This window comes from Aeromonas sp. SG16, assembly GCF_024436135.1.
In the GTDB taxonomy this organism is placed as follows: domain Bacteria; phylum Pseudomonadota; class Gammaproteobacteria; order Enterobacterales; family Aeromonadaceae; genus Aeromonas; species Aeromonas jandaei.
In genome coordinates, this window is record NZ_JANFNW010000009.1 from 1 (window position 1) to 112,897 (window position 112,897).

Here is a 112,897-nt window from a genome sequence, read left to right on the forward strand (position 1 = left end):
GAACTCAGAAGTGAAACGCGGTAGCGCCGATGGTAGTGTGGCATTCGCCATGCGAGAGTAGGACACTGCCAGGCACCTAATTAGCAATAAGCTAGCCGAATGCGGAGCGGTAGTTCAGTCGGTTAGAATACCGGCCTGTCACGCCGGGGGTCGCGGGTTCGAGTCCCGTCCGCTCCGCCACTAAATAGAAGGCCTTCCCGATTGGGAAGGCCTTTTTGCTATGGGCGATTTGCACGTTCGGCCACAGCCTTGCATGCAAGAATAAACACCAAAGCCCGGTTATCAGACCGGGCTTTGGCATTTTCAGCATCCAGAAACCACTGAGCAGTAGCTCTTGCCTGAGGGAGGGGCACTGGCAGGCCCGTTATTCCCTCCTTTTGGTATGTAATTGCGGTCATTTTTGGATGATTCGCAACCATTGGTACTGGATTACTCGTAGCCACCCGCCGCCTTCACTCAGATTTTGCCCCACAGAGAAGGGCCATATTGACCACTCCCTCCTCCATCTGGACATCAATGGTAAAGCAGAGTCGCCTGGCGAGAGTCACTATGCCTCGATTGCTCGGCATGGTCATGCCTGATAAATCTGCGTAGCGCAAACAAAGAGGCCTTCCCGTTGGGAAGGCCTCTTTTCTTTATCTATCAATTGATTGCGACCGCTTTGTCGACTAATCAGGGTTTCTCTTTTTTACCGAGGCTTAGACCCAGCTTGATAGAGAGTACCGCCAGCAGCAGCAACATCATGATCAGGGAGAAGAAGTTGCTGCCAAGCTCCGGGTATTGCACCTTGAGCAGGGCCGAGTGGCCGAAGGCGCCGATAAAGAAGCAGAGTAGGGTACAGATGGGGGTATTGCCCACCATGGGTTCATGGCGATAGTGCTGGAACAGCTGATAAGCCGCCAGCCAGAGAGCGATCAGCGGGAAGAAGGAGAAGGGTACGACCGCGTTGGTCAGCACCGCCAGAGACGCATCGCCACAGATGCCGATCAGCATCGCCATGGCGAGCGGTTTTTTGGGGATCACAAGCTGTTCAGTCATATCGTTCTCCGTCCTGTGGTCATGGATGGGGCTCACGGCGCTTCTGGTTCTGTACCTCGGCGCCCATGGCAATCATCCGCAGTTGGCGAATAGTGCGATCGGAGAGTGCCCGGCACTCTTCACTGGTCATGTCGAGCGCATCGGCACCGGCGCTGAATACGATGGTAACCATGGCTTCGGCCTGGATATAGGCATCTTCCCGCGGTGCCTGGGTGGTGGCCTCCAGATAATCAGTCAGCTCGGCAATAAAGTGCTGGATCTCGCGAGCGACAGCCTGACGAAATGCGGCCGAGGTGCCGGAGCGCTCCCGCAGCAGCAGACGGAATACGTTGGGGTTGTTCTCGACGAACTCCATGAAGGTCTGCACCGAGGTGCTGATGACGCTGCCGCCACCGGCAATGCGCTGGCGTGCCTGGCGCATCAGCTGACGCAGAGTCAGGCCGCCCTCATCGACCAGGGTCAGGCCCAACTCTTCCATATCGCGAAAATGGCGATAGAAGGAGGTGGGGGCGATACCCGCTTCACGAGCTACTTCCCGCAGGCTGAGATTGGAGAAACTCCGGTTGGCGCACAGTTGGCTGAATGCAGCATCGATCAATGTACGCCGGGTTTTTTCTTTTTGTTGAGCGCGAATACCCACGAAATCAGTCACCTTCAGCTTAACGAGGACAAATGATAACCCGAAGGCGCCTCAGGATCAGGTTTGTATCCTACTTTTTTACCATTGACCCTGGCGAAGTCGCCATGGAAAATGGCTAACAGCTGTTCGCTGAAAGGATGCAAGAAGATGGCTAGACCCCCGATTATTCTCACCAATACCCTGTTGTTCTCTCTCTCCGGACTGGTGGCGCTGGTTGCCGTCCCTTGGTATGGGATGAGTCACGGTTACGATCTCTGGCAGTGGACCACGTTCCTGCTGCTGTTCTGTTTGAGCGGGCTCTCGATCACGGCGGGCTATCACCGCCTCTGGTCGCACAAAGCTTACAAGGCTCATCCGGCGTTGCAGTGGCTGTTTGCGATCGGCGGTGCGCTGGCGTTGCAGAACTCGGCGCTGCATTGGTCGGCGGATCATCGCCGCCATCATCGTCATGTGGATGACAACGATAAAGATCCCTACAGCGCGGGGCGTGGCTTCTGGTATTCCCATATCGGCTGGATGCTGCGGGAGTATCAGGGGGAACAATATGGTGATTACAGCAATGTGCGGGATTTGCAGAACAACCCTGTGGTCATGTTTCAGCATCGTCACTATCTGGCGCTGGTGCTGGCGACCAATCTGGGCCTGCCGCTGCTGTTTGGCCTGATCCACGGAGATCTGCTCGGCATGTTGTTGCTGGCGGGCGTGTTGCGGATGGTGATGACGCACCACACCACTTTTTTTATCAACTCGCTGGCCCATATATGGGGCAGCCAGCCCTACACGGATCGCAATACCGCCCGTGACAACGGCATCCTGGCCTTTTTCACCTTCGGCGAGGGGTATCACAACTTCCACCATCTGTTCGAGAACGATTACCGCAACGGTATCCAGTGGTGGCAGTTCGATCCGACCAAATGGCTGATCCGGTTTGCCTCATGGTGCGGGCTGGCGAGAGATCTGCGCTCATCGCCGGAGGAGCGTATCGAGCAGGCCAGGCTGGAGATGCAGCTCAAGCGGGCGCAGGCAAGGCTCGTCAAACAGGATGATCGCGAACTGTGGCAAGCGTTGCTACAAGAGGAGTACGCCAAGCTGAGTCAGCAGTTGCAGCACTACTATGCCAGTCGCAAGCGGCTGCTTGAGCTGCGCAAGCGCAAGGCGCTGGCGCGCTATGACCGACTCAAGGTGCAGCTGGAATATCGCGCCTTGCGGGATGGTTTCATCGCCAGCAAACGCAACTGGAGTCGCTTGCTGGCAGGTATTGCCAGAGCCCCAGTCTGAACAAGCAGAAAAGAGAAGACCGCCACTCGGCGGTCTTCTCTTTGGTGGATCCTGCGCGCCGGTTTGGCGCCAGCATCTCGGCTTATTCGGGGTGATCTTGCTCTTGCAGCTGGCTCAGGGTCTGTTGTTCCAGCGGGCTGAGCCCCAGTTGCTCGCACGCCTGCTCAAAGCTGATCCCCAGATGGCACATCATGATATCGATGGCGGGCAGATAGTTTTTCATAGCTTCTTCCATGGTGATCCTCCAGACCCGTCTCTTATGCCCTGAATGGTATGGCGCGGCAATTAGACTTTAGGCTTAGTCCCACCCTTTGATCCGCCCCCTGCCACTCTGTGGGGGAATTTGTTACCCTGCACCCTGATATAAAAACGGTTGCCGTATGACAGCGAGCAACGGGTGAGGAGCAGGGCATGTTATTGAGTTTCTTGATCATCGCTTCCGGTTGGTGGCATATCCGCGCCGCCTATGGTTCAGACAGCCGCCAGTTCTATATCAGCAAGCCGCTGACCATGCTGCTCATCATCGCGCTGGCGTTTGGCTATCAGGGCTATGACCACGATGGTTCCCACGCCTGGATTCTGCTCGGCCTCTGCCTCTCGCTGGCGGGCGATGTGCTGTTGATGCTGCCAAGCGACCGCTTTATTCAGGGCTTGGCGGCATTTCTTGTCGCGCACCTCTGCTACATAGTCGGCTTTGCCCAAGGGCCGCTGGTGCTCAATCTGGTAGATGGCTTGCTGCTCCTGCTCATCGCCGCGCTGGTGTTTGGCCTGTTGTGGGGCAAGCTGGGAGAGATGCGGATCCCGGTCTTCTGCTACATGCTGGTGATTATTGGCATGGCCTGGGTGGCTGCCGGTGCCTGGCACGCTTCGCTCACCGCGGGTAGTGCGGCGGCGTTGGCTGGTGCCCTGATGTTCCTCTTCTCCGACAGCATGCTGGCGCTTGATCGCTTTCGCCGCCCCTTCCCCCACGCCAGAGCCTGGGTTATGAGCAGCTACTTTGCCGCCCAGTTCCTGATTGCGGGGTCGCTGGCGGGATGACGCCATGCAGTTGAATGCAGGCAACAGATAAAGAAAAACGGGCGTTGGCCCGTTTTTCGTTTTATCTCCCGGCTGCTTTTCACGCCTCTATCGGCTCGGCATCCGCTGCCCGCGGGGCGGGGGATTTGAGCAGCAGCATCAGGCCGCTGGCGACCAGCAGGAAGATCCCCATGATGTAGAACACCTGGTTGTAGGCCATGATGGCCGCTTCCCGGTTGATGGTGTTGGCGAGTATGGCGTGGGCCTGCTGCTCGGCCAGCTCGGGGCCAGAACCCTGTGCCATCATGCTCTGGGCCAGCTGCAGCAGATAGGTTTGTCCCTCGATGCTGCTGGCGGGCAGGGTACTGCCGATCTGGAGCATATGGGTGCGGGTGTCATTGTCGAGCATGGTGGCGATGATGGCGATACCAAAGGCGCCACCCAGGTTGCGCAGTACGTTGAGCAGGGTGGAGGAGGAGGGAACCTCATCATGACTCAGACTGGCGGTGGCGACCAGTGAGAGAGGCACCATGATGAAGGGCTGCCCCAGCGCCCGCACGATGAGCGCCTGAATGAGCTGCGGCCCGGCATAGTCGGCACTCATGTTGACGTTCATAAAGCAGCTGACGGCGAAGATGAGAAAGCCGAAGCTCACCAGATAGCGCGGATCGACCTTATGGGTCAGTTTGGGCACCAGCGGCAGCACCAGCAGCTGGGGCAGCCCCATCCACATCAGCACCTCACCGATTTCCAGCGCGTTGTAGTTGTGGATCTGGGTCATGTAGAGCGGCAGCACATAGATAGAGCCCATCAAGGCCATCCCGAGGATCAGGTAGGCAAAACAGGCGAGGGCAAACCGCGGGTTGTGCAGCAGCCGCAGGTTGACCAGCGGGTGGCGGCGCAGCAGCTGGCTGATGACGAAGAAGACCAGCGAGACGACCGAGATGATGGCTAGGCGCACGATGAAGGTCGAGCCGAACCAGTCCTCCCGGTTACCCTCCTCCAGCACCACCTCCAGCACGCCCAGACCAAGCGCCATGGTGACGATGCCGATAAGGTCGACCCGCTTGATCACCTCCCAGTCCACCGCCTTCTTGTCCAGCCCATGCGCCAGCATGGCCATCACCAGCAGTCCCGGCGGGACGTTGAGATAGAAGATGTAGTGCCACGACATCTGCTCGGTGAGCCAGCCGCCGAGGGTTGGGCCGATGGCCGGGGCGAAGGTGGCACAGAGACCGAACAGCGCCATGCCGGTAGCCCGCTTCTGCAGCGGCAGCAGGGTAACGATGAGGGAGAAGGCCATCGGGATAAGTGCCCCGCCGGTGAAGCCCTGCATCGCCCGGAAGACGATCATGCTGGTGAGGTTCCAGCTGAAGGAGCAGAGCACGGAGGAGACGATAAAGGCGCCCGTGGTCCACAGCAGGTAACGGCGCACGCTCAGCCCCCGGCTCAGCCAGCCACTCAAGGGGATGGCGATCATCTCCGCCACCAGATAGGAGGTGGAGATCCAGGAGCTTTCGCTCAGGGTGGCAGAGAGCGCCCCCTGAATGTCCTTCAGGGAGGCGTTGGTTATCTGGATATCGAGGATGGCCATGAAGGCGCCGATAAGGCCGCCGATGACCGCGATCCAGTGGCGACGTGGAATGGGTTCCATCAGTTGGCGGCCGTCATGGCATCAGGAGTGCGGGTATCTACCGTCACTTCGCTGGAGAGGCCCGGTAGCAGCTTGCCGGCGAGCTGACCCGGCTCTGGGATACGGATTTTGACCGGTACCCGCTGCACAATCTTGGTGAAGTTGCCGGTGGCGTTCTCCGGTGGCAGCAGGGCGAACTTGGCACCGGTGGCTGGCGCCAGACTGTCGATGACCCCCTCGACTGGCAGATCCGGATAGGCATCCAGCACCACTTCGACCTTCTGGCCGGGCTGCATATGGGCGAGCTGGGTCTCCTTGAAGTTCGCCTCGACCCACACCTGTTGCAGCGGCACCAGACTGGCGACCTGCATGCCGGACTGGACGTAGAGCCCCTCCCGCAGGCTACGCTTGCCGATGATGCCATCGGCTGGTGCCCGCAGTTCGGTATAACCTAGCTCCAGTTTGGCCTGCTCCAGTTGTGCTTCACTCAGGGCCAGCTTGGCCTGGTTCTGTTTGCGCTCGGCATCCAGTACCAGCAGTCGCTCACGGGCTGCCTGCAAGGCCGCTTTGGCTTCTTGTGCCTGCGCCTGATTGACCTGCAAGCCGGCACGCACTTCATCCAGACTGTCTTGCGAGCTGTAGTGGCGCTGGTTGAGCTGGCTGATCCGGGTTACTTGCTGGCTGGCGCGCAGCTGCTCGGCCTTGGCGGAGGCAACCTTGGCTTCGGCCTGCTGGATCAGGCTCAGCTGCTGGATGCGGGTAGCGGCCAGATTCTCGGCGGTCGCCTGATTGAGGCGCAGATCGGCCTCGGCCTCCGCGACCTTGGTCTTGTATTCGCGATCATCGAGGCGGGCGATGAGCTGGCCCGCTTTGACCGGCTGGTTGTCGGTCACCAGCACTTCGCTGATATAGCCGGGCAGCTTGGAGCTGATCCCGGTTACCTCGCTCTGGAGATAGGCGTTGTCAGTGCTCTCGAAATAGCGGCCATGGAGATACCAGTAGGCGGAGAAGAGGAGAGCGAGCAGGGCCAGGATCATGGCGGCCAGGAGAGGGATTTTCTTGTGTTGACTCATTTTGGAGATTCCTGAACGTAAGGGGCGCAGGCTAACACTGCTCGACTGTTTCGATTAGTATTGGTTCACGAGATATACAGTTTCACAGGTGCAACAATGGACCTAAATGCTGCGTTAATTCTGGTACGAATTGTCGACAAGGGCTCGTTTACTGCCGCAGCCCAGGAGCTGGGCATGACCAAGGCGATGGTCAGCCGGCGGATTGCCGAGCTGGAACAGCGGCTCGGGGTGCGGCTGCTCTATCGCTCCACCCGTCAGCTCACCCTGACCGAGGAGGGGGAGAAGTACTACCGGCACTGCAGCAAGGCGGTGGAGGCATTGACGGAAGCGGAGCTGATGTTGAGCGCCAGCCAGCAGGAGGTGACTGGCACCCTCAAGATGGCCGTGCCCATCGAGACGGGTCAGTTGGTGGTCGGGCGCCTGGTCGCCAAGTTTTTACAGGCCTATCCCGGCCTGCAGGTGGAGCTGGAGCTGACCAACCGGGTGGTTGACCCCATCAGCGAAGGGCTGGATGCGGTGGTGCGGATCGGCGATATGAGCGATTCCAATCTGGCCGCACGCCGCCTATGGAGCACCGGGAAGCTGCTCTGTGCCAGTCCGGCCTATCTGGCGCGCTGCCCGGCGATCAATCGGCCGGAGGATCTGGCCAACCATGAGCGGGTAACGGTGAGCAACGGCTTTCTCGCTTCCCACTGGTGCTTCGAGCTGGATGGCAAAGAGGTGCTGGTTGACCCTCCCTCCCGTTTTCGGGTCAATAATATTACCTGTGCCCGCGAGGCGGCGAAGGCGGGTCTCGGACTGGCCTCGATCCCGGCCATGCTCTGTCAGGAGGAGCTGGCCAGTGGCGAGCTGGTCGCGGTGCTGCCAGAGTGGCAGCAACCCAAGGTGTCGATCTACCTGCTGTTTCCGGAGCGACAACTTATGCCGCGCAAATTGCGGGCGTTCATCGATTTCATGGTGGAGAACGGGGCCGAGTTCGGCATCGACAAGCTGTTGTAAGGGGGAGCTATGGATAACTGGATCAATCTCTATCGCGCCTCTCACACTCTGGAGGCTCATGCTCTCAAAGGGGCGCTGGAGGCGGAAGGGGTGCCGGTGCGCCTCAATGGCGACGGCCTGTCAGGGGCCTTTGGCGAACTGGCGGCGGATTTGCTGCAGGTGACCCTGATGGTGCGCGCCGAGGATCGCAGCAAGGCAGGGCGGGTGATCGAACGCTATCAGCAGCGCCAGGGCAATGGCTGGCTGTGCGGTCAGTGCGGGGAGGAGAACGGCGCCAACTTCGAAGTGTGCTGGCGCTGCCATCACGATCCCCACGACAGCTGATCCTCCCTAGCGCAGGGGGACGTCGATATCTTCCCCGGCGTGTTCATCGTGATAGGTCGCCAGATCCAGCTCGTTTTCGCTGCGGGCGATCAGGACGGAAACCAGAATATCCCCCGAGACGTTGACCGCGGTGCGCGCCATGTCGAGCACCCGGTCAATCCCCGCAATCAGTGCAACCCCTTCCAGCGGCAGTCCGACCGCAGTCAGCGTAAGCGTCAGCAGCATCAACCCGGTGCCCGGAGTGCCTGCGGTGCCGATACTGGCCAGGGTGGCGATGCTGATGATGGTCAGGTAGTCCACCAGATGCAGATCCACGCCGAATGCCTGTGCCACAAACAGGGCTGTGACCCCCTGATAGAGCGCCGTGCCATCCATGTTGATGGTGGCGCCGATGGGCAGCACTTTGGCGGTGATGGCGGGTGAGACCCCGAGCCGCTTCTCGGCGCAGGCGAGGCTGATGGGCAGGGTGCTGCTGCTGGAGCTGCTGGTGAAGGCCACCGCTTGGGCATCGACGATGCTCTTGAAGTAGTGGATCGGGTTAAGCCGTGCCAACAGGAGCAGCAGGGTGCTGTAGACCCCGAGTACATGGAGCAGACAACCGAGATAGACGGCACCGATGACCTTGAGCAGGGGCAGCAGCAGGTCGATGCCATATTTGCTGGTCATCCAGGCCATCAGGGCACAGACGCCGTACGGGGCCAGCGCCATTACCATCTGGGTCAGCTTGAACATCCCCTCCGCCAGCGAGGTGAAGAATAGGATCGCGGGGCGGCCGCGGCGGCCACAGGCATTGAGTGCCACCGCCAGCGCTACGGCAAAGACGATCACCTGCAGGATCTTGCTGTCCACCATCGCCTCGACCGGATTGCTCGGCACCAGATGGCTCAGCACGCTGGCCAGCGTCGGTGGTGTGGTCATGCCGGGTCGTTGGTAAGGGCCCATGTCAGCCCCCATGCCGGGTTCCAGCAGCCAGCCCATCATCAGGCCGATGCAGATGGCGATGGCGGTGGAGCAGAGGTAAAGGCAGCTCGCCTTGATCCCGATGCGGTCGAGCGCCTTGCCCTTGAGCAGTGAGGTGAGGCCGGCGATAACCGAGCAGAAGATCAGGGGCACCATCAGCATCTGGATGGTGTTGACGAAGAGCACGCCGATGGGTTTAAGCAGCTGAGCCTGCTCCTCGAAGCCGACGCCAAGGGCGACCCCGGTCAGCATGCCGATCAGGGTCTTGAGCCAGAGCGGGCGACGGGTCCAGATCTGCCAAGGTTTGCTTGCCTCTCCATGGAACAGCATGGCGCCAATATCCTTATCAAATGTCTGCGGTGACCAAAAATGGGGCGCTAGTGTAGCGATCCCTGCTGTGGGTTGCCACATTATCGACAAAGCGGTGTCGCTGGCCACTCTCGCAGCAGGGTAATCCGTTATTTATTGGCCTATATCAAGATCCCTCCTGACGGGAGAGGATTTAATTGGCATTAAATATGTTCATTATTGAGGTGCAAGATGTCGCAATCGGTACATGGTCACGAAGTGATGGAGATGATGCTGGAACAGGATGGTCAATTTACCCGTGCCAGCCTCAAGCAGGCGATGGCGCAGCGGTTCGGTGCCGATGCCCGTTTTCATACCTGCAGTGCCAGCGAGATGGATGCCGAAGCGCTGATCGACTTCCTGGCCGCTCGCGGCAAGTTCATCGAAGCAGGCGAGGGTTTCCAGACCCGAGCCGAGAAGATCTGCAATCACGGATAACCCCCTGGCGAGCGCGTGATGGCGCTCGCTCAACTTCTCGCCCTTTGCTATATTTCGCCCCCTCCCATTTCCCAATTCAAGGCGTAGCCCGGGCGTTGTATGGATACTTTTTCTGCCGCAGTCATGCTGTTTCTGATCATGGACCCGCTGGGCAACCTGCCGGTCTTCCTCTCCATCCTGCGCCATATCGATCCCAAGCGGCGGCGCAAGGTGATGATCCGCGAGCTGCTCTTCTCGCTGGCCATCATGATGCTCTTCCTCTTTGTCGGTCAGCAGATCCTCGGCTTCCTCAACCTGCGACAGGAAGCTGTCAGCATTGCCGGCGGTATCATCCTGTTCCTGATCGCCATCAAGATGATCTTCCCGAGTGAAGGAGGCGTGACCGGACTGGCGGCGGGCGAGGAGCCCTTCCTGGTGCCGATGGCGATCCCGATGATCGCCGGCCCCTCGATCCTCGCCTCTTTGATGCTGCTGGCCAATCAGGAGCCCACCCGCATGGTGGACTGGTCGCTGGCGCTTTTCATAGCATGGGCCGCCAGCGCGGTGATCCTGATGTTCTACGAGGTATTCAACAAGCTGCTGGGTGAGCGTGGACTCACTGCGGTGGAGCGGCTGATGGGGATGCTGCTGGTGATGATCTCGGTGCAGATGCTGCTGGACGGGGTTCACCACTACTTGCAGGTAACGGGCGCGCCTTGATCGGCGCGTGACTCCAGCTGACTCAGGATCAGGGTCAGCAGAGTTTCCCGCAGCCAGCGATGGCCGGGATCTTCCTCATGGCGCTGATGCCAGATAAGCAGGTGCGAGATGCTGTCCAGCTCGATGGGCAGCGGCAGTTGCAACAGCGGGTAGACCTGGGTCGCGTGACGGGCATAGAGCTTGGATAGGGTGACGATCATATCGGAGTGCATGCCCATCCGCAGCGCCGCCTCGAATGAGGGAACACTCGCCTCGATACGCCGGTAGAGATCGTGCTCCGCCAGCTTGTGATCCAGCATCCAGCGATCCCGCCCTTCGCAGTAGGTCTGGACATGGGGGTAGCTGAGGTAGTGGTCGAGATCCCAGCGTGGCTCCTGCAGGGCGGGGTGGTGCTGTTGTACCAGACAGGTGAGGCCATCGATGGCGAGCAGTCGCTGGCAGATGCTGCCGGGCAGGGTATCGAGGCGGTAGTCGGAGTCGATGCAGTTCTCCCGCACCGTGAAGGCGATATCCACCTGCCCCTGGCTCATCTCGGTCAGGCTGTTCTCGGTCCACTCCTCATAGCGCAGCCGCAATCTGGGGGCCTGTCGCTTCAGTTCGCTCAGGTAGAGCGGGGCAAACAGGGTGAAGGCGCTGTCCATGCTGGCAATGACGAACTCCCGATCCGAGTTAGCCGGGTCGAACTCCGGCGGCTGGATCAGGTTGTCCAGCGACAGCAGGATGGGTTGCAGTTGCTGTTGCAGCACCAGTGCGCGGGGGGTCGGTTCCAGCCCGTAAGCGGAGCGGATAAAGAGGGGATCGTCGAAGGTTTCCCGCAGTCGGCCGAGCGCCTTGCTGACGGCGGACTGACTCAAGTGCAGTCGTCTGGCCGCCTTGCTGCCGTTGCGCTCCTCCAGCAGAACCTGCAGGATAATCAGCAAATTGAGGTCGATGCGACCCAGTTGTTCCAGCAGCATGATATGAATCCCCTTCAACTCTAAGATGAATTTATACCATTTGTTTTCATATCTTGGCGATCTTATCCTCAATTTGTCTCTGGCTCGGATGAGCCACTGGTACAGGATGTAGCGGTTGAGGGGACACGTAGCACAATCAATATGGCGACCTTCGGGTCGCCCTATTTTTTGTAGTGATTTATTTGCTCACTTGCACCCGCCTTGATTTTGCCCAACAATTCTTGCGCTCTGTTTTGATACAACTGATAGATATCTCTCTTTGAGGAGCATCCCTATGGGACTCGGTGGAATTCATATCTGGCACATGTTGATCCTCTTGCTGGTGGTTGTGCTGGTGTTTGGCAGTAAGCGTCTGGCCAGTGCGGGTGAGGATCTGGGAACCGCCATCAGGGATTTTCGTAAAGCCATGCGTGACGATGAAAATCATCCGAAATAAGCAGTAGGAGTAAAAGTATGTCTGTTGACGAGAAAGTTGAACTGAACGAAACCTGCGACAGCTGTGGCTGTTTTGCCGAGATCGGCACCATCATCGGTGAAGGTGATGATGTGATGGAACTGGTGATCGAAGCAGCTGCCGAGGCTGATGCCCGTGCCAAGCTGGCTGCCTATGAAGCACTGGCCAAGCAGGTGACTGCCGAAGCCAAGAGCAGCAGTGAACTGACCCAGGGCGCCAACGGCGTGATCCTGAAAGCCCGCCTGCAATTTACCTGCACCGCTGAAAAACTAATCTTCGAAATGCGGGCCCGCTCTATCTGAGCCCTCTGATGACGCGGCAGGCCAGTCCTGCCGTGTTGACCCTTCTGCTGTGGGTCTGCGTTCTATAGTTACTCTATCCCACAGACGGTTTTGCCCGGCGCGAGTCGGCCAACAGAAGGCGACAACATCATGATGCGGCACTGGATCTGGGGCCTGCTGGCTCTCTGGTCTCTCCCTCTGCTGGCGGCCGATCTCAAGCCTCAGCGTCTTCCCCAACCCGGGGATCTCGAATCCATTTTGCAAAAGCGCGAACTCAGGGCTCTGGTGGTCTATGAGCGCGGTTTCTATTTCCTCGACAAGGGTGCCCAGTACGGCATTTTGGTCAATCAGCTGCAAGGGTTCGAGCGCTGGTTGAACAAGACCTATCTTGCCAGGGAGAAGGTGCCGCTCAAGGTGGTCTATATCCCGGTTCGGCAGGACAAGCTGCTCGATTATCTGGCGGAAGGGCGTGGCGATCTGGTGGCGGCCAATATGACGGTGACTCCCACCCGGCGCGAACAGGTGACCTTCTCCCGGCCGCTGATCTCCTCCATCGAGGAGTGGGTGGTCAGCCAGAATACGCTACCCGCCTTCAACCGCATTACCCAGCTCTCCGGCCGGCGGGTCTGGGTGCGCGCCAGCTCCAGCTATTGCGAGAGTCTGCGCCAGCTCAACTGGTTGTTTCGCGAGCTTGGGCTGCCTCCTGTCTATATCGAGACGGTGCCCGAGTATCTGCAGGATGGCGATCTGCTGGAGATGGTGGCGGCCGGTATCATTCCGCTGACGGTGACCGACAGCTACAAGGGGCGGATCTGGCTGGGGGGGATGATCTCCGGCCTCAAGGCGCACAAGTTGATCCCCCTGCGCAGCAAGGGCACCAGTGCCTGGGCGCTGCGCAAGAACAGCCCGGACCTCCTGAAAGCGGTCAACCGTTATCTGGCGGGGGCCAGCCGCAACAGTCTCTATAGCGACATGACCCTGCGCCGCCTGCTGGTCCGCAGCGACCAGATGAGCAACATACTGGCACCTGACCCTATGGGACGGCTGGCAACCATTCGCAAGGTGCTGGAGAAGTATGCCAAGCAGTATGAGCTGGACTGGCTGATGCTGGCGGCGCTGGCATACAAGGAGTCTGGCCTCAACCCCTCTATCCGCTCCGAGAAGGGGGCTGTTGGCATCATGCAGCTGCTGCCCAGCACCGGTCGCGAGGTCAATATCACGGGGGCCAGACTGACGACGCTGGATGGCAACGTCGAGGCGGCATGCCGTTATCTGCGCCTGATCCTCGATACCTACTTCAACGATCCCAATCTGGATCTGCTCAACCGCCACCTCTTTGCGCTCGCGGCCTACAATGCCGGGCCGAACCGGGTTCAGGCCTTGCGGGACAAGGCGGGCAAGTTGGGGCTGGATCCCAATGTCTGGTTCGGCAACGTGGATCAGCTGGTGGCCAACGAGGTGGGGCAGGGGCCGATCAACTATGTCGGCACCATCTACAAGTACTATGTTGGCTATCGCTTCAGCCTGCCCCAGATCGAGGGCAAGGCTGCAGCTATCGAAGCGGCTCAGCCATGAGCCGATTGACCGGTTGAGCCTCCGGCGTGGTCGGTAGCGGCCAGCCACCATCCCTGTGCTGCAAGAACCAGTGGGCTGGCTCGGTGCCAGGGGCCTGATCAGGCTGGTGGAGCTGGCCCAGATAGCGCAGCATAGGGGTATCGTGCAGTTCCATAGCAACTCCCTGTTTCGAGATACGCAAAGTGTCGATATACGAAGAGGCTTGCTGCGTTATGACACCTGGCCATGACAGCAGGATGACAAGATGATCCCCGGATCCTTTGCCCTGATCGACGACCCGACCCTGGCGCTCAAGGTGCGCTGCCACTGGATCCGTTCCGCCCGCGAGCAGATCCAGGCGCAGTACTACAGCTGGGAGGAGGACAGCAGCGGCAAGCTGCTGCTGGGTGAGCTGATCCATGCCGCCCGCCGGGGCGTCAGGGTGCAGCTGCTGGTAGATGACCTCTATGCCGGGGATAACCGCTTTCTGGAGATGGTGGCTCACTGTCCCGGTATCGAGGTGCGGCTGTTCAACCCCTTCTGGCTAAGGGGTTGGCGGCCACTGGCCCTGCTGCTGGAGGGGCTCTTCACCTTTCGCCGCATCAATCACCGGATGCACAACAAGCTGCTGCTGGTGGATGGCAAGCTGGCGCTTATCGGTGGTCGCAATATTGGTGATCGATATTTCGGGCTGGACCCGGAAGCTCCTTTCGTGGATCTCGATCTTGCCTGTCAGGGGGCCATTTGCGAGCAGATGGCGGCGGGGTTTGCCCAGTTCTGGCAGAGCCGCTGGAGCCACCCTATCCGCCATCTGTTGCGCCGCAGATTGCAGCCCGCCGAAATTCGTGTGGTCAACGATTTCCTCTTCACCATGGCGGATCCCGCGGTCGCTGCCGTTTACGATTTGCCAGTCTCCCTATTTGACGGCAACGAGCCTGCGCTTGCGTGGCATAACGGTCGGGCCGAGGTCTGGTTTGACCGGCCCGGCAAAGGGCTGGTTTCCCGCCCGGTTACAGCTCGCCAGCTCTGGAGACAGTTGGCTGAGGCTCCCTCCACGCTCCGCATGGTGACTCCCTATCTGATCCTCACGGGCGGTTTTCGGCGCCGTTTGCAGCGGTTGCGTCGGCAGGGAGTGGTGATCGAGATCCTCACCAACTCGCTGGCCAGCACGGATGTGCCGCTGGTGCACGGGGCCTACCAGCGTCACAGGGGCTGGTTGCTGCGTCAGGGGATCCGGCTGTGCGAGTTTGATGAAGGGCAAAGCAGCCTGCACGCTAAGCTGATCCTGTTGGGAGAGGACCGCGCCCTGTTTGGCAGCCTCAACCTCGATCCCCGCTCGCTCTTTCTCAATACCGAACTGATGTTGCAGCTGGAGTGTGCGCCCATTTGCAAGCAGTTGCAGGCGTGGTTGTTGCAGTGGCAAGGGCAGGGTGAACCACGCAAAGCGGAAGGGTGGTCACGGCGTCTGGTTGCCAGGCTCAGCGACTGGTTGCCACTGCATCGTTGGTTGTGAGCTGGCCATCTTTTGTGCGAGATCTCGCAAAGGCGTGTAGGTCTTTGCCGATGCACATCGCGGGTGAATAGCCATAAGAGAGTTTATCTAACTGTTTTATAACCAGTTCATGGTGGTGATAAGGCTGTTTTTTGTACCGGCATGTGAATGGATTGGGCATAAAATCGTTTTTTATTTTGTTTTTCTGCGTAATATTTCAGTTGCAAGGACAAACACGGTGGCTTGCTGCCGTGTGGAAGAGGGTTGTAACGGGTTGCTGGCCACTTGTATCGCTGCAACTGGCGCTGACTTCTGATGGGTAGCGAACTTTCGGGAGGTTCGGAGAGGCGCCCGCGACGACCGGATTCCAATATGGAACATGCTTATTTGCGAGGGGGTGACATGGATATGTCACCCCACTTTTTTTCTGGCTGAAGGCGGGGGTGATCCCCTGGTATCAGCGCTTCAAAAAAGAGGGCCGCTGTCGCGGCCCTCTCTCATTTCTCATGCAGATGCGGGAATCCATCAGCTTGCGCTGACCGCCACGCGGCGGCGCTGCAACCAGACGATGGCGCCAAACAGCAGGAAGCCCGGGATCCACATCAGCTCTTTGCGCCAGCGGTCGGTTGGCGCCTTGACCGCCAGGATCTCCTGATCGAACTCCAACCCCATGGCGGCAGCCGGGCTGCCGAAGGCGACGCTGTCGATCAGCATCTTGCCATCCTGCTCATAGAGGGTGAGCCCCAGATTGGCCAGCCGCTCTTCACCCGTAGCCCCTTCCGGTACGGGCACCAGCAGGGTGAACTGACGCGGCTTGCCGACCGCATCCTCTCCCATGACCCGGACGCGCAGGGGACTCTCCGCCTCCACCTCACCCATGGTCTGGGCCAGCTGGGCAGGCGGTGTCTGGCGATAGGGATCGTGGGCCAGATCCATCCAGAAGCCGGGGCGGAACAGGGTAAAGGCGACCAGCAGCAGCAGGATGTTCTCGTACCATCGGCTCTTCACCAGAAAGTAGCCCTGAGTCGCAGCGGCGAAGATCAGCATGGCAATGGTGGCCACGATGAAGATCAGCACCCCGTGGGCGAAGTCCACGTTGATGAGCAGCAGGTCGGTATTGAAGATGAAGAGGAACGGCAGCGCTGCGGTGCGCAGGCTGTAGTAGAAGGCGGTGAGACCGGTACGGATGGGATCCCCTTTTGACACGGCGGCTGCCGCAAAGGAAGCCAGACCCACCGGTGGCGTCACATCGGCCATGATGCCGAAGTAGAAGACGAACAGATGCACCGCGATGAGCGGTACTATCAGCCCGTTCTGCTGCCCGAGCGTCACCACCACCGGCGCCAGCAGGCTGGAGACCACTATGTAGTTGGCGGTGGTCGGCAGCCCCATACCGAGGATCAGGCTGAGCAGGGCGGTCAGCAGCAGCATCAGCAGCAGATTGCCCATGGAGAGCATCTCCACCAGATCTGCCAGTACCAGCCCGACGCCGGTCTGGGAGACGGCACCGACGATGATCCCCGCCGTAGCGGTGGCGATACCGATGCCGATCATGTTGCGGGCACCGGCAACCAGTCCCTCGCGCAGATCGACCATGCCGTCGTTGAAGGTGCCGTAGTCGTGCTTGCCGTCGCGGCGCAGCCAGTTGAGCAGCGGTCGCTGGGTCAGCAGGATAATCACCAGCATCACTGTGCCCCAGAAGGCGGAGAGGCCGGGCGAGAGGCGCTCCACCATCAGGCACCACACCAGCACTACCACCGGCAGCAGGAAGTGAAGGCCGGAGAGCAGCACGGTACGGGTGTTGGGCAACTCCTCAAGGGGTTTGTCCGGATCTTCCGCCGGCAGGGGATCATTGCTGGCGGCGATCTTCAGCAGACCCAGATAGGCGATGGCCAGCAGCAGGCCGATACCGGGCAGGGCATAGTCGCCCAGCGCCGGTTTGAGCCAGCCCAAGCCATAGTAGACCGCCATCGACAGTCCGCTGATGAGGGCCGCGCCAAAGGCAAAGCCGGTCAGACGGTGCAGCCAGGGTTTCGGCTGGTAGTTGCCGATGGGCTGCATGCCGAGCTTGAGCGCCTCCAGATGGACGATGTAGAGCAGCGCTATGTAGGAGATGGCCGCAGGCAGAAAGGCGTGCTTGATGATCTCCACATAGGGGATGCCTACGTATTCGACCATCAGGAAAGCCGCAGCCCCCATCACTGGCGGCATGATCTGGCCGTTGACTGAAGAGGCCACTTCAACCGCGCCCGCCTTCTCTTTCGAGAACCCCACCCGTTTCATCATGGGAATGGTAAAGGTGCCGGTGGTGACCACGTTGGCGATGGAGGAGCCGGAGATGAGGCCGGTGAGGCCGGAGGCAACTACCGCCGCCTTGGCCGGGCCGCCGCGCAGGTGACCAAGCAGGCTGAAGGCGAGCTGGATGAAGTAGTGGCCGGCACCAGCCCGCTCCAGCAAGGCGCCGAACAGCACGAACAGGAAGACGAAGCTGGTGGAGACGCCGAGGGCGATGCCAAAAACCCCCTCGGTGGTGATCCACTGGTGGTTGGCCAGCGCAGTGAAGCTCACTCCGCGGTGGGCCAGCAGCCCCGGCATCCAGGGGCCCGCCAGACTGTAGGTGAGAAAGACGATGGCGATGACCGCCAGCGCCGGCCCCAACGCACGACGCGCCGCTTCGAGCAGCAAAGGTATGCCGATACAGGCCGTCACCAGATCGGCGGTGGTGAGGTTGCCGGGTCGCTGGGCCAGTGCCTGATACATCACGAAGAGGTAGGAGGCCGCGCCAGCCGCGATCAGGGCGAGGGCGATATCGCTAAAGGGCACCCTGTCTCGCGGTGAGGTGCGAAACGCCGGAAACACCAGAAATGCCAGCAGCAGGGCAAAGGTGAGGTGAATGGAGCGGGTTTCGGTGTCATTGAGCACGCCAAAGCCGAGCATGAAGGGGAGCGGCGAGGCGATCCAGAGCTGGAACAGTGACCAGGCCAGCGCCAGCAGGGTGATGATGCCACCCATGGCACCAGCAGGGAGCCGTGCGCCCACATCCTGGGCGATCAGCTCCTCGGTAGAGAGTTGTTTGTCTTGCATAGGGTTAATTTGTGCCCACCAGTACAACAAGAGCGACACCCGCCCCCGCAATCAGGGGCGCGGCAGACGGGTGTCGGTGAGAGTGACAGCGGCCCGGGGGCCCGCGCTTAGATCCAGCCGCGCTCTTTGTAGTAGCGGGCAGCCCCTTCATGGAGCGGTGCTGAGAGCCCCACCTTGATCATGTCGGCCTCTTGGAGGTCGGCGAAGGCCGGGTGCAGGCGCTTGAAGCGATCCAGATTGTCGAACACCGACTTCACCAGCTGGTAAACCACTTCTGGGTCGGTCTTGGCGCTGGTGGAGAGCACCGCCTTGCCACCAATGGAGGGGGTCGGCTGGTCACTGCCCTTGTAGATGCCACCCGGAATTTCAGCCTTGGTGTAGTAGCTCTTCTCGGCCAGCAGCTTGTCGATCTCGGCGCCGGTGACCGGCACCAGCACGGCGTCAGTGGTGGTAGAGGCTTCCTGAATGGCGCCATTGGGGTGGCCGACGAAGTAGCTCATGGCATCGATGTTGTTGTCACCGAGGGCGGAGGCTTGTTCGGCCGGCTTGAGTTCGGAAACCAGACCGAAGTCGCCCTTCTGCCAGCCCTTGACCGCCATGATCTCTTCCATGGTGTCGCGCTGGCCTGAGCCCGGGTTACCGATGTTGACCCGCTTGCCCTTGAGATCATCGAAGCCGGCGACCTTGGCATCCTTGCGGGCCAGAATGGTGAACACCTCGCTCTGCAGGGAGAAGACGGCGCGCATGTCATCCATGGCTCCTTCCGCCTGGAAGGGGGGCAGCCCTTTCATCGCCTTGAACTGGTGATCGGATTGCATGATGCCGAAGTTGAACTCGCCGCTGCGGATGCCGTTGACGTTGGCTACACCGCCGCCGCTGGCCGGGGCGTTGCACTTGATCTGGTGATCGGACGCGCCGCGATTGAGGAAGCGGCAGATCGACTGGCCCGCCACGTAGTAGACGCCGGTCTGGCCGCCGGTGCCTATGGTCACGAAACGCTCCTGCGCCTGTACCGGGCCACCAAACGACACGCCGACCAGAGCAGCCGACAGGGCGCATGCCAGGGATAATCCTTTCATGTTTTCCATCCTTTTCATTGAGTTATCTCACCCGTTCCACGAGTGAATTTATGGCGAGCCTGCGGCGGGAGCCGGGCTGGCCGATAGGGCCTCGTACGAGGAAAAGGTCGGGCTGTTACCCCCTCCCAAAAAAGCCACCATCATCCTGCGGTGAGATAACCGGCATCCTGCCGGCAGAAGATAATTTGGCCCCTGAGGGGCCAAAGAAAAAGTTGTAACGGCTTCGATTAAGCACATCTCGCCAACAACAATCAAACAAAAGGGCAAAAAAGCAGCGTTTAATATCGAAAAGTTTGATGCCGATCATTAATTTGTTGATCGTGGATTAATTGTGCGGGAGTCGGGTGGGGAGTAGTGAGAGGTTTCTTTTGTAGCCCTTGCGTGGCAAGGGCTAGCGTCATATGAGATCAGTTTTCCGGGGCGGCCAGATCCAGGATAAAGGCGTACTCCAGCGCGATATCTTCGTAGGCTTTGAAGCGGCCCGACTTGCCACCGTGGCCGGCGTCCATGTCGGTGTTCAGTAACAACTTGTTATCATCCGTTTTCAGCTCGCGCAGCTTGGCGACCCACTTGGCGGGCTCCCAATACTGCACTTGCGAGTCGTGCAGCCCGGTGGTGACCAGCAGGTTGGGGTAGGCTTGCGCCTTGACCTGATCGTAGGGGCTGTAGCTCTTCATGTAGTCGTAGTAGCGCTTCTGGTTCGGGTTGCCCCACTCGTCATACTCCCCGGTGGTGAGGGGAATGGACTCGTCCAGCATGGTGGTGACCACATCGACGAAGGGCACCTGTGCCACCACGCCGCGATAGAGTTCGGGCGCCTGATTGATGACGGCGCCCATCAGCAGGCCGCCGGCGCTGCCGCCCATGGCGTAGACCTGATCCTTGGCACCGTAGCCTTGATCGACCAGCGCCTTGGTAACATCGATGAAGTCATTGAAGGTGTTCTGTTTTTTCAGCAGTTTGCCATCTTCGTACCAGTGGCGACCCAGCTCCTCGCCACCGCGGATATGGGCGATGGCGTAGACGAAGCCGCGATCGAGCAGGCTCAGGCGCGAACTGCTGAAGTCGGGATCCATGCTGGCGCCGTAGGAGCCGTAGCCATAGACCAGCAGCGGATTCTTGGCCGAATCGGCGAGACCTTTCTTGAACTTGTCCTTGCGATAGACCAGCGAAACCGGCACCGATACGCCGTCACGGGCGGTGATCCAGAGCCGTTCGCTGGCATATTGATCAGCCTTGAAGCCCGCCACCGGCTGCTGTTTGAGCAGGGTGCGCTGACCGCTAGCCATGTCCAGCTCATAGGTGGAGGAGGGGGTGGTCATGGAGGAGTAACCATAGCGCAGGGCGCTGGTATCCGGCTCCGGGTTGTAGGCGAGCCAGGTGACATAGGCTGGGTCGTCGAAGGCGATCTCCTTCTGCTCACCGCTCTGCCAGTTGACCTGACGCAAGCGGGTCAGCCCCTTGCTGCGCTCCTCCAGCACCAGCCAATCCTTGAACAGGGCATAGCTCTCCAGCAGCACCTCGGGGCTCGGGGCAATCACCGGTTTCCAGCGATCGACCGGGCTCTCCTTGGTTTCGTAGAGGCCGAAGTTCTTGCCGTCCTTATTGGAGCGCACATAGAAGCGGCCGCGGTAGTGATCCAGGCTGTATTCGTGATCCACCTTGCGCGGCAGGAACAGGCGCGGTGCGTGCTCCGGCAGGTTGGCATCGATCAGCCGCGCTTCGCCGGTGGTAGTGCTGGAGAGGGCGATGACGATGAAATCTTCCGAGGTGGTGGCGTAGAGGCTGACGTAGAAGGAGTCATCCTTCTCCTCGTAGACCAGCTTGTCCGTGGCCGGATCCGTACCGAGCGTGTGGCGGTAGACCTGATAGGGGAGCAAGGTCTGCGGGTGCTTGCGCACATAGAAGACGGTCTTGTTGTCGTTGGCCCACACCAGATTACCTGAGGTGTTCTCCAGCGTGTCGGCGGCCCACTTGCCGCTCTCCAGATCGAGGAACTGGATCTTGTATTGGCGGCGGGAGAGATAATCCTCCGCCACCGCCAGCCAGCGGTTGTTGCGACTCACCTCGAGGGCGCCGAGGGCATAGAACTCGTGCCCCTCGGCCCGCTGGTTGCTGTCGAGCAGCAGGCTTGCCTGCTCCTCTCCCAGCCTGGTGCGGGAGTAGATGGCGTACTCCTTGCCCGGTTCATAACGGGTCTGGTAGCGGTAGCCATTCTTCACATAGGGAACCGACTCATCCTGCTGGGGGATGCGGGCCACCATCTCCTTGTAGAGTTGCTCGCGCAGCGGCTTGGTCGGCTTGAGCATGGCTTCGGTGTAGGCGTTCTCGGCCTCGAGGTATTGCAGCACTTCCGGCGCCTGACGCTGGTCGTCACGCAGCCAGTAGTAGTTGTCGATCCGGGTGTCCCCGTGCTTTTTCAGCGTGCGGGGATGTTTGGCGGCCACGGGCGGCTGGATTGAGGTGTCAGGTGTCGTCATGGCAGGCTCTTCATTGGCATAAGTAGGGGGGAGAACTGTCAGAAAGGCTAGCAGCAGAACTCCTCGGGAAAAGGTAAACATGTCGCATCCTTGGCGCTGGAAAGGGTTGGCAGACCTGAGCATCGGCTCCATGAATTGGGGTTAAATCTGCCCCTTGTTGCCGATTGTTGCAAGCAATCCCTTGTTATTGAAGGAAAAGCAAACAAAAAAGGCCGCCATCTCGCGATAGCGGCCCCTTCTCTGGCCATGGGCGGCAAGAGTCCGCTCAGGTGTGCCTCACATGATAGTGGAGTGCCGGTTCATGGCCAGTTGTCGTCAGCCCGGGTAGCGCGACCAGCTGCTGGTCGTGCCCTCGTTGCTGATGCTCAATACCTCGTAGGGCTGGCCGGGAATATCCATGCCCGGCGCACTCTGGGGCATGCCCGGAATGGTCAGACCGCGGATGGCAGGCCGCTCCTTGAGGAGTTTCTTCACGTCGGCGGCCGGTACATGCCCCTCGATCACATAGCCATTTACGATACCGGTATGGCAAGAGGCCAGTTCCGGCGCGATACCGTATTGCTGTTTCACTGCGCCGAGCTGCTCGGTCTCGATGACTTCCAGTTCGAAGCCATTCTGCTCCATGTGCTCGTTCCAGCTTTGGCAGCAGCCACAATATCTGGATTTGTAGACGGTCATCTTCTCGGCCGCGAGGGCTGAAAAGCTGACGGTACCGGCCAGCATGGCCAGTAACAGGGGTTTGTACATAACTCACCTCAGATGAAAGAAAAGATGCCCGATACGGGATGACTTTCAGGCCTGAGTGCGAGGGGGGCGTTCGAGCCGCTCCAGCGGCGCTTCCGGCATATAGAGAGAGGGGGAGGAGAAGTCGGGATTATCCGGCTCCAGCACTGCCACCGTCAGGCTGTCACTGGCCAGCAGCGTCATCGAGAGCGCCGTGGTGAAGCTGCCGCAGGGCATCGCTTTTTCCAGCGAACGCTCGCTCTGGCTGCAGTGGGTGGTCAGGGTACAGAGGTCGGTTGCGGCCCGGCTGCCAAACGACATCAACACCAGCACCAGACTCCACAGGGGGAGCCAGCGACGGGCGTGAGCGAGTTGGCGACGGGTGAGAACCATGGAATGACTCGAAAATAACAAGGGGCACATGGTAACCCTGTGCCCCCGGGGAGGGTCAAGCCCTCCCCATAGTGCCCGTCAGCGCAGATTAAGGTTGCTGACGGGTGGCCGCCAGCACGATCTCGCGCACGCAGACGTTGGCCGGCTGGTTCCAGGCGTAGAGCACCGCCTCGGCGATCACTTCCGGCGCGATGACGCCGCCCATCTGATCTTTCCAGTCGTGGTAACCGGCCTTGATGCTCTCGTCGGTGGTGTGGCTGAGCAGCTCGGTCTCTACCGCACCCGGAGCTATGGTCACCATCCGCACGCCGACATCGGCAACCTCTTCGCGGATGTTCTCGGTCAGGGCGTGGACGGCGAACTTGGTGGCGCAGTAGGCGGCATGGTTCGGGAAGGTCTTGCGACCGGCTATGGAGCTGATGTTGATGATGGTGCCGCTGCGGCGCTCCTTCATCCCGGCCAGCACTGAGTGGACGCCGTTCAGCACCCCCATGACGTTGATGTTGAGCATCTGCTGCCACTCGGCCGGATCCTGCACGTCAGCCTGACCCAGCAGCATGACGCCGGCGTTGTTGACCATGCAGCCGACCGGGCCAAATTTGGCTTCCGCCTGCTGGACGGCGGCCTTCATGGCGGCGGTGTCGGTCACATCGACCCCGATGCAGAGGGTATTGGGCAGACCGAGTGCCTGCATCGGCTCGACCCGACGGGCCAGCAGCAGCAGCGGATGACCGGCAGCAGAGAAGGCTCGGGCGATGGCGGCACCGATCCCGGCAGAGGCACCGGTGATAACGACGAGAGCTTTGGACATGATTTTTTCCTTCAGATTCGATAGTCGGTTTGAGCCAACAAGCTGCTGGCCAGCGCGGAACAGGGTCACTATAGTCACTGCATCTATAAGTGATAAATATTGTTTTCCGCTGGTTATCATCTGAAAAAACTATGGTTGGGTTTATGCTGGATTTGCGACTGCTGCGTTTCTTCATCGCCATCTATGAAGAGAAGAACATCACGGCGGCGGCCGAACGCTGCCACGTCAGCCAGCCTTCTCTCTCGGCTGGGCTGCGCCAGTTGGAAGAGGCGCTCGGCGACAGCCTCTTCATCCGCGGCAAGAAGGGGGTGGAGGCGCGCGATCCTGCCCACTATCTCTATCCCCATGCGGTCAAGCTGGTGGAGGAGGCGCGTCGTCTGCCGGAGCTGTTTCGCCAGAAAGCGACGCGTGCGAGGCTCAATATCGCCATCATGCCCGACCTGAGCCGGCGTCGGGTGGCGGGGTTGCTGCAACGGGTACAGACGGTACTGCCCGAGCTGGATCTCACTCTCTCCGATTACGGCACGCCAGCCGACTGTCGGCTGACGCTGGACGCGCTGCGCCGGGAGGACGAGATCTTTCTGCCGCTCTGGGAAGAGGATTACGTGCTCTGCGTGCCGGTTGACCATCCCCTGGCCAGCAGAGAGAAAATCGAGCTGGCCGAGCTGCAACATTATGATTTTATTGAGTGCCCACCCTGCGAGGCCCATCAGCAGACCATAGGTCTGCTGGCCTGTGACCGACTTACCCTCAATCTGGTGGCCAAGGCCGAGAGCAAGGGGTTGGTGATGGCGCTGGTGCTGGCCGGGGTCGGCATCAGCTTTCTGCCGGACGGGCTGGTGGAGGATGAGGCGGGGCTCTGTACCTTGCCGGTAAGCGGGCCGCGGATGTTTCGCCGGATCGGGCTTTGCTATCCCGCTCATCAGACCCTCAATCCGGCGCTGCGGGAGCTGATCCCCGAGTTGGCAGGCCACGGTGCTTCCTGATAAGGTCGCTTTCCTGTGCATCTTTACGATGCGTCTGTCACACCCCTTTTCTCTTTTATCGCGCCAGCTCTGGCGCTTGTTCGGGTGATGTTGTCATGAAACGCATTCTGGTTATTTTTTCCCATCCCGCCTTGCAGGGCTCGCGGGCCAACAAGCAGCTGTTGCAGGCGATTGAGGGATTGGAGGGGGTCACGGTTCACGATCTCTACCACCACTATCCCGACATGTTCATCGATGTTAAGCGGGAGCAAGCGCTGCTGTCGGAGCACGATATCATCGTCTTTCAGCACCCGTTTTACTGGTACTCCTGCCCGGCCATCATGAAGGAGTGGATGGATCTGGTGCTGGAGTACGGCTACGCCTACGGCCCCGAGGCTCATGCCCTCAAGGGCAAGCAGTGGCTGAGCGCCATCACCACAGGTGGTGCGCCGGAGTCTTACTGCAGCGAGGGGTACAACAGTCGGCCGCTGCTCGATTTTCTGCTGCCCTTTCAACAGGCGGCCAGATTGTGCGGCATGAGCTGGCTGCCGCCTTTTGTGCTCCACTCGTTCCACAAGATCAAGGATCCCGCCGCCCTGCGCCGCTGCGGTCAGGATTATCGCCAGCTGCTGACGGCGTTGCGTGACGAGCTACTCACGCCGGAGCTGCTGGCCAGCCGCCCCTATCTGCGCGATCTGCTGGAGGTGCTCTGATGAAACATGGGCTGCATTTTGGCCGAGCTTATGAGCCGAGTCAGACGTTGAAACGGAGGGCTGACTGATGGGCCACGGGATCCTGTTCGATGCGTTTATCTACCTCTCGGCAGCGGTTATCGCGGTGCCGCTGGCCAAGCGCTGGGGGCTCGGTTCGGTGCTTGGCTATCTGCTGGCGGGGATCATCATAGGCCCCTTCCTGCTGGGGCTGGTGGGGGAGCAGAAGGATGTGATGCACTTCGCCGAGTTTGGCGTGGTGCTGATGCTGTTTCTGGTCGGTCTTGAATTACGCCCGGCCCTCTTGTGGCAACTGAAGGGGCCGATCCTCGGCACCGGTGGCCTGCAGGTGCTGCTTACCACGGCAGCGCTGACCGGCGTGGCGCACCTGATCGGTCTGCCGCTGCAACAGGGGCTGGCCATCGGCCTGATTCTGGCGCTCTCCTCCACCGCCATCGTGTTGCAGAGCCTGCAGGAGCGCAAGTTGATGCAGAGCGAGAGCGGTCGCTCCGCCTTTGCCGTGCTGCTGTTCCAGGACATTGCCGTCATTCCGATCCTGGCGATCCTGCCGCTGCTGGCCATGGCGCCGGTGAGCAACAATGGCAGCTCCGAGCTGGCGGGCTGGCAGCATGGCCTGCTGGTGGTGGCGGCTATCTCCGGCATCGTGCTGGGTGGCCACTATCTGATGCGGCCGGTGTTCCGGGCCATTGCCCAGTCCCATATGCGGGAGATCTTTGTCGCCGCCGCCCTGCTGCTGGTGATCGCCATCGCCGTGCTGATGGAGTCGGTTGGCCTCTCGCCCGCGCTCGGCTCTTTCCTCGCAGGTGTGGTATTGGCCGACAGCGAATACCGTCATGAGCTGGAGGCGGACATAGAGCCGTTCAAGGGGCTGCTGCTCGGCCTCTTCTTCATGTCGGTGGGGGCTGGCATCAACTTCGGCCTGTTTGCCGAACACCCTTTCCTCATCCCGACGCTGGTGGTGGGGCTGATGGTGCTCAAATGGCTGGTGTTGATGGCGCTTGGCTTTGTCTTGCGTATCTCGCCGAGCCAGCGCTGGACCTTCGGGCTAGCACTCGCTCAGGGCGGTGAGTTTGCGTTCGTGCTCTTTTCGTTTGCCGCGCAAAACCGGGTGCTGCCCGGCGAGACCATCTCCCTGCTGACGCTGGTAGTGGCGCTCTCTATGGCGCTGACGCCGCTGCTGCTGATCCTCAACGATCGGGTGATCCAGCCCTGGTTCGATTACCGTAACCAGAGCGAGGTGCCACAGCATGAGCAACCCGAATTGGTGGAGCATCCGGTGATCATCGCGGGCTTCGGTCGTTTCGGTCAGATCGTGGGACGTCTGCTGCACGGGCACGGCATCGGCACTACCATCCTCGAGCAGGACGCCAGCCAGATAGAGACGCTGCGCAAGTATGGCTATCAGGTCTTCTATGGCGATGCCAGTCGCCTTGATCTGCTGCATGCCGCCGGCGCTCACAAGGCCAAGTTGCTGGTGCTCTCCATTAACGACAGCGCTACTTCGCTGGCGGTGATCGAGATGGTGCAGAAGCACTTCCCGCACCTGAAGATCCTGGCGCGGGCGCAGGATCGTCCCCATGCCCACGAGATCCTGCGCCACGGTGTCGACAGCGTATATCGGGAGACGCTGGGATCAGCCGTGGATCTGGGGGTGGAGGCCCTGACCCAACTCGGTTTTCGCGCCAACCAGGCCTGGCGAGCGGGCCAGACCTTCAAACAGCACGACAACTGGTTGCTGCGCGAGCAGGTCAACTATCTCGACGACGAACACACCTATATCAACAAGAGCCTGCAATACCGGGAGATCCTCTCTGATCTGCTGCAAGACGACGAGGAGGGGCAGGAGCGTATTCATGCCCACAACTGGAACAGCGGGCTACCCGACGACGACAAGGAAGCAAAATGATTGCCTATTATCCCATGCTCAAACACCTGCACATGACGCTGGCGCTGGTCAGCCTGCTGCTGTTTGCCTACCGCTGGAGTCTGGCACTGTCCGGCAGTGCGCGGTTGCAGCAAAAGTGGCTGAAGATCCTGCCTCATATCAATGACACCTTCCTGCTGCTGCTCGGTGTTCTGCTGGCAGTGGCCTTGCAGCTGAGTCCGGCTCAGCAACCCTGGCTGCTGGCCAAGCTGATTGCTCTGGTGCTCTATATCGGTCTGGGTGTCATGGCGCTCAAGCGTCCGGCCCGTGGCCAGAAGCTGTTGGCCGGCTTGGCTGCACTGGCAGTGTTTGGCTATATGGTTGGCGCCGCTGTCACCAAGTCGCCCTGGTCATGGCTGATGTAAATCCGGTGAGGAGGAGAGCTTTCTCCTCCTCTTTTTATACGATTGGCTGTTAATCGTTGATTGAATGGTTTTTTATGCTGCCTCATTCATTTGATGCAGAGCTTTAATTTGATGTTTTTTCTGCAAATCTTTTCAGTTTTTAGCCTTCCTTGCTGATTGTTTTTATTTATAAATCAATCGCATAGTGCATTTTGTATGAAAATGGCGACAGTTGTTGCGGCAAAACTTGCGACATAGACTGTCGCAAGATGCCCTTAGCATACAGTCAACGCTAAACCAGTGAAGGCATGCACCATGAGTAAGAAGCTGTTACGACAACTGACCTTGGCGCGTTGCATCCCGCACCGCCCTTACAAGCTGACCGCCAGCCAACTTCAGGTAAAACTGGAAGAGGAAGGTATCCACGTCAGTCTGCGTACCGTGCAACGGGACCTGGAAGAGATGTCCGGCATGGGACTGTTCGACCTCACCTCGGACGAGCGCAGCAAACCCCATGGCTGGTGCTTCGAGCGCCACGGCCTCAATGACTTTGCCAACATCATGCCGCTCTCGCTGGCCGTTGCGCTGAAAACCTGGAGCGACCAGGCCAGCCAGCTGTTGCCCGCGAGTGTGTTGACCGAATTGAATCCGCTGGTCGACAAGGCCAGTCAGGTGATCCGCGACAGCCAGAGTGAACTGGCCGAACGCTGGCTGGAGAGTGTGCACCAGTCGCCGCGCCCGTTTGCCGGCAACCCGGAGATCCGCCGCAGCACCCTGATCCGCGATGCCTTGTGGCGTGGCCGCAAGTTCAGCGCCGAGATCCAGCGGGTGATCAAAGAGCGCACCGTGTGGCTCTGCTACGACCGTATCAATCCGCTCGGCATTCTCAATCAGCCGGATGGTCCGATCCTGCTCTGTACCCTGTCCGAGCTGGACCCCAAGGTTTATGGTATTCCGTTCGACCATATCAAGAACGTGGAGCTGACCAACTTCAGCGCCACCCAGCCGAAGGATTTCAATATCCAGAAGCTGATCCGCGATCAGGGTTATCAGGATGTGAGCGGCCCGATCCGCTTTGTCGGCCGGATCGATGCCAACAGCCAGTCGCTGGTGGATAACCAGATCCCGGGCAACAACCCGCGGATGACCCGCTATGACAAGCGCAGCGTGGTGGTGGAGACCGAAGTGCAGGACACCCCTGAGTTTCGCAGCTGGTTGAACAATATCGGTGGCGAGCTGGAGGTGCTGGCACCCGAGTCGCTGCGCAGAGCCTATCTCAACCCGGGCAATCGGGTGAGCTGAGCGGTACGTTTGGCACCATAGTGAACATCGCAAATAGCCGGCCCCAGTGCCGGCTTTTTTTTGTGGTTTTTTTGAGCATATTTATTCAACTTATTTTTAAGCTTTTACGGCGAAATTGAACCGTTTTCCCTGGCCATTCCGGTGCAGGATTGCCGTGTAAGAGATCTGCCATAGCTGCTGTAGGAGGCTGGCGCTTTAACCCGTGCGCGAAGCTAGTCAGGGTGGAGTCCACTTTCCATTGAAACTAAATAAGTTATTGATTTTAATCTATTATGTTTGCAGTCCACTTTGTCTGATAAACGGTTGGCAGGATCTTTCTCCAGAAATCCCCCTTGTTCTGATCCGGCAACGCTTTACTATGGGTCTCACAAGGACGGAGCTGGTTCTGCAGGACGCAGAGCAGCGCATAAAGATGGAATAGTTCGCAGGATGTGAACAGGGACACCTCAGGATGAGTTCGATGGTCTGGATGACTGTCGTCACGGATGAACGAGGGAACACCGCGGGATGCGGCAGGGATACTCTCAGGACGAGAGCAGGACGAACAGGACATCGTTCTTCAGGATGAGCAGGAACTCGCTGGATGCGGGCAGGATTCTTCAGGATGAAGCGAGATAACCCGGATGGTTATCGGTCAGGAAGACGTAGGGAACCCCACAGGACGTGGTAATGGACACCTCCAGGACGGAGACAGTGAAGCAGTTCGGGATGAATTGCCAAGCCAGGAAGGCTGAGGACACGCCAACGGATTGGAAAGGGGATATTCCAAGGGATTAGGATAACGTCAGGGATTGCAGGGAGCATTGCAGTTCTACGGACAGGACGACACGACTATAGGGGACGGCGAAAGCCGTCCCCTTTTCTTTTATACCTGATCCTGATTTTTTGGTCGCTGGGCAGCACTGACAATCTCCTGCAGGCGATGGCGAATATCCACCATGCCGAATACGCCGAAGACCAGCACGCCGACAAACTCGGCCTTGGTCACTTCGAAGTATCGTTTGCAGGCAGCCCTGATCATGCTGGCCTGTAGCCAGTGGAACAGGGCGACAATCACGCCGCAGACCGGCAAAAAGCCGTTCAGTTTGCCGGGTAGGGGGGCGATAAGACTCATCAGTACGCCAAACCAGAAGAACAGCACCAGCCCCATCGCCAGCAGATTAAATACCCGCTTCATTGTTTACCTCCCTTACATAGAGTTGATAACAGACCTGACCGGCCTGTTTGTCCTTGAGTAGTTGCCAGCTGGCGGGTAGCGCCAGATCGGCCATCTCCTTCTCCCGCTCCAGATAGATGAGGGCATCGGGGGCCAGCCAGCCGCGCTGTTCCAGCAGTTCGCAAACTTGCGGCAGCAGATCCCGACGAAATGGCGGATCGAGGAACACCAGATCAAATGGTGTCGCCGGGCCTTGCAGCCAGCTCACTGCATCGGTCTGGAATACCTGACCCTGTGTGCTGCCGAGAGTGGCCAGATTCTTTTTGATCTGCTCTGCCGCCCCTCTGTCCATCTCGATCAGGGTTACCTGCTCGGCGTAGCGCGACAGCGCCTCCAGACCCAAGCCGCCGCTGCCGGCAAACAGGTCGAGGCAGCGGGTGCCGCGGATGTGGGGAGCCAGCCAGTTGAAGATGGTCTCCTTGACGCGATCCGTGGTGGGTCTGAGCCCTTCCACATCCTTGACCGGCAATTTGCGGCCTCGCCACTGGCCGCTGATGATTCTTACAAAGCCTGATTTTCCTTGCGGGACAGGGCTTTTGCTCGGGTTGCTACGGCTGGATTTCACTCTGGGCATCGCGTTTCATCGTCAGAAAATAAAGTGGTAGTATAAGGCGGTTCATTTTTATGCCGACCCGCCAAGGGACGGCTATCTTAGCAGTCAGCCAACGAAGTGAGTATTTTTTAGATGGCAAAAGGTTTGTTTTCCTGGCTGGGTTTCGGCCGCAAGAAAGAAGAGGCTGAGGCTGTCCAACCACAGACACCCCAAGCCACCCCGATTACCGCTGAGCCTGAGGTCGCTGCTACCCCCGCTCCCGTTTCCGATGTGATTGTTTCCGATAGTACGCCGGCCGTTGCACCCGAAGTGCCCGCCAGCGCACAGAATCCCGTTTTGCACGACGATTGCTGCCCGCCAACCGAGCTGGATGATCATGGTCCGCTGGTGGTGGAGGAGTGCGCCTCCGATCTGGAGCCGGTGATCGTCAACGAATCCCTGATGGCAGAAGAGGAGCGTGCCGCCGCAGAGGCGCAAGCTGCCGAAGCTGCCCGTGTTGCCGCCGAGGTTAAAGCCGCAGAAGCCCGTGTGGCGGAAGAGGCGCGTATTGCCGCTGAAGCCCGTGCGGCGGAAGAGGCGCGTATTGCCGCTGAAGCCCATGCGGCGGAAGAAGCTCGTATTGCCGCTGAAGCCCGTGCTGCGGAAGAGGCGCGTATTGCTGCCGAAGCCCATGCTGCAGAAGAGGCTCGCATTGCTGCCGAAGCCCGCGCAGCGGAAGAGGCTCGTATTGCTGCTGAAGCCCGCGCTGCGGAAGAGGCGCGTATTGCTGTCGAAGCTCGCGCTGCGGAAGAGGCGCGTATTGCCGCTGAAGCCCGTGCGGCGGAAGAGGCTCGTATTGCTGCTGAAGCCCGTGTGGCGGAAGAGGCGCGTATTGCCGCTGAAGCCCGTGCGTCAGAAGAGGCGCGTATTGCCGCTGAAGCTCAGGCTGCGGAAGAAGCCCGTATCGCCAAAGAGGCCCAGCGAGCGGAAGATATGCGCTTGGTCGCTGCGATGGAGGCTGAGGCCGCCGCCCTGGCAGCTCTGCCGCTGGCCGCCAAGGTGGACGACGACACCCAGGACAAGCCGCAGCGGGAGGGCTTCTTTGCTCGCCTCAAGCGCAGTCTGGTGCGCACCAAGGAGAATATCGGTTCCGGTTTCTTCGGCCTGTTCCGTGGCAAGAAGATCGACGATGAGCTGTTCGAAGAGCTGGAGACCCAGCTGCTGACCGCCGATCTTGGCGTCGACACCACCACCCGCATCATCGAGGGGCTGGTGCAGCATGCGGACCGCAAGCAGCTCAAGGATGCCGAGGCGCTCTATGGCCTGCTCAAGCAGGACATGGGCGAGATGCTGGCCAAGGTAGAGCAGCCGCTGGTGATCGACACCAGCAAGAAGCCTTACGTGATCCTGATGGTCGGCGTGAACGGCGTCGGCAAGACCACCACCATCGGCAAGCTGGCCAAGCAGTTCCAGGCCGAGGGCAAGAGCGTGATGCTGGCCGCTGGCGATACCTTCCGTGCCGCTGCGGTCGAGCAGCTGCAGGTATGGGGTCAGCGCAACAATATTCCGGTGATTGCCCAGCACACCGGCGCCGACTCCGCTTCCGTTATTTATGACGCCATCGAGGCTGCCCGCTCCCGCGGGGCTGATGTGCTGATCGCCGATACTGCCGGCCGCCTGCAGAACAAGAGCAACCTGATGGAGGAGCTCAAGAAAGTGGTGCGGGTGATGAAGAAGCTGGACGAAGAGGCGCCCCACGAGATCATGCTGACTCTGGATGCCGGCACCGGCCAGAACGCCCTGAGCCAGGCCAAGCTGTTCAGCGAGGCAGTGGGCCTGACCGGTATCACCCTCACCAAGCTGGATGGCACGGCCAAGGGCGGCGTCATCTTCGCGGTGGCCGACAAGTTCCAGATCCCGATCCGCTATATCGGGGTGGGCGAGGGGATCGACGATCTGCGTCCCTTTGTCGCCAACGACTTTATCGAGGCCCTGTTTAGTCGCGATGAGTAAACATCCCATGCCCCGACTTCGGTCGGGGTTTGTCAATGTCAGGGAACCGTTATGATTCGTTTTGACAAGGTCAGCAAGGTATACAGCGGTGGCCATCAGGCGCTGCAGAAGGTCAGCTTTCACCTGCGCAAGGGGGAGATGGCCTTCCTGACCGGACACTCGGGGGCGGGCAAGAGTACCCTCCTCAAACTGATCAGCGTGATGGAGCGACCGACCGATGGTCGCGTTTTCTTTCATGGCGACGATGTCAGCCATATCCAGCGCAGCCAGATCCCCTATGTGCGCCGCCAGATCGGGATGATCTTTCAGGATCACCGGCTGCTGATGGACCGCACCGTGTTCGACAACGTGGCGTTGCCGCTGGTGATCGATGGCTACAGCCATGCGGACATCAACAAGCGGGTTGCCGCGGCGCTGGACAAGGTGGGGCTGCTCGGCAAGGAGCGCTACCAGCCGCGCATGCTCTCCGGTGGTGAACAGCAGCGGGTCGGCATCGCCCGTGCCATCGTCAACAAGCCGCCGTTGCTGCTCGCTGACGAACCGACCGGTAACCTGGATCCCCAGCTCTCCATGGATATCATGCGGCTGTTCGAGGAGTTCAACCGCTTCGGTGTCTCCGTGCTGATCGCCACTCACGATCTGGGGCTTATCGCCCGCATGCGCTATCGCACCCTGACCCTCAAGGCGGGGCGGATGTATTCGGCAGGGGAGGAGCTCTGATGGCTATCGTTCGTCACAAGCAGCCGCCGCTGCGCCGTTTGATGATGTACGGGGTTGACCACGTGCGTCAGGCGTTTGCCAGTCTGGGTGAGCTGTGGCGCAACCCGCTCGCTTCCCTGATGACGCTGGCAGTGCTTGGCGTCAGTCTGGCGCTACCCTCCTGCTTCCACGTGTTGCTGAAAAATGCCGAGGTGGTGGAGGGGAGCTGGCAGACCAGCTCCCAGATCTCCCTCTATCTGCGCAAGGATCTGCCGGAACAGAGCATTCTCGACCTGCAGCACAGGATCCTGCTCTACCCCGAGGTAGATTCGGTCACCTATATGAGTCGTGACGATGCGCTGCGGGAGTTTCGCGAGATCTCCGGTTTCGGCGATGCCCTCGACTACCTCGACAGCAACCCGTTACCACCGGTGCTGAGCGTCATTCCGGATCCGCGCTGGCAGAATCCGGAAGGGGCCGCCGAGCTGCTCGGCAAGCTCAACAACGAGGATGGCGTGGAACAGGGCAAGCTGGATCTGCAGTGGCTGACCCGGTTGCAGGGGATCATGAACCTGCTGCGCCACACCATCACAGGCATCGCTGTGCTGCTGCTCTCCGCCGTGCTGCTGATTGTCGGCAATACCCTGCGCCTCAACATCCTCAACCAGAGATCCGAGATCGAGGTGCTGAAACTGGTGGGGGCGACCGATGCCTTTATTCACCGTCCTTTCCTCTATACCGGCATCTGGTTCGGAGTCATCGGTGGCATGCTTGCCTGGTGGCTGACCGAGGTGATGGTGATCTGGAGCGAGGGGGTGGTGAAAGAGCTGGCGGGCTTGTATAACAGTAACTTCCAGCTGGTTGGCATGGGTCTGGTGGACGGGGTGAACCTGATCCTGCTGGGCGCTCTGCTGGGGCTGATTGCTTCCTGGTTCTCGGTTCACCGCCACATTCGCGACATCGAGCCTTCCTGATTAATTTATCAACATTGTGAATTGCTGGATTTTGCGAAGCGGATCAAGTAAAAGAGTGGCCGTTTCTGGCTTGGCCACTCTTCTCGGAGTATTCTGAATAACGGCGATCTTCAGGATCTTTGCTGGATCCTGTGAACCTTCTGCTTTATAAGCAGTCAAATAGCTGAACGAATTTATACGAGTGTGGCCCCTATGCCTTGCTCGTCAGACTTGGCAAGCATGTGAAGGTTGCGAGCTCCGCAACAATGGACTTAGCATGCTACTTTTCGGGGGTCCTTCATTGTGACCCCCTTTTTTTGACTGTTCATTCATGATTCATCCTGCGGGCATAAGATAAGCCAGTCTAAAGCTGGGCTTGTGATCTATGATGTAAGCCGCAGAATGAGACCCGGTCAGTAGACAGTCCCTCTTGGGGTGTTAGACTGGTTCGATTGAAAAGTAAGAGGTAACAGATGGGAACTTCATTGCAGCGCACTATGGCTTTGATTCCGCAAGGTAGTCTGGAAGGCTATATCCAGGCAGTAAACTCTATTCCGGTGCTGAGCGCAGAGGAAGAGCGTGAGCTGGCTGAGCGTTTGCAGCAGGATGGCGATCTCGAGGCTGCCCGTCAGCTGGTTATGTCGCACCTGCGCTTTGTCGTTCATGTCGCCAAGAGTTATGCCGGTTACGGTCTGCCGCAGGCCGATCTGGTACAGGAAGGCAACATCGGTCTGATGAAGGCGGTCAAGCGCTTCGACCCGAGCGTCGGAGTGCGCCTGGTCTCCTTCGCTGTGCACTGGATCAAGGCCGAAATTCACGAATATGTTCTGCGCAACTGGCGCATGGTCAAGGTGGCAACCACCAAGGCCCAGCGCAAGCTCTTCTTCAATCTGCGCAAATCCAAGAAGCGTCTGGGCTGGCTGAACCACGAAGAGGTGAAGGCCGTGGCTGCTGATCTCGGGGTTTCCGAGAGCGACGTGACCGAGATGGAAGCGCGCATGAGCAACTACGATCAGGCGTTCGATCTGGTTGGCGATGATGAAGATGAGGGTGGTTTCGCACCGGTTCACTATCTGGAGGACAAATCCTCCGATCTGGCCGCGACCATCGAGAACGACAACTGGGACGATCACGCGACCCGCCGTCTGAGCTCGGCGCTCTCTTCTCTCGACGAGCGCAGCCAGCACATCATCCGCGCCCGCTGGCTCGACGATGACAGCAAGACCACTCTGCAGGAGCTGGCCGATACCTACGGTGTCTCCGCCGAGCGAGTGCGTCAGCTTGAGAAGAACGCGCTCAAGAAGCTGAAAGATGCCATGGAGGCTTGATGCCTCCGCGCTGAAAACAGGGCCTGATGGCCCTGTTTTTGTTTCTGCCGCCGGTAATCGGGGCTTGCCCTGATAACCCTTGGGTATGTTATGTTGCCGCCACAGCCACATGATGGAGAGCAGAAGTGAAACTGTTGAAGGACCTGTTTACCAATAACCGTGAGTGGGCCGAGCGGATCAAAGCGGAAGATCCCGCCTTCTTTGCCACCCTCTCTGCCCAGCAGGCTCCCGAATACCTCTGGATCGGCTGCTCCGATAGCCGGGTGCCCGCCAACCAGCTGATGGGGCTGCTGCCGGGGGATGTCTTCGTTCACCGCAACGTCGCCAATCTGGTGGTTCACACCGATTTCAACTGCCTCTCGGTGCTGCAATATGCGGTCGAGGTGCTCAAGGTGAAGCACATCATCGTCTGCGGTCACTATGGCTGCGGCGGGGTCAAGGCGGCGATGCAGAATCAGGAGCTGGGGCTCATCGACAACTGGCTGCGCAACATCAAGGATGTCTACTTCAAATATGGCGAAGAGCTGGAGGCCATCGAAGATGAGCACGAGCGCTTCGACTATCTGTGCGAGCTGAACGTGGCCGAGCAGGTGGCCAACGTCTGCCACACCACCATCATCCAGAACGCCTGGCGCAAGGGGCAGGAGCTGGCCGTCCACGGCTGGATCTACGGGATCAAGGATGGCTTGCTGCACGATCTCGATCTCTGTATCAGCGGGCCGGATCAGATCCCAGACGTCTATCGCGCCTGGCCGGACATGCGTCCGCCCCACCGTCGGCGCTAAGGAGCATCCCGTTGGCGCCTGCCCTCTACCTGCAGATCAAGCAGCATATTCTGGATCGGATCCGCGAACGCCACTATCAGGCGGGGGACAGGATCCCGACCGAAGCGGCCCTGTGCGAGCAGTTCACCGTGAGCCGGATGACGGTCAACCGGGCACTGCGTGAACTGGTGGCCGAGGGGTGGCTGGTGCGTACCGCCGGTTCCGGCAGCTTCGTGGCGGACCGGCGCACCGAATCGCCACTGCTGGCCATTCGCAACATCGCCGACGAGATTGCCGAGCGGGGCAGCGAATACAGCGCCCGGGTGATCCGGCTGCAGCGGCTGGCCGCCGACGAGAAGGTGGCGGTGCAGCTGGGACTGCGAGTTGGTGCCCCCATCTTCCACAGCCTCATCGTTCATCAGGCTGATGGCGAGCCGCTGCAACTGGAGGAGCGGTTCGTCGATGCCGAGCGGCTGCCGGGTTATGGCGAGCAGGATTTCACGAAGCAGACGCCCAACCGCTATCTGATGGAGCTTTGCCCCCTCTCCGAGATGGAGCACGTAGTGGAAGCCGTGTTGCCCAGCGCCGGTGAGGCGGGATTGTTGCAAATTCGCGTGGATACACCCTGCCTATTGTTGCACAGGCGCACCTGGTCGGAGGGGCATCTGGTCTCCTACGCCAGATTGCTCTCCCCCGGTTCCCGCTACAAGCTGAGCTCCAAGGCGCAGCTATCTTGATTGTCTATACAAATCGATTCTTCTCAAGCCCACCTCTGGTGGGCTTTTTTGTGCTTAAACTCTAAGCGTGATGCTGTTATCAGGTTGTGAATCCTGCTCTTTCTTTCGCCTGATGGATCGATTATAAGGATATGTATATACATTTGAGGTCGCTATGAACAAGGAACTGTTGAACTGCGAGCGGGTCTGGCTCAACGTGACGCCCGCCACCCTGAATGCCGGACTGGCCGATTACGGTCTGCTGCCGTGCCATGCCATCGGCGTAAAGGATGGCAAGATCCACGCCCTGGTGCCGATGGCCGAGTTGAAGGGGCCGCATCCCGCTCACTGGCAGGATATGCAAGGCAAGCTGGTCACCCCCGGCCTTATCGATTGCCACACCCATCTGGTTTTTGCCGGCAGCCGTGCCGAGGAGTTCGAGCTGCGCCAGCAGGGGGTGCCCTATGCCGAGATCGCCCGTCGGGGGGGTGGTATCATCAGCACTGTGCGTGCCACCCGCGCCGCCAGCGAAGAGCAGCTCTTTGAGCTGGCGTTGCCGAGGGTGAAATCCCTGATCCGCGAAGGGGTCACCACAGTGGAGATCAAGTCCGGCTATGGCCTGACGCTGGATGATGAACTCAAGATGCTGCGGGTGGCCCGCAGGCTGGGAGAGGCGCTGCCGATCCGGGTCAAGACCACATTGTTGGCGGCCCATGCGGTGCCGCCGGAGTATCGCGATGACCCCGACAGCTGGGTCGAGACCATCTGTCAGGAGATTATCCCGGCCGCTGCCAAAGCGGGGCTGGCCGATGCGGTGGATGTCTTCTGCGAGCATATCGGCTTCTCGCTGGCCCAGACCGAGCAGGTCTATCTGGCGGCGGATCAATACGGCCTGCCGGTGAAAGGGCATATGGATCAGCTCTCCAACCTTGGTGGCAGCACCCTCGCCGCCAACTTCGGCGCCCTCTCGGTGGATCATCTGGAGTATCTGGATCCGCAGGGGATCCTGGCACTGGCCCAGCGCGGCGTAGTTGCCACCCTGCTGCCCACCGCCTTCTATTTTCTCAAAGAGACCAAACTGCCGCCGGTCGCTGCCCTGCGCAAGGCGGGGGTGGCGATGGCGGTCTCCTCCGACATCAATCCGGGCACGGCCCCCATCGTCTCGCTGCGGATGGCGATGAACATGGCCTGTACCCTGTTTGGTCTGACTCCGGTGGAGGCGATGGTCGGGGTGACCCGCCACGCCGCCAAAGCGCTTGGCGAACAGGAGCGCCTTGGCCAGCTCAGGGTGGGGATGGCGGCCGATTTCCTGATCTGGCACTGCGCCCATCCGGCCGAGTTGAGCTACATGGTCGGCGTCGATCAGCTGGCAGGCCGCATCTTCAACGGCGAGGAGACCCTCCATGGATAAATTCAACCCGGTCGACATGTCGCTCTGGCAGGGACGACAGGATCCGGAAGATGGCGAACTGGCCCTGCGCTGGCATGACAAGGTGCAGCCCTGGACCGCCGGGGCACAAGAGGCAGCAGGTGTAGTGCTGCTCGGTTTTGCCTGCGATGAAGGGGTGCGCCGCAACAAGGGGCGTGTCGGCGCCGCCGGTGCGCCGCTGGCGGTGCGCAAGCTGCTGGCCAATACCGCCTGGCACCTGAATCGACCCGTCTACGATGGCGGGGATGTGAGCTGTACCGATGGGGATCTCGATGCCGCCCACGGCCGTCTGGCCGAGCGGGTCGCCGCTGCGCTCGAACTGGGCCACTTCCCGCTGGTGCTGGGGGGCGGTCACGAAGTGGCCTTCGGTAGCTGGAGTGGCCTCAACCTGCATCTGGCGGGCCAGGGGCGGGTCGGGATCATCAACCTCGACGCCCACTTTGACCTGCGCATGAGGCAGGAATTGGCAAGCTCCGGCACCCCCTTCTTCCAGATCGCCGAGCAGTGTGCCGCTCAGGGCGCACCGTTTCACTACGCCTGCCTCGGGGTGGCCGAGACCGCCAATACCCAAGCCCTGTTTGCCCGCGCCAAGGCGCTGGGAGTGTGGCATGTGCTGGACGAGGCGATGACCCAGACCGGGCTGCCAGCCTTGCTAAGCGGGTTGGACGCCTTTATCGCCGATTGTGATCACCTCTATCTGACCATCGATCTCGACGTGCTGCCCGGCAACCTGATGCCGGGAGTGAGCGCTCCCGCCGCCCGCGGCGTGGAGCTGGCGGTGATCGAACCGCTGATCGCCCATATCCGGGCCAGCGGCAAGCTCAGGCTCGCCGATCTGGCCGAGTACAACCCGACGCTGGATCAGGACAACCGCAGTGCCCGCGTGGCCGCGCGACTGGTTCATCTGTTGACCCGTTAACCCCTTTGGCCGCCCGTCGCCGAAGGCACCCTATTGATACAACAAGGAGTGTGTATGTCTGTGCAACAGCAGGATCCCCGCCATGATCCGAACCGCGTGATCCGTGCCCCGCGCGGCACCGAACTGACCGCCAAGAGCTGGCTCACCGAGGCACCGCTGCGGATGCTGATGAACAACCTGGACCCCGAGGTGGCCGAGCATCCCCAGTCGCTGGTGGTCTATGGCGGCATCGGTCGCGCCGCCCGCAACTGGGCCTGCTTTGACAAGATCGTCGAGGTGCTGACCCGGCTGGAGGAGGATCAGACCCTGCTGGTGCAATCCGGCAAGCCGGTCGGGGTGTTCCAGACCCACAAGGATGCGCCGCGGGTGCTGATCGCCAACTCCAATCTGGTGCCGCATTGGGCCAACTGGGAGCACTTCAACGAGCTCGATAAGAAGGGCTTGATGATGTACGGCCAGATGACCGCAGGTTCGTGGATCTATATCGGCACCCAGGGGATCGTGCAGGGCACCTACGAGACCTTCTTCGCGGTGGCCAATCAGCACTTCAACGGTGAACCCAAAGGGCGCTGGATCCTGACCGGTGGTCTCGGTGGCATGGGCGGTGCCCAGCCGCTGGCCGCCACCATGGCCGGTTTCTCGATGATCGCCGTCGAGTGCGACGAGACCCGCATCGATTTTCGTCTGCGCACCCGTTATGTGGACAAGAAGGCCCACAGCCTGGATGAGGCGCTGGCCATGATCGAAGAGGCCAAGCTGAGCGGCAGCGCCATCTCCGTCGGTCTGCTTGGCAACGCCGCCGACGTGTTCGCCGAGCTGGTGGCCCGGGGTATTACCCCGGATGTGGTGACCGACCAGACCTCTGCCCACGACCCGGTGCACGGCTACCTGCCGCAGGGCTGGAGCGTTGCCAAATGGCGCGAGCTGCAGCAGAGTGCCCCGCAGGAGGTGAATCTGGCCGCTCGTCGCTCCATGGCCCGTCAGGTGGAGGCGATGCTGACCCTGCAAGAGCGCGGCGCGGCGACTCTGGATTACGGCAACAACATCCGCCAGATGGCGCTTGAGGAGGGGGTGAAAAACGCCTTCGACTTCCCCGGCTTCGTCCCCGCCTACATTCGCCCGCTGTTCTGCGAGGGGATAGGCCCGTTCCGCTGGGTGGCCCTCTCTGGCGATCCGGAAGATATCTACAAGACCGATCAGAAGGTGAAAGAGCTGATCCCCGATGATCCTCACCTGCACAACTGGCTCGACATGGCCCGCGAACGTATCGCGTTTCAGGGGCTGCCGGCGCGGATCTGCTGGGTCGGGGTCAAGGATCGGGTTCGCCTCGGTCTGGCCTTCAACGAGATGGTGAAAAACGGTGAGCTGAAAGCCCCCATCGTCATCGGTCGCGACCATCTGGATTCCGGCTCGGTGGCGAGCCCGAACCGCGAGACCGAGTCGATGATGGATGGCTCAGATGCCGTCTCCGACTGGCCGCTGCTCAACGCCCTGCTCAACACCGCTGGCGGCGCGACCTGGGTGTCGCTACACCACGGCGGCGGGGTGGGGATGGGCTTCTCCCAGCACTCCGGTGTGGTGATCGTCTGTGACGGTAGCGACGATGCGGCCCGTCGCGTCGGTCGCGTGCTGCGCAACGACCCGGCCACCGGCGTGATGCGCCATGCGGATGCGGGCTACGAGATTGCCATCAACTGCGCCCGCGAGGCGAAACTGGATCTGCCGATGATTGACGGCGCCAACGGTGTCAAAGGAAAGGTGTAACACCATGTTTGAATTGACTATTACCCCGGGCGAGCTGGATCTTGCCACCCTGCGCCGCGTCAGCCGCGAGCCGGTACATATTGCACTGGATCCGGCGGCGTTGCCGGCGATCCACGCCTCTGCCGCCACTGTCTCCAGGGTGATCGAGCAGGGACGCGTGGTGTACGGCATCAACACCGGCTTTGGCCTGCTGGCCAATACCCGGATCCCGGTGGATCAGCTCGACGAGCTGCAGCGATCCATCGTGCTCTCCCACGCTGCGGGCATCGGCACCTATATGGATGACGCCACCGTGCGGTTGATGATGGTGCTCAAGCTCAACTCGCTGGCGCGCGGTTTCTCCGGCATCCGGCTGGCGGTGCTGGAGGCGCTGATGAAGCTGGTCAACGCCGAGGTTTATCCGCTGGTGCCGAAGAAGGGATCCGTCGGCGCTTCCGGCGATCTGGCGCCGCTGGCCCATATGAGCTGCCTGCTGATCGGCGAAGGCAAGGCTCGTCACGACGGGCGCGAGATCGATGCGAGCGAAGCGTTGCGGATCGCCGGGCTTGAGCCTATCGCGCTGGCACCGAAAGAGGGGCTGGCGCTGCTCAACGGCACCCAGGCGAGCACCGCCTTTGCGCTGGAAGGGTTGTTCCACGCCGAGGATCTGTTCGCCGGAGCCATCACCATCGGTGCCATGAGCGTGGAGGCGGCCCTTGGCAGCCGCCGTCCGTTCGATGCACGCATTCACGCGGTACGCGGTCAGCGTGGCCAGATTGATGCGGCTACCTGCTATCGCCATCTGCTGGGGGATCTCAGCGAGATCGGCATGTCCCATCACAATTGCGAGAAGGTGCAGGATCCCTACTCATTGCGCTGCCAGCCGCAGGTTATGGGGGCCTGCCTGACCCAGATCCGTCAGGCGGCCGAGGTGTTGGTGTGCGAAGCCAACTCGGTCTCCGACAACCCGCTGGTGTTTGCCGATGACGAGGAGATTATCTCCGGCGGCAACTTCCACGCAGAACCCGTGGCCTTTGCGGCCGATAATCTGGCGCTGGCCATCGCCGAAATCGGCTCGCTCTCCGAGCGGCGCATGGCGCTGCTGATCGACTCGCGGATGTCCGGTCTGCCGGCGTTTCTGGTCAACAATGGTGGGGTCAACTCCGGCTTCATGATCGCTCAGGTCACCTCGGCGGCGCTCGCCTCCGAGAACAAGACCCTGGCCCATCCGGCCTCGGTAGACAGCCTGCCCACCTCCGCTAATCAGGAGGATCATGTCTCCATGGCGACCTTCGCCGGCCGCCGGCTGGCGGACATGGCCGAGAACACCCGTGGCATTCTGGCGGTGGAACTGCTGGCGGCGGCGCAGGGGCTCGATTTCCGTGCTCCGCTGCGGGCCAGTGCAGGGGTGGAAGTGGCCAAGGGGCGGCTGCGCGCTCACGTCCCCTTCTACGACAAGGATCGCTACTTTGCCCCCGATATCGAGGCGGCCGCCGCGCTGCTGGGGCGTGCCAGCTACAACGATCTGATCCCGGCCGGGGTGCTGCCCAGCCTGTAAGCCTTGAGCCCCCTTCTCCCCTGGCGGGAGAGGGGTAGGGGATGAGGGGGACGCCGCTTCACTGGTATCCGTGAGATCCCGGCGCTGATAACAAAAGACCGCCCAATCGGGCGGTCTTTTCGTCTCTGCGATAGTCGGTCACTGGTGCTCGAACATCAGGAACAGATAGACCACGAACAACACCAGATGGGTGGCACCGTGCAGCACATTGGTACGGCCGCTGCTGAAGGTCACCTTGCACACCATGAGCGTAGTGATGAGCAGCACCATGTCGGCAGCTGAGAGGCCGAGGCGCACCTCCTGACCCAGCATGGAGCCGATAAAGAGCACTGCCGGCACGGTGAGGGCTATGGTGGCCAGCACCGAGCCGAAGTAGAGGTTCATGGCCCGCTGCAACTGATTGTTGATGGCCGCCTTGATGGCGCCAACCGCCTCGGGGGCCAGCACGATACAGGCCACGATAAAGCCGCCGAGCGCCTGCGGCGCTGACAGCACCTTGACCCCGTAGTTGATGGGGATGGCCAGGGTCTTGGCCAACAGGATCACCACCACCAGATAGGCGAGCAGCAGCAGGGTGTGATAGACGTTGCTCTGCAGCGGGCCGTGGTGCTCCTCGTAATCCTCGTGATCGCTGTCGACAAAGAAGTGGCTGTGGCTGCGGGTCTGGATCAGCAGGAAGACTACGTAGAGCAGGATCGAGATGGTGATGAGCATCCATGACATGGCGCGCGACATGCTGCCAACCGTGCCCCCTTCGGTGAAGTTGGGCAGCACCAGACAGAGCAGGGCGAGCGGGATGATGGCCACCAGATAGGATTTGACCCCGTCCAGATTGAAGCTCTGGGTGTGGTAGCGCCAGCCGCCAAACAGCAGGGTGAAGCCGACCAGACCGTTGGTGACCAGCATCACCACGGCGAACATGGTGTCACGGGCCATCACCGGATTGGGCTCGCCGGTCAGCATGACCGAGGAGATCATCACCACCTCCAGCGAAATGACCGAGAGGGTGAGGATCAGGGTGCCAAAGGGTTCGCCCAGCTTGATGGCGAGGGCATCGGAGTGGCGCACCACCGAGAAGATGGCCCAAGTGACGATGGCAAGCAGCCCCGCCGACACAGGAAGATAGATCCCGAGCGGAGTTGTCTCTGTCAGCAGGTCGCTGCCGAGCGTCTTGAAAAAGAGCAGGGTGAGCAGGCCGACGGGCAGGGCAATCTCTTGCCGGATAACTGTCTTCATAGGCAATGGTTCTCTTCTGGGGCGACCGGTGGGCCGGGAGATGAATGGAATGTGCAACGGGCGGTTGCACCCTGACCAGCCCCTTATGATAAAAGCTCTTGGCCTCGAGGGGCAGCCCATTTTGTTAACAGATGTAAATCGGGTGCCTGGATCGGAGCAGATCTCGGGTTGTGGCGGTGCCGATGGCAGGCTTGCCCCGTTGGCAAGGCTCTGCTGAAATGGCTCCCCTCTGATCAGGAGTCCATTTGATGCTGTTGCCACCCATCTCTCACGACTATGAATCGGCCTGCGCAGCCGAACAGGCGGCGCTCTCGGCCAGTGATCCGCTGGTGATCGTGGCCGCCAGTGCCAGGATCCGCATCGATCCCGTCTATTACAGGCTCGGTCTGGCGGGCAGTGAGCCGCAGATCCGGGTGCGGGAGCCGGTTGCCAAAGCGCTGGCGCGGGTAGCCGCAGCGCTGCCTGCGGGATTGGGGCTCACCTTGCTCGACGGATTTCGCAGTCGCGCCACGTCTCTGGCTATCTTCGAGCGGATCAAGGGCGAAATTGCCGCAGCCAATCCCGACTGGGATGGCGCCCGGCTTGAGCAGGAGACTCGCCGTTTCTGTGCCCATCCCTCTGACCCCGGTCACTATCCGGTGCCGCCCCATCTGTCGGGCGGAGCCATCGATCTGCTGCTGCACGATCTGGCGAGTGGCGAGCCGCTCGACTTTGGTACCGGCTTTGACGATATCAGCGAGCGGGCCGAGAGCGACTATTTCGAACGCCCCTGTGCGGGAATGAGCGAGGCGCGGCGGTTGCAGATCCGTGACAACCGCCGTCTGCTGTTCTGGCTGATGCGGCGGGAAGGGTTCAGCAACTATCCCGGCGAGTGGTGGCATTTTGATCTGGGCGACTGCCTCTGGGCCCGTTTTCGCGGCGGTGAGTACCGCTATCCTGCCGCGGAGTGAGTGATCCCGGAGCAAACCCCGGGAAGAGAGTTATCTTCTTTGTCGTCAGGCCGTTTCCGCCATGGGTTGGCGGAAGGCCTGTTGCCAGAGCTGCAGCTCCTGCAGCGGCATGGGCTTGCCAAAGACATAGCCCTGTATCAGATAGACTCCCTGCCGATACAGGTAGTCGACCTGCTCCTGAGTCTCGACCCCCTCGGCAATCATCTCCATCCCCGACTCTCGGCCAAAGGCGATGATGGCATCCAGCACGCTGCGTTTGAGGTCGTCGGTGCCTATGGTGTCGACGAACATCTTGTCGATCTTGATCTGGCGGATCCCGAGGCTCTGCAGATAGGCGAAGCCGCCATAGCCGGTACCAAAGTCATCCAGTTTGATGTGATATCCCCGCTCTTGCAGGGCATTTATCTCGCGGGTAGCACTCTTGATATCGGTCAGCGGTTTGCGCTCGGTCAGCTCAAAGGTGAGCTGGGCGGGGGAGGGCCACTGATGTTGTTGCAGCAGGTTGCGCAGCAGAGGCTGCTCGATATGGGCCGCTACCAGATTGACGCTGACCCACTGAGTTGCAGTCAGAGAGGAGCGGTCTGTGAGTACCCGCTCCAGCAATTGGGCGGTTATCGGCAGGATCAGCCCCTGCTCTTCGACATAGTCAATAAAGGCACCGGGAGGTACCAGTTCACCGCCGCGCCGCCAACGCAGCAGCGCCTCGAAGCCAACGACTTCTTTGGTTCTGCTATCTACTACTGGCTGATAGAAGGGTTCAAATTCCTGATTTTTCAAACCGATCTGCAGCAGTCCTTGCAGCGAGCGCTGATAGTGGCGATGCAACCAGTAGGCACCAGTCAGCAGGATACCCAGCGCTACACCAATCCATAAAGCCAGGGTTTCAGCCTGCGCTCTGGCATACCTTGTCAGTGCCTGACCTGCCCACAACGTCTGCTTGGTCAAGGTATTGGGTTCGTAAGAGTCGATTCCGTGAGGATCTTCTTCCTGTTTGATTTGTTTGTCGCCACGCGGCAACGGAGGGACCGAGGAATTCTTGTTGATCAGGTTGAATTCGAGATAGAAGCAGTCGGCACAGGGGGTCTGAAGGATTTCGTGGATCCAGCTGTTGTCCAGCACCCAATAGGCAATGTTGCCGTTGGCTGCCTTGTAGTAGACCACCAGTTCCTGCTCCGTATTGAAGCTGGGCTGCGTGGCTGTCAGGCCGAACGGACCTATAGCAGTGTTGCCTGGTCGTGATTTGATGGCAATCGAGATACCTTGCCCCATGCTGGAGCAGACCTGCCCCGAGCCAAGCTCCAACCCTTGCAGGCGAATATGGGTGTTGTAAAAACGGGGGTTGCGCAGTAACGACATATCCCTGGCGCCGCAGTTGAATTCGAACTGCTTCAACTGGGTTGCAAGAATCTCATGAAGAAGGTTGAAGCGTTCTGTGTTGGCCCGCTTTATCTCGGCCATCTTCTGCTCCAGCATTCTGTCTGCAAGAGGTTCAGCCAGCCAGTACGCAATTGATTGACTGACAAGAACAGGAAAAACCAACAATAACAAGTGGATAAGTATTGATGGGATGCGCACTGGGTTACCTGCTGTATGGTTGGCCCATATGGGCAACATCGATTTTATTGCATTAGTACAATCAATTTGAAGCGAGATTGTCAGTTGCCTTGATTAAATTGTTAACATAATGATTTTAAATAACTTTGTGCCATGGTTATGGAGAGATTCAATCGTTAACCTGTCATAAATGACAATTGCCCGACTTATCCGAACGCATTAGAGTAGCCCCCGCGGTTTGACTCACCGTGTGTTCAATACTCCTGTATCTGTTTTTTGTCAGTAGCACAGAGTGTTAGTTTTGATATGAGTGTTCCTTTTGGTCCCTTTTGCAGGGACCATTTTTCTTTCTGCCGTTTTCCGCTCTTCTCTCTTCGTTTGCTCCGCGCTTGGTAATCCCCCCCCGCTTTCGGTATCCTCGCCCCTTTGAAATTGCAGAAGCGGGATCTCCATCCATAGCAGCACGCTGATCGCCGCTGCTACCATGAGGTCACATGGATGATACTGGGCATACGGAAAGGCGCATGAAACTGACTACACAGCTTGTCTCGTTTATCACCCTGTGCGTGATTGCCTCCATGGCGACCGTGCTGATTGGCGGCGTGTTCAGCTTTCGCGAGCTGGGGATGGAGCTGCAGCAGAAGAGGGTTGATGCGCTGGTCGAGGTGATCGACAAGCAGCTCGATGTCTCCCATGACATGAACGAGATGAGTCACTGGTTGCCCACCCTGCTGCGTGCTTCCCACGTCGTCGAGCTGGAGGTGCGCCAGAACGATCAGCGTGTCTACTGGTTTCGCGATGTGCAGCGTTCGGTCGATGAGCAGCTGTTGCTGCCATACAGCAAGGCGCTGACCCATCAGGTCAGCATGCAGGCCAATCTGAAGCTGGAGCGCCCCTTCAAGGAGGCTGAGTACTCCATCAAGGCGATGTCCGGTATCTCCTTCGGCGTTTTTATCGTGGTGTTCGGCCTCTGGTACTCCATTCGCTGGCTGCGTCAGCAACTGCGCGGTGCCGAGTTGCTGGCCGAGCGTGCTCAGCTGATCCTCGATGACAAACTCTCCAAACTGAATCACGACCCCGCCGAAGAGTGGCCGGTTGCCGCCAGTCAGGCGCTCGACCATCTGCTGGCCGAGCTGGCGGATGCCCGCAAGGAGCGCAGCCGCTTCGACAACTTCATCCGCAGCAATGCCTTCGTCGACAAGATGACCGGCATTGGTAACCGTCTCTTTTTCGACAACCGGCTCGAGAGTGCCATCATGGAGGCGAGCGTGATGAGCGGCGGCGTGCTGCTGATCGATCTCGCCTGTCTCGAGGATCTGGAGGCCGAGCAGTTCGATCTGCTGGGTCATGACCTGATGCTGGAGGCAAGCGCGACTATCGGGGCCTTCGTGCGCAAGCACAGTGGCGCCCTGCAGGCCCGCTATGCCGGGCAAGTGTTTGCCGTGCTGCTGCCCAATATGTCCGAGAGCGAGATGGTGGACAGTGCCAGTCAGCTGCTCAAGAGCCTGCAGCGCCTCCACTGGCCGCAGGAGGTTAATCCGGAGACTGCAGTTTATCTCGGTGCCGTCTGCTATCAGTCGCAGGACTCCCTGCTCAAGGTACAGGAGGAGGCGGAGCTGGCCCTCAAGAGCGCCCGTCTGCAAGGGCACAACGGCTGGTTCCTCTACGAAAAGCAGCTGGATGAGGAGCAGAGCAGCAAGGGGACGGTGCGTTGGCGTACTCTGCTCAGCCGTCGCCTCGAAGAGCAGGCCATCGAATTTTATATCCAGCCGATCCAGCAGGATCGCGGGCAGGTGGTGCTGCAGCAGGAGCTGCTCACCTATCTTGAGGATGAGCAGGGGCGGCCACTGCCGGCCGGGATCTTCATGCCGATGGCCGAGAAGGTGGGGCTGTTGCTCCAGCTGGATCGACTGGTGGCGGAACAGACCCTGGCGTTGCTACGTCAGCGCTCCGACCAAAGCTGCCCGGTCAGTCTGGCTCTCAGCGCCCAGAGTCTGCTCCATCGCGACTTCCAGCGCTGGCTCTTCTTCGCTCTGTTCCAGCTGCCACGCAGTACCAACGAGCGGCTGATCCTGCAGCTCTCCGAGGCGCAGGTTACCCGCCATTTCGAAGCCCTCAAGCGACCGCTGCGCTCCCTGCGGATGCTCGGATGCATGCTGGCCATCGACCATGCCGGCCAGGATGTGGTGAGCACCCAGTACATCAAGGAGTTCGAAATCAATTTCCTCAAGCTCCACCCCAGCCTGGTGCGGGAGATCCATGCTCGCCAGGTGAACCAGATGGCGGTGCGCAGTCTGGTGGGCGGCTGCGCCAATACCCCGACCCGGGTATTGGCTGTTGGGGTCGAGAGTGGTGACGAGTGGAAGATGCTGCGTCACCTCGGGGTACATGCGGGGCAGGGCCCCTGGTTTGCGCTGCCCGAGCGACTGGTGATGGAACCGGCCGAAGCCTGATGTCTCAGAGGCGGCCCTGCTCCCTGAGCCCGGCCAGCCCCTGCATGCCACCAGTGTGGATAAAGACGATCCTGCTGCCCGGGGCAATGCGACCCGCAGCCAGCTCGCGAAACAGTCCGTACATTGCCTTGCCGCTGTAGATGGGTTCCAGCGGCAGACCGGTTTCGGCGCTGAAGGCCTGTACCCACTGCCAGAGCGCCGGGCTGAATCTGGCGTAACCTCCATCGTGATGATCCAGTGCGATCTGCCAGCCGTGGGTTGTGGCGGCGGCGGAGTAGAGGCGGCGCACTTCGTCGGCGATAAAGCTACCTCCCTTGAGCACGGCGATGGCGAGGATCTGCTCCCTTTCCAGCTTGCCTGCAATCAGGCCGGCCAGGGTGCCGCCGCTGGCGCAGGGGAGCACCCAGAGATCCGGCGAGAAGGGGAGCTCGGTTACCAGTTCGGCCACGCCGGGGATGGCGAGAGGGCTGCTCCCGCCTTCGGGAACGATGAGGGTGTCTGCGGCTTCAAATTGAGCCAGCCATTCCGGCTCCTGCCGCCGCCGGTAACTCTGCCGATCGACAAAAACGAGATCCATGCCCCAGCGTCTGGCATCGCTCAGGGTAGAGTTGCTGACTGAGTCACTTTCGCCCCGTATGATACCTGTGGTGCGAAGGCCAAATTGATGGCCGGCAGCGGCCAGGGCATGGATATGATTGGAGTAAGCGCCACCAAACGAGAGCAGGTGGCGTTTGCCGTGTTCGCGGGCATGGTGCAGATGGTATTTGAGCTTGCGCCACTTGTTGCCGGAGATGAGCGGATGGATCAGATCGTCCCGTTTGCACCAGAGTTCGACGCCATAGCGGGCCAGCAGTGGATGGTGAATCGCTTGCAGTGGTGACGGGCCAATGGCACTGATTTCAAACGCCGGCGGCGAAGGGTTGGCTTGCAATGGTGAGTCCCTCTTTTGTCTGGAGGCTAATCTGCTGTTTATGTTAATGTTTCACTCATTTAATCACTAATGACGGGCGGGCTTACATGAAACAACTGTTCAGACGGTCGACGCCAAGCCGCCAGGTGGGGCTTTTGCTGGCCAATGACAGGATCATGCTGGCAGCTGTGGGCAATCCCCCAGTGTTTGCTACGCGCGCCATCAACAGCCCGCAAGAGTGGCCGCTCGCCGTCAACGAACTTTTCACTCGCCACGGCCTTGCCAAATCCCGGGTACGCGTTGCTCTGGCCGCCCCGCTCTATCAGCAGATCCAGATCGACAAGCCCGCCGTCCCCGATGCCGAAATGGCGGGGGCGCTCCCCTGGGCCATCAAGGATTATGTCAACGAGCCGGTGCTGCAGCTCGCCATGGATTACGTGGATCTGCCCACCCCACCCGCCGGTCGACCGCGGATCAATGTCATCTGCCTGCCCAAAAGCAGGGTGCAGCAACTGGCGGAGGCGATCAACGGCATTGCCACCCTGCAATCCATCATCAGTGACGAGCTGGCGCTGACCTCCCTCTATGAGGCGGATGAGGTGGTACGCATGCTGCTCTGGCAGCCGAAGGGTCAGGATCTGCAACTGCTGGTTTTCCATCAGGGGGGGCTCTGTTTCTCCCGCCAGTTGCGTGGCTTTGCCTCCCTGACCGGCGAACAGGAGCCTGACAGCATGTTGCTCGACTCGCTGGCGCTGGAGATCCAGCGCTCGTTTGATTATCTGGTCGGTCAGCTCAAACTGCCGGAGATTGGCCAGATGCAGCTGGCCGTCGCCTCGCCCTTTATCGGTACCCTGGTGCGCCACATGGAGCATACCTTCGGCCTCGCAGTCTCCGCCATGGCCAACAAGGCGGTACTGGCCGGGGTCGAATACCTCTCGGCCTATGCCGCCGCCATCGGGGAGGATGCCTGATGAAACGTCAGATAAACCTTTATGGCGCCGAGTTTCACCCCAAGCGGCAGTGGGCAAGCCTCAACCAGATGGTGCTGGCGTGGGGTGTTGCTCTGCTTGTCATCTTGCTGGTCGGCGCCGGTTACGGTTGGCAGCAGCACAGTGTCAGCAGGGCGCTGGCACAGGTCAATGCCGAGCTGGCGCTCAAGCGCAGCGAGGCGCAGCGACTCGATGCCGATCTGGCGCGCCATCTGGCCGATCCGGCTCTGCAGCAGCAGTTGCTCAACAAGCAGGATGATCTGGGGGCCAGACAGGAGCTGCTGCGCCAGCTGGGCTCCTTATCCCTGCAAAAATCGCAGGGGTATGCCGGAGTGATGGCCGATCTCTCCCGCATTCGCAGCAGCAATCTCTCCCTGCAACGGATCGAGATCCTCGAAGGGCGGATCAATCTCTCCGGCTTTGCCGGTCGCAGTCAGGATGTGCCGGCCTGGGTCAATCGCTTCAAGCAGGCACCGACCCTGATGGGCAAGGAGTTTGGCGAGTTGACCCTGAGTCGTGACAAGGAGGGGCGTCTTGCGTTCCAGTTGAGTGGCATTGCGCGGGAGAAGCCCTGATGAACCTGAAAGCACAATGGCAGGAGTGGTCCCGGCGAATTAACGCCCTGAGCCAGCGGGAGCGGGTGCTGATCCTGCTGACCGGGCTGGTGCTGCTGGTGGCTGCCTGCGTCTATGGCTGGCTGGATGGGGCTGATACTCGGCTGCGGCAGGATCGCATTACCCTGAGCGCAGCCGAACGCGATCTCGAGATCCTGGGGCTGGAGAATCTGGGCAAGCAGGCTCGTCTGCAGCGGGATCCCAATCAGGGGGTTCGTGAACAGCTAGCCCGGGTGGATAGTGATCTTGCCGCTGTCGATGAGGCGCTCAAGGCCCAAACCGTCGACCTGATCCCGGCCCATGAGATGCCGCAGGTGCTGGAGGCGCTGCTCTCCCGCTCTGCCAATCTCCATATGCTGGCACTCAGTTCATTGGAGCCGACGCCGCTGATGGCCGGAGAGCAGGGGCAGAAGGTCAATCTTTACAAACACGGTATTCGTCTCCAGCTGGAAGGCGGTTATTTCGATGTGTATCAATATCTCAAGGCGTTGGAGGCGTTGCCTCGCCACTTTTACTGGAAACAGTTCGATTATCAGGTGAAAGCCTATCCGGGGGCTGTGGTGGAGATGGAAATCTACACCCTGAGTACCAGCAAGGAGTTTATTCGTGGCTAGATGGTTTGCATTGGGGGCGTGCCTCTTTGCGTTGCTGGCGCAAGCCGGGCAGACCGAGGTGTTGCAGGATCCCACCGCGCCATTGGCCGACATGGCGGTTGGCGCGAGTGCAACCGGCCAGAACAGCGCCGGCTTGCCGAAGCTGCAGAGCATCATGCTGGGCAATGGCCCGGCACTGGCGGTGCTCAATGGCAAGAGTTATCGGGTCGGGCAGCTGGTGGACGGCTACAAGCTGGTGGCCATCAATGCCGATGCGGTTGTGCTGGAAAAGGCGGGGAAACGCCATTCGGTGGCACTGTTTGCCAGCAAGATCAGGGTTTGAGCCGCACTAGCCATTGGCAGGTAAGCCGGGTTTATCGAGTTTCATTGCAGGGTGCACTAATTACATGAAAATACACCGTTTCTGTCTGATCACCTTGGCCATGATGGCCGCAGGCTGCACTACCTACAAGCACCCCGAGCCAACTCAGGCCAAGGACGCGCTCAAGCAGGCGATGAATGAGCAGCAGAAGCAGCAAAATGCCCCCCTGACCACACTGCCCAAGTCGGTGCAGAGCGAGCTGCTGCAACTGAACCGGCCGCAGATGCCGGTTGCCATGCCGGAGAAGCGGTTGCGTATTGCTGCCCATGATGTGGAGGCGGTAGAGTTTTTCGGTTCCCTGTTCAAGGGCTCCCGCTATAGCGTGGCGGTGCATCCCGGGGTCTCCGGGCTGGTCTCGGTCGAGCTGAAAGATGTCACCCTGCCCGAAGTGCTGGCGGTAGTTGGCGATATGTATGGCTTCGACGTGCAGCGCAAGGGGAGTGTTTTCCATATCTACCCTGCCGGCCTGCGTACCGAGACCATCCCGGTCAACTATCTGATGCTCTCCCGCCGCGGCCTCTCCCGCACCTCGGTCAGTACTGGCGGGGTGACTGCCAATGACAACAACAACGGCAGTAACAGCAATTTCGACAGCTCATCCAGCAACAGCACGACCAATAGCACGACAAATAACTCGAGCAACTCGAACAGCAGTGGCAATGGCACCCGGATCGAGACAGATAACACCAACGACTATTGGACCGATTTGCGCGATGCACTGCAGACCCTTGTAGGCAATGGTGACGGACGTGCTGTCATTACCAGCCCGCAGGCGGGTCTGGTGACGGTGCGGGCCTATCCAAAAGAGCTCAAGGCGGTGCGCGAGTTCCTCAGTCAGTCGGAAGAGCATCTCAAGCGTCAGGTGGTGCTGGAGGCTCGTATCCTTGAAGTGACTCTTGGTGAGGGTTATGAGCAGGGGGTGGACTGGAGCGGTCTCTCCGCAAGCTGGGATGGTGACAAAGGAATAACTGGGGGAGGCTCTCTTGCCAACACCCAGCTCCCTACGACCGGCAATGAAATATTTACCGCACTGGGTGGCGGGGCCGGGTTTAAGGTCTCTGACGGCAACTTCAATGTGGCGGTCAAGTTGCTGAAAACACAGGGTGATGTGAATACCCTCTCCAGCCCGCGCGTGACGGCCACCAATAACCAGAAGGCGGTGATCAAGGTGGGTACCGATGAGTATTACGTAACCAACGCCTCCACCACGATTACCTCGACCTCGACCGGGACGGACAAGACGCCAAACGTCGAGCTGACCCCCTTCTTCTCGGGGATCGCGCTCGATGTGACGCCGCAAATAGATGAGAATGGCAAGGTGCTGCTTCATATTCACCCCTCCGTCATCGACACCTCGGAGCAGAATAAGACAGTCGATTTGGGAACCGGCGGCAAGATTACTCTGCCACTGGCCAAAAGCGATATTCGCGAGTCAGATACCGTGGTGCAGGCTAACAACGGCGATATCATAGTGATCGGTGGCCTAATGAAGACCGACAAGTCGGAAAGCGTCAGCAAGGTGCCGTTGCTGGGCGATATCCCCTGGGTGGGCGAAGCCTTTACCAACCGCAGTAAAAGCAACAGGAAGGTAGAGCTGGTGATTATGCTCAAGCCGACCGTCGTCGATAAGGATACCTGGCAGAACGAGCTGCAGCGTTCCGCCGACCTGCTCGACAAGTGGTATCCCTCCAAGGGCTAACTCATGACTCAGCGAGCGGTCAGTCTTATTTCGGGTGGCCTGCTGCGATTTGTTCGCAGAGGCCTCTTGCCCGCGGTTGCAGGTAACGCCTGATGTACCTGACCCATTTCGGCCTGCAGGAGGCGCCGTTCAGCCTTACCCCCAACACCGGTTTTTACTACGGCCTGCCGCCTCATGAAGAGGCGCTGCAGGTGCTCAACTGGGCGCTGGCTCAGGGGGAAGGGTTTATCAAGGTGACCGGCGAAGTGGGTACTGGCAAGACGCTGCTCTGCCGCAAACTGCTGAGCGAGCTGGGCTCGGAAGAGTGCCCGGTACGCCTGGCCTGGCTGCCCAATCCCCACCTCAGTCCAGCCGAGCTACGCACCGCACTGGCGCTGGAGCTGGGGTTGTCGGTGCGGGATCAGAGCGAGCTGGATCTCACCGATCGCATCCATCGCCATCTGATCAGCCTGCATCAGCAGGGGAGTCGGGTGGTGGTCCTGATCGACGAGGCACAGGCTCTGCCGGATGAGACGCTGGAGGCCATTCGGCTGTTTGGCAATCTGGAAACCGAGTCGAGCAAGCTGTTGCAGATAGTGCTGTTTGGTCAGCCCGAACTGGATGTGCGGCTGGCCAAAACCAATCTGCGTCAGCTGCGCCAGCGCATTGGCTTCTCCTATCGCCTGCGACCACTCAGTTTTGACGAGACTCGTGCCTATCTGGAGCACAGATTGCAGGTCTCCGGTTATCGCGGCGCGCCGCTGTTTGCCGGCCGTGCCTTGCGCCTGCTGTGGCGCGCCTCGCGCGGGGTGCCAAGGCTTATCAACATCCTGGCGCACAAGTGCCTGATGCTGGCCTATGGTCAGGGGGCTCGTCAGGTTGATGGTCGGCTGGTAGGGCTCGCCATTCGCGATACCGACGATGCCAGCCGCTTTGCGCCACTGCGCTGGTGGCCGCTGTTGCTATTGCTGGGATGTGCCCTGGCTTATGGAGTCTGGTCATGAGCGTGATCAACCAGATGCTGAAAGATCTGGAGCAGCGCCAGCAAGGCGCCGAAGGGGCGGCTGTCTACGTCGCTCCGGCGCGCCAGCAGGGTTGGTGGATGTTGCTGCTCACCCTGCTCTGCGGACTGGCACTCGGGATCCTGGGGTGGCGAACCTGGATCTACTGGCAGCAAACCCGTGTGGTGGCACCGCAGGCCAATGTAGTCAGTGAGCAGGCCGCTCCCGATGCGGTTGCCCGGGTTGCCGAGCCGGTCGCTTCAGCCGCATCGGCCGAAGTGGCCGCTACCCTGCCTCTGCCCCGTCAGGCGGAACCTGCAGAGGAAGAAGCAGAAGACGAGGCATCGCTGGCTCAGGGGGAAGGTGCTCCCTTCGATGCCTCCAGCGAGATTGACCAGCGGACGCCGACCGATGAGGAGCTGCAGCCCGAGTTGTATGCCGAGCTGGCGGCAGAGCAGCAGGCTGCCGCCGCACCGCGCAAGCCGAGCGTGCTCAAGATTGAAACGGTCGAACTGTCACCCAAAGAGCTGGCAGCGCTCTCGGAGCGCAAGGCGACTACCGCCATGGCCAAGGGCAATATGCGCGATGCGCAGGACAACTACTACGACGTGCTGGCCCACGATCCCTATAACCAGGGCGCCCGTGAACAGCTGGCCGGCTTGCTCTACGGCGAAGGGCGGCTGACCGAGGCACGCCAGCTGCTGGAGGAGGGGATCCGGCTCGATCCGCAACAGGCCGATTTTCGCCTGCTACTGGCCCGTCTTGCCATTAGCGAGGGGTTGCAGCAGCAGGCGCTGGGCTGGTTGGCTGGTTATCAGCCCGATCTCGCCAGCAATCTGGACTATTACGCCACCTGGGCCGGACTGGCGCAGGAGCTGGGACAGAATGTCGAGGCGGCCAATCTCTATGTGAAGCTGCTGCGTCAGCAGCCCGATCAGGGACGCTGGTGGCTTGGGCTTGGTGTGGCCGAGGATGGTCAGGGCCACAGCCAGCGTGCCCTCGATGCCTATCGCAATGCCCAGCTGCACGGCAACCTGGGCGAAGCATCCACCAACTGGCTGGAACAACGGATTGCCCAGCTTGCTCCCTGACGATCACCGGATCAGATGGAGCAAGGGGGGAAGAGAACAACAGGAATCGGAGTAGCAATGGCACAACCCAGACTGAAAATGCGCCTCGGCGACCTGCTGGTACAGGAACAGATCATCTCCGATGATCAGCTGCAGCTCGCGCTGCAGCAGCAGCGTCAGACCGGCCGCAAGCTGGGCACCACCCTCATCGACCTCGGCTTTATCAGCGAGGTGCAGCTGCTGCAATTCCTCGCCCGTCAGCTGGATGTGCCCTTCTTCGATCTCAACAACCTCACCATAGATGCTGCCGCGGTGCCGCTGTTGCCCGAGGTGCAGGCGCGCCGTTACCGGGCGCTGGCGGTCAATCTCACCGACGATCGGGTGACGGTGGCCATGTCGGACCCGGCCGATCTGAGTGCACTGGATGCCATCGCCGCTCTGCTCAGCCCGCGCATCATGGTGCTGGCGGTTGCCCGAGAAGGGCAGCTGCTGGAGTATTTCGACCGGCTCTACCGCCGTACCCGCGAAATCGAGAGCTTCGCCGAACAGCTGCAGGAGGAGTATCAGGACTCCGGCTTCGAGCTGGGCTCCAGCAATCTGGGAGCTAATGATGAGGGGGAGGCGACGGTGGCCAAGCTGCTGCGCTCCCTGTTTGAAGACGCGGTGCAGGTTGGCGCCTCGGATATCCATATCGAGCCGGACGAGAAGGTGCTGCGCATTCGTCAGCGGATCGACGGCATCCTCCACGAGAATATCCTCAACGAGGTGCGTATCGCTCAGGCGCTGGTGCTGCGTCTCAAACTGGTGGCGGGGCTCGATATTTCCGAGAAGCGCTTACCGCAGGATGGCCGTTTCAACATGAAGGTGCGCGGCCGTGATGTGGACGTGCGGATGTCTACCATGCCGGTGCAGTATGGCGAGTCGGTGGTGATGCGTCTGCTGGATCAATCCTCCGGCATCCTCTCGCTGACCGAAACCGGGATGCCGCCCGATATCCTGACCCGTTTCCGCCGCCAGCTCAAACGGCCACACGGCATGATCCTGGTAACGGGGCCAACTGGTAGCGGCAAGACTACGACCCTCTATGGCGCTCTCTCCGAGCTCAATCAGGCGAGCCAGAAGATCATCACGGTTGAAGACCCGGTGGAGTACCGCTTGCCTCGCATCAGTCAGGTGCAGGTTAACCCCAAGATTGGTCTCACCTTCTCCCACGTGCTGCGTTCTACCTTGCGTCAGGACCCGGACATCCTACTGGTGGGCGAGATGCGCGACAACGAGACGGTGGAGATCGGCCTGCGCGGCGCTATCACAGGTCATCTGGTGTTGACTACCTTGCACACCAACGATGCGGTGACCAGTGCCCTGCGCCTGATCGATATGGGGGCTCCCGGCTATCTGGTGGCGAGCGCCCTGCGGGCGGTTGTCGCTCAGCGACTGGTGAGACGGATCTGCGAGCACTGCGTCGAGGAGAAGGTGCCGGACGAAGGACAGACGACCTGGCTTACCGTGCTCTCGGGAGAAACGCCCGGTCAGCATACCTACCACAAGGGGCGGGGTTGCCAGAGCTGCAACTTCACCGGTTATTCGGGCCGGATCGGGGTGTACGAGTTGCTGGAGCTGGATCAACCGATGATGGATGCGCTGCGCCGCAATGACGCTGAGGGTTTTGCCAAGGCGGCCCGTCAGCATGAGCACTATCGGCCGCTGGCCCTCACTGCCCTCGATTATGCCCGTGAGGGGATCACCTCGGTGGATGAGGTGCTCCGGCTGGCCGAGGATTTGGGGTAAGCGATGGCTAACTTTGCCTATAAGGGGCGCGACAGCCAGGGCAATGCTACCAGCGGTGTGGTTGAGGCGGCCAACGAAATGGCGGCGGCCGAGCAATTGATGCGCCGTGGCGTGATGCCTACCGAGCTCAAACCGGGCAAGGCCAAGGGGACTGATCTTAACTGGTCGCTGCTGCTGGAAGGTGGTGTCAAACTCGACGAGCTGGTGATCTTCTGTCGCCAGATGTATGCCCTGACCCGGGCCGGGATCCCGATCCTGCGCGCCATCGCCGGGCTGGAGGAGAGCACCCACAGCAAGCCACTCAAACGTGCGCTCCATGCGCTGGGAGAGGATCTTGGCAACGGCCGGCCCTTGTCGAGCTCGATGCAGGCTCACCCCAGAGTGTTCAGCAGTCTCTTCATCGCCATTATCCACGTCGGGGAGAACACCGGTCAGCTGGAAGAGGCCTTCCTGCAGCTTGCCACCTATTTCGAGCTGGAGCTGGAGACCCGCAAGCGGATCAAGACGGCGATGCGTTATCCCAGCTTCGTGCTGATTGCCATCGGCATCGCCATGGTGATCCTCAATATCATGGTGATACCGGTCTTTGCCGGCATGTTTGCCAAATTCGGGGTGGAGTTGCCGCTGGCGACCCGGATCCTGCTCGCAACCTCCCACTTCTTTGTGCACTACTGGTGGCTGATGCTCGCCACCCTGATTGCTATTGTCGTCAGCTGGCGGCGCTGGGTTGCTACCCCCAAGGGCAAGCTGACCTGGCATCGCTGGCAACTCAGGTTGCCGATCGTCGGAACCATCATCGAACGCTCCTTGCTGGCCCGTTTTGCTCGCAGTTTTTCCATGATGCTTAAAGCCGGGGTGCCGCTCAATACGGCACTGACGCTGGTTGCCGATGCGGTGGATAATGCTTGGATGGCTGGCCGGATCCGTGATATGCGGGCCGGGATCGAGCGGGGCGAGAGCCTGCTGCGCACCGCCAGCAGCAGTGGTCTATTTACCCCGTTGGTAATGCAGATGATTGCGGTGGGTGAAGAGACCGGTCAGGTCGATGACCTGCTCCATGAAGCAGCCGAATATTACGAGCGAGAGGTCGATTATGACCTCAAGAGCCTCACCGCACGGATCGAGCCGATCCTGATCGGGATTGTGGCTGTGATGGTGCTGATCCTGGCGCTCGGCATTTTCACGCCGATGTGGGACATGATGAGAGCCGTAAGAGGCAAGTAATTTGCTGGCGTAGTCGCGGGGAGTCGAGGGCTGGATGAGCAGACAGGCAGTGCAGGATGACCGCTGGCTCGGCGGCTATAGGCGGATTGCGGTGGTGATCCTGCTGATGATTATTGTGGCTACGCTGGCGCGCACTTATCAGCACAACCGGGAGGAGGCGCAGCAACTCACTCTCACCCTGCTGGGTGTGCAATTTGCCGAACGGGCACAACGTTTGCACGGCCTCTGGCTCGATGAACGGCGGCCCAAGACGCTCTATGTGGGTGAACAAGGCTGGCATTTCGATGAGCGAGGCTGGCCGCTTGGTCTATCGCCACTGCAATCCCCTTCCGCTGATTGTCGGCAGCTGTGGCTGGCGTTGGTGGGAGAACAGCAGGAGGAGCTGCCTCCTCTGCAGTTTTTGGCCCGGGCCGATGGTAGTGGTTGCGACATCGGGTGGGATGGTTATTGGCTCTTTTATCAATTTTCTGACGGGCGCGTGATTAAATCACCTTGAACAAGGGCGATGATAGAGCCTAACGGCATGATTTTTTTGAGTCTGCATGAAATAATACAGGCTCTATTGGGGAGGGTGCATGACAATGAAATCAACGGCACTGAGAGTGCCAATGAGAGGGATGATGAAACGGACGGCAGGTTTCTCTCTGATTGAGCTGGTGATCGTTATCGTGATCCTGGGGATCCTGGCGGTAACGGCGTTGCCCCGTTTTCTCGATGTGACTGACGAGGCGAAGAAGGCCAGTGTCGAGGGGGTCTCCGGCGGTTTTGCTACCGGGGTATCTCTGGTGCGGGCCCAGTGGGAGGCTGAGGGGCGAGCCAAACAGGATAGCCTCAACACAGTGCTCTATGACGGTTCCCGTTTCTATCTCACAACACCGACCGATACCCAGATCAGTAATGGCGAGTTATCGCCGGGTTATCCAATGGATACCGCGGCTGGCGGCACTCCCGATGTGGATCCTGCCAATCTGACGGCCGCGCGGTGTCTGAAAATTTGGGAGGGATTACTGCAAAACCCACCCAAGGCTACGGCCAGCTTCAGTGAAGTGCGCGGTAGTGGTAATGACCTGAAATACTATGCCACCGTGAGCAGTAATGGACTGGATTCGGTCTGCCGTTACTATCTGGTCAATAGTTTAAGTAAGGGCAGCGATGGCAAGTATCAGGATCCGCAAGGCAGTACTGATGCATTTATGAGTTTCAGTTACCGTCCGGCCTCCGGTCAGGTGACCACCAACATTAATTGACAGAGGAAAGTGCAATGAAAAAACAGGCGGGTTTTACCCTGATCGAACTGGTTATCGTGATCATCATTCTGGGTATTCTGGCAGTGACTGCCGCACCCAAGTTCCTGAATCTGCAGGATGATGCCAAAAAAGCAGCTGCTGATGGTGTGAAAGGTGCAGTAGCAAGCTCTGCTCAACTGGTTTATAGCCGAGCTGTGTTGGATGGCAACGAAAAAGACACTACTGGTACCAAGACAGTGACTTTGGCTGACAACACCACCGTTACCATCAAATACGGATATCCGACGGCGACTTCTGCCGGTATTGGCAAAGCTGCAACTATCGATCCTCTTTGGGTTGGTAGTGTTAGTGGCTCTACCTACGTGTATCAGACCTCAGGTTCAACCTGTACTGTGGTCTATACCGAAGCGAACGCCAGTGGTGCAGCATCGACAGCCAAGTCTGGTTGCTAACCATTGCCATGAAAGCGGGGCTAAAGCCCCGCTTTTTCTATCGAGAGTGAGTCGATGCAAAAGGGCTTTACCCTGATTGAATTGGTACTGGTGATCCTGTTGCTCGGGATTCTGGCCGCCTTTGCCGTGCCCAAATGGCTGGGCAAAGGCGGCTTTGAAACTCAAAGTTTGCGTGATGAGTTGCTGACCCGGCTGCGCTTGGTGCAGACAGTCAATATGCATGAGCCTGCCAACCGCTGCACCCAGCTGGTGGTCGATTCATCCAGTTTTGCTCATATTACCCAGGCTGTTGCCGGCGGTGTTTGTCCGGCCCTCGGCGCTATTGCCAGCTGGAGTGGCAATCAACGCACCCGTGGTCGTCCGGTCACGCCTTCTGCCGGTATGACTATCTCCCTCAATAACAGCAGTAGCTTTGTGCTCCGTTTCGATCAGATGGGACGGCCAATCGGGGTTTGCAGTGCGGGATGTATCCTGCAGGTAAGCGATGGTCGCGAGACGGGGGCAATCAGGATCGAGTCAGAGGGCTATATCCATGAGAGCCCCTGAACGCGGTTTTACCCTGATCGAGCTTATCGTCGGCATAGTGCTGCTGGCGGTTGCGCTGACCGGCATTCTCGGTTTACTCATCAATCAGGCGCCACAGGCGGTTGATCCGGTGCAGCAGGTGCGTGCTGCCCAGTTGGCCCAGCGCCTGACTGGCGAGATCCTGCAAAAGTCGTTTGATGAGCAGTCGGATCATAATGGCGGACGTTATCGCTGTGGCGAACAGGTTGCCGGTGTGACGATTGCACCCTGTTCAGGCAGTTATAGCCCTGATGGTGAGCCGGCCCCTTATGCTTACAACGATGTGGATGACTTCGATACGGCAGGCAACTGGCGTGATGCCAGCTGGTTTACCCAGACTTCGTCAGGTATCGGCAGCGATGAGTATCGCAACTATCAGGTCAAAATCGCTGTCAGTGCCGTTGATTTCAGCGATGGTACCTTCAAGAGCTGCACTGCACCCTGCTCGGTAGGCAAGCGCATCGATTTGCAGGTTCGCCTGCCCAATCAGAGCGTGCTCGATTTCTCCTTCTATCGGGGGAATTACTGATGGGCAGGGTCATTCAACGGAGCCATAGCACTGTCCCTACCACTTCGCGCTCAGCCAGCGGTTTTACTCTGGTCGAGCTGGTAATGGTAATTTTGCTGCTCGGGATAATGGCGACCTTTACCAGCCAGTTTATCGGTATTGGCACCCAGATCTACGGCGATGCCAGCAGCCGTGAGCAGCTGATGAGCGATGCCCGTTTCGCCATGGAGCGGCTAAACCGCGAGCTGCGCAATGCGGTACCCGGTTCTGAGCGAATCGAGACTGCGGGCGGCCTATGGGTTGATTCCGGCGTCTGCCTGCGCTTCTGGCCCATCAGCACCTCCAGCCGCTACCTTGCCCTGAACAAAACGGTATCAGGCAGCAGCTCCACGCTGGAGCTGGTGATGGCAACGCCTGCCGCCGCGACGGATCCCCTGAGCACTGATGCGACGGCAGTCAAAGTCGGTGATCTGATGGTGGTCTTTCCGTTACCCAATTCCAGTGCGAGTTCCCTGAGCAGTGGTTGTGATTACGGGCGCTGCGTGGCCAACGTCACAGCAGTGCAGACCCCGGTATCCGGTGCACAATCCATCCGCTATACCAGTGCCGAGAGTCTGGCCGGCCTCTCGCCGGGGAGCCGGGTTTATTTTGCCAATCAACAGGTTCGCTATTGCGTAGAGGGCAACACTATCACTCGGGCAAGTGCTGCCATCAGTGCATCCTTGCCAGCCACTGGAGTGTTGATGGCCGATTCTCTTGCTTCCGGCAATTTCTATCGGGAAACCTCAGCCTTCAACGCGGAAGGGGAGTTTGGCATGCGCTTCGTATTCGCGCGCAAGGGGGAGTCGGTCACGTTCAACCACAAGATCGAGGTGCTCAATGTTCCTTGATGCGCGCTCACCCAGAGTTATGCGGGGGAGCGCCCTGATGATCGCGCTCTTCGTCATTGTGGTCATGGCACTGCTGGCTGCAGCCATGGGGCGTTTTTTGGTCGACAGCGGCGAGAAGAATACGGTGGAGGTGCGCAGTGTGCGGGCCTTGCTGGCGGCTCAGAGCGGGTTGGAAGTGGCGCTCTATCGGCTGTTTCCCAATCGCACTCTAGCCCAGCAGGCGCCTCCTGCGTTGTGCTCGGCAACCACTTCAGTCAACTTTACCGCCAATCCCGGGCTTGCTGGGTGTCAGGCTGTGGTTCGTTGCGGCAGTGTGCCGGTGACCTACAACGGAACCGTGACCAACGGCTATCGACTGGAGAGTGTTGGTACATGCGGAACAAGTGACCTCATCTCGGACAGCCCTGATTTTATGGTGAGCAGAACCGTGATGGTGGAAGCTTTTGATGGAGGTACACCCTGATGCGCAAGGTTTGGTTGATTCTAGCCTTCTGGCTATTCAGTAGTGCGGTCGGAGCATTTCAGACTATCGACACATCCACCTATTTTCCTGCAGTGACTCAGGGTCATCGTGGGGACACCAATCTTAATTGCAATTCCCTTGGTAATCCGGCGTTGACTATGTACGGCTCTGCCAAGGTGAATGGCACTGCAGGAGCTGCACTTAATTATTGTACCTCAAGCCAGGGCTCCGGGATGCCGTTGGATGCATGTGACAACGCAGATGGTTCTCGCCGCTTGTGCTCGATTACCCGAAATACGATACGTGGGTTACCTGTTAGCGGTGGCAATGCATTTTCCTCGAGTAGTGGATCTGGTGGCGATTTTTCACAATGCCAGGCTGGGCAGCAGTTGAGTATCGGGAGTGCAACCTCGAATCAATTTAACTCCATTGCATTGAATACCAGTTGCTCTTTAATTTTCTCCAATGCTGCTACCGAATATCGCATCAAGTCGTTGGCATTGAACAATAGCGCCAAAGTGATTTTTTCATCCGGTGATTACTGGATTGAATCGTTAACGATGAATCAGGGTGCAGAAATTCAGATTCAGGGTGAAGTTCGTATTTTTGTCAAAAATGCTCTTGAGCTGAACAATGCCATATTGAATGCTTCTGGCGAGGGAACACTGCTGTTATTTGGTTATGGCGGAATTACCCTGAATGGAGTGAGTCAAATAAATGGTTATGTCTACTCCGATCAAAATCTGACTCTTAACAATTCAGCCATTATTCGTGGACGCACGACAAGCCGTAGTCTGAATATGACTGATAGTTCTGCAATCAATGATCAGACATTCACTCCCATACTGGGGTGTTTTTCAGATGATTTTCCCGGAACAACATTGAGTGACAAGTGGGTTGTCAAAAGGACTTCTGGTTCTTTTGACCCGAAGATTATCAGTGGCCGATTACGGATGACTGAGGCGAGTGGTAATCAGGCTACTTCCGCGACTTATCAGCGTTTATTCCCGGCTGCAAATAATTTGGTCGAAGTCACTTTTCGTTATTATGCATGGTCACCCACTTGGTTTAATACCGGGGGGGATGGATTGGCGGTGATTCTTTCTGATGCGACAGTAACCCCGCAGCCTGGTAGTTTTGGTGGCGCGCTCGGTTATGCTCAACGTGATAATGGAACGCCCGGTTTTGCCGGTGGTTGGCTTGGCGTCGGTCTTGACGAATATGGAAACTTTTCCAACGGTAATGAAGGAAAAGTTGGTGGCCCGGGATTCCGTGCTCAAGCAATTGCGATTCGGGGGGGCGTCGGTTCAAGTTATCGCTATTTGGCAGGCACGGCAGCCAATCTTAATCCCAAGATTGATGTAAGTGGCACCAGTTCCGCCCAGCCCGGCCATCTATATCGGTTAAGGATTGATTCACGTGTGGCTGGCCGCTCCATGGTCTCGCTGGATAGAAACACTGGCTCCGGATTTAGTACCCTGGTTGCGCCATTCGATGCGATGGCTACCGCTGGGCAGGAGCAGGTTCCTGCAGATTTTTTGCTGTCGCTTACAGGGTCAACCGGAGGCGCCAACAATAACCATGAGCTGGATGATATCCAGATCTGTGCCCTGCGATCCAACCCGATCGGGGTGCAGATTGATCATTTCCAACTTGATCACTCCGGTCAGCCGCTGACTTGCAATCCCGAGACAGTGACGGTCAAGGCGTGCGCCGATGCTGCTTGTAGCACACTTATCAAAGACTCGGTGACCGCGACCCTGAGTCTTACCCCTACTTCTGCCAGCAATGGTTGGATTGGCGGCAATACGGTGACCTTTAGCGGCGGTTCGACCAAGGTGCAGTTGCGCAATAATACGCCGACCGCGGTGGCCATAGGCGTTTCCGGCTCGACTCCGACGACCAAGCCATTCAGTACCACCTTGTGCAAGGCCGGGGCCGGTACGCCCAGTGCGGCAGCCTGTACCCTGAACTTTGCCGATAGCGGCTTCTTCTTTGATGTGCCTGATATTTATTCCAACCAGCCTCAGGATGTGACTATCAGTGCGGTCAAAAAAGACGACATTACCAAGCAATGTGTGCCCGGATTTACCGGCGTGAGGTCTGTCGGCTTTTGGGGAACGTACAACAATCCAAATACCAATAGCTTTGGTAGCAAGATCTCCATCGATGGCAACACCATTGCAACTTATGCCGGCAGTGTTTCTTCACCAACACCAACCACCCTCGACCTGACTTTTGATAATCAGGGTAAAGCGACCTTGAAAAAAGTGACCTACCCGGATGCGGGTCAGATGCAGCTTTCAGCCAGTCATAATGGCAGTGGTGAGACGGCGGGTCTGGTGATGACAGGGTCCGACACGTTTGTGGCACGTCCTGTCGGCTTGTGTATAACCCCTCCGCAAGGGGTCTGCGCGGCAGGTGATAGCAGTTGTCCGGTATTCAAAAAAGCAGGGGAAATGTTCCAGGTGGATATCAAGGCGATGGCCTGGGAGTCGGCCAATGATGGGGATATCTGCGCTGGGAACCTGACTACGCCTAACTTTGCTTTGACTAACATCGCTCTTGCTACTCAACTGGTTGCCCCGATTCCCGGGCAAAATGCGCAGGTCGGTACAGCGAGCTATAACCACTCTAATGGGATGGGCATCAACAATATCAATAAGGTCACCCAGTCAGTCAGCGAGGTGGGGGTGTTCCGGATGACGGCGACGCCACCAGCCAATGGCTACTTCAATTACACCATCCCATCAGCCCAGAGCCTGCCGGTGGGACGCTTCGTACCCTGGGATTACAGTTTGAGTAATGGTTTTATCACGCCAGCCTGCAATGCCTTTACATATATGAGCCAGCCCTTTGCCAGCGGTTTTGTCCTCACTGCACGCAATCTGCAGAAAGGGACGACAGAGAACTATAAGGGGGCGTTCGCTAAAGGGGTTGCTGAGATGGTGGCTGCCAATGCTCTGGATGGGGTTGCGCGTGACAAGCGTATTACACTATCTCCCTCGCTCAGCTGGGCAAGTGGTATTGCGAGCGTTAATCAGCAGTCACCTTTGGGACTGAATACCCGCTTTGATCGTGCTGCGAGTCCAGAAGCACCTTTTGCCACGTTGAGCTTTGGTATCAAAGTCGATGATAAGGATGGCGGCAATACACTGTTGGCTAATCCAAATATGAATACTGCTGTCGCTGGGACATGTTCTGGGTCGGGATGTAATGCGGTGCTGCTGGGAACTCAAAAACTATTGTACGGCCGGCTGATGGCGGGCACTGCGGCAGGTCTTGCATCGGCGGATCTGCCGGTGCCGTTGCAGATGCAATATTACGAAGCGGGCAACTGGGTGTTAAACAAGCAGGATAAGTGCACTCCGCTATCCCTTGCTGGTCAGGGGATTGCGTTCCTAAATCCAAGCCACTCGTTTGATGCGGCAACCAGCAGCCTCAATCTGGGAACCGGGCGTACCATCAAGCTGGGGCTGGGCAGCACACCTCCCGGTGCTATGTCGGGTACGGCAAAAGATGGTGAGATCCTGTTCCAGTTTGCCAAGCCCGGTATAGCAGTACGTATTCCCTACAAGGTGGATCTGGCGAAGCAACCCTCATCACCGCTCTGGCTCTCTGATCCGCTGACCCTGCAAGGGGAGGCCATCTTCGGTTCGACCCGCGGTAATGACAGAATTATCTATCGCCGTGAAATATTGCGTTGAAGTGCCACAACAGGGGGTGAGGAGCATCTTCTCCCCCCAACACCCTGTTTACGAGGGCTGGCAAGCCTGAGCAAGTGAGTAATGACTCGCACTTTTGTCGCGCTTGATTGATTGGCGACAGTTTGAGCGCTTGCCCATTGGGGTGGGCATTGGTAAAGTTAGCCGGTTTTCTGCACCTCCAAATTCTTAGGATTTCCCGTAGCCATGTTCAAAAAGCTCAGAGGCGTCTTTTCCAACGATCTGTCGATCGATTTGGGAACTGCCAACACCCTGATCTATGTAAAAGATCAAGGGATCGTCCTTAACGAACCCTCAGTTGTCGCCATTCGCCAAGAGCGCGGGAACGCCAAATCGGTCGCTGCTGTCGGTCATGCCGCCAAGCAGATGCTGGGCCGTACCCCGGGCAACATCTCCGCGATCCGCCCGATGAAAGACGGCGTGATTGCCGATTTTTACGTGACCGAGAAGATGCTGCAGCACTTCATCAAGCAGGTTCACGACAACAACTATTTCCGCCCCAGCCCGCGTGTGCTGGTGTGTGTACCGTGTGGCTCCACTCAGGTTGAGCGTCGCGCCATCAAGGAATCCGCTCTGGGTGCCGGTGCCCGTGAGGTTTACCTGATCGACGAGCCTATGGCCGCTGCCATCGGTGCCGGCCTGCCTGTCTCCGAAGCGACCGGTTCCATGGTGGTTGATATCGGTGGTGGTACTACCGAAGTGGCCATCATCTCCCTGAACGGTGTGGTTTACTCCCAGTCCGTCCGTATCGGTGGCGACAAGTTTGACGAAGCGATCATCAGCTACGTTCGTCGCAACTACGGTAGCCTGATCGGTGAAGCTACTGCCGAGCGCATCAAGCACGAGATCGGCTCCGCCTACCCGGGCGAAGAGGTGCGCGAAATCGAAGTTCGTGGTCGCAACCTGGCTGAAGGTGTGCCGCGCAGCTTTACCCTGAACTCCAACGAGATCCTGGAAGCGCTGCAAGAGCCGCTGTCCGGTATCGTGGCTGCCGTGATGGTGGCGCTGGAGCAGTCTCCGCCGGAACTGGCTTCCGACATCTCCGAGCGCGGCATGGTGCTGACAGGTGGTGGTGCGCTGCTGAAAGATATCGACCGTCTGCTGATGGAAGAGACCGGTATCCCTGTCGTCGTTGCCGAAGATCCCCTCACCTGTGTGGCCCGTGGCGGCGGCAAGGCGCTGGAGCTGATCGATATGCACGGTGGCGATCTGTTCCACTACGAATAAGACCCAAAGCCGGCCAGCGTGCCGGCTCTTTTTTGACGACCCATGAAACCCATTTTTGGTAGAGGCCCTTCGCTTCAGTTACGGTTGTTTCTCGCCGTCATCATCTCCATTGCTGCCATCGTCGCGGATTCTCGCTTCGGTGTGTTCAGCCACGTCCGCGTCTACCTCAGTTCGTTAGTCAGTCCGTTGCAGTACATGGCCAATGCGCCCGGCACCCTGCTCGACACCATGTCGACCCAGGTGCAGACCCGCGCCGATCTCATCGAGCAGACCAAGCAGCAGGAGCAGCAACTGTTCACCCTGCGCGCCCGCCTGCTCAAAATGGATCAGCTGGAGCACGAGAACCAGCGGCTGCGCGAGTTGCTCGGTTCGCCGGTACACAAAGAGTCCCGCAAGATGGTGGCCGAGCTGCTGTCGGTGGACTCCGACCCCTTCAGCCATCAGGTGCTGATCAACAAGGGGGCACTGGATGGCGTCTACAACGGTCAGGCAGTGATCAACGATCAGGGTGTGATTGGTCAGGTGCTCCATGTGGGCTCCACCACCAGTCGCGTGCTGCTGATCACCGACTCCAGCCACGGCATTCCGGTGCGGGTGCTGCGCAACGATTTGCGCGCCATCGCTTCCGGCAGTGGCGAGCTCGACAAGCTGGAGCTGCGCAACCTGCCGCGCAACACCGATATTCAGGTGGGTGATCTGCTGGTCACCTCCGGTCTTGGCGGCCGCTTCCCGGAAGGTTATCCGGTGGCTACCGTGACCCGCTCCGAGTATGTGGAGGGCAAGCCCTTCGCCCAGATCGAGGCCAAACCGCTGGTCGAGCTGGATCGGTTGCGCTATCTGCTGCTGCTGTGGACCGACAAGAAGCCCGAGGTAAATGACAAGGATGGCGAACGCCCGGCACCCGCTGCCGCGGTGTCCGCCGCAGGAGCCACTCGCTGATGCTGCAACCCGCCAGTGGCAGGATCTGGATCTGGATCTCGATCCTGCTGGCTTTAAGCCTGTCGATCCTGCCGCTTCCCTTTGAATTTGATCCATTCCGTCCGGACTGGCTGGCCATGGTGCTCATCTACTGGGCACTGGCGTTGCCGCACCGGACCAACGTCGGTACCGCCTGGGTGGCCGGTCTGCTGCTGGATGTGCTGCTTGGCAGCACCCTCGGCGTGCGCGCCATGGCGATGGCCATCACCACCTATCTGGCGGCCTTCCAGTTCCAGAAGATCCGCAACTTCTCCCTCTGGCAGCAGGCGCTGATCATCGGCTGCCTCTCGCTGGTGGGCAAACTGACGGTCTTCTGGGCCGAGCACCTGTTTAGCCGGGCCAGCCTCAACTTCGCCTACTTTTGGTCGACGTTGACGACGATGCTAATATGGCCCTGGGTGTTTCTGGTGTTGCGCAAAGTGCGGCGCCGCTTCAATATCAGGTAAATATGAGCAAAAACAACGAACTGCAACTCTATCTTGCGTCGGGTTCTCCCCGTCGTCGCGAACTGCTGACCCAGCTTGGCTACCGTTTCGAGGTGCTGAAACTCGATGTGCCCGAGCAACGGGAAGAGGGCGAAAAGGCGCAGGATTATGTCTGCCGTCTCGCCCGCGACAAGGCGATGGCCGGTGTGGCCATCGCGCCTGACGCATTGCCGGTGCTGGGCGCCGACACCATAGTGGTGCTGGGCGACAGAGTGCTGGAGAAACCTTCCGATCTGCTCGATGCGAAAGACATGCTGGAGGCGCTCTCCGGCAAGGTACATCAGGTGATGACGGCGGTGGCGCTGGCCAGCAAGGATCGTTGTGACGTGCGACTGGTCACCACCAACGTGGCATTTCGCAAGCTGGACGAGGCCGAAATCGAGGCCTACTGGCAGACCGGTGAGCCCTGTGACAAGGCAGGGGCCTACGGCATTCAGGGTATTGCTGGCAAGTTCGTCAGCCGTATCGAGGGGAGCTACAGCGCCGTGGTCGGCCTGCCCCTGCTGGAAACGGATCTGCTGATCAAGCATCATCTGGAACAGCTCAGGTAATTTCCCGTCAGCTGTGCTGCTGCGTTCGTCCTTGCGCGCGTTGTACCGGATTGGCTGTATAAGAATTCAAAACTGGAACAGGCAAGGTTACTTATGTCGGTAGAACTGCTGGTTAACGTTACCCCCTCCGAAACCCGGGTCGCCCTGGTCGAAAACGGTCTGCTGCAGGAAGTGCACGTAGAGCGTCAGGCCAAGCGCGGCATTGTCGGCAACATCTACAAAGGCAAGATCAGCCGGGTACTCCCGGGCATGCAGGCGGCCTTTGTCGATATCGGCATGGACAAGGCGGCCTTTTTGCACGCCTCCGATATCGTCCCCCACACCGAGTGTGTGGCGGTGAAGGAGAAGGAGCAGTTTCAGGTCGGCAACATCGCCGAGCTGGTGCGTCAGGGGCAGGACATCATGGTGCAGGTGGTGAAAGATCCGCTTGGCACCAAGGGGGCCCGTCTCACCACCGACATCACCCTGCCATCCCGCTATCTGGTCTTTATGCCGGGCAGTGCCCACGTCGGCGTCTCCCAGCGTATCGAGTCCGAAGCCGAGCGCGAGCGCCTCAAGCGCACCGTGGCCGGTTATGTGGATGAGCTGGGCGGCTACATCATCCGCACCGCCGCCGAAGGGGTGGGGGAGCAGGAGCTGGAGCAGGATGCAGCATTCCTGAAACGGCTGTGGCGCAAGATCCTCGAGCGCAAGCAGAAGTATCCCCCCTGCAAGATCCTCTACGAGGATCCCAGTCTGGCGTTTCGGGTGGTGCGCGACTTCGTCGGTGCCGAGCTCGACAAGATCCGCGTTGACTCCCGCCAGAGCTTCGATCAGCTCAAGCGCTTCACCGAGGAGTACGTGCCGGAGCTGGCCAGCAAGCTGGAGTACTACCCCGGCGAGTCGCCCATCTTCGATCTCTACGACGTGGAGAACGAGATCCAGCGGGCGCTGGAGCGCAAGGTGGAGCTCAAATCCGGCGGTTACCTCATCATCGACCAGACCGAAGCCATGACTACGGTGGATATCAACACCGGCGCCTTTGTCGGCCATCGCAATCTGGAAGAGACCATCTTCAACACCAACGTCGAGGCGACGGCGGCCATCGCCCGTCACCTGCGCCTGCGCAATCTTGGCGGCATCATCATCATCGATTTCATCGATATGCAGTCCGAGGATCACCGCCGCCGGGTGCTGCACAGTCTGGAGCAGGCGTTGTCCAAGGACAGAGCCAAGACCAACGTCAACGGTTTCTCCCAGCTCGGTCTGGTGGAGATGACCCGCAAACGTACCCGCGAGAGTCTGGAGCATGTGCTCTGCTCCGAATGTCCCGAGTGCAAGGGGCGGGGCCGGGTCAAGACGGTGGAGTCGGTCTGCTTCGAGATCCTGCGGGAGATCATCCGGGTCAATCGCGCCTACGATGCGGATCAGTTCACCGTCTACGCCGCGCCTGCGGTGGCCGATTACCTCCATGGCGAGGAGTCCCACAGTCTGGCGGAGCTGGAAGTGTTTATCGGCAAGCAGGTGCGGGTGGTGAGCGAACCCCTCTGCGGTCAGGAGCAGTTCGACGTGGTGATGATGTAATTGGTCTATCGCTGGCTGAGTCGGGGCTGGTTGGCCCTGGGGGTTCTGTTCGTACTGCTGGCCATGCTGGTCACCCTGGTACGGGTCGGAGGCCCTTTGCTGAATCAGTACCGGGAGAGCCTTATCAACTCTCTGCTCGGCGATTCGCAAATCAAGGTCAGCGTTGATCAGATTGGGCTGAGCTGGACACAGTCCGGCCCGGCCCTCGAGCTGCAACAGCTCGCTGTCGCCCCCGACTCCAGGCGCTATACCATCAAGCTCGGCAAGGCCTGGGTTCATCTCGATTTCTGGCGTACCCTCAACCAGCTCAAGCCGGTCTTTGGCGAGCTGATCCTGAGCGATGGCGATATCACTCTCGACTTCAGCCAACCGGCTGACGACAGCCCCTCCGGCGATCCCCAGCAGGGAGCCCTGCTGCGCTTTCTGCTGACCCAGCTCTCCACCTTCGATGTGCACGATACCCGCCTCAGCGTCACTACTGCGCTCGGCGACATGCGGGCACTCGATATCGCCCATCTGCGCTGGCAGAACCGTGGCAAGCGCCATCAGGGGGTCGGCAAGGCCTATCTCATCAACGGGGTGGGCGAGAGCACCCTCGACCTGATCCTCGATGTTGAAGCTCCAGAAGCGCGTCTCGATCGCCTCAAGGGGCAGCTCTATCTTGGCGCCAACCGCCTCGATATCAGCCCCATGCTGGCGCGGATCCACGCTGGCGAGCCGACCATCACCGGCCTGCTCGACTTTCAGCTCTGGAGCGATTTCGCCAACGGTCAGCTGGGCAATACCCTGCTGGCATTCGGGTCCAACTACCTGATCTGGAAGGATCCCAAGAACGGGGATATGCACCGTTTCGGCCTCGATGGCGGTAAGATCCAGCTACGCCGGGACGGCACCGACTGGCAACTGGCGAGCCACAACGTCACCTTCAAGCTGGACGGCAAGTCCTGGTTGCAGAGCCGCTTGCAGCTGGAGCGGATCGGGGATCGGGTGCAGGGCTATCTGCCCAGCATAGAGTTCGACAAGATCACCCAGATGAGTCAGCTGGTCTCGGCGCTCTACCCGACGCTCTGCGAGACCCTCCGCCAGACCAATCCGCAGGGCTCGGTGCAGGATCTCACCCTGCTGGCCAACGCCAATTGGCAGGATCTCTCCCTCAGCGGTCGCTTCAGCAAGGTGCGCCTCAAGGCGTGGCAGGATGTACCCGGGATGCAGGATCTCAACGGCGAGTTCTGGCTGACCCCAACGGGAGGCAGTGCCAGACTGGCGCTGGCCAAAGACACGCTGGATCCGGCCCGCCACTTCAAGGAGCCGATCCCGGTTGATAATTTCTCGGCCCGTCTCGACTGGTGGCGCGAGACACAAGGCTGGGTGATCTACGGGCAGGATATCGCGCTGGATAACCCGGATCTGACCCTGGCCAGCCGCTTTCGCCTCGATCTGTTCGAGCACCCTTTCCTCGCGCTGACCGGCCGTATCGATGTCAAGAATGCGGGTCATGCCTATCGCTACTTCCCGCTGCAGGTGATGGACAAGGAGCTGGTTGATTACCTGAGTGGTGCCATCAAGGGCGGCAGGGCCAAAGGGGCCGACCTGCTCTGGTATGGCGAGTTCAGGGATTTCCCCTACGAGAAGGGTGAGGGTATCTTCCAGGTCGCGGTGCCGCTGGAGCAGGCCACATACGAGTTCTTCCCCGGTTGGCAACCACTTACCGACCTGCAGATCGATCTCTTGTTCCAGAATGCCAGCCTCGATATGCGCAGCCGCTCTACCAAACTGGGCAAGGCGAGCTCCGATTCGGTGCATGCCTGGATCCCCGATCTCGCACCGGGTGGCCATCTTTACGTGGATGCGCAGGTTCAGGGCGAGGGCAAAGCCATCAGCGACTATCTGCAGGACTCCCCGTTGGGCAGTTCGGTGGGGCAGGCGCTGGAGGAGATCGAGGTGCGTGGCCCGCTCAAGGGGGCGCTCAAGCTCGATATCCCCCTCGACGGCGAGAGCGAGGTGAAGGCGAGCGGCGATGCCACCTTCAACAACAACAAGGTACGGGTCGCCAGTCTGGATCTGCCGCTGGAGAAGGTGCAGGGGCGGCTCGAATATGACAACGAGCAGACCCGCTTCAGCAACCTCAAGGCGACCCTGTGGAACCAGCCGCTCACCCTCAACTATCAGGGGCGTCAGCATCCTGACCGCTATCAGGTCGATCTCGATTTCAAGGGGCAGTGGGATAGCCGCCGCCAGCCCGCTGCCATCTCCTCATACGGCATCCTCAACGGCCGCAGCAACTGGGGCGGCAAGCTGGGGCTGACCTTGCCCGATGACAAGCCGTTCAGCTTCCAGCTGGGCCTCGACTCCACTCTGCAGGGGATGGCGCTCGATCTCCCTTCGCCACTGGCCAAGAGCAGTGGCAGCCGCCTGCCGCTCACCGTGATCGCTCGTGGCCGGGACGGCAGTGCCGATATTCGCGCCGTGCTGGGGGCGGATGTGGATATGCAGACCAGATTGGTTTACGGCGAAGGTGTGCCCTATCTGAGCCGGGTGCGGGTCGATGTGGGCCAGCCGGGCGCGCGGGTACTGCGCGATGTTCCCATGCTGCTCGCCATCAACCAGCAGGAGGCCGATGTCGGCGGCTGGTTGGCCCGACTCAAGCAGTGGCTGCCCTCCGGCAATGCGCCGACCGGTACTGCCGTGGTTGGCCCCTCTTTCCTGCCGCAGGAGTGGTGGGTGGATGGCCGGCTGGCGCGGGCGAATATCGGCAGTGCCACCATCAAGGCGACCCACTTCACCGTGGGGCCGGTCAATCAGGCGACCGAGGTGATGCTCGACAGTCCCGATGTGATGGGGGTGATCCGCATTCCTGTGGTGGCCAACCGCCCGGTCGACGCCAAGTTTGCCCGTATCTACTGGTCCGGCAAGAGCGAAGAGTTGAGCCCGGATCCCGACGCCAAACAGGATAACGCCATCATGGCCTCCATCCCCTGGTTGAAGGTGAGCTGCGTCGATTGCCGTTTTGGCGAGCTGCCGCTCGGCGAAGTGAAAGGCGAGCTGCTGCCGGGCGCCAACAAGGTGACCCTCAAGGATCTGGATATCCGGCTGGCGGGCAGCCAACTCACCGGCAGCGTCGACTGGCTGGCCGATGGCAACCGGATGGAGACCCGCGCACGTGGCAAGCTGACCAGCAAGAACAGCGAGCTACTGCTCAAGCGGCTCGGCTACACCTCGCCCATCGGTGATGCGCCCGGCTCCCTCGCCTTTGATCTCAACTGGCAGGATGTGCCCTACCGCCCGAACCTGCCAACGCTGGGGGGCAGTGCCAACTATCAGCTGGAAGGCGGCACCCTGCGCGAGGTGAACGACAAGGGGGCACGGCTGCTCTCCCTGCTTAGCCTCGATTCCCTGCTGCGCAAGTTGCGCCTCGATTTTCGCGATGTGTTCGACAAGGGCTTCTACTTCGAATCCATGTCTGCCTCTGCCAAGATCAAGCAGGGGGTGGTGGATAATCAGGACTTCTTTATGAAAGGGGCCGCCGGCAATCTGCGTGGCGAGGGGATTGCCGATCTGGTGCGCTGGCGGCTCGATTACGAGCTGAGCTTCTCCCCCAATCTGGGGGGCACCCTGCCGGTCGTGGCCGCTTTCTCCATCACGCCGGTGACCGGTCTTTATGTGCTGGCCCTCTCCAAGCTGCTGGAGCCGGTGGTGGATGTGGTGACCCGCATCGATTTTCGCATCTCGGGCCCGCTCGACGATCCCAAGCTGATCGAAGCTGGCCGGGATCGCGCTCGCATCAAGCTCAACCAGCAGCAGAAAGAGGCAGTCGATGCCGTGGCGCCCAAGTTGCCTGCGGCCAAGAGCACTCCCTTTCTGCTGAATCCGCAACCGGGTAGCCCGAACCAGCCCTGACCTGCACCATCACAAGGAGTGAGCCATGATCCGACATATCCTGCTGATCGCCTTCAAACAAGGCACCTTGCCTGACCAGATTGAGACTGTGCGAGCCGCCTTTCTGGCCATTCCCCATCAGGTCAGCGGTGTGACCGCCGTCGAGTGGGGCCGTGATGACAGCCCGGAGGGGCGGGCCGAGGGGTTTACCCATAGCGTGCTGATGACCTTTACCGACGAGGCTGCCCGCCAGCGCTATCTGCCCCACCCAGATCACGATGCCCTCAAGGCCATCTTCCGTCCGGTGCTGGAGCGCATCATAGTGCTGGATTACACCCTGCAACCCGGGGATGCGGTTGCTCTCGGGGTTCCGTCATGATGGAGGATGAGCGCCGGGGCAAGATTCCACCGCTTCAATTCGCGTTGTTGCAGGCCGTCGTGGAACATGGCAAAGCCCATCCTGCGATTGATGCCGGGGTTGTGGTCGGGTCGCTTGCAAAGGGCAAAGCAGACCGGGTGTCCGATGTCGATCTCTTGTTGCTGGCCGAGCCTGGCTTTCATAAACAGGGGGAGACTCTTGTACGCTCCATTGTGGGTGAACGGGCAGTCTTTCACTGCTGGCAAGGAAGGCATGAAGAGGTCTGTTCATACTGGCGGTTCATCTTCCTCGACATGTCCAGCATCGAGATCCATATCCTTGATCGGGGGGCTGAGTTCCCCCTTGCCAAACCTTACTTGCCACTGTTCGATAAAACCTCCTCCCTTGGTGCGCTTGAGGTAGCAGGCCCCGCCCCAAGCCATTGGGACTTTCCTGCCTATATGGCCGAAGGGGATGGGTTGGTGTGGGAGTTGTTCGATTGCCTCAAATGGGCAGAACGGGGCCAGCGTGGCTTGGTCAGGCATCATCTTCGCAAGCTGCTGGCCGAGATGGATAAAGACCCGAATATTGTGGATCGCGATTAACGCGGACAAGGAGAGAGTCATGTGGTTAGCCGCAATACAGCTGGTATCTGGCCGTCACTGGCAGGATAACCGGGAGCAGATCGCCGCCGAGCTGGCCGCCTTGCCCCAAGAGCGGCCGCTGCTGGTGCTGTTGCCGGAGAACTTTGCCCTCTTTGGCGAACGGCAGGGCTATCTGGATGGCGCCGAGGCAATCGGCCCCGACCCCAGCCCCGATCTGGGCGGAGCCGCGCCCATCCAGCAACAACTGACGGAATGGGCGCGAGAGTACGGCATCTGGCTGATAGCCGGAGCCATGCCGACCACCATCGCCGGTTCCGACCATATCCACACCAGCTCGCTGGTGTTTGATCCAAGCGGTGAGCTCAGGGGCCACTACCACAAGATCCACCTGTTCGATGTGGATGTGGCGGACAATCACGGTCGCTACCGTGAGTCGGAGACATTCAGCCCCGGCGAGTGGCCTGTGGTGGTGGACTCCCCCTTTGGTCCCCTTGGCCTCTCGATCTGTTATGATCTGCGCTTTCCCGAGCTATACCGCCAGCTGGCCCGAGCCGGTGCCCGCGTGCTGCTGGTGCCTGCCGCCTTTACCGCCGTGACCGGCGAGGCGCACTGGGAGCCGCTGCTGCGGGCCCGTGCCATCGAAAACCAGTGCTACGTTGTTGCAGCCAATCAGGGCGGTACCCACGAGACGGGGCGCCAGACCTGGGGCCACAGCATGGTGATCGATCCCTGGGGCCGGGTGCTGGCCAGCAAAGAGTCCGGGCGTGGCACCGTATTGGCGCAGATGGAGCCCGGATTTATCGACGAATTGCATCGCACCATGCCAGTGCTGACCCATGCCCGTTTGTTGTGATGGCGTGGCTTGTTGCCAACCCGTCGGCAAGACGATTTAAAACATCTCGTTACGAGAGTGGAGAAGAAGATTGAGTCTATTGAGCCAGGTTAGTGCCTCCCTGTTGGCCCCCAACGACCTCGACGAAGGGCGCTTGCAGCAGCTGCTCGGCAGCCTGATGAGCCATCAGGTGGAGTTCGGTGACCTCTATTTCCAGCGCAGCTGGCACGAGTCCTGGATGCTGGAAGATGGCATCGTCAAGGATGGCAGCTACAACATCGATCAGGGGGTCGGGGTGCGCGCCGTCAGCGGCGAGAAGACCGGCTTTGCCTACTCGGACGAACTGAGCCTGCTGGCGCTGCAACAGTCGGTGACTGCCGCCCGCGGCATCGCCGCTGCCGGTGCTCACGGCAAGGTGAAGGCGTGGGCGCGCACCGAAGCGAACCTGCTCTATCCGGCTATGGATCCGCTGCAGACCCTCGACAAGCACCAGAAGATCGCCCTGCTGGAGCAGATGGACAAGTTCGCCAGAAGTCTGGATCCCGCCATCAATCAGGTGATGGCCTCCATCAGCGGCGTCTATGAAGAGGTGCTGGTGGCTGCGACCGACGGTACTCTGGCTGCTGATATTCGCCCGCTGGTGCGGCTGTCGGTGACCGTCATTGCCGAGAAGGGCGATCGTCGCGAGCGCGGCAGTGCCGGTGGTGGTGGCCGCTTTGGTTACGACTGGTTCCTCGAGCTGGACGGGCTGGAGAGCCGCGCCTTTGGCTATGTGCGCGAAGCGGTGCGCCAGGCGCTGGTCAACCTCGACGCCATCGATGCACCGGCCGGTACCATGCCGGTGGTGCTCGGCGCCGGCTGGCCCGGCGTGCTGCTGCACGAGGCAGTGGGTCACGGTCTGGAGGGGGACTTCAACCGCAAGGGCTCTTCCGCGTTTGCTGGCCGCATCGGCGAACAGGTGGCCTCCAAGCACTGCACCATCGTCGATGACGGCACCCTGCCGGGTCGGCGTGGCTCCGTCTCCATCGATGACGAGGGGACGCCGGGTGGCTACAACGTGCTGATCGAGAATGGCATCCTCAAGGGTTACCTGCAGGACAAGCAGAATGCCCGTCTGATGGGCGTGCCGCTCACCGGCAACGGTCGCCGCGAATCCTATGCTGCCATGCCGATGCCGCGCATGACCAACACCTACATGCTGGCGGGTCAGTACGATCCGGCCGAGATCATCGCCTCGGTGAAGAAGGGCATCTATGCCCCCAACTTCGGCGGCGGTCAGGTGGATATCACCTCCGGCAAGTTTGTCTTCTCCGCCTCCGAGGCCTACCTCATCGAGGATGGCAAGATCACCGCCCCCATCAAGGGCGCGACCCTGATCGGCAACGGCCCCGAGGCGATGAGCCAGGTCTCCATGGTGGGTAGCGATCTTGCGCTGGATCGCGGAGTCGGTATCTGCGGAAAAGAGGGGCAGAGCGTGCCGGTCGGTGTCGGCCAGCCCACCCTTAAACTGGATCAGCTCACCGTGGGTGGCACCCAGTAAGCCTCGACGCAGAACAAGAACAGAGAGAAACCATGCTTACCCTGTCGAAAATATCCAATATCAGGAGCCAGCTCTCCCCCAGCGAGCTCAAGATTGCCGATTACATCCTCTCCTGTCCGGAACAGGTGACCCACTTCTCCTCTCAGGAGCTGGCCCAGCAGGCGGAGGTGAGCCAGTCGAGCATAGTGAAGTTCACCCAGAAGATCGGGTTCAAGGGCTTCACCGCCTTCAAGCTGGCGGTCAGCGAGGATCTGGGGCGCAAGCATGCCATCAAGACCGACACTGTCGGTGATCTCTACAATGGCATCGGGCGAGACGATGATCTGGAGACCATGGCCAAGAAGCTGGCGCAGGAGAAGATAAATTCTATTATCGAGACCACTCAGGCTCTCGACAGTGCTCTGCTGAAGCAGGTACTCGACACCATAGATGGCGCCGGGCGAGTACAGCTGGTGGGGATTGGCGGTTCGGCACTGACCGCCAAGGATCTCTGGTACAAGTTGCTCAAGATCGGCGTAACTACCCTGTTTGCCCAGGATAGCCATGTGCAGATCTCCATCGCCCAGACCCTGGGGCCGGGTGATGTGCAGCTGGTCATCTCCTATTCTGGCGCCAGCCGTGATGTGCTGGCGGCGGCCGAGCTGGCCAAGCGCAATGGTGCCACCCTGATTGCCGTGACTTCGTTCCGGCAAACCCAGTTGCGCCAGATGGCCGACATGGTGCTGGATACGGTGGCGGAGGAGAACGAACTGCGTATCTCTTCCATCTCCTCCCGTACCGCCCAGAACACCATTACCGACATCCTGTTCCTTGGCCTGGTGCAGCGCAGAGACGAGCGAGCCTGGGCCCTGATCGATGGTACCCGGGATGCCATCGACCGACTCAACAAGGAGTGAGGCCGGCTCTCCCGCTGCATCATCCGTACAACAAAAAACCACCTGAACAGGTGGTTTTTTGTTGTCTGCTAGAGGTCAAGGGCCCAGCGGATAAAGGCTTTACGCCGCTTGGCATCGGCCGCCAGATAGAGTTCCCGCAGGGTGGCATCCGCCTGCTCCGGCGTAAGTGCCGAAGCTGTATGAGCAGTAGTTGCGGCCTGTGTTGCGAAAATGGGGGCCGGGCTTACTGTTGGCGTATGGCTTTCCAGCAGGGCCTGGTAATCGGTGCCCAGACTATTCTGGCTGCGTGGCAGGGCTTGTAGTGCCAGCGGCTGTGAGGTGCCCTTGTCGTCACTCAGCAGCAGGGCCGGGCTGGCGGCAAACTGGCGGATAGCCGAGGAGCTGGTCAGCACCGGGGTGGTCAGTTGCAGCGTCCCTTGTGATGATGCTGTAAGGGTGAGCAGCAGAGGAGCCGAGGTCACGCGTCCCTGGCTCTCGTTGGTGGAGCGAGGGTCACTTGGGCTGTCAAAGCGCACCAGCAGTCGGGACTCTCCCGCCGGGAGCTCAATGGTCCGGGTGAAGGCCGAGGGTTTGCCCTGTGGCGAGGCGAGCAGGGTGAGGGTATCGGCCAGCTCCAGTCGGGCTGCCGTGGCCGGTACGCTGAGCAGCAGGGCAAACAGGGGGGATAATAGTAGGGGAGAGAGCAGGGAGGATCGTGCCATCATAGGACTCCATGAAGGAGCCGGCCCGCAGGCCGGCAACCAGATCAGAATTCGTAGCGCAGGCCGAGATGATAGAAGCTCTCGCTGTTGCTGCTGCCACCAAAGCTGGTGATGGTGCTACCAGCCAGACCATCTTCACCATTGCGGATCACATAGGCGCTGTAGAGGGAAGATCGCGGGGTGAGCTTGTATTGCAGCTCCAGCGTAGTATCGCGCAGTGCCATCTGGTCGCCACCCTCGTTGACGAGGTGACGGTAGCCTGCGCGGGCCGCCCACTTCTGGTTGATGTCATACACCGCGGTCAGTTCCCACACCTTGTCTTCACTGTCGGCACGGCCATCGCGATAGGTCACCTGATCCTTGCTATAGAGGGCACCAAACATCAGAGGGCCGAGATAGTAGCGGGTACCGATCCCGGCGAAGCGATACTCATCGGCATTGGGATCGACCTTGCTGCCACTGCTCTGGGCGGCTTTGGTCTGCTGATACGCCACGACTGGAGCCAGTTTGCCTGCATTGCCCAGATCGAAGGTGTAGCGCAGGGCTCCGTTGTATCCGTAATCAAGATCCGAGGTACCGTTACCAAGAATGTAGGCGAGCGAGAGATCCAGATTGCCGAGGGTGTTCTGGTACTGCAGGGTGCCATCCTGACGGAACACCTGCACGGCGGTGGAGTCCACCTTGCTGGCCTGACGAGCCATGGAGACATCAGAGGCGGCAAACACATCGCCAATATCGGTGAACATGATTAGGCCAGAAGAGACGCGCCCTCCGGTCACCTTGCCCCACTGGCCAGCGTCGATCCCTGCCCAGACGTAACGAGCGGTGAGGTCGCTGCTGTTCTTCTGTACGTTGTTGGCGTATTCGGCTGCATTAACCTGATATTGCGCCATGCCGATCACTGCAACATCTTCGTTGACGGTCTGGCGGGCGGTAAAGCCGATACGGCCATCGAAGTCACCCTGATCATTGCCGCTCTTCTTGTCGGAAATATTGAAGCCAAGACGGCCGTAGAGGTCGACGTTGGAGCCATCGTCAGCCTGATAGATGACGGCCGCATGAGCAGAACCTGTGCCGAGCAGTGCGGGAAAAATCAGAGCAAGCATGGATTTTTTCATTTTTTATCGTTCCTGTACGGGCTCTGTGCCAGAGCCGGGATGAGTTTGGCCATGACCCCGATTGCTCGGGGCCAGACCTTGGCTAGAAATCCGGAGGAGTGATTAACTCAGATCGACGTTCTTGCAGCCGAACATCAGGGTGAAGAGGTAGCCGCCGAGGTAGGCGACGGTGAGGCCGACCACATAGACTATCATGCCGGGGAAGATCCCCTGGGCGGAGGTCATCAGCGGCAGGGCGACGATACCGGATGGGCCAAAGACGGTGTTGAGGCCGACCGGCAGACCCATCCAGGAGATCAGGCCAACCACGAAGCCGCCCAGCGAACCACCGCAGCAGGCCGTGATGAAGGGTTTGACCCGCGGCAGGGTGACGCCGTAGATCAGCGGCTCACCGACCCCGAGAATGCCTGGGATGATGGTGCCTTTCACCTGAGTGCGCAGCAGAGAATCTTTGCCTGCCCGGCTGTAGAGCGCCAGTGCTGCGCCGACCTGCCCGGCGCCAGCCAGTGCTAGGATGGGGAACAGGGAGTTGAAGCCCTGAGCATCCATCAGCGCAAAGTAAACGGGCACGAACCCCTGATGGATACCGAACATCACCGAGATAAGGAACAGTCCGGCCAGAATAGCGGTGCCGAACGGATTGCCATTGAGGTGGATAAAGAGCCAGGACATGCCGTTATAGAGCTGTACGCCGAGGGGCATGATCAGGACAAAGGTGACAGCCCCCATGAGTAGCAGGGTGATGCAGGAGGTGAGGATCATATCCAGACTGTCCGGTATGTAGCGGCGAACCTGGCGCTCAACCGAGGAGCCTATGATGCATGCGATCAGCACGCCGATGATGTTGCCGCGGGGATCGATCTGATGGCCGAAGAAGTCGGTGATACCGGAATAGATTCCGCTGCTGGCCTGGGGGTCATAACCCATGACGAACAGAGAGGCGATGATGGCGCCGTTGACCCCGGACCCGCCAAACGCCTTTTGGGCGTTGTAGCCGATCAGGATGCTGAGGAAGCTGAACAATCCCTTGCTGAAGAGCTTCATGTAGCCAACAAATTCGGCCAGCATGCCTCCTGTCTGCTGCCCTTCCAGCAGCAGGGTTTGCTCGATCAGTGTGGCGCAGCCGAGCAGCAGACCCGCAGCGATAAAACCGGGGATCAGCGGAGTGAAAATGGTGGCAAACTTGGCCAGGAAGCGATGCGCCGCACTGCTCTGCTTCTGCTTCAGCGCCTGCTTGTTGGCGGCGGCGATGTCACCAAGATCTGTTGATTGCGGGCGAGGTGCTGTCAGTGTTCCTGCGTCTGCATTCAGCATGCCATTCATCATTTCACAGGCAGTCTGGGCCTTGCCGGGGCCAAGCACTATCTGGAACTGGTTGTCGCTTTCAATCACCCCCATCACCCCTGCGATCCGTTTGATAGTATCGCGGTCGGCATGCAGGCTGTCCGCCAGGCTCAGCCGCAAGCGGGTCATGCAGTGGCCACAGTTGGTGATGTTATCCCGGCCGCCGATGGCCTGGATGATCTGGCCAATCATGGTGTCAGTTATTTTTGCCATAAAGAACCCAGTCAGTCTGATGTGAGGGGGCGGATGCCCCGCTTATGTTGTTATCGTGTTGTTATTGCTGGCTCGGCCAATGTGCGGTCGGCCGATCAATCTGTACATTTGCTGATAAAGCCGCCACTGCTCTGCAGTCGCTCGCGTGCTTCGTTGGAGGAGATATTGGCCAGGATCATCACAATGGCGGTCTTGCAATGGTTATCTGCGGCGGCAAGAGCCTGCTCGGCCGTGTCACGATCACATTCGGTTGCTTCCATGACGATGCGCTTCTGGCGCTCCACCAGCTTGGCGTTGGTCGCCTCCACATCCACCATCAGATTGCCGTAGACCTTGCCGGTGCGGATCATGGCACCGGTCGAGAGCATATTGAGGATCAGTTTTTGGGCTGTGCCTGCTTTCATGCGGGAGGAGCCGGTCACTATCTCGGGGCCGACCACGGCGACCATGCTGATGTCGGCCGCTTTCGCGAGCGGGCTGCCCGGATTGCAGCTGATACTGCACACGGTCGCACCCTGGCTCTTGGCGTACTGCATTGCACCCAGCACATAGGGGGTTCGCCCGCTGGCTGCGATACCCACCAGCACGTCGTGGGCACTGAAGTGGATGTTTTTAAGATCGTTGGCACCGAGTTCTGCATCATCTTCGGCATTCTCCACCGCCTGCAGTATGGCCTTGTGGCCCCCGGCAATCAGGCCGATGACCAGCTCGGCAGAGACCCCGTAGGTGGGCGGGCATTCACTGGCGTCCAGGATGCCGAGGCGACCGGAGGTGCCTGCCCCGATGTAGATCAGGCGGCCGCCTTTGCCAAATGCGGCTGCAATAGCATCGACTGCCTTGGCGATCTCGGGCAGCAGTTGGCCTACAGCCACTGCAACGTGTTGATCTTCTTGATTGATAATCCGCAGCATATCCAGCGTCGGGAGCTGATCGATCTCGATGCTGGCTGGATTGCGGGTTTCGGTAATCATGCTTGATAGGTCAATGGTCATCGCTTCCTCTACTTCAGGTCGTCGCCATTCCCGGCGTAAATCATCCTTCTCGATGCGGGCCATCATGCTCGATTTTTGATTTTTATTATGAGATCGATATCGCATAATTAATTATTCCAGTAATTGTGTTTTTAAAGGAAATAAAATTCTATCAGAGGAGCATGGAGAGAAGAGGGGGTGAAAGGGGGGATTGGCTAGCCTGCTTGATGGGCATGCAACAAAAAGCCCCGGTCAGTAGGCTGGGGCTTGCAGAATCATCGGTGTTAATTGACCGAGATGGCGCGGGCGTCGATGAAGTAACGGGCTTTGCCCTGTTTGTCGATCTGGATTTTGGCGAGCAGCCTCTCTTGCTGCCTGTGTTCCCACAGTTGTTCTATGTTGGCAAGAGCTGGATTGGCTATGCCGAGCACATTCAGGTACTCGTGAAACAGGCTATGACTGCCGATTTCGGTCAGCATCTTGGTCATATGGGCACTCTGCTGGAACAAGGGGGGCAGATACAAGATAGCCATGTCGAGCTGAATGAGGAGTGTACAAAAAACAAACAGAATTTCTGGAGACAGCAGAGATAATGCGGGTCAGCGAGTGCGGGATCGCAGACAACAAAAAGCCCCGGTCAGTGGGCCGGGGCTGATAAGGATACAGAGTATCAGTTGACTGATATTGCGCGGGCGTCGATGAAGTAGCGGGCGTTGCCCTGCTTGTCGATCTGGATCTTGGCCACCAGTTGTTCCTGCTCCTTGTATTCCCAACGTTGCTCGATCTTGGCGAGGGATGGGCTTGTGACCCCAACCACGTTCAGGTACTCATGAAACAGGCTATGGCTCCCTATTTCGGTCAGCATCTTATCCATCTGCATACTCTCCTGAAGTTGAGTGGGTATTCATCAACAAACCTATCAGCGTCCATCTGAATACAGTCTGTATGAAAAACAAACTAACTCATTCATGTGTCAATAACATGATCAGGAACAAGATCAGTGCAGATAGTCAGGGACTTTTTGATACCGTTTTCAATCACTGCTGGTGCGGCTTCGGCAGTTGATCAAAATGGCCGTCCATCTGCGGCAAATTGGGAGTTGTTTGAACCGCAGGTGCACCATGGAATACCGGATCCTGCGCAACTTCCTTGATGCCGTTGATGCAGAACTGCATACCCATGCAGACCAGCAGGAAGCCCATGATGCGGGTCATGGCATCGATGCCGGTGGCGCCGAGGATCTTGCAGACCGGGTCGGCCAGTTTGAGCACGCCCCAGCTGATCAGGCTCATCAGGGCAAATGCCGTTACCACACCGCCATAGATGTATAGACGCTCGTACTCGGCCGGCAGCTCGGCAATCTGGGCTGCGCCGCTGATCACCAGTGCCATGGTACCCGGGCCACACATGCTGGGCATGGTGAGCGGAACGAAGGCGATGCTCTGGTTGATCTCCACCCCGCTGGACTGGCTGGGGGCGGGGAACAGCATGCGAAAACCGATAAAGCCGATGATGAGGCCGCCCGCCAGGCGCAGCCCCGGGATGGAGATCCCGAACAGATCCAGGATCGAGGAGCCGATGAAGAAGGTGATGCAGAGGGTGCAGAAGAGATAGATGGCAGCCAGATTGACCTGGCGGCGCACATGCTCGCGCGACATCCCCTTGCTCAGCCCCAGCAGCAGGGTGGCCGTGGTGGGCGGGTTGACCATGGGCAGCAGCGCCAGCAAGGTGAGTAATACGACCTGAAAGAACATCTTGAGCCTCGGATAAAGAGTTGAAAGTCATGGGGGCGAGCGGGTGGCATGCCCCAGAGGGAGGCTATCTTATGTTGGCCAAACTGAACATAAGCAGTACAACAAAGCCCCGGCATCTGCCGGGGCTTTGTTGTTCGGGTCAGGCCGCTTGCGGCGCTTGCTGTGGCCGGTTGCGCTGCTGCAGCCAGAGCCAGCAGCCGATGACAAAACCCAGTGCCGACAGGCTTACCACGTAGTGGGAGGGGGCCAGCACATCGCTTGCCATCCAGAGGGTGACCAGCATCGGAGTCAGTCCGCCAAAGATGGCGTAGGCCACGTTGTAGGAGAAAGAGAGACCGGAGAAGCGCACCACCGGCGGGAAGGCATTGACCATCACGTAGGGAACCGCGCCGACAATCCCGACCGCGAAGCCTGCCAGCATATAGAGCGGCACCAGCTGGCTCATGCCGGAGGCGATCCCGTGATAGAAGGCGTAGCTGGAGCCAGCCAGCAGCAGGGAGCCCAGCATGAAGGTGGGGCCGCTGCCCAGCAGGTCGATCACCCGGCCATAGAGAATGCAGCCAAGGGTGAGTGCGACGATGGTCAGCGAGTTGGCAGTCAGCGCCTCGGCCGGGGTGATGCCATAGACCTTCTGCAGGTAGGTGGGGGTCATCAGGATCACCACCACGATCCCGGCGGAGAGCAGCCAGGTGAGCAGCATGGAGACAACGACGCTGCTCTTGTGGCTGCGCAGTACCGTCTTGAGGGGAAGCTCGTCGGCCAGTGATTTATTGGCCTGCATCTCGGCAAAGACCGGGGTTTCGTGCAGCCAGCGGCGCAGGTACATGGCGACGATGCCGAACACGCCGCCGAGGACGAAAGCGAGTCGCCAGCCCCAGTCGGTCACATCGCTCGGGCTCATGCCGCGGTTGATGGCGGTGGCTACCAGAGAGCCGAGCAGGATGCCGGCCGTCAGCCCGGCAGTGAGCGTGCCGCAGGCGACACCGACCCGGCGGGCAGGCACGTGCTCCGCCACGAAGACCCAGGCTCCCGGCACTTCGCCACCGATGGCGGCGCCCTGCAGGATCCGCAACAGCAGCAACAGCAGCGGTGCGGCGATACCGAGCACCGCATAGGTTGGCAGCAGGCCGATCAGCAGGGTGGGCAGCGCCATCATGATGATGCTGAGGGTGAACATCCGCTTGCGACCGATGAGGTCGCCAAAGTGGGCCATGATGATGCCGCCGAGCGGACGAGCCAGATAGCCGGCTGCGAAGATGCCGAAGGTCTGGAACTGGCGCAGCCACTCCGGAATGTCGGCCGGGAAGAATAGTTCACCGATGACCACCGCGAAGAAGACGAAGATGATGAAGTCGTAAAACTCCAGCGCACCGCCGAGGGCGGCCAGTCCCAGCGTTTTGTAGTCCTGCCGGTTGAGGGGGCGGGCGTGATCGTACTGTTGTGTCACTGTCGTCATATCCTTATGTTTCCCATCGCTTTTTTAGTTATTGTTGAGCCCGGGCAAGGGGCATATACAGGTGATCGAGAGTATGCTGCTCGCCGCTTGCATGTAAATCGCGCAATTCGCAACACTGTCTTGCATCTTTTTGGGGCAGCCTTTTGGGAAACCCGGAGCGCCCCACGACGGAGGATTGATGGAAAAGAAACGGGTACTGCTCTCATGGAGCAGCGGCAAGGATTGTGCGTGGGCACTGCATCAGCTGCGGCAAGATCCAGCCATCGAGGTAGTAGGGCTGTTCACCACCCTCAATCAGGAGTTCGAGCGGGTGGCGATGCACGGGGTGCGCAAGCAGCTGTTGACCGAGCAGGCCGCCTGTGTCGGTCTGCCCCTCATCACCATCGATCTGCCCTGGCCCTGCAGCAACGAGGATTACGCCCGCATCATGACCGGCTTTATCGCCGATGTGGTTGCGCAGGGGATCCGCCATATGGCGTTTGGCGATCTCTTCCTTGAGGATGTGCGAGCCTACCGGGAGAAACAGCTGGCCGGTACCGGCATCGAGCCGCTCTTCCCGCTCTGGGGCAGCAACACCAGGGAGCTGGCGCAGCAGATGATGACGGCGGGGTTGAAGGCGAAGATCAGCACCCTGGATCCGAAGAAGCTGGATGGTGCGCTGGGGGGCCATGAGTTTGACGAGGCACTGCTGGCTGCTCTGCCCGAGGGGGTCGACCCTTGTGGCGAGAACGGCGAGTTTCACACCCTGGCCTACGACGGCCCGATGTTTTCGCGCCCACTCGGGATCCGGGTCGGTGAGACAGTGGTGCGCGATGGCTTTGTCTTTACCGATCTGCTGCCAATCGAAGATTAATTATCGGGCGCCAAATGCTCCCTTTTGCCGGGAGATTCACAGTTTGCCAGGCAGCAAGGGGGCACTATTGGCCCCCTCTTTTGTTTGAAGATAAAGGCGCTTTTTTATGAAACTGAACACCCGTCCGGCGCTGCTTGCCACCTTGTTGGCTACCATCCTCGCCATGCCAGCAGTTGCCCGTGAGGCAGCTACGCTCCAGCCGGTTCCTGCCGGTGTTACCACTGTGACTCTGGCCCAGCAGGCCCCCATCCACTGGGTCTCGGTGGAGCAGATTGCCAAGAGCCTGGATGGATTGCCGCCGATGGCAGTCGGCTTTGATATCGACGACACCCTGCTCTTCTCCAGCCCGGGGTTTTATCGCGGCAAGCAGGAGTTCTCTCCCAACGACGAGAGCTACCTGAAGAACCCGGCCTTCTGGGAGAAGATGAACAACGGTTGGGATGAATTCAGTGTGCCGAAAGAGGTGGGCAAGGCGCTCATCGCCATGCACCTCAAGCGCGGCGATCACATCTATTTCGTCACCGGTCGTTCAGCTACCAAGACCGAGACGGTGAGCAAGACCTTGCAGCAGACTATGAATATTCCGGCCGATCAGCTCAACCCGGTGATCTTTGCCGGCGACCAGCCGGGGCAGAATACCAAGGTGCAGTGGCTCAAGGATAAGCAGATGAAGATCTTCTACGGCGATGCCGATGGCGACATCAAGGCGGCGCAGGAGATCGGCATTCGCGGCATTCGTCTGCTGCGTTCGGCCAACTCCACCTATCGGCCACTGCCGTTGGCAGGGGCGCTGGGGGAAGAGGTGATCATCAACTCCCAGTTCTGATCGCCTGGTATTCAGCAGATGTAAAAAGGGCGGGGCCATCGGCACCCGCCCTTTTTGCATCCGTCATCAAGCTCGGGTCAGTCGTCTGCCCATGGCATCTCGGGCAGGCTGTCGAGGAACTCGCCATAGCGGGTCAGATTGAAGGGGCCCTGATCGGCCTCCATCGCCATCAGCTCGGCACCGAGGGCGCAGGCGATATATTGCAGTGCCTCTTCCCGCGGGGTGCCCTTCATCACCAGTCTCATCAAGGTAGCTTTCACGTGGGGCGGGTGACCGTCGTTGAGCTGGTTCTCCACCATCTCCAGCAGCGCGTCTTCGTCAAAAAATTCCTGAGAGTCGTTCATCGGTTTTTCGCATCAGTGAGTGAGGAGCGCAGTATAACCCGAAGCGGAGCGGCTCCCGTTTACCATCCACACAAACAATCCGATCACGCAGCCATTTGTTACCCATAATTAACGGGAGTTTGCCGCGGCAAACAGGTTGGAACACAGATAACATGGATGGACACGCCTATGCCCACGATAGATTCCCTGCTGGCTGAGCCCAAGCTACTGCCCCAGATCCCGGAAGTGATGCGCGATTTGATCCAGACCTTCAATGAAAAGGATCCGGATCTGCTGAAGATCAGCAAGCTGATCAACAAGGACCCTGTCATCTCCGCCAAGCTGTTGCGTCTGGCCAACTCGGCCAAGTTCGGCAGCAGTCGCCAGATCGGTACCGTCAATGAAGCTGCGGTGCGGCTTGGACTGGCGATGGTGCGCAACATGGTGCTGGCCTGCGGGCTGACCGAATCGGTCACTGCGGTGCCCGGCATTGACCTCAAACATTTCTGGGGCTGCGTGTTCAACGTGGCAGAGCTGGCGCGTCGTCTGGCGGTGAAGAAGGGAATGAAGGGGGATGAGGTCTTTACCTGTGCCCTGCTCTATGACCTTGGCCGACTGGTGATGCATGTGGGGCTGCCGGAAAACACAGTCCACCACATTCACGATCTGGAATTGCACAAGGGGCGGGCCAAGGCGGAAGAGCTGGTGGTCGGCTTCAACTATGCCCAGGTCGGTGCCGCCATGGCGCGATACTGGAAGTTCCCCGAGACCATCAGCAATGCGGTGGAGTATCACTACAACCCCATGCTGGCAAAGGAGTTCTCCGCCGAAGCCGGGTTGATCCATCTGGCGATTGTGCTGGCAGCGCAATCCGATGTGGGTGAAGAGGCGCCTCCCGAGTGGCCTGCCAAGGTAGCGGAGAAGCTGGGGCTCTCCTGGGCCGATTGCGCCGCCCAGTTCACCGCGCTGCGCGAGCAGGGTAATGGCTATGCCGGGTTGCTGGCTGCCTGACCACTCTGCTACCGCTGTGTGACATCGTAAAAAGGGGCCGAGGTTGGCCCCCTTTTCATGGCCGTGAGCCCGCTATTGCTTGTCAGCCGGTTGCCTAGGGGGCACTCTGCTGACTTCGCCTGTTTTGAGAGAGCCCTTGCCATGATTACCTCCCCCCGTCTCGTACTGCGTGAACTGACCATCGCCGACGCCCCCTTCATTCTCGAACTGCTCAATGATGCCGATTTCCATCGTTACATCGGCGATCGGGGAGTTCGCACACTCGAACAGGCGCAGGAGTATATCCAGCAGGGGCCAGCGGTGAGCTATGCCCGTCATGGTCACGGCCTCTATCTGGTGGTGCGGAAAGAGGATGGGGTCAGCCTCGGCATCTGCGGCCTTATCAAACGCGACAGCTTGCCCCGTGAAGATATCGGTTACGCCTTCCTGCCGCAGTATCGCGGTCATGGCTACGCCATTGAGGCCGCACAGGCGGCCATCGCCGATGGCAAAAGCCGGTTGGGGATCGGGCAGGTGATTGCCATCGTTACGCCGGGCAATGAGCGTTCTATCGGCCTGTTGGCCAAGCTGGGGCTGGTTCGCAGCCGTCTGGTTAGGTTGAGCGAAGATGCCGATGAGTGCTTGCTGCTTGAAGCCGAAGGGTGAGCTTACAGGTAGAAATATCGCCGGTTGGCTGTGTGTATCGTCAGGGAAGATGAGGTCGCATCAAAGTGGCCGCCGTGAGTTGCGGCCCTTGTGCATCGGTGCTGCCCGGTTGGGAAGGGGATCAGTTGAGCTCTTCGATGGAGAACTCGCCGGCGATACCATCACAGGAGATGGCGAAGCCGCCGCTGAAGCGGGTGCTGAACTGGATCAGAAACGCATCGTAGTCGTGCTCTTGCACGGGCAGGTTGATGGGTTTGCTGCGACGCAGGGGTTTACGAGTTTGTACGGTTTTCATCATGGTATTTCTCTATATAAATTAAGTAATTGCTCCTTGTGTTGGCAAATGTCAGGTCAATGAGTGCGTGCAACGGTGTTGTTGGCGTGCGCGCAGGTATACCCAGCCCATTCGCGGGCCTCTGCTCTTGCAAGGTGCAAGGAATATGCGGTTGCATAGTTCAAATTGAGTGGGCAGAGCGGGTCTGCACCGTGAGAGCCGGGCAACGCAGGCGGACAGCCTGAACGGTTCTCAGGGCGAGTAAATCAGAAGAAGGTTATGCGGGTACTGACAGGATTCATCGTGAGGTGAAGCATTGCAGGGCAAACATAAACAGGGCTGATTAACTAGCCGGCGCGCATTCTCTCCTCGAAATGAATAAAAAGCAAACAATTATTTTCGGCAGTTTGGCTGGGACTTGTCCGGCACAGCTTTGCCAGCAACAAAAAGGGCTCCCGCAGGAGCCCTTTTGCATCTGTCAGCCAGCGGATGATCAGTAGTCGCCGTTGGCGCGTTTGGCGGCGGCGATCATCGGAGTGATGGTCATGCCCTGCACCACGATGGAGAACATCACCACCGCGTAGGTCATCACCAGGATCACCTGACGCAGGTCGACACCGTGGCTCGGGATCATCATGACGCCGGAGGGGAGCGCCAGTGCCATCGCCATGGCCAGACCGCCGCGCAAGCCACCCCAGGTGAGGATCCGCACCGAGAAGGTGTTGTAGGTGCGGAACTTGCGGAAGGCCATATAGGGCACCGAGACGCTGATGAAGCGAGCGGCGAGGCAGAGCGGCACCGCGATGACCAGCAGTACCCAGTCATGCCAGGCCAGATCCAGTAGTACCAGCGCCAGACCGATCAGCAGGAACAGCAGGGCGTTGAGGAACTGATCCATCAACTCCCAGAAGTGATCCAGGTGATGGCTGCTCTGCTCGGAGAAGCCCACGTTCCGAGTCCAGTTGCCGATCATGATGCCGGTTACCACCATGGCCAGAGCGCCGGAGACGCCGATCATGTTGGCGAAGGCGAAGCCGGCGGTCGGGATGCAGAGGGTGAGCAGCAGCTCCAGCGAGCCGTCGTCGGTGGCGCTGATCATCACGTGGGCGATGACGCCCAGCACGACGCCGAACAGGATGCCGCCTAGGGCCTCATGCAGGAACAAGCCGGCCACGCTGCCGAAGGTGGGCTCGACACCGCCGAAGGCAACGGCAAACACGGTAGCGAAAATAACGAGGCCGACACCATCGTTGAACAGGGATTCCCCTTCGATCTGGATGGCGATCTGGGGCGGCGCCTTCATCTTCTTGACGATGGCCAGTACGGCGATGGGGTCGGTGGGGGAGATGAGCGCCCCGAACAGCATGCAGTAGACCAGCGGCAGCTCCCAGCCCAGCAGCTTGGCGATGAACCAGAAGCCGTAGCCGATGATGAAGGTGGAGAGCAGGGTGGCAATAATGGCCAGAATGGTGATCTCCCACTTCTGGCTACGCAGCGCCTTGAGGTTGATGCCAAGACCACCGGCAAACAGCAGGAAGCCCAGGATCCCCTTCAGCAGGAAATTCTGGAAGTCGATGCTCTCCATGGTTTTGATGGCAAGAGGCTCCAGATTGAACCATCCCAGTTTACCGAACAGCACCAGCAGCGCAGAGATCAGCATGGAACCGGCGGTGATGGCGATGGTGGTCTGGATCTTCACAACATACTGGTTGGCAAAGGCAATAAAGATCGCCAACGCTGCCAGAAAACAGAGTGTGTAGTAGACGCTCATAGTTATTTTTTACTCGTAGATAGATAGCAAGCACGTATCCCCATGCGGGACGGGCATAGGGTACTCTCGGGGTCTATGTTACTCATTACCTATAAATGAGTATATGGCTGCGATTTTGGACTGATAGACGGCTAGATTTCCAATTCGCTGGTTTGCTGTTAGGATGCTGTTTACGCAGTTGCACGGATGTAAGAGGAACACGCGGTGGCGAATGAAAAGTCGAACAGAAAGTCGGATGTGACAAACAAGCTGGAAGCCTGTCTCAAGGAGCGGATCCTGATCATCGACGGGGCCATGGGCACCATGATCCAGAGCTACAAACTCGGGGAGGCGGACTACCGCGGTGAACGGTTTGCTGACTGGCATACCGACATCAAGGGCAACAACGATCTGCTGGTGCTGACCCGCCCCGCCGTCATTCGCGAGATCCACGAGCAGTACTGCGCCGCCGGTGCCGATATCCTCGAAACCAACACCTTCAACGCCACCCGCATCGCCATGGCCGATTACGAGATGGAAGATCTCTCGGCCGAGATCAACCGCGAGGCGGCCCGTCTTGCCCGCGCGGTAGCGGACGAGTGGACGGCGAAAGAGCCCCACAAGCCGCGCTTCGTGGCAGGGGTGTTGGGGCCGACCAACCGCACCGCCTCCATCTCGCCGGATGTGAACGATCCCGGCAAGCGCAACGTCACTTACGACCAGCTGGTGGCCGCCTATACCGAATCGACTCATGCCCTGATCGAGGGCGGCGCCGACATCATTCTGATCGAGACCATCTTCGATACCCTCAACGCCAAGGCGGCCGCCTTCGCGGTGGATCTGGTATTCGAGGAGCTGGGCTACAGCCTGCCGGTGATGATCTCCGGCACCATCACCGACGCCTCCGGCCGCACTCTATCCGGCCAGACGACCGAAGCCTTCTACCACTCGCTGCGCCACGTCAAACCCATCTCGTTCGGGCTCAACTGTGCGCTCGGGCCGGACGAGCTGCGGCAGTATGTGGAGGAGCTGTCGCGCATCAGCGAGACCCATGTCAGCGCTCACCCCAATGCCGGTCTGCCCAATGCCTTTGGCGAGTACGATCTCGATGCCGCCGAGATGGCGGAGCATATCCGCGAGTGGGCCCAAAGCGGTTTCCTCAACATGGTTGGCGGCTGCTGCGGTACCACCCCGGCCCATATTCGTGCCATGGCTGGCGCGGTTTCCGGCATCAAGCCGCGCGCTTTGCCCGAGCTGACGGTGGCCTGCCGCCTGTCGGGTTTGGAGCCGCTGATCATTACCCCAGAATCCATGTTCGTGAACGTGGGAGAGCGCACCAACGTCACCGGTTCAGCCAAGTTCAAGCGGCTGATCAAGGAGGGGCTCTACGACGAGGCGCTCGACGTCGCCAAGCAGCAGGTGGATAACGGCGCCCAGATCATCGACATCAACATGGACGAGGGGATGCTGGACGCCGAAGCGGCCATGGTGCGCTTCCTCAACCTTATCGCCGGCGAGCCGGACATCGCCCGGGTGCCGGTGATGATCGACTCCTCCAAGTGGGAGGTGCTGGAGGCAGGCCTCAAGTGCGTGCAGGGCAAGCCGGTGGTCAACTCCATCTCCATGAAGGAGGGGGAGGAGAAGTTCATCCAGCAGGCCAGATTGCTGCGCCGCTACGGTGCCGCCGTCATCGTGATGGCGTTCGACGAGGCGGGTCAGGCCGACACCCGCGCCCGCAAGTTCGAGATCTGCCAGCGGGCCTACCGCATTCTGGTGGATCAGGTCGGTTTCCCGCCGGAAGACATCATCTTCGACCCCAACATCTTCGCGGTGGCGACCGGTATCGACGAGCACAACAACTACGCGGTGGACTTCATCGATGCGGTGAAGGACATCAAGGAGAACCTGCCCCACGCCATGATCTCCGGCGGTGTCTCCAACGTCTCGTTTTCATTCCGCGGCAACGAGCCGGTGCGGGAGGCCATTCACGCCGTCTTCCTCTATCACGCCATCAAGAACGGCATGGACATGGGGATCGTCAACGCCGGCCAACTCGCCATCTATGAAGACATTCCGGCCGAGCTTAAAGAGAAGGTCGAGGCGGTGGTGCTCAACCTCAATGACAACGCCACCGAGGAGCTGCTGGCCATCGCCGAGAAGTATCGCGGTGCCGGTGCCCAGGCCGAGGATCCGCGGGATCAGGCGTGGCGCAGCTGGCCGGTGGGCAAGCGGCTGGAGCACGCGCTGGTCAAGGGGATCACCGACTTCATCGAAGAGGATACCGAGGAGGCGCGCGCCCAGGCTGAGCGGCCGCTGCATGTCATCGAAGGGCCGTTGATGGATGGCATGAACGTGGTCGGCGATCTGTTCGGCGCCGGCAAGATGTTCCTGCCGCAGGTGGTGAAATCGGCCCGGGTGATGAAGCGGGCGGTGGCCTATCTGCAGCCCTATATCGAGGCGGAGAAATCGGGTGGCTCCAGCAACGGAAAAATCGTGCTGGCGACCGTGAAAGGGGATGTGCATGACATCGGCAAGAACATCGTCGGGGTGGTGCTGCAGTGCAACAACTTCGAGATCATCGACCTCGGGGTCATGGTCCCCTGCGAGACGATTCTCAAGACCGCGCGGGAAGTGGGAGCCGACATGATCGGTCTCTCCGGTCTCATCACCCCGTCGCTGGACGAGATGGTGCACGTGGCCAAGGAGATGGAGCGCCAGGGCTTCAAGTTGCCGCTCTTGATCGGCGGCGCCACCACCTCCAAGGCACATACCGCGGTGAAGATCGAGCAGAACTACTCGGAGCCGGTGGTCTATGTCTCCAACGCGTCTCGCGCAGTGGGGGTAGCCCAGAGCCTGCTCAGCCCGGATCTCAAACCCGACTTCGTCGCCCGTATCGACAAGGAGTACGAGATCGCCCGCGAGCAGCACGCCCGCAAGCAGCCGCGCTCGCGCCCCATCACGCTAGCGGAGGCGCGTGCCAACCGCCATCAGCTGGACTGGGCTGGCTACCAGCCGCCGAAGCCTCGCGAGCCGGGTGTGCAGAAGTTCGAGAACGTGCCCATCTCGGTGCTGCGCCCCTACATCGACTGGACGCCATTTTTCCTCAGCTGGGAGCTGGCGGGCAAGTATCCGCGTATCCTTGAGGACGAGATTATCGGTGAGGAGGCGACCAGGCTGTTTGCCGATGCCAACGCCATGCTGGACCAGCTGGAAAAGGATCAGAGCGTGCGCTGCGCCGGGGTGATCGGCCTGTTCCCGGCCAATGCGGTGGGGGACAGCATCGAGGTCTACAGCGACGAGTCGCGCAACGAAGTGAAAAAAGTGCTGCACCACCTGCGCCAGCAGAGCGAGAAGCAGGGCTTCCCCAACTACTGTCTGGCGGACTATGTGGCGCCGAAAGAGAGTGGCAAGCCTGACTGGATCGGCGCCTTCGCGGTGACCGGCGGCATCGGTGAGGAGGCCATCGCCAGGGCCTACAAGGCGGATCACGACGACTACAACGCCATCCTCATTCAGGCGGTGTGTGACCGGTTGGCGGAAGCCTTTGCCGAGTATCTGCACGAGCAGGTGCGCAAAGTGCACTGGGGCTATGCCCCCGATGAAGCCCTCAGCAACGAGGAGCTTATTCGCGAGAACTATCGGGGCATCCGTCCGGCGCCGGGTTATCCGGCCTGCCCGGAGCACACCGAGAAGGGCACCCTGTGGGAACTGCTGGATGTCGAGCAGGCCATCGGCATGCAGCTCACCGAATCCTACGCTATGTGGCCGGGGGCTGCGGTGTCGGGCTGGTACTTCTCCCACCCCGAGAGCAAATACTTCGCGGTGGCGCAGATCCAGCAAGATCAGGTTGAGGATTACGCCGCCCGCAAGGGGATGACGCTGGCCGAAGCCGAGCGCTGGCTCGCCCCCAATCTGGGGTAACGAGAGAACCAATCTGCTCGGCCTTTGAGCGAAAACGGCGGACTTTGCGAGCAGCCTCTGAAGGGCGCGCAGAGCCGCCGTTTATTGTTTCACCGCGCCGTGCTGATTGGGCAGGCTTCTGCGTTATTTGGCTTGTTGTCAGGAGAAACAATTGGCGTTGTCTTGGCGCTGTGGCACCTTATACTCTCCCGCCCCATCCTGCCCAGGCATAGCCTTCTAGCGGAATTGTCATGAAGATCGCCATTTTATCCCGTGAGCCGAAAAACTACTCCACCCGCCGTCTGGTCGAGGTGGCACAGGCGCGCGGTCATCAGGTCGAGGTGCTCGACACCCTGCGCTGTTATATGAACATCGCCTCCCACAACCCCTCCATTCACTACGAAGGACGGGAGCTGGAGAGCTATGACGCGGTGATCCCCCGCATCGGGGCCAGCATCACCGCCTACGGCACCGCCGTGTTGCGCCAGTTCGAGATGATGAACACCATGGCGCTCAACAGCTCGGTGGCCATCAGTCGCTCCCGCGACAAGCTGCGGGCGATGCAGCTGCTCTCCCGCCACGGTATCGGTCTGCCCATCACCGGTTATGCCCACAGTACCCACGACGTGCCCGACCTCATCACCATGGTGGGTGGTGCACCGCTGGTGGTGAAGCTGCTGGAGGGTACCCAGGGGATCGGCGTGGTGCTCTGCGAGACTCAGAAAGCCGCCGAGAGCGTGATCGAGGCTTTCATCCAGACCAACAACAACATTCTGGTGCAGGAGTATATTCGCGAGGCCAACGGCGCCGATATCCGCTGTCTGGTGGTCAACGGCAAGGTGGTGGCGGCGATGCGCCGTCAGGCCCAGCCCGGCGAGTTTCGCTCCAACCTGCATCGGGGCGGCACCGCCGAGGCGATCCGGATCACCCCGGAAGAGCGCGCTACCGCGGTGCGCGCCGCCAAGATCATGGGGTTGGACGTGGCAGGCGTGGATATCCTGCGCAGTGCCCGCGGCCCGCTGGTGCTGGAGGTCAACTCCTCTCCCGGTCTGCAGGGGGTCGAGGCGGCCTCCGGCAAGGATGTAGCGGGCAAGATCATCGAGTTCCTCGAGCTCAAGGGCGGGCGCAAGCACAAGCCGGTGGAGTGATCCCGGATTTGCATCAGCCAAAAAACAGGGCGCCTTCGGGCGCCCTGTTGCTATCTGGTTGGTGCCGCAGCGTCCTAACCCTCTCCCGCAGGGAGAGGGAACTGTTCGGCAGCGATCATCGCCAGCCTTGCGCTGAATACGCCATCCTCCAGTCGGGTCTCAATCTGCCAGTCCAGCTTCTCGCAGATGCGCTGGATGATGGTGAGGCCGCAGCCGTAACCGAGGATCTGATCCGGCGCTGCTGCCGTCGGGTTGCTGATGGTGAGCACCGCGCCGCACAGCTCGATGTCGATATGGCCCTCGGCGTAGCTCAGGGCATTTTTCAGCAGGTTGCCAAGGGCGATGGCGAGCAGGGAGAGGGGGGAATCGACCTCGCTCGCCTCATCCAGCACCAGACGGATATCGAGCGCTTCTCGCTGCAGCAGCGGGGCGAGCCGGGCCAGCTCCTGACGGATCAGCGGCGCCACCTGCTGCTTCGGTCGCTCGACCTCCTCCTTGCGGCCCAGCAGCAGAAAGGTCTCGGTGAGCAGGGCCATCTCGTCGGCGGCGGCCCGGATGCGGGTGACGGCGCGCTCGGCGGGGGCGGGCAGATCGCTCACCTTGCCGAGCAGGGCGGCTGAGCCCTGGATCACCATGTTGGGGGTGCGCAGCTCGTGGCTGGCAAAGCGGCTGAACTCCTGCTCGCGGGCAAACACCGCGCTCACCTCCTGCTTGCCGGCCAGCAGTGCCAGCTCGATATCCCTGAGCTCCTGCCAGGGGGCATCGGGGATGAAGTCCGCCTGATCCGGGGTGAGGTGGGCGACCCTGTGTTGCAGCCGCTGCAGCGGCCCCGTGATATGGCGTACCAGCCAGATGCCGAAGCCGAGGCAGCCCAGCAGCAGCGCCAGCCCGATCAGCCGGGTAGCCAGATGCAGCTTGTCCTCGTAGGGGTCGAGGTAGTCATCGGCATCGTCGTTGAAGACCAGATAGAGCATCCCCTTGCCGGAGGGGTGGCGCGCCACCAGAAAGTGTTTGTCCTCCTTGCCCAGCTGGTGCTCGAAAAAGCCCGGGGTCTGGTAGGGTTGCAGCCACCTGGGCAGGCGTCCCGACTCGGTCCAGTAGCTGGAGAACTGGCGCGGGCTGGGCGCCGCCGCCGCGGCACCGAGGCGCAGCCAGTCGTCGCTGTAGCGGGTTACTTCCGCCTCCAGCCAGTGGCGCAGACTGAGCTCCTCCATCTTGTCCTCGGCCACCATCATCAGGCCGGATAGCAGCACCAGCAGCACCACGCCCGCCCCGCCGAGCGCCATGATGAGCCGGTGGCGCAGGCTCGGCAGGCTCATGCGCTCACCAGTCGGTAGCCCTGACCGTGCAGGGTTTCCAGCATGGGGGTGGGGAAGGGTTTGTCGAGGGTGTTGCGCAGGGCGTAGATGTGGCTGCGCAGGGCGTCGGAGTCGGGCTCCTCCTCTCCCCAGACGGTATCCAGCACCTCCTGACGAGTGACGATGGCCGGCGCGCGGCGAGCCAGCAGCGCGAGGATCTGGAACGGGATCTTGCCGAGCTTGAGGGGGACGCCGGCACGGGTCGCCTGACCGCTGGCGGCATCGACGGTCAGCTCGCCAAAGGTGATGGCGCCGATGTCGCCGCGCGGGCCGCGCAGGCTGAGGGCTTGCAAGCGCACCTCCAGCTCCTCCATGGCGAAGGGCTTGACCAGATAGTCGTCGCCACCTGCCTTGAAGCCTGCCAGCTTGTCTTCCAGACTGTCGCGGGCGGTGAGAAAGAGCACCGGGGTCGAGATCCCCTCTTCGCGCAGGCGGGCGACCGTGCTGAGCCCGTCTAGACGGGGCATCATCACATCCATGATGATGACGTCGAAGCGCTGTTCGGCCAGCAGTTGCAGTGCCGCCTGACCGTGATAGGCACAGTCCAGCCGGTGGCCGGCCAGCTCCAGATAATCCATGATGGTTTCTGCCACCTGAGGATTGTCTTCCACTACCAAAATCTTCATGCTTTGTACTCCTGGTTGGCGAGCAGCTTCACGCTCTTTTCACACCGGATACATCATCCTGTCGCCAGTGTAACCCCGAGGATCCACGATGAAGAAGTCTCTCTGTGCTCTCCTGCTGCTGATCTTGCTGCCGCTCGGATCTGCGCAGGCTGCCGAATTCAAACTGACCGGCCGCACCACCTGGCAGCTTGGCCAGCTGATGGTCAACGGTCTGCCGTTCGTGATCGATGACCAGACCCGCTTCAAGGATTGGCTCAACGAGGATGATCTGGGCGGCACCTGGGTCGAGATGAAGGGGGTGGTGGAGAACGGCGTGCGCTATGTGCGCAAGGTCGAGGCCCTCGATGAAGATGACAAGGACGAGATGGATCTGGAAGGGCCGGTCGAAGGGGGGCGGATCTGGGGCTACACCACCTCGGATAACAGCCTGGCCCCCTTCGAGGGACGCTGGCTCGAGTTGGAGTGCAAGTTTGACGGCATGCGCCTGAGCCGTTGTCACGAGGACAAGTAACCCGATCGCTGCTGCAGATTCGCAATGTTCCTGAATGAAGCCCATGCTTATCCGGCATGGGCTTTTTGTTCAGGGACGAACAACATGGAACAGAGAACAAAGTGGTGTGCGTGGCTATATGGTTTGCCGCTCTGTGCCGCGCAGGCGATTGCCGACGAACTGTGGCTGGTGGAGCTGGAACACGATGACGGCATCCATTTGCAATTTCAGGGGGCCGAGGTGGAGTGGGGCAGCGCTCCGGTCTGGCGACAGGGTGAACCCTGGGTAGGGCCCCTGCGGCCGGGTGATCGCCTCTCCCTGCTGGTGGCCGACGGGGTGGCCACCCGAATTGAGCTGCTGACGGCCAGATCGCTGACGGGGGCCGGGCAGTGGCAACGGGCAGAGGATCGCCTGCAATCCTTCGACGGCCAGCGTCTGGTGCTGGCAAACCTCGGCACGTTTCCTCTCGACCGCAACATACGCTGGGTCAACGGCTCGGCTGCCGATCTCCATGAAGGGAGTGCACTGGTATTGGTCCGTTCTGCCGATGGAATATTGCGGAGAATTGAAGTGATCAATCCGGAAGAGTAATTCAGCATCTTCTTATTTAATAAGGCTCCACCATATTGTGGCAGGCATTAAATAATGCCTGCCACAATTTTATGATGTATTTCTCAATAAAGTCATCGCTCTAATTATTTTCCCTTGTCACATATATTTCGTTTGTCATCGATGAATTTTGGTGGTTTATTTTATTTCAGGCAGGGTTCATTGGAGTTCGTTCCTGTCAAATGAAAAGGGATATTTCAGAACAATAACAATTATCGTATGTCTGAAAGAGGAATAAGTGATGAATAAATTAATAACAGCCAATCTTGCGCTGTTTGCATCTTCATTGATGCTTATTCAGGCTCAGGCGGCTGAACCCGTCTACCCTGACCAGGTTAAGTGGTATGGTCTGGGAGAAGGGGTCTGCGCCAGTGGCTATCGGCCTCTTACCCGCGATGAAGCCATGAGTATCAAGGGCAATCTGGTTGGTCGCATGGGCCAATGGCAGATTACCGGACTGGCCAATCGCTGGGTAATCATGGGCTCTGGATATAACGGGGAAATAAAACAGGGAACGGCAGGGGAAACATGGTGTTATCCCACATCACCGATATCTGGCGAAATTCCATCTCTCTCTGCATGGAATATTCCTGCAGGTGATGAAGTTGATGTGCAATGGCGAATGGTGCATGACAATGATTACTTTATTAAGCCGGTAAGTTATCTCGCCCATTATTTGGGATATGCCTGGGTAGGTGGCAATCACAGCCCCTATGTCGGTGAGGATATGGATGTCACCAGACTGAGTGATGGCTGGTTGATTAAGGGTAACAATGACGGTGGCTGCTCCGGATATCGTTGCGGAGAGAAGAGCTCCATCAAGGTAAGCAACTTCTCTTATACCCTGGAGCCTGACTCCTTCAGTCACGGCCAGGTCACCGAGAGTGGCAAGCAGCTGGTCAAGACCATTACGGCCAATGCGACCAACTACACGGATCTGCCCCAGCAGGTGGTGGTGACCCTGAAGTATGACAAGGCCACCAACTGGTCGAAAACCGATACCTACAGCCTGAGTGAGAAGGTGACCACCAAGAACAAATTCCAGTGGCCACTGGTGGGTGAGACCGAGCTTGCCATCGAGATTGCGGCGAGCCAGAGCTGGGCTTCCCAACATGGTGGCTCGACCACCGAGACCGTCTCGGTCGAGGCGCGTCCCACGGTGCCGCCACACTCCAGCGTGCCGGTGCGGGTTGCCCTCTACAAGTCCAATATCTCATACCCCTATGAGTTCAAGGCCGAGGTCAACTATGACCTGACCATGAAGGGGTTCCTGCGCTGGGGCGGCAATGCCTGGTATACCCATCCGGCCAATCGCCCCACCTGGGAACACACCTTTGCCGTTGGCCCGTTCCGCGACAAGGCCAGCAGTATCCGTTACCAGTGGGACAAGCGCTATATCCCGGGTGAAGTGAAGTGGTGGGACTGGAACTGGACCATCAGCGAGTATGGCTTGTCGACCATGCAGAGCAACCTTGGTCGCGTGCTGCGCCCGATCCGCTCGGCGGTGACCGGTGACTTCTATGCCGAGAGCCAGTTTGCCGGCGACATCGAGATTGGTCAGCCCCAGAGCGGTTCCACGAAGGCTGCCCAGCTGCGCAGTGCCTCTGCCGAAGGGGTTGCCCTTACCGCGCTGGAGCTGGATCAGGCGACGCTCGCCAGCGAAGGGTTTGGTAATGTGACCCTCACCGTGACTCCGGTGCAATAACCCTAAATAGCAGGCCTCCCGATGGAGGCCTGTTCTCCCTTTCAGCACCTTCTCCGGATTTGTTACCCGACGATGCAGCTTGCTCGCTCATGATGGCGTTAAGCGAAATTGTGGTGGTCAATCCGCAGGAGGTGTTGACCCGTCTACGATAGGCGGGTTTATCCTCTGCCCGCTGGATGAAGGAACCCCTATGTTGACGATTACCCGGCTGGCCAGAGAACTGGGCCTGAGCCGCACCACCCTGCTTTATTACGAACGTCTCGGTCTGCTGCTGCCCGCCCTGCGCGGGGAGAACCGCTATCGCCGCTATGGCGAGGCCGAGCTGGAACGGGGGCGGCAGATCGCCAGCTTTCGCGCCATGGGGTTGCCGCCCGAAGAGATCGGCACCCTGCTGGCGGCAAGGCAGGAGAGCCACTCCTGCCTCGATGGTCACCTGCTGCGACTGGAGCAGGAGATCGCCGAGCTGAGGCGCCAACAGCGGGCCATCATCCTCTATCGCCAACAGACACACGAGGAGATCCCCATGGTAGACAAGGCACGCTGGGTTGCCATTATGCAGGCCGCAGGCATGACCGAAGAGATGATGCGCAACTGGCACATCCAGTTCGAGAAGATGGAGCCGCAGGCCCATCAGGAATTCCTCGAATCCCTGCAGATCCCCGCCGCGGAGATCGCCGCCATCCGCACCTGGTCGCGCGGGGAGTAACCCTGTCTGACCATAGCGCCAGCCGTTGCCCCATATTGTTAACGGCTTGTGCTTTGGATTTTCCCCCTTATACTGGCGCCATCTTGTCGGAGTGCTGACCGTCGAACGACGCGAAGCTGAGACCGTTAATTCGGGATCCGTGGAACCTGATCAGGTTAAAACCTGCGAAGGGAACAAGGGTAACTTGCGGGTTACCGCGCCGGGGGAGGAACAAGCCTCTTCCGCTCATCGAAGGGGTAACCCTGATGGGTCAGGGCGCACAGGAGGGAGTCTGTCCCGTCCGGTTGTCCAGCACGTGGGGCGCCTTGCCCACAGCGTGCAGAGAGCGGGAAGTGGCAGAACAGCAGCGCGGAGATCCATCCCGCGCGCACTCCCTCCTGAGATAAACACCCCGCCGCAAGTTCATCTTCTCCTCGAACTCCAGACAAGCAAATACCCATAACTTCAACCAGTTAATGTGAGTTTTGCTATGTCTACCAATGTTTCTGATACCACCAAATCCAGCCGCCGCGAGCAGCGCTCCAGCGCCCAGGCCTTTATCGACAGCCTCAAGGGGATGGCTCACCCCAACTCCCGCCGCATCTTTATCGAAGGCTCCCGCGCCGATATCCGGGTACCCCTGCGGGAGATCCAGCTGGCCGACACCTTCGTCGGCGGCACCAAAGAAAATCCCCAATTCGAGCCCAACGAGCCGGTGCCGGTCTACGACACCTCGGGCCGTTACGGGGAGGAGGGGGTCGCCATCGACGTACGCCGCGGCCTGCCGCGCCTGCGCGAAGCCTGGGTGCTGGAGCGGGATGACACCGACGAACTGCCGGGGCTCAGCTCCACCTTCACTCAGGAGCGTCTGGCCGACGAGGGGCTGGATCACCTGCGCTTCGAGCATCTGCCAAAGCCACGCCGTGCCAAGCCGGGCCGCCGGGTCACCCAGCTCCACTACGCCCGTGCCGGTATCGTCACTCCCGAGATGGAATTTATCGCCATTCGCGAGAACATGGGCCGCGAGCGGGTGCGCTCCGAGCTCCTGCGCACCCAGCATCCGGGCCGCGATTTCGGTGCCCGTTTGCCCCAGAACATCACCCCCGAGTTCGTGCGCGATGAGGTGGCCGCCGGTCGCGCCATCATCCCCAGCAACATCAACCACCCGGAAGCGGAGCCGATGATCATCGGCCGCAATTTTCTGGTGAAGATCAACGCCAACATCGGCAACTCGGCGGTCACCTCCAGCATCGAAGAGGAGGTGGAGAAGCTGGTCTGGTCGACCCGCTGGGGCGCCGACACCGTGATGGATCTCTCCACCGGTCGCTACATCCACGAGACCCGCGAGTGGATCCTGCGCAACAGCCCGGTGCCCATCGGTACCGTGCCCATCTATCAGGCGCTGGAAAAGACCAACGGCATCGCCGAAGACCTCACCTGGGAGCTGTTCCGCGACACCCTGCTGGAGCAGGCCGAGCAGGGGGTGGACTACTTCACCATCCACGCTGGCGTCCTGTTGCGCTTCGTGCCGATGACCGCCAAGCGCCTCACCGGCATCGTTTCGCGCGGTGGCAGCATTATGGCCAAGTGGTGCCTCTCCCATCACAAGGAGAACTTCCTCTACCAGCACTTCCGCGAAATCTGCGAGATCTGCGCCGCCTATGACGTGGCCCTGTCGCTGGGCGACGGTCTTCGCCCCGGCTCCGTCTATGACGCCAACGATGAGGCCCAGTTCGCCGAGCTGCGCACTCTGGGCGAGCTGACCAAAATCGCGTGGGAGTACGACGTGCAGGTGATGATCGAAGGGCCGGGTCATGTGCCGATGCACATGATCGAGCGCAACATGACCGAGCAGCTGGAGCACTGCCACGAGGCACCGTTCTATACGCTGGGCCCGCTCACCACCGACATCGCGCCGGGTTACGATCACTTCACCTCCGGCATCGGTGCGGCGCTCATCGGCTGGTACGGCTGCGCCATGCTCTGCTACGTCACCCCCAAGGAGCATCTGGGCCTGCCCAACAAGGAGGATGTGAAGCAGGGGCTGATTACCTACAAGATCGCCGCTCACGCTGCGGATCTGGCCAAGGGGCACCCGGGCGCGCAGATCCGCGACAACGCCATGTCCAAGGCGCGCTTCGAGTTTCGTTGGGAGGATCAGTTCAATCTTGCCCTCGACCCCGACACCGCCCGCGCCTATCACGACGAGACCCTGCCGCAGGAGTCCGGCAAGGTGGCTCACTTCTGCTCCATGTGCGGGCCCAAGTTCTGCTCCATGAAGATCACTCAGGACGTGCGTGACTACGCCGCCAAGCTTGAAACGGTGGAGATCAAGCTGGTCGGCATGGACGGCCAGCAGGAGCAGGTGGTGGCTCAGGTGGAGAGCGGCATGGCCCGCATGGCGGAAACCTTCAAGGAGACCGGTGGCGAGATCTATCATCAGGCGGCGGCGCTGAAACAGGCCGCAGGGGAGGAGGCGTGAGCAGTGCAAGCGGGGCTGTCAGCCCCGCCGATCTGCCGCCTGTGACGGACTCCCGCCCAGTTGTCTGGACCATCGCCGGTTCCGACTCCGGCGGCGGTGCCGGCATTCAGGCCGACTTGCACACATTGCACGACCTCGGCGTCCACGGCTGCTCGGTCATCTCCGCCATTACCGCCCAGAACTCGGTGGCGGTGAAGATGGTCGACCCGGTGCTGATGCAGACCTTCACCGCCCAGATCGACGCCCTTGGCGTCGATCTGCCGCCTGCCGCCATCAAGATCGGCCTGCTGCCGACCCGGCTGCACGTAGAGGTGCTGGCCCGCCGACTGGCTGCCATCCCGGCCCCCTTCGTGGTCTACGATCCGGTGGCCATTGCCAGCAGCGGCACCCCGATGGCAGAGCCCAATATGCTGGAGGCGGTGCGCGAACAGCTGCTGCCACGTCTGTCACTCATCACCCCCAACGGCCCCGAGCTGGAAGCCCTGACCGGCTTGCCGGTCAGCAGCCCCGAGCTGGTGCGCCTCGCCGCCCGCCGTCTGCGTGAACTGGGCGCCCGCGCCGTGCTGGTCAAGGGGGGCCATCTGGAGTGGAGTGGCGATCTCTGCCTCGATTACTACCAGGATGAGACCCGCGAGTTCTGGCTGGCGGCACCGCGCCTGAATACCCGCCACGGCCACGGCACCGGCTGCTGCTACGCCAGCGCCATCGCCGCCGTGGTGGCGCAGGATTATCCGGTGGAGGACGCCATCACCCTGGCGCGCGCCTACCTGCAACAGGGCTTGGCGGCGGCGCAGGGGGTGGGCGCAGGCCCCGGTCCCATCGCCTATCTCGGCTGGCCCGCCGATCTGGCTCACTTCCCCCGCGCCGTATTGGCGGGCTCAACCCTCGATCGCCGCTTCGGACTTTATGAGACAAGCTGCGCCCGCCTGCCGCAGGGCCCCTTCGCGCCGACCGAACACAACCTCGGCCTCTATCCGGTGGTCGATTCGGTCAAGTGGCTGCGCCGCCTGCTGGGGGCTGGGGTCAAGACCATCCAGCTGCGGATCAAGAATCTGCCCGCCGCTCAGGTGGCGCCAGCCATTCGCGATGCGGTAGCGCTCGGTCGCCGCCATGGGGCGCGGTTCTTTATCAACGACTACTGGCAGCAGGCCATCGAGGCGGGCGCCTGGGGCGTGCATCTGGGGCAGGAGGATATGGAGACCGCCGATCTCGCCGCCATTCAGGCGGCCGGACTGCGCCTTGGCATCTCCACCCACGGCTACTTCGAGCTGATGCGGGCCCGCGAGCTGGCGCCCTCCTATATGGCGCTGGGTCATATCTTCCCGACCAACACCAAGGCGATGCCTTCGCGCCCGCAGGGGCTGGTGCGGCTGCACCGCTACCGCGCCCTGATGGCGCAGTGGCCGACGGTGGCCATCGGCGGCATCAGCGAGGAGCGGGTGGCGGCGGTCAAGGCAAGCGGGGTCGGCAGTATCGCGCTGGTCTCGGCCATCACGGCCAGCGACGACTGGCAGGGGGCGACCGAGCGGCTGCTCGCGGCCGTGGGGGCAGGGGATGAGCCGCGTTCGGCCACCGTTATACGGGAGGCAGAACATGCTCTCTGATGCCGCTTCTCTTAGTGACAAAGAGTATCTGAGATACGGCCGCCAGCTGATGCTGGCGGAAGTGGGTGAAGAAGGGCAGGCACGACTGAAAGATAAATCCGTGCTGATCGTGGGCTTGGGCGGGCTCGGCTCGCCGCTCGCCCTCTATCTGGCTGGGGCCGGGGTCGGCACCTTGTGGCTGGCCGATGGCGATACGGTGGATTCCAGCAATCTGCCGCGCCAGATCCTGTTCGATAGCGAGGCGGTCAACCACTCCAAGGCGGAGCTGGCACGCGAGCGCTTGGCCGCCCACAACCCGCTGGTGGAGCTGATTGCCATCAACCAGCGACTCGATGCCGCCAGCCTGCCGGAGTTTGTGGCCGAGGTGGATCTGGTGATCGACTGCTGCGACAACCTCGCCACCCGCCAGGCCATCAACGCCGCCTGCGTGGCTCAGGGCAAGCCCTGGATCTCCGCCGCCGCAGTGGGATGGCAGGGGCAGCTGATGGCGCGCACCAGCTGCGATCACGCCTGCTACGCCTGCCTCTATCCGCTGGATACCAAGCTCGCCCAGAGCTGCGAGACCAGCGGCGTCACCGGCCCGCTGGTCGGAGTGATGGGCTCTTTGCAGGCGCTGGAGGCACTGAAACTGCTGCTCGGGATGCCGAGCCCGGTCGCCGGCACATTGCGCCGTTTCGATGCTTTGACCCATCAGTGGCAGACCCTCACTCTGGCCCCGGATCCCGATTGCCCGGTTTGCGGACAGCACCGATGCCCGACACACGATAAGGAGATCACCCCATGACCCTCACCATTCTACTCAACGATAAAGCCCAGCCGCTGACGGCAGGGCAGAGTGTGGCCGACCTGCTGGCGGCGCAAGACGTTAATCCACAGGGGGTGGCGGTGGCCCTTAACGGCGCCGTGCTGCCCCGTGGCCGCTGGGCCGAGACCCGTCTCAATGACGGGGACGAACTCCACCTCTTTACCGCCATTGCGGGAGGCTGATCCATGATGCTTGCGATCCCATCTTCGAGTGCTCTGCCTTGCGGCGGAACTTCATCTCTTCTTACCACTGTGGCCGGAGGCTGACATGCTCAAGATTGCCGATCACACCTTCTCATCGCGCCTCTTTACCGGCACCGGCAAGTTTGCCCGCCCGGATCTGATGGCCGCCGCCATCGAGGCGAGCGGCTCCCAACTGGTCACCATGGCCATCAAGCGGCTTGAACCGGGCAAGGCCCACGACGATATCCTCAGCCCCTTGCTGCAACTCGGGGTCAAGCTGCTGCCCAACACCTCCGGCGCCAAGACCGCCGCCGAGGCGGTGTTTGCTGCCCATCTCGCCCGCGAGGCGCTGGGGACGAACTGGCTGAAGCTGGAGATCCACCCCGATCCGCGCTATCTGCTGCCCGATCCCATCGAGACGCTGAAAGCCGCCGAGCAATTGGTGAAAGAGGGCTTTGTGGTGCTGCCTTACTGCGGGGCCGACCCCGTGCTCTGCAAGCGGCTGGAAGAGGTGGGCTGCGCCGCCGTGATGCCGCTCGGCGCCCCCATCGGCTCCAATCAGGGGCTGGTGACCCGGGAGTTTCTCTCCATCATCGTCGAGCAGGCCAATGTGCCTGTGGTGGTAGATGCGGGGATCGGTGCGCCGAGCCACGCCGCCGCCGCCTTTGAGCTGGGTGCCGATGCCGTGCTGGTCAACACCGCCATCGCGGTGAGCGGCGACCCGGTTGCCATGGGCCTCGCCTTTGCGCTGGCCTGCACCGCCGGGCGCAGCGCCTATGAGGCAGGCCTTGGCGCCCGCGCCCTGCAGGCGCAAGCCTCCAGCCCGCTGACCGATTTTCTGGGGGCGTTATGAGTCATGAAACAGGGGCGACCATGAACATCTCCCCCTTGCCCCAAGGGCAGCCAGAGGTTTGCCCCCCTCTCCCTTTGGGAGAGGGGCTGGGGGTGAGGGCTAAGGAGCCTTCCTTTCTCGACCGATGGCAGGAGCTGGAGTGGGACGATATCGGCATGCAGACCCGCGCTAAAACTGCCGCCGATGTAGAGCGGGCGCTGGGTTCACCCCGCCGCACCCTGAGCGATTTTATGGCGCTGATCTCTCCAGCTGCCGAGGCGTTTTTGCCGCAGATGGCGGCCGAGGCCGAGCGGCTCACCCGCCAGCGCTTTGGCAACACCATCGGCTTCTATGTGCCGCTCTATCTGTCGAACCTCTGTGCCAACGACTGCACCTACTGCGGCTTCTCCATGAGCAACCGCCTCAAGCGCAAGACCTTGAATACAGAGGAGATTGAGCGCGAGTGTCTGGCCATCAAGGCGCGCGGTTTTGACAGCGTGCTGCTGGTGACCGGCGAGCACGAGCACAAGGTAGGGCTCGCCTATTTTCGCGAGGTGATGCCCATCATCCGCCGCCACTTCAGCACGGTGGGGATGGAGGTGCAACCCCTCTCGCAGGCCGACTATGCCGAGCTGAAGAGCCTCGGTCTCGACGCCGTTATGGTCTATCAGGAGACCTACCACGCCCCCACCTACGCCCGCCACCATCTGCGCGGCAACAAGCGGGACATCGCATGGCGCCTCGCGACGCCGGATCGGTTGGGCCGTGCCGGTATCGACAAAATCGGGTTGGGGGCGCTCATCGGTCTTTCTTCGGACTGGCGCGCCGACAGCTACTTTGTCGCCGAGCATCTGAGCTGGCTTGAGCGCCACCACTGGCAGAGCCGCTATTCGCTCTCCTTCCCGCGCCTGCGCCCCTGCACCGGTGGGCTGGAGCCTGCCGTAGTCATGTCGGATCGCCAATTGGCCCAGCTGATCTGCGCCTGGCGCCTCTTCTCGCCCACGCTGGACTTGTCCCTCTCGACCCGAGAGTCGGCCACCTTTCGCAACGGCGCGGTGCGCCTTGGCATCACCCAGATGTCGGCCGAATCGCGCACCCAGCCGGGTGGCTATGCCGAGGGGGATACAGAGGAGCTGGAGCAGTTCGCCATCCACGACGACCGCTCGGTGGGGGAAGTGGCCGCCGCCGTGCGGCAGGCCGGGTTGCAGCCGGTGTTTAAAGATTGGGAGCCGTTCTTGGGCCGATAGGGGCGGCCACGCCCCCCCTTTGCCGGTGGCATCCCGGCGTCCAGCCAGACTCCGTGCCTGTGGCAAGCAGGCACGGCTGCGCCGTGCAATCGTAGGGTCGATTAGCCGGTAGGCGTAATCGTCCGGGGGGATAGTCGATGGCACGGCTTCGCCGTGCAGGACGCGAGGCCGCTGGCCTCGAAGGGGTTTCGCCCGCCCTCCGGGCTTGGGCGAGTGACTTTGGAAAGACCCAAAGTCACCAAAGGTCTTCTCCCCCGCTTATTCGCCCGACTTTGTCGGGTTCCTTCGCCTCACCCGCTTGTCCGACGGCACGCGCCGACGGGCCGTCCATGGCCCAGCGCCGCTTGCTCGACATCCTGTCTCGCAGCCTGGACAAGCGGGCTCGCCTCAGCGAAAAAGAGGGGGAACCAAAACCGTGCCCACCATAGCTTCAGGGGTAGTCGTAGGGTGCAATAAGCGGAGCGCATTGCACCGCTATTCTGACGAGAGGTGCAATTCACTTCGTTTATTGCACCCTACGTTTTGCTTCGTTTGAACCACATTTAACAACATGGTTGATTGTCGGTTGGGCAAGGCATGGCGAATTACATACGGGCATGGCGACCGGGGGGAACCTGGTTTTTTACGGTCGTGCTGGCTGAACGCCAGAACAACCATCTACTGGTCGAACGGATCGATCTGTTGAGGAAGGTTGTCAGGGAGGTGCAAGAGAATCATCCATTCCGGATCCATGGCTGGGTTGTCTTGCCCGAACATCTGCATGCCTTGCTGGAATTGCCGGAAGGGGATACCAATTTTCCGTTGCGCTGGCGCCAAATAAAAAGCAAGTTTTCACGATCAATCCCCAATTCAGAGGCTCGCTCAGAATCTCGTTGGCAGCGTGGTGAGCGGGGTATTTGGCAGCGACGTTATTGGGAGCATCTGATCCGCGATCAGGAAGATTTCAATCATCATCTAGATTACATCCATATCAATCCTGTCAAACATGGATTGGTAACAGCCCCGAAAGATTGGCCATATTCCACCTTCCATCGTTGGGTGCAACAGGGTCGGTATCCATTATCTTGGGGAGATACCTCCATTCCAGAATATGAAGTGCCACACAACAATAAATAATCAGCCTTAACGTGGTTAACGTAGGGTGAAATAAGCGGAGCGCATTGCGCCTATTATAAAAACGGCTTGTTTGACATTTAGTTAATACATGTTATTTGCAAAGAAAGACTGGGTGATAAATGAATGTCATCACATAATGCAAGTAACTCTAGAGCAGAAATAATTGCCAAAGCAGAATCATCCATAGATGGTTGGTATTTGTAGTCACCGTGCGCGATTTTGTTTCTGGCAACTCTTACTTTTTCAAGCTTTTCATATAATCCAAATGGTATCTTTCCAAAAAGTTCTAGTTGATTAGTTATAATGCTAATGGTGTAGTCACTATCATTTAACTTTTTCATCCTTCTTGAACTGACTCTTTTCATAGTCTCGTTAGGGGCATTAAATGTCTGCAGAAATTCTTGCCACATATTGGATAGGATTTTTTCTGAACAAAACCATGATGAAATTATTGAGTTGTCAAAGTTTCCAACTTTATATTCACCAATGCTTTTTGATATTAAGAATGTTAGTTTTTCGAGGCCGGGCCTGTAAAATAAGCGTTCGAATTTTATCGAGGCTAGATGGAATACACTTTCATCTATTACTTCTCGATCTCTAAAACAATCATGCTGATGTAATGGTATATTAATGTTTTGATATGGGAAATACCTTGCCATTTGAAAATATGAAGCAAGGCTTTCGGTAGCCATACTTTCTGATTGGAATTTCCCACTTGAAAATGTTGTTGGAAATGCATCTCGGTTTGTTATTTCATGTAAAGATATTATCTCGTAA

Annotated in this window: 105 protein-coding genes, 1 tRNA gene and 1 riboswitch (1 of these 107 cut by a window edge); of the genes, 73 read left to right on the plus strand and 33 right to left on the minus strand. The window is 59.9% G+C overall.

Going from position 1 to position 112,897, the window contains the following annotated elements:
• Positions 1 to 103 precede the first annotated feature (103 nt).
• A tRNA-Asp gene (locus NOM67_RS17515) sits at positions 104 to 180 on the plus strand.
• 492 nt (positions 181 to 672) lie between these two features.
• On the opposite strand, the gene NOM67_RS17520 is transcribed toward NOM67_RS17515, so the two are convergent.
• Together NOM67_RS17520 and fabR are read right to left on the minus strand one after the other, a co-directional pair.
• Positions 673 to 1,038: a YijD family membrane protein gene (locus tag NOM67_RS17520; RefSeq protein WP_041209584.1), complete on the minus strand. Its 366-nt coding sequence runs from the start codon at positions 1,036 to 1,038 to the stop codon at positions 673 to 675.
• A 19-nt stretch (positions 1,039 to 1,057) separates the two neighbouring features.
• On the minus strand, positions 1,058 to 1,678 hold the full coding sequence (fabR, locus tag NOM67_RS17525; protein ID WP_033112608.1) for an HTH-type transcriptional repressor FabR: 621 nt from the start codon (positions 1,676 to 1,678) through the stop codon (positions 1,058 to 1,060).
• Between the two features lie 147 nt (positions 1,679 to 1,825).
• Here fabR and NOM67_RS17530 point away from each other — a divergent pair, with 147 nt between their 5' ends.
• A complete protein-coding gene (locus NOM67_RS17530; protein ID WP_156853977.1) occupies positions 1,826 to 2,956 on the plus strand; it encodes a fatty acid desaturase in 1,131 nt (376 codons plus the stop codon).
• Between the two features lie 82 nt (positions 2,957 to 3,038).
• Here the strand turns inward: NOM67_RS17530 and NOM67_RS17535 are convergent, their stop codons facing one another.
• Positions 3,039 to 3,179 (minus strand): hypothetical protein, encoded by a 141-nt coding sequence (locus NOM67_RS17535; RefSeq protein WP_182928037.1) that lies wholly within the window; start codon positions 3,177 to 3,179, stop codon positions 3,039 to 3,041.
• Positions 3,180 to 3,367: 188 nt separating this feature from the next.
• On the opposite strand from NOM67_RS17535, the gene NOM67_RS17540 reads away from it, so the two are divergent.
• Positions 3,368 to 3,994, plus strand: coding sequence for a lysoplasmalogenase (locus NOM67_RS17540; RefSeq protein WP_041209586.1), 627 nt, complete (start codon positions 3,368 to 3,370; stop codon positions 3,992 to 3,994).
• Positions 3,995 to 4,073: 79 nt separating this feature from the next.
• Here NOM67_RS17540 and NOM67_RS17545 read toward each other — a convergent pair whose 3' ends face one another.
• Positions 4,074 to 5,627: a DHA2 family efflux MFS transporter permease subunit gene (locus NOM67_RS17545; RefSeq protein WP_255938953.1), complete on the minus strand. Its 1,554-nt coding sequence runs from the start codon at positions 5,625 to 5,627 to the stop codon at positions 4,074 to 4,076.
• The gene (locus NOM67_RS17550) at positions 5,627 to 6,679 is read right to left on the minus strand and encodes an HlyD family secretion protein (RefSeq protein ID WP_203973724.1); all 1,053 of its coding nucleotides are present in this window, start codon (positions 6,677 to 6,679) and stop codon (positions 5,627 to 5,629) included. The genes NOM67_RS17545 and NOM67_RS17550 overlap by 1 nt, the downstream gene beginning before the upstream one ends.
• 96 nt (positions 6,680 to 6,775) lie before the next feature.
• Between NOM67_RS17550 and NOM67_RS17555 the strand changes: the two genes are divergently transcribed.
• Both NOM67_RS17555 and NOM67_RS17560 read left to right on the plus strand, forming a co-directional pair.
• Entirely contained in the window at positions 6,776 to 7,678 is a 903-nt protein-coding gene (locus NOM67_RS17555) for a LysR family transcriptional regulator (protein WP_255938954.1), read from the plus strand.
• Between the two features lie 9 nt (positions 7,679 to 7,687).
• Positions 7,688 to 8,002 carry a DUF2007 domain-containing protein gene (locus tag NOM67_RS17560; RefSeq protein WP_033112602.1) on the plus strand — a complete coding sequence of 105 codons (315 nt, stop codon included), beginning with the start codon at positions 7,688 to 7,690 and terminating at the stop codon, positions 8,000 to 8,002.
• 6 nt (positions 8,003 to 8,008) lie between these two features.
• Here NOM67_RS17560 and NOM67_RS17565 read toward each other — a convergent pair whose 3' ends face one another.
• Positions 8,009 to 9,292 carry a dicarboxylate/amino acid:cation symporter gene (locus tag NOM67_RS17565; protein ID WP_041209590.1) on the minus strand — a complete coding sequence of 428 codons (1,284 nt, stop codon included), beginning with the start codon at positions 9,290 to 9,292 and terminating at the stop codon, positions 8,009 to 8,011.
• A gap of 210 nt (positions 9,293 to 9,502) precedes the next feature.
• Between NOM67_RS17565 and NOM67_RS17570 the strand changes: the two genes are divergently transcribed.
• Together NOM67_RS17570 and NOM67_RS17575 are read left to right on the plus strand one after the other, a co-directional pair.
• Positions 9,503 to 9,748, plus strand: a complete 246-nt coding sequence (locus NOM67_RS17570) for a YecH family metal-binding protein (protein WP_255938956.1) — start codon at positions 9,503 to 9,505, stop codon at positions 9,746 to 9,748.
• A gap of 99 nt (positions 9,749 to 9,847) precedes the next feature.
• Positions 9,848 to 10,447, plus strand: a complete 600-nt coding sequence (locus NOM67_RS17575; protein WP_255938957.1) for a YhgN family NAAT transporter — start codon at positions 9,848 to 9,850, stop codon at positions 10,445 to 10,447.
• Here the strand turns inward: NOM67_RS17575 and NOM67_RS17580 are convergent.
• Positions 10,420 to 11,403: a LysR substrate-binding domain-containing protein gene (locus NOM67_RS17580; RefSeq protein WP_042032283.1), complete on the minus strand. Its 984-nt coding sequence runs from the start codon at positions 11,401 to 11,403 to the stop codon at positions 10,420 to 10,422. The genes NOM67_RS17575 and NOM67_RS17580 overlap by 28 nt on opposite strands.
• A 274-nt stretch (positions 11,404 to 11,677) precedes the next feature.
• Here NOM67_RS17580 and tatA point away from each other — a divergent pair, with 274 nt between their 5' ends.
• The 3 genes from tatA (at position 11,678) to NOM67_RS17595 (ending at position 13,713) form a co-directional block, all read left to right on the plus strand.
• On the plus strand, positions 11,678 to 11,839 hold the full coding sequence (gene tatA, locus NOM67_RS17585) for a twin-arginine translocase TatA/TatE family subunit (RefSeq protein WP_033112597.1): 162 nt from the start codon (positions 11,678 to 11,680) through the stop codon (positions 11,837 to 11,839).
• A gap of 17 nt (positions 11,840 to 11,856) precedes the next feature.
• Positions 11,857 to 12,159 carry a YfcZ/YiiS family protein gene (locus tag NOM67_RS17590; protein ID WP_033112596.1) on the plus strand — a complete coding sequence of 101 codons (303 nt, stop codon included), beginning with the start codon at positions 11,857 to 11,859 and terminating at the stop codon, positions 12,157 to 12,159.
• Between the two features lie 132 nt (positions 12,160 to 12,291).
• Entirely contained in the window at positions 12,292 to 13,713 is a 1,422-nt protein-coding gene (locus NOM67_RS17595; protein ID WP_370689173.1) for a transporter substrate-binding domain-containing protein, read from the plus strand.
• On the opposite strand, the gene NOM67_RS17600 is transcribed toward NOM67_RS17595, so the two are convergent.
• Complete coding sequence (locus tag NOM67_RS17600; protein WP_255938960.1) at positions 13,691 to 13,867, minus strand: hypothetical protein; 177 nt, start codon at positions 13,865 to 13,867, stop codon at positions 13,691 to 13,693. The two genes, NOM67_RS17595 and NOM67_RS17600, sit on opposite strands and share 23 nt — an antisense overlap.
• 90 nt (positions 13,868 to 13,957) lie before the next feature.
• On the opposite strand from NOM67_RS17600, the gene NOM67_RS17605 reads away from it, so the two are divergent.
• Positions 13,958 to 15,205 carry a phospholipase D family protein gene (locus tag NOM67_RS17605; protein WP_255938961.1) on the plus strand — a complete coding sequence of 416 codons (1,248 nt, stop codon included), beginning with the start codon at positions 13,958 to 13,960 and terminating at the stop codon, positions 15,203 to 15,205.
• 504 nt (positions 15,206 to 15,709) lie between these two features.
• On the opposite strand, the gene NOM67_RS17610 is transcribed toward NOM67_RS17605, so the two are convergent.
• The 6 genes from NOM67_RS17610 to NOM67_RS17635 form a co-directional block, all read right to left on the minus strand.
• Positions 15,710 to 18,268: a TRAP transporter permease gene (locus NOM67_RS17610; protein WP_255938962.1), complete on the minus strand. Its 2,559-nt coding sequence runs from the start codon at positions 18,266 to 18,268 to the stop codon at positions 15,710 to 15,712.
• Between the two features lie 107 nt (positions 18,269 to 18,375).
• Positions 18,376 to 19,347, minus strand: coding sequence for a TAXI family TRAP transporter solute-binding subunit (locus tag NOM67_RS17615; RefSeq protein ID WP_041209596.1), 972 nt, complete (start codon positions 19,345 to 19,347; stop codon positions 18,376 to 18,378).
• 407 nt (positions 19,348 to 19,754) lie between these two features.
• Positions 19,755 to 21,908 (minus strand): S9 family peptidase, encoded by a 2,154-nt coding sequence (locus tag NOM67_RS17620; protein WP_255938963.1) that lies wholly within the window; start codon positions 21,906 to 21,908, stop codon positions 19,755 to 19,757.
• A 234-nt stretch (positions 21,909 to 22,142) separates the two neighbouring features.
• The gene (locus NOM67_RS17625; protein WP_071914065.1) at positions 22,143 to 22,574 is read right to left on the minus strand and encodes a DUF411 domain-containing protein; all 432 of its coding nucleotides are present in this window, start codon (positions 22,572 to 22,574) and stop codon (positions 22,143 to 22,145) included.
• 45 nt (positions 22,575 to 22,619) lie between these two features.
• Positions 22,620 to 22,943: a hypothetical protein gene (locus NOM67_RS17630; RefSeq protein WP_255938964.1), complete on the minus strand. Its 324-nt coding sequence runs from the start codon at positions 22,941 to 22,943 to the stop codon at positions 22,620 to 22,622.
• An 88-nt stretch (positions 22,944 to 23,031) separates the two neighbouring features.
• Entirely contained in the window at positions 23,032 to 23,754 is a 723-nt protein-coding gene (locus NOM67_RS17635; protein ID WP_043850995.1) for an SDR family oxidoreductase, read from the minus strand.
• A gap of 143 nt (positions 23,755 to 23,897) precedes the next feature.
• Between NOM67_RS17635 and NOM67_RS17640 the strand changes: the two genes are divergently transcribed.
• The 5 genes from NOM67_RS17640 (at position 23,898) to NOM67_RS17660 (ending at position 29,020) form a co-directional block, all read left to right on the plus strand.
• Positions 23,898 to 24,740, plus strand: a complete 843-nt coding sequence (locus NOM67_RS17640) for a LysR family transcriptional regulator (protein ID WP_041209599.1) — start codon at positions 23,898 to 23,900, stop codon at positions 24,738 to 24,740.
• A 95-nt stretch (positions 24,741 to 24,835) separates the two neighbouring features.
• Entirely contained in the window at positions 24,836 to 25,432 is a 597-nt protein-coding gene (locus NOM67_RS17645; protein WP_255938965.1) for an NAD(P)H-dependent oxidoreductase, read from the plus strand.
• A gap of 67 nt (positions 25,433 to 25,499) precedes the next feature.
• On the plus strand, positions 25,500 to 27,356 hold the full coding sequence (locus tag NOM67_RS17650) for a monovalent cation:proton antiporter-2 (CPA2) family protein (protein WP_041209601.1): 1,857 nt from the start codon (positions 25,500 to 25,502) through the stop codon (positions 27,354 to 27,356).
• Positions 27,353 to 27,739: a SirB2 family protein gene (locus NOM67_RS17655; RefSeq protein WP_255938966.1), complete on the plus strand. Its 387-nt coding sequence runs from the start codon at positions 27,353 to 27,355 to the stop codon at positions 27,737 to 27,739. Before NOM67_RS17650 ends, NOM67_RS17655 begins: the two co-directional genes overlap by 4 nt.
• Positions 27,740 to 28,033: 294 nt before the next feature.
• A complete protein-coding gene (locus NOM67_RS17660; protein WP_033112583.1) occupies positions 28,034 to 29,020 on the plus strand; it encodes a YafY family protein in 987 nt (328 codons plus the stop codon).
• An 865-nt stretch (positions 29,021 to 29,885) separates the two neighbouring features.
• On the opposite strand, the gene NOM67_RS17665 is transcribed toward NOM67_RS17660, so the two are convergent.
• Together NOM67_RS17665 and rsmD are read right to left on the minus strand one after the other, a co-directional pair.
• Positions 29,886 to 30,197 (minus strand): DUF1145 domain-containing protein, encoded by a 312-nt coding sequence (locus NOM67_RS17665; protein ID WP_255938968.1) that lies wholly within the window; start codon positions 30,195 to 30,197, stop codon positions 29,886 to 29,888.
• Positions 30,181 to 30,810, minus strand: coding sequence for a 16S rRNA (guanine(966)-N(2))-methyltransferase RsmD (gene rsmD, locus NOM67_RS17670; RefSeq protein ID WP_255938969.1), 630 nt, complete (start codon positions 30,808 to 30,810; stop codon positions 30,181 to 30,183). Before rsmD ends, NOM67_RS17665 begins: the two co-directional genes overlap by 17 nt.
• A gap of 111 nt (positions 30,811 to 30,921) precedes the next feature.
• Between rsmD and ftsY the strand changes: the two genes are divergently transcribed.
• From ftsY to hutH, 10 genes are all read left to right on the plus strand, one after another.
• Complete coding sequence (gene ftsY / locus NOM67_RS17675; RefSeq protein WP_255938971.1) at positions 30,922 to 32,781, plus strand: signal recognition particle-docking protein FtsY; 1,860 nt, start codon at positions 30,922 to 30,924, stop codon at positions 32,779 to 32,781.
• A 51-nt stretch (positions 32,782 to 32,832) separates the two neighbouring features.
• Complete coding sequence (ftsE, locus tag NOM67_RS17680; protein WP_033112579.1) at positions 32,833 to 33,501, plus strand: cell division ATP-binding protein FtsE; 669 nt, start codon at positions 32,833 to 32,835, stop codon at positions 33,499 to 33,501.
• Complete coding sequence (ftsX, locus tag NOM67_RS17685; RefSeq protein ID WP_041209605.1) at positions 33,501 to 34,454, plus strand: permease-like cell division protein FtsX; 954 nt, start codon at positions 33,501 to 33,503, stop codon at positions 34,452 to 34,454. Before ftsE ends, ftsX begins: the two co-directional genes overlap by 1 nt.
• 452 nt (positions 34,455 to 34,906) lie before the next feature.
• Positions 34,907 to 35,761: an RNA polymerase sigma factor RpoH gene (gene rpoH / locus NOM67_RS17690; RefSeq protein WP_041209606.1), complete on the plus strand. Its 855-nt coding sequence runs from the start codon at positions 34,907 to 34,909 to the stop codon at positions 35,759 to 35,761.
• A gap of 125 nt (positions 35,762 to 35,886) precedes the next feature.
• Positions 35,887 to 36,546 carry a carbonate dehydratase gene (gene can, locus NOM67_RS17695; RefSeq protein ID WP_033112576.1) on the plus strand — a complete coding sequence of 220 codons (660 nt, stop codon included), beginning with the start codon at positions 35,887 to 35,889 and terminating at the stop codon, positions 36,544 to 36,546.
• 11 nt (positions 36,547 to 36,557) lie between these two features.
• Entirely contained in the window at positions 36,558 to 37,262 is a 705-nt protein-coding gene (hutC, locus tag NOM67_RS17700) for a histidine utilization repressor (protein ID WP_042032267.1), read from the plus strand.
• A 154-nt stretch (positions 37,263 to 37,416) separates the two neighbouring features.
• The gene (hutI, locus tag NOM67_RS17705; RefSeq protein ID WP_255938978.1) at positions 37,417 to 38,652 is read left to right on the plus strand and encodes an imidazolonepropionase; all 1,236 of its coding nucleotides are present in this window, start codon (positions 37,417 to 37,419) and stop codon (positions 38,650 to 38,652) included.
• The gene (hutG, locus tag NOM67_RS17710) at positions 38,645 to 39,589 is read left to right on the plus strand and encodes a formimidoylglutamase (protein WP_255938980.1); all 945 of its coding nucleotides are present in this window, start codon (positions 38,645 to 38,647) and stop codon (positions 39,587 to 39,589) included. Before hutI ends, hutG begins: the two co-directional genes overlap by 8 nt.
• 54 nt (positions 39,590 to 39,643) lie before the next feature.
• Positions 39,644 to 41,353, plus strand: a complete 1,710-nt coding sequence (gene hutU, locus NOM67_RS17715; RefSeq protein WP_255938981.1) for a urocanate hydratase — start codon at positions 39,644 to 39,646, stop codon at positions 41,351 to 41,353.
• A gap of 4 nt (positions 41,354 to 41,357) precedes the next feature.
• Positions 41,358 to 42,890: a histidine ammonia-lyase gene (hutH, locus tag NOM67_RS17720; protein WP_182927018.1), complete on the plus strand. Its 1,533-nt coding sequence runs from the start codon at positions 41,358 to 41,360 to the stop codon at positions 42,888 to 42,890.
• 138 nt (positions 42,891 to 43,028) lie between these two features.
• Here the strand turns inward: hutH and NOM67_RS17725 are convergent, their stop codons facing one another.
• A complete protein-coding gene (locus tag NOM67_RS17725) occupies positions 43,029 to 44,126 on the minus strand; it encodes a calcium:proton antiporter (RefSeq protein WP_042032262.1) in 1,098 nt (365 codons plus the stop codon).
• 248 nt (positions 44,127 to 44,374) lie between these two features.
• Here NOM67_RS17725 and NOM67_RS17730 point away from each other — a divergent pair, with 248 nt between their 5' ends.
• Complete coding sequence (locus NOM67_RS17730; protein ID WP_182927019.1) at positions 44,375 to 45,076, plus strand: M15 family metallopeptidase; 702 nt, start codon at positions 44,375 to 44,377, stop codon at positions 45,074 to 45,076.
• Positions 45,077 to 45,121: 45 nt separating this feature from the next.
• On the opposite strand, the gene NOM67_RS17735 is transcribed toward NOM67_RS17730, so the two are convergent.
• Positions 45,122 to 46,690 (minus strand): EAL domain-containing protein, encoded by a 1,569-nt coding sequence (locus NOM67_RS17735; RefSeq protein WP_255938983.1) that lies wholly within the window; start codon positions 46,688 to 46,690, stop codon positions 45,122 to 45,124.
• A 464-nt stretch (positions 46,691 to 47,154) separates the two neighbouring features.
• Here NOM67_RS17735 and NOM67_RS17740 point away from each other — a divergent pair, with 464 nt between their 5' ends.
• The gene (locus NOM67_RS17740) at positions 47,155 to 49,083 is read left to right on the plus strand and encodes an EAL domain-containing protein (protein ID WP_255938985.1); all 1,929 of its coding nucleotides are present in this window, start codon (positions 47,155 to 47,157) and stop codon (positions 49,081 to 49,083) included.
• 4 nt (positions 49,084 to 49,087) lie between these two features.
• Here NOM67_RS17740 and NOM67_RS17745 read toward each other — a convergent pair whose 3' ends face one another.
• Entirely contained in the window at positions 49,088 to 50,014 is a 927-nt protein-coding gene (locus NOM67_RS17745) for a 1-aminocyclopropane-1-carboxylate deaminase/D-cysteine desulfhydrase (RefSeq protein ID WP_255938986.1), read from the minus strand.
• Positions 50,015 to 50,100: 86 nt separating this feature from the next.
• On the opposite strand from NOM67_RS17745, the gene NOM67_RS17750 reads away from it, so the two are divergent.
• The 28 genes from NOM67_RS17750 to NOM67_RS17885 all read left to right on the plus strand — a co-directional run bounded on the left by NOM67_RS17750 (position 50,101) and on the right by NOM67_RS17885 (position 80,092).
• Positions 50,101 to 50,964, plus strand: coding sequence for an MSHA biogenesis protein MshI (locus tag NOM67_RS17750; RefSeq protein WP_182927023.1), 864 nt, complete (start codon positions 50,101 to 50,103; stop codon positions 50,962 to 50,964).
• A complete protein-coding gene (locus NOM67_RS17755; protein ID WP_071914089.1) occupies positions 50,964 to 51,557 on the plus strand; it encodes a PilN domain-containing protein in 594 nt (197 codons plus the stop codon). Before NOM67_RS17750 ends, NOM67_RS17755 begins: the two co-directional genes overlap by 1 nt.
• Entirely contained in the window at positions 51,557 to 52,210 is a 654-nt protein-coding gene (locus tag NOM67_RS17760) for an MSHA biogenesis protein MshJ (protein WP_255938988.1), read from the plus strand. Before NOM67_RS17755 ends, NOM67_RS17760 begins: the two co-directional genes overlap by 1 nt.
• Entirely contained in the window at positions 52,203 to 52,532 is a 330-nt protein-coding gene (locus NOM67_RS17765; RefSeq protein WP_255938989.1) for an MSHA biogenesis protein MshK, read from the plus strand. Before NOM67_RS17760 ends, NOM67_RS17765 begins: the two co-directional genes overlap by 8 nt.
• 64 nt (positions 52,533 to 52,596) lie before the next feature.
• Positions 52,597 to 54,270 (plus strand): pilus (MSHA type) biogenesis protein MshL, encoded by a 1,674-nt coding sequence (mshL, locus tag NOM67_RS17770; protein WP_156854001.1) that lies wholly within the window; start codon positions 52,597 to 52,599, stop codon positions 54,268 to 54,270.
• A gap of 92 nt (positions 54,271 to 54,362) precedes the next feature.
• Entirely contained in the window at positions 54,363 to 55,253 is an 891-nt protein-coding gene (locus NOM67_RS17775; RefSeq protein ID WP_156854002.1) for an ExeA family protein, read from the plus strand.
• Positions 55,250 to 56,341, plus strand: coding sequence for a lipopolysaccharide assembly protein LapB (locus tag NOM67_RS17780; protein WP_043851014.1), 1,092 nt, complete (start codon positions 55,250 to 55,252; stop codon positions 56,339 to 56,341). Before NOM67_RS17775 ends, NOM67_RS17780 begins: the two co-directional genes overlap by 4 nt.
• A gap of 57 nt (positions 56,342 to 56,398) precedes the next feature.
• A complete protein-coding gene (gene mshE, locus NOM67_RS17785; RefSeq protein WP_156854003.1) occupies positions 56,399 to 58,108 on the plus strand; it encodes an MSHA fimbrial ATPase MshE in 1,710 nt (569 codons plus the stop codon).
• A gap of 3 nt (positions 58,109 to 58,111) precedes the next feature.
• Positions 58,112 to 59,332: a type II secretion system F family protein gene (locus tag NOM67_RS17790; protein WP_156854004.1), complete on the plus strand. Its 1,221-nt coding sequence runs from the start codon at positions 58,112 to 58,114 to the stop codon at positions 59,330 to 59,332.
• Positions 59,333 to 59,366: 34 nt separating this feature from the next.
• A complete protein-coding gene (locus NOM67_RS17795; protein ID WP_156854005.1) occupies positions 59,367 to 59,828 on the plus strand; it encodes a hypothetical protein in 462 nt (153 codons plus the stop codon).
• A 79-nt stretch (positions 59,829 to 59,907) separates the two neighbouring features.
• The gene (mshB, locus tag NOM67_RS17800) at positions 59,908 to 60,579 is read left to right on the plus strand and encodes an MSHA fimbrial major subunit MshB (protein ID WP_104016474.1); all 672 of its coding nucleotides are present in this window, start codon (positions 59,908 to 59,910) and stop codon (positions 60,577 to 60,579) included.
• Positions 60,580 to 60,593: 14 nt separating this feature from the next.
• Positions 60,594 to 61,031, plus strand: coding sequence for a prepilin-type N-terminal cleavage/methylation domain-containing protein (locus NOM67_RS17805; protein WP_041209627.1), 438 nt, complete (start codon positions 60,594 to 60,596; stop codon positions 61,029 to 61,031).
• A 54-nt stretch (positions 61,032 to 61,085) separates the two neighbouring features.
• Positions 61,086 to 61,577, plus strand: coding sequence for a prepilin-type N-terminal cleavage/methylation domain-containing protein (locus NOM67_RS17810; RefSeq protein ID WP_156854006.1), 492 nt, complete (start codon positions 61,086 to 61,088; stop codon positions 61,575 to 61,577).
• Positions 61,564 to 62,124, plus strand: coding sequence for a prepilin-type N-terminal cleavage/methylation domain-containing protein (locus tag NOM67_RS17815; RefSeq protein WP_201968218.1), 561 nt, complete (start codon positions 61,564 to 61,566; stop codon positions 62,122 to 62,124). The genes NOM67_RS17810 and NOM67_RS17815 overlap by 14 nt, the downstream gene beginning before the upstream one ends.
• The gene (locus NOM67_RS17820; protein WP_255938990.1) at positions 62,124 to 62,993 is read left to right on the plus strand and encodes a PilW family protein; all 870 of its coding nucleotides are present in this window, start codon (positions 62,124 to 62,126) and stop codon (positions 62,991 to 62,993) included. The genes NOM67_RS17815 and NOM67_RS17820 overlap by 1 nt, the downstream gene beginning before the upstream one ends.
• Entirely contained in the window at positions 62,983 to 63,456 is a 474-nt protein-coding gene (locus NOM67_RS17825) for an MSHA biogenesis protein MshP (protein WP_255938991.1), read from the plus strand. The genes NOM67_RS17820 and NOM67_RS17825 overlap by 11 nt, the downstream gene beginning before the upstream one ends.
• A complete protein-coding gene (locus NOM67_RS17830) occupies positions 63,456 to 67,163 on the plus strand; it encodes a DUF6701 domain-containing protein (protein ID WP_255938992.1) in 3,708 nt (1,235 codons plus the stop codon). The genes NOM67_RS17825 and NOM67_RS17830 overlap by 1 nt, the downstream gene beginning before the upstream one ends.
• Before the next feature lie 204 nt (positions 67,164 to 67,367).
• Positions 67,368 to 68,408: a rod shape-determining protein gene (locus NOM67_RS17835; RefSeq protein ID WP_005340051.1), complete on the plus strand. Its 1,041-nt coding sequence runs from the start codon at positions 67,368 to 67,370 to the stop codon at positions 68,406 to 68,408.
• A 42-nt stretch (positions 68,409 to 68,450) separates the two neighbouring features.
• A complete protein-coding gene (gene mreC, locus NOM67_RS17840) occupies positions 68,451 to 69,347 on the plus strand; it encodes a rod shape-determining protein MreC (RefSeq protein ID WP_185228167.1) in 897 nt (298 codons plus the stop codon).
• Entirely contained in the window at positions 69,347 to 69,832 is a 486-nt protein-coding gene (mreD, locus tag NOM67_RS17845) for a rod shape-determining protein MreD (protein ID WP_033112548.1), read from the plus strand. Before mreC ends, mreD begins: the two co-directional genes overlap by 1 nt.
• A gap of 2 nt (positions 69,833 to 69,834) precedes the next feature.
• A complete protein-coding gene (locus tag NOM67_RS17850; protein WP_033112547.1) occupies positions 69,835 to 70,422 on the plus strand; it encodes a nucleoside triphosphate pyrophosphatase in 588 nt (195 codons plus the stop codon).
• A gap of 93 nt (positions 70,423 to 70,515) precedes the next feature.
• Positions 70,516 to 71,985 (plus strand): ribonuclease G, encoded by a 1,470-nt coding sequence (gene rng / locus NOM67_RS17855; RefSeq protein ID WP_005340056.1) that lies wholly within the window; start codon positions 70,516 to 70,518, stop codon positions 71,983 to 71,985.
• Complete coding sequence (locus tag NOM67_RS17860) at positions 71,986 to 75,882, plus strand: YhdP family protein (RefSeq protein ID WP_255938993.1); 3,897 nt, start codon at positions 71,986 to 71,988, stop codon at positions 75,880 to 75,882.
• Between the two features lie 25 nt (positions 75,883 to 75,907).
• Positions 75,908 to 76,240 (plus strand): Dabb family protein, encoded by a 333-nt coding sequence (locus NOM67_RS17865; protein ID WP_156854009.1) that lies wholly within the window; start codon positions 75,908 to 75,910, stop codon positions 76,238 to 76,240.
• A complete protein-coding gene (locus NOM67_RS17870; RefSeq protein WP_156854010.1) occupies positions 76,237 to 76,824 on the plus strand; it encodes a nucleotidyltransferase domain-containing protein in 588 nt (195 codons plus the stop codon). The genes NOM67_RS17865 and NOM67_RS17870 overlap by 4 nt, the downstream gene beginning before the upstream one ends.
• A 19-nt stretch (positions 76,825 to 76,843) precedes the next feature.
• Positions 76,844 to 77,677, plus strand: a complete 834-nt coding sequence (locus NOM67_RS17875; RefSeq protein WP_255938994.1) for a carbon-nitrogen hydrolase family protein — start codon at positions 76,844 to 76,846, stop codon at positions 77,675 to 77,677.
• Positions 77,678 to 77,747: 70 nt separating this feature from the next.
• Complete coding sequence (gene tldD, locus NOM67_RS17880; RefSeq protein ID WP_162516844.1) at positions 77,748 to 79,196, plus strand: metalloprotease TldD; 1,449 nt, start codon at positions 77,748 to 77,750, stop codon at positions 79,194 to 79,196.
• Positions 79,197 to 79,228: 32 nt separating this feature from the next.
• Positions 79,229 to 80,092, plus strand: a complete 864-nt coding sequence (locus NOM67_RS17885; RefSeq protein WP_041209636.1) for an SIS domain-containing protein — start codon at positions 79,229 to 79,231, stop codon at positions 80,090 to 80,092.
• A gap of 68 nt (positions 80,093 to 80,160) precedes the next feature.
• On the opposite strand, the gene NOM67_RS17890 is transcribed toward NOM67_RS17885, so the two are convergent.
• From NOM67_RS17890 to NOM67_RS17925, 8 genes are all read right to left on the minus strand, one after another.
• Positions 80,161 to 80,793, minus strand: coding sequence for a DUF2057 family protein (locus tag NOM67_RS17890; RefSeq protein ID WP_156854093.1), 633 nt, complete (start codon positions 80,791 to 80,793; stop codon positions 80,161 to 80,163).
• A 44-nt stretch (positions 80,794 to 80,837) separates the two neighbouring features.
• Positions 80,838 to 81,911, minus strand: a complete 1,074-nt coding sequence (locus NOM67_RS17895; RefSeq protein WP_041209638.1) for a porin — start codon at positions 81,909 to 81,911, stop codon at positions 80,838 to 80,840.
• Between the two features lie 102 nt (positions 81,912 to 82,013).
• Positions 82,014 to 83,468 carry a PTS N-acetylmuramic acid transporter subunit IIBC gene (murP, locus tag NOM67_RS17900; RefSeq protein WP_255938996.1) on the minus strand — a complete coding sequence of 485 codons (1,455 nt, stop codon included), beginning with the start codon at positions 83,466 to 83,468 and terminating at the stop codon, positions 82,014 to 82,016.
• Positions 83,469 to 83,563: 95 nt separating this feature from the next.
• Positions 83,564 to 84,460, minus strand: coding sequence for an N-acetylmuramic acid 6-phosphate etherase (gene murQ, locus NOM67_RS17905; protein WP_156854013.1), 897 nt, complete (start codon positions 84,458 to 84,460; stop codon positions 83,564 to 83,566).
• A 263-nt stretch (positions 84,461 to 84,723) separates the two neighbouring features.
• Positions 84,724 to 84,927, minus strand: coding sequence for a hypothetical protein (locus NOM67_RS17910; protein ID WP_041209699.1), 204 nt, complete (start codon positions 84,925 to 84,927; stop codon positions 84,724 to 84,726).
• Positions 84,928 to 85,109: 182 nt separating this feature from the next.
• Complete coding sequence (locus NOM67_RS17915; RefSeq protein WP_033112613.1) at positions 85,110 to 85,313, minus strand: hypothetical protein; 204 nt, start codon at positions 85,311 to 85,313, stop codon at positions 85,110 to 85,112.
• A gap of 163 nt (positions 85,314 to 85,476) precedes the next feature.
• The gene (locus tag NOM67_RS17920) at positions 85,477 to 86,193 is read right to left on the minus strand and encodes a MarC family NAAT transporter (protein WP_156854014.1); all 717 of its coding nucleotides are present in this window, start codon (positions 86,191 to 86,193) and stop codon (positions 85,477 to 85,479) included.
• A 139-nt stretch (positions 86,194 to 86,332) separates the two neighbouring features.
• Entirely contained in the window at positions 86,333 to 87,649 is a 1,317-nt protein-coding gene (locus NOM67_RS17925) for an MFS transporter (protein WP_156854015.1), read from the minus strand.
• A gap of 178 nt (positions 87,650 to 87,827) precedes the next feature.
• On the opposite strand from NOM67_RS17925, the gene NOM67_RS17930 reads away from it, so the two are divergent.
• Both NOM67_RS17930 and aphA read left to right on the plus strand, forming a co-directional pair.
• On the plus strand, positions 87,828 to 88,502 hold the full coding sequence (locus NOM67_RS17930) for an ATP-binding domain-containing protein (protein ID WP_041209643.1): 675 nt from the start codon (positions 87,828 to 87,830) through the stop codon (positions 88,500 to 88,502).
• Positions 88,503 to 88,608: 106 nt separating this feature from the next.
• Positions 88,609 to 89,328: an acid phosphatase AphA gene (gene aphA / locus NOM67_RS17935; protein ID WP_156854016.1), complete on the plus strand. Its 720-nt coding sequence runs from the start codon at positions 88,609 to 88,611 to the stop codon at positions 89,326 to 89,328.
• Positions 89,329 to 89,405: 77 nt separating this feature from the next.
• Here the strand turns inward: aphA and NOM67_RS17940 are convergent, their stop codons facing one another.
• Positions 89,406 to 89,672, minus strand: a complete 267-nt coding sequence (locus NOM67_RS17940; protein ID WP_033112538.1) for a hypothetical protein — start codon at positions 89,670 to 89,672, stop codon at positions 89,406 to 89,408.
• A 168-nt stretch (positions 89,673 to 89,840) separates the two neighbouring features.
• Between NOM67_RS17940 and NOM67_RS17945 the strand changes: the two genes are divergently transcribed.
• Entirely contained in the window at positions 89,841 to 90,662 is an 822-nt protein-coding gene (locus NOM67_RS17945; protein WP_041209645.1) for an HDOD domain-containing protein, read from the plus strand.
• Positions 90,663 to 90,803: 141 nt separating this feature from the next.
• The gene (locus tag NOM67_RS17950; RefSeq protein ID WP_255938997.1) at positions 90,804 to 91,307 is read left to right on the plus strand and encodes a GNAT family N-acetyltransferase; all 504 of its coding nucleotides are present in this window, start codon (positions 90,804 to 90,806) and stop codon (positions 91,305 to 91,307) included.
• Between the two features lie 121 nt (positions 91,308 to 91,428).
• Here NOM67_RS17950 and NOM67_RS17955 read toward each other — a convergent pair whose 3' ends face one another.
• Together NOM67_RS17955 and NOM67_RS17960 are read right to left on the minus strand one after the other, a co-directional pair.
• The gene (locus NOM67_RS17955) at positions 91,429 to 91,605 is read right to left on the minus strand and encodes a hypothetical protein (RefSeq protein WP_104016499.1); all 177 of its coding nucleotides are present in this window, start codon (positions 91,603 to 91,605) and stop codon (positions 91,429 to 91,431) included.
• A gap of 469 nt (positions 91,606 to 92,074) precedes the next feature.
• Positions 92,075 to 93,352: a sodium:proton antiporter gene (locus NOM67_RS17960; RefSeq protein WP_104016500.1), complete on the minus strand. Its 1,278-nt coding sequence runs from the start codon at positions 93,350 to 93,352 to the stop codon at positions 92,075 to 92,077.
• A gap of 204 nt (positions 93,353 to 93,556) precedes the next feature.
• On the opposite strand from NOM67_RS17960, the gene metH reads away from it, so the two are divergent.
• Both metH and rimK read left to right on the plus strand, forming a co-directional pair.
• Positions 93,557 to 97,252, plus strand: coding sequence for a methionine synthase (metH, locus tag NOM67_RS17965; protein WP_255938998.1), 3,696 nt, complete (start codon positions 93,557 to 93,559; stop codon positions 97,250 to 97,252).
• 230 nt (positions 97,253 to 97,482) lie between these two features.
• Positions 97,483 to 98,379 carry a 30S ribosomal protein S6--L-glutamate ligase gene (rimK, locus tag NOM67_RS17970; protein WP_033112532.1) on the plus strand — a complete coding sequence of 299 codons (897 nt, stop codon included), beginning with the start codon at positions 97,483 to 97,485 and terminating at the stop codon, positions 98,377 to 98,379.
• A 74-nt stretch (positions 98,380 to 98,453) separates the two neighbouring features.
• Here the strand turns inward: rimK and NOM67_RS17975 are convergent, their stop codons facing one another.
• Both NOM67_RS17975 and NOM67_RS17980 read right to left on the minus strand, forming a co-directional pair.
• Complete coding sequence (locus tag NOM67_RS17975; protein WP_255938999.1) at positions 98,454 to 99,698, minus strand: HAMP domain-containing sensor histidine kinase; 1,245 nt, start codon at positions 99,696 to 99,698, stop codon at positions 98,454 to 98,456.
• Entirely contained in the window at positions 99,695 to 100,363 is a 669-nt protein-coding gene (locus NOM67_RS17980; RefSeq protein ID WP_042032226.1) for a response regulator transcription factor, read from the minus strand. The genes NOM67_RS17975 and NOM67_RS17980 overlap by 4 nt, the downstream gene beginning before the upstream one ends.
• Before the next feature lie 88 nt (positions 100,364 to 100,451).
• Between NOM67_RS17980 and NOM67_RS17985 the strand changes: the two genes are divergently transcribed.
• The 11 genes from NOM67_RS17985 to NOM67_RS18035 all read left to right on the plus strand — a co-directional run bounded on the left by NOM67_RS17985 (position 100,452) and on the right by NOM67_RS18035 (position 112,120).
• Positions 100,452 to 100,874, plus strand: a complete 423-nt coding sequence (locus tag NOM67_RS17985; protein WP_033112529.1) for a hypothetical protein — start codon at positions 100,452 to 100,454, stop codon at positions 100,872 to 100,874.
• A gap of 84 nt (positions 100,875 to 100,958) precedes the next feature.
• The gene (locus NOM67_RS17990) at positions 100,959 to 101,444 is read left to right on the plus strand and encodes a hypothetical protein (RefSeq protein ID WP_255939001.1); all 486 of its coding nucleotides are present in this window, start codon (positions 100,959 to 100,961) and stop codon (positions 101,442 to 101,444) included.
• 259 nt (positions 101,445 to 101,703) lie between these two features.
• A complete protein-coding gene (locus NOM67_RS17995) occupies positions 101,704 to 103,167 on the plus strand; it encodes an aerolysin family beta-barrel pore-forming toxin (protein ID WP_255939002.1) in 1,464 nt (487 codons plus the stop codon).
• Between the two features lie 190 nt (positions 103,168 to 103,357).
• The gene (locus NOM67_RS18000; protein WP_255939003.1) at positions 103,358 to 103,873 is read left to right on the plus strand and encodes a MerR family transcriptional regulator; all 516 of its coding nucleotides are present in this window, start codon (positions 103,358 to 103,360) and stop codon (positions 103,871 to 103,873) included.
• A 77-nt stretch (positions 103,874 to 103,950) separates the two neighbouring features.
• Positions 103,951 to 104,063, plus strand: a riboswitch (TPP riboswitch).
• Between the two features lie 279 nt (positions 104,064 to 104,342).
• Positions 104,343 to 106,334, plus strand: a complete 1,992-nt coding sequence (gene thiC, locus NOM67_RS18005; protein WP_305121692.1) for a phosphomethylpyrimidine synthase ThiC — start codon at positions 104,343 to 104,345, stop codon at positions 106,332 to 106,334.
• Positions 106,331 to 107,938, plus strand: coding sequence for a thiamine phosphate synthase (thiE, locus tag NOM67_RS18010; RefSeq protein WP_255939004.1), 1,608 nt, complete (start codon positions 106,331 to 106,333; stop codon positions 107,936 to 107,938). Before thiC ends, thiE begins: the two co-directional genes overlap by 4 nt.
• Positions 107,928 to 108,722, plus strand: coding sequence for a HesA/MoeB/ThiF family protein (locus tag NOM67_RS18015; RefSeq protein ID WP_255939005.1), 795 nt, complete (start codon positions 107,928 to 107,930; stop codon positions 108,720 to 108,722). Before thiE ends, NOM67_RS18015 begins: the two co-directional genes overlap by 11 nt.
• Entirely contained in the window at positions 108,719 to 108,925 is a 207-nt protein-coding gene (gene thiS, locus NOM67_RS18020; protein WP_255939006.1) for a sulfur carrier protein ThiS, read from the plus strand. Before NOM67_RS18015 ends, thiS begins: the two co-directional genes overlap by 4 nt.
• Before the next feature lie 85 nt (positions 108,926 to 109,010).
• Positions 109,011 to 109,778: a thiazole synthase gene (locus NOM67_RS18025; protein ID WP_255939007.1), complete on the plus strand. Its 768-nt coding sequence runs from the start codon at positions 109,011 to 109,013 to the stop codon at positions 109,776 to 109,778.
• Between the two features lie 20 nt (positions 109,779 to 109,798).
• Positions 109,799 to 111,004 carry a 2-iminoacetate synthase ThiH gene (gene thiH / locus NOM67_RS18030; protein WP_255939076.1) on the plus strand — a complete coding sequence of 402 codons (1,206 nt, stop codon included), beginning with the start codon at positions 109,799 to 109,801 and terminating at the stop codon, positions 111,002 to 111,004.
• A 576-nt stretch (positions 111,005 to 111,580) separates the two neighbouring features.
• Complete coding sequence (locus tag NOM67_RS18035) at positions 111,581 to 112,120, plus strand: transposase (RefSeq protein ID WP_156854025.1); 540 nt, start codon at positions 111,581 to 111,583, stop codon at positions 112,118 to 112,120.
• Positions 112,121 to 112,197: 77 nt separating this feature from the next.
• Here the strand turns inward: NOM67_RS18035 and NOM67_RS18040 are convergent, their stop codons facing one another.
• Positions 112,198 to 112,897, minus strand: partial view of a hypothetical protein gene (locus NOM67_RS18040; RefSeq protein WP_255939008.1) — the 3' portion only. It continues 305 nt past the right edge of the window; only the last 700 of its 1,005 coding nucleotides appear in the window; its start codon lies beyond the right edge, outside the window; the stop codon is at positions 112,198 to 112,200.

What these genes read in the sequence shown, in the direction of transcription:
- NOM67_RS17520 (WP_041209584.1), bottom strand. Translation starts at nt 1,038, where the DNA reads ATGACTGAACAGCTTGTGATCCCCAAAAAACCGCTCGCCATGGCGATG.
- NOM67_RS17530 (WP_156853977.1), top strand. Translation starts at nt 1,826, where the DNA reads ATGGCTAGACCCCCGATTATTCTCACCAATACCCTGTTGTTCTCTCTC.
- NOM67_RS17535 (WP_182928037.1), bottom strand. Translation starts at nt 3,179, where the DNA reads ATGAAAAACTATCTGCCCGCCATCGATATCATGATGTGCCATCTGGGG.
- NOM67_RS17540 (WP_041209586.1), top strand. Translation starts at nt 3,368, where the DNA reads ATGTTATTGAGTTTCTTGATCATCGCTTCCGGTTGGTGGCATATCCGC.
- NOM67_RS17545 (WP_255938953.1), bottom strand. Translation starts at nt 5,627, where the DNA reads ATGGAACCCATTCCACGTCGCCACTGGATCGCGGTCATCGGCGGCCTT.
- NOM67_RS17550 (WP_203973724.1), bottom strand. Translation starts at nt 6,679, where the DNA reads ATGAGTCAACACAAGAAAATCCCTCTCCTGGCCGCCATGATCCTGGCC.
- NOM67_RS17555 (WP_255938954.1), top strand. Translation starts at nt 6,776, where the DNA reads ATGGACCTAAATGCTGCGTTAATTCTGGTACGAATTGTCGACAAGGGC.
- NOM67_RS17560 (WP_033112602.1), top strand. Translation starts at nt 7,688, where the DNA reads ATGGATAACTGGATCAATCTCTATCGCGCCTCTCACACTCTGGAGGCT.
- NOM67_RS17565 (WP_041209590.1), bottom strand. Translation starts at nt 9,292, where the DNA reads ATGCTGTTCCATGGAGAGGCAAGCAAACCTTGGCAGATCTGGACCCGT.
- NOM67_RS17570 (WP_255938956.1), top strand. Translation starts at nt 9,503, where the DNA reads ATGTCGCAATCGGTACATGGTCACGAAGTGATGGAGATGATGCTGGAA.
- NOM67_RS17575 (WP_255938957.1), top strand. Translation starts at nt 9,848, where the DNA reads ATGGATACTTTTTCTGCCGCAGTCATGCTGTTTCTGATCATGGACCCG.
- NOM67_RS17580 (WP_042032283.1), bottom strand. Translation starts at nt 11,403, where the DNA reads ATGCTGCTGGAACAACTGGGTCGCATCGACCTCAATTTGCTGATTATC.
- tatA (WP_033112597.1), top strand. Translation starts at nt 11,678, where the DNA reads ATGGGACTCGGTGGAATTCATATCTGGCACATGTTGATCCTCTTGCTG.
- NOM67_RS17590 (WP_033112596.1), top strand. Translation starts at nt 11,857, where the DNA reads ATGTCTGTTGACGAGAAAGTTGAACTGAACGAAACCTGCGACAGCTGT.
- NOM67_RS17595 (WP_370689173.1), top strand. Translation starts at nt 12,292, where the DNA reads ATGCGGCACTGGATCTGGGGCCTGCTGGCTCTCTGGTCTCTCCCTCTG.
- NOM67_RS17600 (WP_255938960.1), bottom strand. Translation starts at nt 13,867, where the DNA reads ATGGAACTGCACGATACCCCTATGCTGCGCTATCTGGGCCAGCTCCAC.
- NOM67_RS17605 (WP_255938961.1), top strand. Translation starts at nt 13,958, where the DNA reads ATGATCCCCGGATCCTTTGCCCTGATCGACGACCCGACCCTGGCGCTC.
- NOM67_RS17610 (WP_255938962.1), bottom strand. Translation starts at nt 18,268, where the DNA reads ATGCAAGACAAACAACTCTCTACCGAGGAGCTGATCGCCCAGGATGTG.
- NOM67_RS17615 (WP_041209596.1), bottom strand. Translation starts at nt 19,347, where the DNA reads ATGAAAGGATTATCCCTGGCATGCGCCCTGTCGGCTGCTCTGGTCGGC.
- NOM67_RS17620 (WP_255938963.1), bottom strand. Translation starts at nt 21,908, where the DNA reads ATGTTTACCTTTTCCCGAGGAGTTCTGCTGCTAGCCTTTCTGACAGTT.
- NOM67_RS17625 (WP_071914065.1), bottom strand. Translation starts at nt 22,574, where the DNA reads ATGTACAAACCCCTGTTACTGGCCATGCTGGCCGGTACCGTCAGCTTT.
- NOM67_RS17630 (WP_255938964.1), bottom strand. Translation starts at nt 22,943, where the DNA reads ATGGTTCTCACCCGTCGCCAACTCGCTCACGCCCGTCGCTGGCTCCCC.
- NOM67_RS17635 (WP_043850995.1), bottom strand. Translation starts at nt 23,754, where the DNA reads ATGTCCAAAGCTCTCGTCGTTATCACCGGTGCCTCTGCCGGGATCGGT.
- NOM67_RS17640 (WP_041209599.1), top strand. Translation starts at nt 23,898, where the DNA reads ATGCTGGATTTGCGACTGCTGCGTTTCTTCATCGCCATCTATGAAGAG.
- NOM67_RS17645 (WP_255938965.1), top strand. Translation starts at nt 24,836, where the DNA reads ATGAAACGCATTCTGGTTATTTTTTCCCATCCCGCCTTGCAGGGCTCG.
- NOM67_RS17650 (WP_041209601.1), top strand. Translation starts at nt 25,500, where the DNA reads ATGGGCCACGGGATCCTGTTCGATGCGTTTATCTACCTCTCGGCAGCG.
- NOM67_RS17655 (WP_255938966.1), top strand. Translation starts at nt 27,353, where the DNA reads ATGATTGCCTATTATCCCATGCTCAAACACCTGCACATGACGCTGGCG.
- NOM67_RS17660 (WP_033112583.1), top strand. Translation starts at nt 28,034, where the DNA reads ATGAGTAAGAAGCTGTTACGACAACTGACCTTGGCGCGTTGCATCCCG.
- NOM67_RS17665 (WP_255938968.1), bottom strand. Translation starts at nt 30,197, where the DNA reads ATGAAGCGGGTATTTAATCTGCTGGCGATGGGGCTGGTGCTGTTCTTC.
- rsmD (WP_255938969.1), bottom strand. Translation starts at nt 30,810, where the DNA reads ATGCCCAGAGTGAAATCCAGCCGTAGCAACCCGAGCAAAAGCCCTGTC.
- ftsY (WP_255938971.1), top strand. Translation starts at nt 30,922, where the DNA reads ATGGCAAAAGGTTTGTTTTCCTGGCTGGGTTTCGGCCGCAAGAAAGAA.
- ftsE (WP_033112579.1), top strand. Translation starts at nt 32,833, where the DNA reads ATGATTCGTTTTGACAAGGTCAGCAAGGTATACAGCGGTGGCCATCAG.
- ftsX (WP_041209605.1), top strand. Translation starts at nt 33,501, where the DNA reads ATGGCTATCGTTCGTCACAAGCAGCCGCCGCTGCGCCGTTTGATGATG.
- rpoH (WP_041209606.1), top strand. Translation starts at nt 34,907, where the DNA reads ATGGGAACTTCATTGCAGCGCACTATGGCTTTGATTCCGCAAGGTAGT.
- hutI (WP_255938978.1), top strand. Translation starts at nt 37,417, where the DNA reads ATGAACAAGGAACTGTTGAACTGCGAGCGGGTCTGGCTCAACGTGACG.
- hutG (WP_255938980.1), top strand. Translation starts at nt 38,645, where the DNA reads ATGGATAAATTCAACCCGGTCGACATGTCGCTCTGGCAGGGACGACAG.
- hutU (WP_255938981.1), top strand. Translation starts at nt 39,644, where the DNA reads ATGTCTGTGCAACAGCAGGATCCCCGCCATGATCCGAACCGCGTGATC.
- hutH (WP_182927018.1), top strand. Translation starts at nt 41,358, where the DNA reads ATGTTTGAATTGACTATTACCCCGGGCGAGCTGGATCTTGCCACCCTG.
- NOM67_RS17725 (WP_042032262.1), bottom strand. Translation starts at nt 44,126, where the DNA reads ATGAAGACAGTTATCCGGCAAGAGATTGCCCTGCCCGTCGGCCTGCTC.
- NOM67_RS17730 (WP_182927019.1), top strand. Translation starts at nt 44,375, where the DNA reads ATGCTGTTGCCACCCATCTCTCACGACTATGAATCGGCCTGCGCAGCC.
- NOM67_RS17735 (WP_255938983.1), bottom strand. Translation starts at nt 46,690, where the DNA reads ATGTTGCCCATATGGGCCAACCATACAGCAGGTAACCCAGTGCGCATC.
- NOM67_RS17740 (WP_255938985.1), top strand. Translation starts at nt 47,155, where the DNA reads ATGAAACTGACTACACAGCTTGTCTCGTTTATCACCCTGTGCGTGATT.
- NOM67_RS17750 (WP_182927023.1), top strand. Translation starts at nt 50,101, where the DNA reads ATGAAACAACTGTTCAGACGGTCGACGCCAAGCCGCCAGGTGGGGCTT.
- NOM67_RS17755 (WP_071914089.1), top strand. Translation starts at nt 50,964, where the DNA reads ATGAAACGTCAGATAAACCTTTATGGCGCCGAGTTTCACCCCAAGCGG.
- NOM67_RS17760 (WP_255938988.1), top strand. Translation starts at nt 51,557, where the DNA reads ATGAACCTGAAAGCACAATGGCAGGAGTGGTCCCGGCGAATTAACGCC.
- mshL (WP_156854001.1), top strand. Translation starts at nt 52,597, where the DNA reads ATGAAAATACACCGTTTCTGTCTGATCACCTTGGCCATGATGGCCGCA.
- NOM67_RS17775 (WP_156854002.1), top strand. Translation starts at nt 54,363, where the DNA reads ATGTACCTGACCCATTTCGGCCTGCAGGAGGCGCCGTTCAGCCTTACC.
- NOM67_RS17780 (WP_043851014.1), top strand. Translation starts at nt 55,250, where the DNA reads ATGAGCGTGATCAACCAGATGCTGAAAGATCTGGAGCAGCGCCAGCAA.
- mshE (WP_156854003.1), top strand. Translation starts at nt 56,399, where the DNA reads ATGGCACAACCCAGACTGAAAATGCGCCTCGGCGACCTGCTGGTACAG.
- NOM67_RS17790 (WP_156854004.1), top strand. Translation starts at nt 58,112, where the DNA reads ATGGCTAACTTTGCCTATAAGGGGCGCGACAGCCAGGGCAATGCTACC.
- NOM67_RS17795 (WP_156854005.1), top strand. Translation starts at nt 59,367, where the DNA reads ATGAGCAGACAGGCAGTGCAGGATGACCGCTGGCTCGGCGGCTATAGG.
- mshB (WP_104016474.1), top strand. Translation starts at nt 59,908, where the DNA reads ATGACAATGAAATCAACGGCACTGAGAGTGCCAATGAGAGGGATGATG.
- NOM67_RS17805 (WP_041209627.1), top strand. Translation starts at nt 60,594, where the DNA reads ATGAAAAAACAGGCGGGTTTTACCCTGATCGAACTGGTTATCGTGATC.
- NOM67_RS17810 (WP_156854006.1), top strand. Translation starts at nt 61,086, where the DNA reads ATGCAAAAGGGCTTTACCCTGATTGAATTGGTACTGGTGATCCTGTTG.
- NOM67_RS17815 (WP_201968218.1), top strand. Translation starts at nt 61,564, where the DNA reads ATGAGAGCCCCTGAACGCGGTTTTACCCTGATCGAGCTTATCGTCGGC.
- NOM67_RS17820 (WP_255938990.1), top strand. Translation starts at nt 62,124, where the DNA reads ATGGGCAGGGTCATTCAACGGAGCCATAGCACTGTCCCTACCACTTCG.
- NOM67_RS17825 (WP_255938991.1), top strand. Translation starts at nt 62,983, where the DNA reads ATGTTCCTTGATGCGCGCTCACCCAGAGTTATGCGGGGGAGCGCCCTG.
- NOM67_RS17830 (WP_255938992.1), top strand. Translation starts at nt 63,456, where the DNA reads ATGCGCAAGGTTTGGTTGATTCTAGCCTTCTGGCTATTCAGTAGTGCG.
- NOM67_RS17835 (WP_005340051.1), top strand. Translation starts at nt 67,368, where the DNA reads ATGTTCAAAAAGCTCAGAGGCGTCTTTTCCAACGATCTGTCGATCGAT.
- mreC (WP_185228167.1), top strand. Translation starts at nt 68,451, where the DNA reads ATGAAACCCATTTTTGGTAGAGGCCCTTCGCTTCAGTTACGGTTGTTT.
- mreD (WP_033112548.1), top strand. Translation starts at nt 69,347, where the DNA reads ATGCTGCAACCCGCCAGTGGCAGGATCTGGATCTGGATCTCGATCCTG.
- NOM67_RS17850 (WP_033112547.1), top strand. Translation starts at nt 69,835, where the DNA reads ATGAGCAAAAACAACGAACTGCAACTCTATCTTGCGTCGGGTTCTCCC.
- rng (WP_005340056.1), top strand. Translation starts at nt 70,516, where the DNA reads ATGTCGGTAGAACTGCTGGTTAACGTTACCCCCTCCGAAACCCGGGTC.
- NOM67_RS17865 (WP_156854009.1), top strand. Translation starts at nt 75,908, where the DNA reads ATGATCCGACATATCCTGCTGATCGCCTTCAAACAAGGCACCTTGCCT.
- NOM67_RS17870 (WP_156854010.1), top strand. Translation starts at nt 76,237, where the DNA reads ATGATGGAGGATGAGCGCCGGGGCAAGATTCCACCGCTTCAATTCGCG.
- NOM67_RS17875 (WP_255938994.1), top strand. Translation starts at nt 76,844, where the DNA reads ATGTGGTTAGCCGCAATACAGCTGGTATCTGGCCGTCACTGGCAGGAT.
- NOM67_RS17885 (WP_041209636.1), top strand. Translation starts at nt 79,229, where the DNA reads ATGCTTACCCTGTCGAAAATATCCAATATCAGGAGCCAGCTCTCCCCC.
- NOM67_RS17890 (WP_156854093.1), bottom strand. Translation starts at nt 80,793, where the DNA reads ATGGCACGATCCTCCCTGCTCTCTCCCCTACTATTATCCCCCCTGTTT.
- NOM67_RS17895 (WP_041209638.1), bottom strand. Translation starts at nt 81,911, where the DNA reads ATGAAAAAATCCATGCTTGCTCTGATTTTTCCCGCACTGCTCGGCACA.
- murP (WP_255938996.1), bottom strand. Translation starts at nt 83,468, where the DNA reads ATGGCAAAAATAACTGACACCATGATTGGCCAGATCATCCAGGCCATC.
- murQ (WP_156854013.1), bottom strand. Translation starts at nt 84,460, where the DNA reads ATGACCATTGACCTATCAAGCATGATTACCGAAACCCGCAATCCAGCC.
- NOM67_RS17910 (WP_041209699.1), bottom strand. Translation starts at nt 84,927, where the DNA reads ATGACCAAGATGCTGACCGAAATCGGCAGTCATAGCCTGTTTCACGAG.
- NOM67_RS17915 (WP_033112613.1), bottom strand. Translation starts at nt 85,313, where the DNA reads ATGGATAAGATGCTGACCGAAATAGGGAGCCATAGCCTGTTTCATGAG.
- NOM67_RS17920 (WP_156854014.1), bottom strand. Translation starts at nt 86,193, where the DNA reads ATGTTCTTTCAGGTCGTATTACTCACCTTGCTGGCGCTGCTGCCCATG.
- NOM67_RS17925 (WP_156854015.1), bottom strand. Translation starts at nt 87,649, where the DNA reads ATGACGACAGTGACACAACAGTACGATCACGCCCGCCCCCTCAACCGG.
- NOM67_RS17930 (WP_041209643.1), top strand. Translation starts at nt 87,828, where the DNA reads ATGGAAAAGAAACGGGTACTGCTCTCATGGAGCAGCGGCAAGGATTGT.
- aphA (WP_156854016.1), top strand. Translation starts at nt 88,609, where the DNA reads ATGAAACTGAACACCCGTCCGGCGCTGCTTGCCACCTTGTTGGCTACC.
- NOM67_RS17940 (WP_033112538.1), bottom strand. Translation starts at nt 89,672, where the DNA reads ATGAACGACTCTCAGGAATTTTTTGACGAAGACGCGCTGCTGGAGATG.
- NOM67_RS17945 (WP_041209645.1), top strand. Translation starts at nt 89,841, where the DNA reads ATGCCCACGATAGATTCCCTGCTGGCTGAGCCCAAGCTACTGCCCCAG.
- NOM67_RS17950 (WP_255938997.1), top strand. Translation starts at nt 90,804, where the DNA reads ATGATTACCTCCCCCCGTCTCGTACTGCGTGAACTGACCATCGCCGAC.
- NOM67_RS17955 (WP_104016499.1), bottom strand. Translation starts at nt 91,605, where the DNA reads ATGATGAAAACCGTACAAACTCGTAAACCCCTGCGTCGCAGCAAACCC.
- NOM67_RS17960 (WP_104016500.1), bottom strand. Translation starts at nt 93,352, where the DNA reads ATGAGCGTCTACTACACACTCTGTTTTCTGGCAGCGTTGGCGATCTTT.
- rimK (WP_033112532.1), top strand. Translation starts at nt 97,483, where the DNA reads ATGAAGATCGCCATTTTATCCCGTGAGCCGAAAAACTACTCCACCCGC.
- NOM67_RS17975 (WP_255938999.1), bottom strand. Translation starts at nt 99,698, where the DNA reads ATGAGCCTGCCGAGCCTGCGCCACCGGCTCATCATGGCGCTCGGCGGG.
- NOM67_RS17980 (WP_042032226.1), bottom strand. Translation starts at nt 100,363, where the DNA reads ATGAAGATTTTGGTAGTGGAAGACAATCCTCAGGTGGCAGAAACCATC.
- NOM67_RS17985 (WP_033112529.1), top strand. Translation starts at nt 100,452, where the DNA reads ATGAAGAAGTCTCTCTGTGCTCTCCTGCTGCTGATCTTGCTGCCGCTC.
- NOM67_RS17990 (WP_255939001.1), top strand. Translation starts at nt 100,959, where the DNA reads ATGGAACAGAGAACAAAGTGGTGTGCGTGGCTATATGGTTTGCCGCTC.
- NOM67_RS17995 (WP_255939002.1), top strand. Translation starts at nt 101,704, where the DNA reads ATGAATAAATTAATAACAGCCAATCTTGCGCTGTTTGCATCTTCATTG.
- NOM67_RS18000 (WP_255939003.1), top strand. Translation starts at nt 103,358, where the DNA reads ATGTTGACGATTACCCGGCTGGCCAGAGAACTGGGCCTGAGCCGCACC.
- thiC (WP_305121692.1), top strand. Translation starts at nt 104,343, where the DNA reads ATGTCTACCAATGTTTCTGATACCACCAAATCCAGCCGCCGCGAGCAG.
- NOM67_RS18015 (WP_255939005.1), top strand. Translation starts at nt 107,928, where the DNA reads ATGCTCTCTGATGCCGCTTCTCTTAGTGACAAAGAGTATCTGAGATAC.
- thiS (WP_255939006.1), top strand. Translation starts at nt 108,719, where the DNA reads ATGACCCTCACCATTCTACTCAACGATAAAGCCCAGCCGCTGACGGCA.
- NOM67_RS18025 (WP_255939007.1), top strand. Translation starts at nt 109,011, where the DNA reads ATGCTCAAGATTGCCGATCACACCTTCTCATCGCGCCTCTTTACCGGC.
- thiH (WP_255939076.1), top strand. Translation starts at nt 109,799, where the DNA reads ATGAACATCTCCCCCTTGCCCCAAGGGCAGCCAGAGGTTTGCCCCCCT.
- NOM67_RS18035 (WP_156854025.1), top strand. Translation starts at nt 111,581, where the DNA reads ATGGCGAATTACATACGGGCATGGCGACCGGGGGGAACCTGGTTTTTT.